This window comes from Streptomyces sp. SCSIO ZS0520 (assembly GCF_025643355.1).
In the GTDB taxonomy this organism is placed as follows: domain Bacteria; phylum Actinomycetota; class Actinomycetes; order Streptomycetales; family Streptomycetaceae; genus Streptomyces; species Streptomyces physcomitrii.
Genome location: NZ_CP092644.1, coordinates 6643793 through 6756820, shown reverse-complemented (window position 1 = coordinate 6756820; position 113028 = coordinate 6643793). Strand labels below are relative to the sequence as shown.

Sequence of the window (113028 nt, the reverse complement as noted above, 5' to 3'; positions counted from 1 at the left end):
GGCCAGCGAGGCGCGCAGGGCGGCGTGCGGTCCGTGCGCGTGGACCAGGTCGGCGCCGGAGCAGGCCGCGCGCAGAGCGGCGAGCGAGGCGGGGTCGCCGCGCCGGGGCACCGGTACATGGACCGCTCCCGCGCCGGTGAAGTCGTGCGCCTCCTCGGTCCGCTGCGGGGAGCACACGGTCACCCGCACCCCGCGCGCGGTGAGCCCGGTGGCCAGCGCCCGCACCTGGCCGCTGCTGCCGGCGCTCACCCCGCCGAGCACCTGCACGGTACGCAGCGGCGGACGACCGTATGGTGCGAGGCTGCTCACGTGGGGGGTTCCTTGGTTCGGTGGTTCGGTGGGGGGAGTTCTGCTTGCTGTTCATGGGGGCAGGGCGGCCGGTCCGTGGCGGTCTCCGGTGGGCCGGGGGCGGGTGTTCGGGGCACTGGGTGCCACCCCGGGTGCTGCGCACAGGATGCCAGGCCGAGCGGGCGCCGGGGCCGCAGTCCGGCGTCCGGAGCGGGGCGCCGGGGTGAGCAGGGGGAGGCGTTCCACTCGTACCGGTGGTTTCGGGGCCCGGGATTGACGGGGCGGCAGGGCCGGGGCACATGCCGGATGGCACGGGGGGACGCGGCGGGGGCGGCGGTGGCCTCTCAGCCGTCCGCGCGGGCCGTGGCGAGGAGTTCCTCGGCGTGGGCGCGGGCCGTCTCGGAGTCCTCCTGGCCCGCGAGCATCCGGGAGAGTTCGCGCACCCGGTCCTCGCCGTCGAGCACCTTGACCCCGGAGCGGGTCACCGAGCCGTCGTCGGTCTTCTCGACGAGCAGCTGCCGGTCGGCGAAGGCGGCCACCTGCGGGAGGTGGGTGACCACCACGACCTGGGCCGACTTGGCGAGCCGCGCGAGCCGCCTGCCGATCTCCACGGCCGCCTTGCCGCCGACGCCCGCGTCCACCTCGTCGAAGAGGTAGGTGGGCACCGGGTCGTTCCCGGCGAAGACCACCTCGACGGCGAGCATCACCCGGGAGAGTTCACCGCCGGAGGCGCCCTTGGCGATCGGGCGGGCCGGGGCGCCCGGGTGCGGGGCGAGCAGCAGCTCCACCTCGTCGGCGCCGGTGGGCCCGCAGGCGACGGTCCGGCCCTCGACCTCGACGCCCTCGGGGTCCTCGGTCTGGCGGATCTCGAAGGAGACCCGGGCGTGCGGCATGGCGAGCGAGGCGAGTTCCGCGGTGACCGCCGCGGCGAAACGCTCCGCGGCCTCCCGGCGCACCTGGGTCAACGCCTGGGCCAGGGAGCCGAGTTCGGTCCGCAGCGCCTCGCGTTCGGCGGTCAGCTCGCCGGTCCGCTCGTCGTCGCCGTCCAGGTCGGCCAGCCGGGCCGCACCGGCCTCGGCCCAGGCGAGCACCGTGGCGATGTCCTCGCCGTACTTGCGGGTCAGCTGGGTCAGGGCGGCCCGGCGCTCCTCTACGGCGGCGAGCCGCAGCGGGTCGGCGTCCAGGTCGTCGGCGTACCCGGCGAGTTCGCCCGCCACGTCGCCGAGCAGGATGCCGATCTCGCCGATCCGGTCGGCCAGGTCGGCGAGCGAGGGGTCGTGGGAGCGGACCGCCTCGACGGCCCGGTGCGCGCCCGCGACGAGGGCGCCCGCGTCGATGCCCTCGGGGTCCTCCGGATTGCCCGCGAGGGCGGCGTGCGCGGCGGTGGCCGCGGAGGCGAGGGCCTCGGCGTGACCGAGGCGTTCGGCCTCGGCGGCCAGCTCGGTGTCCTCGCCGGGCCGGGGCTCCACGGCGGCGATCTCCTCCAGGCCGAAGCGCAGGTGGTCGGCCTCCTGGGCGCGTTCGCGGGCGCGGGTGGTGATCTCGTCCAGCTCGGCGGTGACGGCCCGCAGCCTGCGGTAGGCCTTGCCGTACGCCTCCAGCGGCCCGGTGACCGCCTCGCCCGCGTACCGGTCCAGGGCCTGGCGCTGCCGGGAGAGTTTGAGCAGCCCCTGCTGGTCGGTCTGGCCGTGCACGGCGACCAGTTCGTCGGCGAGTTCGCCGAGCACGCCGACCGGCACCGAGCGCCCGCCGAGGTGGGCGCGGGAGCGGCCCTCCGCGGAGACGGTCCGGCTGATCAGCAGCGCCCCGTCGTCGAGTTCGGCACCCGCCTCCTCGGCGCGCCGCACCGCCGGGCCGCCCTCGGGCACGGTGACCCGGCCCTCGACCACCGCCGACTTGGCCCCGATACGCACCAGGGCGGCGTCGGCGCGCCCGCCGAGCAGCAGGCCCAGGCTGGTGACGACCATCGTCTTGCCCGCGCCGGTCTCCCCGGTCACGGCGGTGAAACCGGGCGACAGCTCGACGACCGCGTCGTCGATGACCCCGAGCGACCGTATCCGCATCTCCTCCAACACGGACACGACCTTACGAGGTCGGGGCGCCGCTGTGCGACGGGCCCCGGTATCCGGTGCCGAATCCGCAGGTGGCGGGCGGTCGTATCACCCGCCTGAGTGGGCCGCCCGCCCGCGGATCCGGCCGGTCGGCGCCGGTCAGTGGGGCGCCCCGCGCCAGCCGGAGACCGGCAGGGCGAACTTGGCGACCAGGCGGTCGGTGAAGGAGGCGTGGTGCAGCCGCGCGAGCCGGACCGGGACGGCGCCGCGGCGGACCTCCACCCGGGCGCCCGCGGGGAGTTCGACGGTGCGCCTGCCGTCGCACCAGAGCACGCCGTGCGGGGTGTGCGGCTGGACCTCGACGGCGAGCACCGAGTCGGGCGAGGTGACCAGCGGCTTGGCGAACAGGGCGTGTGCGCTGATCGGGACCATCAGCAGCGCCTCCACCTCGGGCCAGACCACCGGGCCGCCCGCGGAGAAGGCGTAGGCGGTGGAGCCGGTGGGGGTGGCGCAGACGATGCCGTCGCAGCCGAAGCCGGTGACCGGGCGGCCGTCGACCTCCAGGATCACCTCCAGGATGCGTTCCGGGGAGACCTTCTGGACCGCGGCCTCGTTCAGCGCCCAGTCGCGGTGCACGGTGTCGCCGTTGTTGTGCACGACCACGTCGACGGTCATCCGCTCCTCGACCTCGTAGGAGCGGGTGACGACCCGGTCGACCACCTTGTCCAGGTCGTCGCGCTCGGCCTCGGCGAGGAAGCCGACCCGGCCGAGGTTGACCCCGAGCATCGGCACCCCCGAGGCACGGGCGAACTCGGCGCCGCGCAGCAGCGTGCCGTCGCCGCCGAGGACGATGAGCAGCTCGCAGTCGTCGAGGCACTCCGGGGTGGCCTCCGCGACCAGTTCCACCTCGGGGGGCAGCGGCAGGTCGGCGGCCTCCGCCTGGAGTACGCGCACCCCGAGGCCGGAGCGGAGCAGTCCGGCCACCACCAGTTCGGCGCTCCGGATGGCCGCGGGCCGCCCGGTGTGGGCCAGCAGGAAAACAGTACGAGCTCGGCTCTGAGTCAACGGGGCCCCTCCGCCACAGCACGGTCAACATCCGCCGGGTCCAGCTCGGGAGCACCGGCACGCAGCCACAGAAAGTACTCGACGTTCCCGGAAGGACCGGGCAGCGGGCTGGCCGTCACGCCCTCGGCGCCGAGCCCGAGTGCCCAGGCCTGCCGGGCGACTTGGCGCACCGCCTCGGCCCGCAGCGCGGTGCTGCGCACCACTCCCCCGCTGCCCAGGCGCTCCTTGCCGACCTCGAACTGCGGCTTCACCATCAGGACGAGGTCCGCCTCGGGGGCGGCGCAGCGCACCAGGGCGGGCAGCACCAGGCCGAGCGGGATGAAGGAGAGGTCGCCCACCACGAGCTGGACCGGGACCCCGCCGAGGTCGTCCAGGCTCAGCTCGCGCACGTTCGTACGGTCCCGGACGGTCACCCGCTCGTCGCTCTGCAGGGACCAGGCGAGCTGGCCGTAGCCGACGTCCACGGCGACCACCTCGGCGGCCCCGGCGCGCAGCAGCACATCGGTGAAGCCGCCGGTGGAGGCCCCGGCGTCCAGGGCGCGCCGCCCGGTGACCACCAGGCCCCGGGGCCCGAAGGCGGCCAGCGCCCCGGCGAGTTTGTGCCCGCCGCGGGAGACGTAGTCGGGGTCGCCGTCGTCCTTGGAGACCACGATGGCGGCGCTGGTCTCCACCTGGGTGGCGGACTTGCTCGCCCTGGCGCCGCCGACGGCGACGCGTCCGGCGGCGATCAGCTGGCCCGCGTGCTCGCGCGAGCGCGCGAGCTTGCGGCGGACCAGTTCGGCGTCGAGGCGGCGACGTGCCACTCCTGCCACTGTCGGTTCAGCTCCTGTGTCCGTGCCGGTGTACGGAAGGTCCTCCGTGACCGGGGTCGGCGGGTGTACGGCGGGCTGCCGTCACCGGGGCGGTGCGGGGTGCGGTCCGGGCGGCGGGGGCCCGGGGTGGCTGTCGAGGCCGGTGAGCGTGTCCCGCAGGCCGCGGTGCACGTCCTCGTAGACCTCGGTGTGGCCGTCGGGGGTGAGCAGGTCCGCGTCGGCGAGCCGCCCGAGATACCCGTCGACCTCGGCGTTCCCGGTCGGCTGCCGTTCCACACCGAGCGGGGCGGGTCCGGCGGGGGCGTCGTCGGGGGCGGGTACCGCCGCGGGATCCTCGGCGGTACCCGCGGGAGCGGCCGCCGCGGGGTCCTCGGCGGTTTCCCCGGGAGCGGCCGCGTCCCGCTGACCGGCGGCGCTCCGGTCCCGCTCGGCCTCGGCCGCCGCCTGCTGCCCCTCGGCGGCGGAGGGTTCCTGTTCCGGGCTCGCCGTGGTCTCGTCCATGCCCCGACGCTACCGCGCGCGGCCGGGGTCCTTCGCCCGGATCGGGCCGGGCCCGATCCGAACCCGGGACCCTGGGGTACCGTCGATCGAGATGGCCACCGTAGAGCAGTGCCGCGCCGCGCTCGGCCGCCTCTCGGAGCAGATGGGCCGGGCCGGGGGCGAGGTGCGCCGGGCCGCCGCCCTGGACCGCTCGCTCAGCTGCCACCTCACCGACCACGACGCCACCTTCACCGGCCGCCTGCACGAGGGCCGGATCGACGGGCTCCGGCTGCACGAGGGACCGCCGACGGCGCCCAAGGCGCAGATCCGGCTCGCCATGACCGGCGACGACCTGGTCGCCCTCGTCGACGGGGAACTGCACTTCGCCCGGGCCTGGGGCTCCGGCCGGGTCAGGCTGGAGGCGGGGCTGCGGGACCTGCTGCGCCTGCGCCGCCTGCTCTGAACCGGCTCCGGAACTCTTCACGCCGGGCCGCGGACCTCAGACGTCGCCCTCCCTCAGGCGTTGTCCTTCACCACGCCGTCCTCGGCCACACTGTCCTCGGCCACGCCGTCCTCGACCACGCTGTCCCGCACCGCGGGCTTCTTCGCGAGGAGCGGGCCCGCGCCGGCTCCGGCGTCCTCGCCGTGCTCGCGCGCCCGGGCCTTTCCCGCCGCGCCGCGTGCCGAGCGGGCCGCGGGCACCACCAGCGGCGTACCCGTCTCGGGGTCGTCGATGACCTGGCAGCGCAGGCCGAAGAGCCGCTCGACCAGCTCGGCGGTGACGATCTCGGCCGGGGCGCCCTCGGCGAGCACCTTGCCGTCGCGCAGGGCGATGAGATGGGTGGCGTACCGGGCCGCGTGGTTGAGGTCGTGCAGCACGGCGACCAGGGTGCGGCCCTGGTCCTCGTGGAGTTCGGCGCACAGGTCGAGGACGTCGATCTGGTGCTGGATGTCGAGGAAGGTCGTCGGCTCGTCGAGCAGCAGCAGCGGGGTCTGCTGGGCGAGCGCCATGGCGATCCACACGCGCTGGCGCTGGCCGCCGGAGAGTTCGTCCACCGGCCGGTCCGCGAGGGCCTCCACACCGGTCGAGGCCATCGACTCCCGTACCACCCGCTCGTCCTCGGCGGACCACTGGCGCAGCAGGCCCTGGTGGGGGTAGCGGCCGCGGGCGACCAGGTCCCCGACGGTGATCCCGTCCGGGGCGATCGAGGACTGCGGCAGCAGGCCGAGGGTCCGGGCCACCTTCTTGGCGGGGTAGGACTGGATGACCTCGCCGTCCAGGAGCACCCGGCCCCTGCTCGGCTTGAGCATCCGGGACAGCGCGCGCAGCAGGGTGGACTTGCCGCAGGCGTTGGGCCCGACGATGACGGTGAAGGAGTTGTCGGGTATCTCGACGGAGAGCTGCTCGGCGATGACCCGCTGGTCGTAGCCGAGGGTCACGTCGTCGGCGATCAGCCGGTTCACTTCAGGGACGCTCCTGCTCTGGTTTCGGGTCGGTGAGGGGGCCGGTGCGGCGGCCGCGGGACGGCGGCTCATATCCGCCCGGCCCGGCGTTCGGTGACGAGCAGCCACAGCAGATAGGCGCCGCCGAGCACGCCGGTGAGCACGCCGACCGGCAACTGGTCGGCGCCGAAGATCCGTTGGGAGGACCAGTCGGCGACCACCAGGAGAGTGGCGCCCATCGCCATCGCCGGTACGAGGTTGGGTCCCGGCGCCTTCGTCAGGCGCTTGGCGAGCTGCGGCGCGGTGAGGGCGAGGAAGCCGACCGGACCGGCCGCCGCGGTGGCCGCCGCGGTGAGGACCACGGCGGAGAGCATGAGCAGCAGCCGGGTGCGCTCGACCCGGACGCCGAGGGCCCCGGCCGCGTCGTCGCCCATCTCCAGCATGCGCAGCGGGCGGGCGTTGACCAGGGCCAGCGGTACGAGCACCGCGCACAGCGCGAGCAGCGGCCAGACCTGGTCCCAGTCCCGGCCGGTGAGCGAGCCGGTCATCCAGACCAGGGCGCGGGCGGCGTCCACCAGGTCGGCCTTGGTCAGCAGATAGCCGTTGACCGCGGTGACGATGGCGGCGGCCCCGATGCCGACGAGGACGAAGCGGTAGCCGTGCACCCCCCGCTTCCAGGCGAGCAGGTAGATCGCGGCGCCGGTGAGCAGGCCGCCGGCCAGGGCGCCCAGGGTGACCTGGGTGGCCGAGCCGCCGAGCACCACGATGGTGAAGAGGGCGCCCGCGGTGGAGCCCTGGCCGAGGCCGAGGATGTCCGGACTGCCCAGCGGATTGCGGGAGACGGACTGGAAGACGGCGCCGCCGAGACCGAGCGCGGCACCCACCAGGAGCGCCACCAGGACCCGCGGCAGCCGCAGGTCGTTGACGATGAACTCCTGGCCGGGATTGCCCTCGCCGAGCAGGGTGCGCACCACGTCGGCGAAGCCGATCGGGTAGTCGCCGGTCCCGATCAGGACGACGCTCGCGAGCAGGGCGGCGAGCAGCAGGAGCAGGACCACCAGGGCCGAGCGCGCCTCCACCCGGACCGAGAGCCCGCCGCGGGTGCGCAGCGACTTCACGGCCGGGCCCTTGCGCGCCGACCTCACGGCCGGGCCGTTGCGCGGCGTCTTCACAGCCGGGGCGTTGCGCGGCGTCTTCACAGCTGGGCCATCCTCTGCCGTCGCACGAGCAGGATGAACACCGGGCCGCCGATGATCGCGGTCACGATGCCCACCTGGAGTTCCGCCGGGCGCACCAGGAGCCGCCCGAGCACATCCGCGCCGAGCAGCAGCACCGGCGAGAGCAGCGCCGAGTACGGCAGGATCCAGCGCTGGTCGGGCCCGGTGAAGGAGCGCACCACATGCGGGACCATCAGGCCGACGAAGGCGATCGGCCCGCAGGCGGCGGTCGCCGCGCCGCACAGCAGGGTGGCCGCGCCGAGCGAGAGCGCCCGGGTGCGGGTCAGCCGGGCGCCGAGCGCGCGGGCGGTGTCGTCGCCCATGGCCAGGGCGTTGAGCGGGCGCGCCAGGAAGAGCGTGAGGAGCATGCCGAGGGCGAGGAAGGGCAGCACCTGGAGCAGGATGTCGTTGTTGGCGTAGGCCAGCGAACCGACCGTCCAGAACCGCATCTTCCCGAGCGCCGCGTCGTCGACGATCATCACGGCCTGGAGGTAGCCGCTGAGGGCCGCGGTGAGCGCGGTGCCCGCGAGCGCGAGCCGTACCGGGGTGGCGCTGCGGCTGCCGCCGAGCGCGTACACCAGGACGCCCACGGCCGCCGCCCCCGCGAAGGCGAACCAGACATAGCCGGTGAGGGAGTTGACGCCGAGGAAGGTGATGGCGGTGACCACCGCCGCGGAGGCGCCCGCGTTGATGCCGAGCAGCCCGGGGTCGGCGAGCGGATTGCGGGTGAGGGCCTGGAGCACCGCGCCCGCGAGTCCGAGCGAGGCCCCGGCGAGCAGCCCGAGGCCGGTACGCGAGAGGCGCTCGCCGACCACCACATCGCTGAAGGTGCCCGAGTCCTGGAAGACCCCGTGCCAGACCTGACCGAGGCTGAGCGGTTTGGCGCCGATCGCGATACTGGCGGCGGCGACCGCGACCAGGAGCACCAGCGCCGCGAGCAGTCCGGCGCCGCGTATCGCGTGCCTCGGCGGCGGCGCGGGAACACTCACCGCGCGCTGTTCAGGGGGACCTTCGACCAACACCCGGTTAGGGTAGCCTATCCTCCGGATCCGGGCTGATGGGCGGGGGTGCCGCCGCCCCCGCCGGCAGCGCGTACCGCCCCGGCACCCGGCCCGCTCACAGCCCCAGCCGCGCCAGCGCCTTCCCCGCGTCACCGCGGCAGGCCCGCTCGCCCCCGGCGCTCCAGGCCGCCGCGCACAACGCCCGCAGCCCGTCCAGCGGTTCGCCCTCGCCGGTCAGCTCCAGCGTCTCGCCCCGGGCCGCGGCCCGCCAGCCGCCGCAGCCGAACTCCCCTTCGTACGCCCGCACTTCGGGCTGCCCGGTGAGCAGGCCCCGCAGGTCGGCGTCGACATAGGTGGGCCGGTGCTCGGGCACCGCCGCGAGCAGCTGGGCCGGGTCGGTCACCCCGGTCAGGACGAGCAGCGAGTCGACCCCGCCGTTGAACGCCCCCTCGATATCGGTGTCCAGGCGGTCCCCGACCACCAGCGGCCGCCGCGCCCCGGTCCGCAGGATCGTCTCCTTGTGCATCGGCGGCAGCGGCTTGCCCGCCACCTGCGGGCTGGCGCCGGTGGCGATCCGCACCACCTCGACGGCCGCCCCGTTGCCGGGCGCGATCCCGCGCGCGCTCGGGATGGTCAGATCGGTGTTGGAGGCGAACCAGGGCAGCCCCCGCGCGACCGCGTAGGAGGCCTCCGCGAAGCGGCCCCAGGGCAGTTCGGGCCCGCCGTAGCCCTGCACCACGGCCACCGGCTCCTCGTCCACCGACTCCACCGGCTCCAGGCCCCGCTCCCGCAGCGCCACCCGCAGGCCCTCGCCGCCGACGACCAGCACCCGTGCACCGGCGGGCAGTTGCTCGCTCATCAGCCGGGCCACCGCCTGCGCCGAGGTGATCACGTCCTCGGTCTCCGCCGGGACGCCGAGTTCGGTGAGGTGGGCGGTGACCGCCTCCGGGGGGCGCAGCGCGTTGTTCGTCACATAGGCGAGGTGCATGCCCCGCTCCCGCGCGGCCGCGAGCGAGTCCACCGCGTGCGCGATCGCCTGACCGCCCGCGTACACCACCCCGTCCAGATCGAGCAGCGCCGTGTCGTAGGCGCTGTCGAGCCGGTCGGCGCTGTGGCCGGGCAGGGTCCTCGGGCTGTGGTCCATGGGTGTGTTCCGTTCCTGTTCGCCGCTGCTCCCCCGATCCTCTCGTATCCGCCGCGCAGACTTACGATGCACAGATGAACAACGCTGGTCCCGCAGGCGGTCCCCGAGGCAGCGGCCTCGATCTCCAGCCCTTCCGGGGCATCCGCTATGTCCCCGAACGGGTCGGCTCCCTCTCCGCGGTGACCTCGCCCCCGTACGACGTCGTGGTCCGCCCCGACGGGCTGCACCAGCTCCAGTCCGCGGACCCGCACAACATCGTCCGGCTCATCCTGCCCCAGGCCCCCGACCCCGAGACCAGCAGCGAACAGGCCGCCGGCGCCCTCACCAGCTGGCTCGCCGAGGGCATCCTCGCCGCCGACGAGACCCCCGCGCTCTACGTCTACGAGCAGCGCGGGGAGTCGATGCTGCAACGCGGGATCATCGGCGCCCTGCGGCTCTCGGAAGCGGAGGAGGGCGTCGTCCTGCCGCACGAGGACGTGATGCCGCAGATCGTCGCGGAACGCGCGGCCCTGATGCGGGCCACCGCCGCCAACCTCGAACCGCTGCTCCTGTCCTACCGCGGCGACGCCGAGGAGTGCGGTACGGCCACCGTCGTCGACCGCACGGTCACCACCGCCCCGCTGCTGAGCACCACCACCGAGGACGGCATCCGCCACACCCTGTGGTCCGTGACCGACCCCGCCTCGCTCACCGCCGTCCAGGAGGACCTGGCCCGGCACGAGGCCCTGATCGCCGACGGCCACCACCGCTGGGCCACCTGCCTGCGGCTGCGCGCGGACCGTCCCGGCCCCAGCCCCTGGGACTTCGGCCTCGTCCTGCTGGTGGACACCGCCCGCCACCCGCTCCAGGTCCGGGCCATCCACCGCCTCCTGCACCGGGTACCGGTCCCCGAGGCGCTCACCGGCCTCAAGGACGCCTTCCGGGTACGCGACCTCGGCGGCGACCTGGACCGGGCGCGGGCCGCCCTCGCCGAGGCGGCCGCCGAGGGCAACGCCTTCCTGCTCGCGGGCGACGGCTCCTTCCATCTCGCCGACCGGCCCGACCCCGCCCTCCTGGAGCGGACGGTGCCCGGGGACCGCCCGGCCGCCTGGCGCTCCCTCGACGCGACGGTGCTGCACTCCACCCTGCTCGACCAGGTCTGGCGGATCCCCGACACCCCGGACCACATCGGCTACATCCACCACACCCGCGCCGCGGTCACCAAGGCCGAACGCGACGGCAGCACCGCCGTCCTGATGCACCCGGTCCGCGAGGACGTCGTACGCGAACTGGCCCGCCAGGGCGTCACCATGCCCCGCAAGTCCACCTCCTTCGGCCCGAAGCCCGCGACGGGCCTGGTCCTGCGCAGCCTCACCCTCTGAACACGCGCAGGGGGCGCCCTCCGGGAAGGAGAACGCCCCCTGCTTCTGGGCTACTTCGGTTCCTGGGTTTCTCGGTTCCTTGGCTCCTTGGCTCTTCGGTTCCTCGGTTCCTCGGTTCCCAGGCTGACGTCAGTGGTCGGTGCGGTTGCCGGAGTCGTCGATGCCAGGGGCGTCGATACCGGAGTCGCCGTCGTGGCCGGCGGATGCGCTGTCGTCGTCACCGGAGGAGTCACCGGCGACATCGCCGGAAGCGTCGCCGGAGTCCGGGTCCTCTCCGTCGATCGCCTCGTCGTCCGTGTCGGCCACATCGTCCGCGTCGACCGTCTCGACCACGTCCTCCACGTCGATGTCCTCCACGTCGACCAGGTCCTCGTCCGTGCCCTCGTCGAGAGCGGCATCCGTCTCGGCCGAGGCGCTGGGCGTCACGTCCGCGGCTTCCCGGCTGTCGGCTTCCGCGCCCGCGTCCCCGGCCTCGAAGCCGGGCTCCTCCTCGTCGCCGAGCGCGTCCGTGAACTCGACGCCGTCCAGCTCCGCGAGCCGGTCGGAGGCGTCGGTGCTGCCGTCCTTGTCGGACTCCACGGCCTTGGCGAACCACTCCCGCGCCTCGTCCTCGCGCCCCGCCTCGAGCAGCGCGTCCGCGTAGGCGTACCGGAGCCGGGCGGTCCAGGGCTGCACCGAGTTGGAGGCGAGTTCGGGGCTCTGCAGCGTGACGATGGCCGCCTCGGTCTGCCCGAGGTCCCGGCGCGCACCGGCCGCGACGAGGCGCATCTCCACCTGTCCGGCCTTGTCAAGCTTGTGCACCTCGGGCTCACCGGCCATGTCGAGCGCCTTCTCCGGCCGCCCGAGACCCCGCTCGCAGTCCGCCATGACCGGCCACAGCTCGGTGTTGCCCGTCATCCGCCGGGCCGCCCGGAACTCCCCGAGCGCCTCGCTGTACTTCTGCGTCGCGTACGCCGCGAATCCCGCCGCCTCGCGCACGGCGGCCACTCGCGAGGCCAGCCGCAGGGCCACCCGCGAGTAGCCGTACGCGCCCTCGGGGTCCTCGTCGATGAGCCGGGCGACCATCACCAGGTTCCGCGCGACATCCTCCGCCAGCGTCTTCGGCAGGCTCAGCAGCTCCTGCCGTACGTCCTTGTCGATCTCCTCGCCGGTGACGTCCTCGGGGATCGGCAGCCGCTTGATCGGCTCGCGGTCCCGGTCACGCTCGTCCCGGAACCGCCCACCGCCGTGGCGGTCGTCCCGCCGGTCGTCACGGCCGCGGTAACCGCCACCGCCGGGCCGGCCCCGGTCGTCCCGCCGCGGCCCGCGGTCGTCCCGCCCACGGAAGCCACCGCGGTCGCCGTCCCTGCGGTCGTCCCGCCGGAACGGAGCACGGTCATCACGTCGGTCGTCACGGCGGAACGGGGCCCGGTCGTCACGACGGAAGCCACCGCGGTCACCCTCACGCCGGTCGTCCCCACGGCGCTCGTCACGCCGGAACCCTCCCCCGCGATTGTCGTCACGCCGCTCATCACGCCGGAACGGGGCACGCTCGCCCTCACGCCGGTCATCACGCCGGAACCCACCACGGTCACCGTCCCGCCGGTCGTCCCGCCGGAAGCCCCCGCCGCGGTTGTCGTCCCGCCGCTCATCCCGGCGATCGTCCCGGCGGTCATCACGACGGTCATCACGGCGGTACGAGGGCCGGTCACCGTCACGGCGGTCATCGCGACGGAAGCCGCCACGGTCGTCCCCGCGGCGCTCGTCACGGCGGAACCCGCCACCCCGGTTGTCATCGCGCCGGAACCCACCACGGTCACCGTCACGCCGGTCATCACGGCGGAACCCGCCGCGCTCCTCACCACGGCCCGGCCCGTCCTCGCGGCGGAACGGCGGACGCCCGCCCTCACGCCGGTCGTCGTCACGCCGGAAGCCCCCGCCGCGGTTGTCGTCACGCCGGAAAGATCCCCGGTCCTCGCGACGCCCCTCACCGCGGTCGTCCCGCCGGAAAGCCGGACGCTCATCACGTCGCTCGTCCCGGGGGAAGCGGCCACCGGGACGGTCGTCACGGCGGAAGCCGCCGCGGTCATCGCGCCGTTCCTCCCGCCGGAATCCCCCGCGGTCGCCGTCGCGGCGGTCGTCCCGCCGGAACGGGGCACGGTCGTCCCGCCGGTCGTCACGACGGAACCTGCCCCCGCGGTTGTCGTCCCGCCGGTTGTCGTCACGGCGGAAGCCACCGCGGTCGCCCTGCCGGTCGTCACGGCGGAAGCCACCGCCCCGGTTGTCGTCCCGGCGGTCGTCGCGCCGGAACGGAGGCCGGTCACCGTCCCGCCGGAAACCCCCGCGGTCACCCTCACGCCGGTCGTCCCGACGGTCGTCCCGACGGTACGAGGGCCGGTCACCGTCACGGCGGAAGCCGCCACCACGGTTGTCGTCGCGCCGGAAGCCCCCGCCGCGGTTGTCGTCACGACGTCCGGCGCCGGCACGGTCATGGGAGCGGGCGGGCCGGTTTCCCCCACGGTCACCACTGTCCCGGCGGCGCTCGTCGCGCTCGGGTCGCTCGTCGGGAGAGTTGGGGGACATGGGTGACTCCTCTGTCTTTGGTACGCAGTCATTCTCGCGCAGCCCGGTATCGAGCGCGCGGCATGGAAAACAAAAAAGGACCTGTGGTCCCAGCGTGAACGCTGGGACCACAGGTCCTCAAAGATTGTTCGGCGGCGTCCTACTCTCCCACAGGGTCCCCCCTGCAGTACCATCGGCGCTGTAAGGCTTAGCTTCCGGGTTCGAAATGTAACCGGGCGTTTCCCTCACGCTATGGCCACCGAAACCCCTTCAGACTCCCCGTACGAATACGGAGAAAAGAACAGGGCAGCGAACAAGCACACTCTTCAATTAAGCAGTGGAACTGTTCAGCCAGCACAACTGTTCGTTGTCTGGGAACTACACAGTGGACGCGAGCAACTGAGGACAAGCCCTCGGCCTATTAGTACCGGTCAACTCCACCCCTCACAGGGCTTCCATATCCGGCCTATCAACCCAGTCGTCTACTGGGAGCCTTACCCTCTCAAAGGAGGTGGGAACACTCATCTCGAAGCAGGCTTCCCGCTTAGATGCTTTCAGCGGTTATCCCTCCCGAACGTAGCCAACCAGCCATGCCCTTGGCAGAACAACTGGCACACCAGAGGTTCGTCCGTCCCGGTCCTCTCGTACTAGGGACAGCCCTTCTCAATATTCCTACGCGCACAGCGGATAGGGACCGAACTGTCTCACGACGTTCTAAACCCAGCTCGCGTACCGCTTTAATGGGCGAACAGCCCAACCCTTGGGACCGACTCCAGCCCCAGGATGCGACGAGCCGACATCGAGGTGCCAAACCATCCCGTCGATATGGACTCTTGGGGAAGATCAGCCTGTTATCCCCGGGGTACCTTTTATCCGTTGAGCGACGGCGCTTCCACAAGCCACCGCCGGATCACTAGTCCCGACTTTCGTCCCTGCTCGACCCGTCGGTCTCACAGTCAAGCTCCCTTGTGCACTTACACTCAACACCTGATTACCAACCAGGCTGAGGGAACCTTTGGGCGCCTCCGTTACCCTTTAGGAGGCAACCGCCCCAGTTAAACTACCCATCAGACACTGTCCCTGATCCGGATCACGGACCCAGGTTAGACATCCAGCACGACCAGAGTGGTATTTCAACAACGACTCCCCCGCCACTGGCGTGACAAGTTCACAGTCTCCCACCTATCCTACACAAGCCGAACCGAACACCAATATCAAACTGTAGTAAAGGTCCCGGGGTCTTTCCGTCCTGCTGCGCGAAACGAGCATCTTTACTCGTAGTGCAATTTCACCGGGCCTATGGTTGAGACAGTCGAGAAGTCGTTACGCCATTCGTGCAGGTCGGAACTTACCCGACAAGGAATTTCGCTACCTTAGGATGGTTATAGTTACCACCGCCGTTTACTGGCGCTTAAGTTCTCAGCCTCGCCCACCCGAAAGTGAGCTAACCGGTCCCCTTAACGTTCCAGCACCGGGCAGGCGTCAGTCCGTATACATCGCCTTACGGCTTCGCACGGACCTGTGTTTTTAGTAAACAGTCGCTTCTCGCTGGTCTCTGCGGCCACCCCCAGCTCACCCAGCACGTGGGATCACCAGAAATGGCCCCCCTTCTCCCGAAGTTACGGGGGCATTTTGCCGAGTTCCTTAACCATAGTTCACCCGAACGCCTCGGTATTCTCTACCAGACCACCTGAGTCGGTTTAGGGTACGGGCCGCCATAAAACTCGCTAGAGGCTTTTCTCGACAGCATAGGATCATCCACTTCACCACAATCGGCTCGGCATCAGGTCTCACCCCTATGTACGACGGATTTACCTATCGCACGGGCTACACCCTTACCCCGGGACAACCACCGCCCGGGATGGACTACCTTCCTGCGTCACCCCATCACTCACCTACTAACCGCTTGGACCGGCGGCTCCACCACTCCCCTCAACTCCGAAGAGATCAGGGCGGCTTCACGGCCTTAGCATCACGATGCTCGATGTTTGACGCTCTACAGCGGGTACCGGAATATCAACCGGTTATCCATCGACTACGCCTGTCGGCCTCGCCTTAGGTCCCGACTTACCCTGGGCAGATCAGCTTGACCCAGGAACCCTTAGTCAATCGGCGCACACGTTTCTCACGTGTGTATCGCTACTCATGCCTGCATTCTCACTCGTGAACCATCCACCACTGCCTTCCGGCGCGGCTTCACCCGGCACACGACGCTCCCCTACCCAACCCAACACCCGTTAGGGCTATCTGCTGGATTGACACGACTTCGGCGGTACGCTTGAGCCCCGCTACATTGTCGGCGCGGAATCACTTGACCAGTGAGCTATTACGCACTCTTTCAAGGATGGCTGCTTCTAAGCCAACCTCCTGGTTGTCTCTGCGACTCCACATCCTTTCCCACTTAGCGTACGCTTAGGGGCCTTAGTCGATGCTCTGGGCTGTTTCCCTCTCGACCATGGAGCTTATCCCCCACAGTCTCACTGCCGCGCTCTCACTTACCGGCATTCGGAGTTTGGCTAAGGTCAGTAACCCGGTAGGGCCCATCGCCTATCCAGTGCTCTACCTCCGGCAAGAAACACACGACGCTGCACCTAAATGCATTTCGGGGAGAACCAGCTATCACGGAGTTTGATTGGCCTTTCACCCCTAACCACAGGTCATCCCCCAGGTTTTCAACCCTGGTGGGTTCGGTCCTCCACGAAGTCTTACCTCCGCTTCAACCTGCCCATGGCTAGATCACTCCGCTTCGGGTCTTGAGCGCGCTACTATACCGCCCTATTCGGACTCGCTTTCGCTACGGCTTCCCCACACGGGTTAACCTCGCAACACACCGCAAACTCGCAGGCTCATTCTTCAAAAGGCACGCAGTCACGAGACAAGCACAAGTGCTTGCCCGACGCTCCCACGGCTTGTAGGCACACGGTTTCAGGTACTATTTCACTCCCCTCCCGGGGTACTTTTCACCATTCCCTCACGGTACTATCCGCTATCGGTCACCAGGGAATATTTAGGCTTAGCGGGTGGTCCCGCCAGATTCACACGGGATTTCTCGGGCCCCGTGCTACTTGGGTGTTCTCCAAACGAGCCGTTGATGTTTCAGCTACGGGGGTCTTACCCTCTACGCCGGACCTTTCGCATGTCCTTCGCCTACACCAACGGTTTCTGACTCGTCGACCAACCGGCAGATTGATCAAGAAGAATCCCACAACCCCACATGCGCAACCCCTGCCGGGTCTCACACACACATGGTTTAGCCTCATCCAGTTTCGCTCGCCACTACTCCCGGAATCACGGTTGTTTTCTCTTCCTGCGGGTACTGAGATGTTTCACTTCCCCGCGTTCCCTCCACATGCCCTATGTGTTCAGGCATGGGTGACAGCCCATGACGACTGCCGGGTTTCCCCATTCGGACACCCCCGGATCACAGCTCGGTTGACAGCTCCCCGGGGCCTATCGCGGCCTCCCACGTCCTTCATCGGTTCCTGGTACCAAGGCATCCACCGTGCGCCCTTAAAAACTTGGCCACAGATGCTCGCGTCCACTGTGCAGTTCTCAAACAACGACCAACCACCCATCACCCCGGGACCACATCCCGAGTTCACTGGGGCCGGCACCGAAGACACCAGGCATACAGCCCGTGCCCTCAGACACCCAACAGCGTGCCCGACACCCCAGACCCCCATGAACCGCGTTCCACGCCCCGAAGAGCAGTACTAACCATCACGAAGTGACCGAAGATGCCGAGTAGTCAACGTTCCACCCATGAGCAACCAGCATCAGACATTCGCCGATGTACTGGCCTCTGACCCGGACAAGTCCGAGTGAGAAGTGCTCCTTAGAAAGGAGGTGATCCAGCCGCACCTTCCGGTACGGCTACCTTGTTACGACTTCGTCCCAATCGCCAGTCCCACCTTCGACAGCTCCCTCCCGCAAGGGGTTGGGCCACCGGCTTCGGGTGTTACCGACTTTCGTGACGTGACGGGCGGTGTGTACAAGGCCCGGGAACGTATTCACCGCAGCAATGCTGATCTGCGATTACTAGCGACTCCGACTTCATGGGGTCGAGTTGCAGACCCCAATCCGAACTGAGACCGGCTTTTTGAGATTCGCTCCACCTTGCGGTATCGCAGCTCATTGTACCGGCCATTGTAGCACGTGTGCAGCCCAAGACATAAGGGGCATGATGACTTGACGTCGTCCCCACCTTCCTCCGAGTTGACCCCGGCGGTCTCCCGTGAGTCCCCAGCACCACAAGGGCCTGCTGGCAACACGGGACAAGGGTTGCGCTCGTTGCGGGACTTAACCCAACATCTCACGACACGAGCTGACGACAGCCATGCACCACCTGTACACCGACCACAAGGGGGACCCTGTCTCCAGAGTTTTCCGGTGTATGTCAAGCCTTGGTAAGGTTCTTCGCGTTGCGTCGAATTAAGCCACATGCTCCGCCGCTTGTGCGGGCCCCCGTCAATTCCTTTGAGTTTTAGCCTTGCGGCCGTACTCCCCAGGCGGGGCACTTAATGCGTTAGCTGCGGCACGGACAACGTGGAATGTTGCCCACACCTAGTGCCCACCGTTTACGGCGTGGACTACCAGGGTATCTAATCCTGTTCGCTCCCCACGCTTTCGCTCCTCAGCGTCAGTATCGGCCCAGAGATCCGCCTTCGCCACCGGTGTTCCTCCTGATATCTGCGCATTTCACCGCTACACCAGGAATTCCGATCTCCCCTACCGAACTCTAGCCTGCCCGTATCGACTGCAGACCCGGGGTTAAGCCCCGGGCTTTCACAACCGACGCGACAAGCCGCCTACGAGCTCTTTACGCCCAATAATTCCGGACAACGCTTGCGCCCTACGTATTACCGCGGCTGCTGGCACGTAGTTAGCCGGCGCTTCTTCTGCAGGTACCGTCACTCACGCTTCTTCCCTGCTGAAAGAGGTTTACAACCCGAAGGCCGTCATCCCTCACGCGGCGTCGCTGCATCAGGCTTCCGCCCATTGTGCAATATTCCCCACTGCTGCCTCCCGTAGGAGTCTGGGCCGTGTCTCAGTCCCAGTGTGGCCGGTCGCCCTCTCAGGCCGGCTACCCGTCGTCGCCTTGGTGAGCCACTACCTCACCAACAAGCTGATAGGCCGCGGGCTCATCCTGCACCGCCGGAGCTTTCCACCCACTTGGATGCCCAAGCAGGTCAATATCCGGTATTAGACCCCGTTTCCAGGGCTTGTCCCAGAGTGCAGGGCAGATTGCCCACGTGTTACTCACCCGTTCGCCACTAATCCCCCACCGAAGCGGGTTCATCGTTCGACTTGCATGTGTTAAGCACGCCGCCAGCGTTCGTCCTGAGCCAGGATCAAACTCTCCGTGAATGTGTACCGGTAATCCGGTCACACACACGAGAGCGGAACCAGGAAGAGGAATAATCCCCCCGGTCCACAGCATCCTCGCTGTGTGTTTCTTCAAAGGAACCCAAACCCAAAACAGTCACAAAGGACTGCCGAGAGTCAGGGGTATCAACATATCTGGCGTTGACTTTTGGCACGCTGTTGAGTTCTCAAGGAACGGACACTTCCTTCGTACTCACCTCGACCATTCAGCCGAGGCTTTCCTCCGGGCGTTTCCCTTCGGTGTTTCCAACCTTACCAGACGCTTTCCGTCCCGATTTCCGGTCCGTAATGTCATCCAGTGGCCGTTGGAGAGCCTTACCTATTCAGTCGCCTTCCGGCTCCCTTTCGGTGTCCCTCACGCTAGCGGAATTCCCTCCGGACTCATAATCGAGCCTCTTCGGCAGATTTCGGCATGCGAAAGCTGCACCCGATGAAGGGGATGTGCCTAGTGAGTGGGTTCGCCGCTCCCGGTGGTCGGCTGACTGCCGGACCGGTTCAAGCGGCTCGGAGTACATTACGGGGCTGCGAAGGCCGGGTCAAGTTCGGCGTTTACGCGGGGCGTGTGCGCGGTAGGGGCTGACGGTCGGGTCCCCGTCGACCCAGAACCGCCAGGGGTGCACGCCCCCTTCACCCGCCACCCCGGTCCGGGGCCCCGTACGTACCAGGTCGGAGGGTGTGGGCGTACCCGCGAGGACGGACAGGGGCGCCTCGGTGGAGGCGCAGACATCGGCGCCGTCGAGCAGGCGGTCGACATCGAGGGCGGTGGCGAGCCGGGCGGGGCCTTTGGCCAGTTCCTTGTCATTGCGGGCCGAGAGTCGCCGTTTACGAGCGGCTTCGGTCCCACTGAGGATCTCCCCGGCGCGCAGCAGCACCCCGCTGGCCATGCCCTCCTCGCCGCAGACCAGGTTGAGGCAGTGCCACATGCCGTAGGTGAAGTAGACGTACGCGTGTCCGGGCGGGCCGAACATCACCGCGTTCCTGGCGGTCCGGCCGCGGAAGGCGTGGGAGCCGGGGTCGATCTCACCCGCGTAGGCCTCGACCTCGGTGAGGCGGAGCTCGATCGTGCCCTCCGGCGCGGTGCGGACGAGGGTCCGCCCGAGCAGGTCGGGGGCGACCTCCAGGACGGGGCGGTCGAAGAAGTCACGGCTGAGGGGCGTACGGTCGGGGGCCACGATCATGGCGCCCAAGCCTAACCCCGGCTCCGCGGCGGCCCTCGGGGCACGGAACCGGCGGCCGGTGGAGCGGAACCGCCCGGGCCCGTATCGCGTTCTAGGGTTTCGAGGATTGAGTCGTCACCACAGGCTGGGCCTGGGGAGGAGAAACATGGGGTTCAAGAAGCTGCTGGCGAGTCTGGGTGCCGGCGGGGCCTCGGTCGAGACGGTGCTGACCGAGGCGAACGTGGTGCCCGGCGGTGTGGTCCAGGGCGAGGTGCGGATCCAGGGCGGCTCGGTCAGCCAGGAGATCGAGGGGCTGTCGGTCGGCCTGCAGGCGCGGGTCGAGGTCGAGGGCAACGACCAGGAGTACAAGCAGGACATCGAGTTCACCAAGGTGCGGCTCGGCGGGGCCTTCACGCTGGCCGAGAACGCGGTGCACGCGGTGCCGTTCGCCCTGGAGATCCCCTGGGAGACGCCGATCACCAGCATCGACGGGCAGCAGCTGCGCGGCATGAACATCGGGGTGAGCACGGAGCTGGAGATCGCCCGTGCCGTGGACTCCACCGACCTGGACCCGGTGGACGTCCACCCGCTGCCCGCCCAGCAGGCCATCCTGGACGCCTTCATCCAGCTCGGTTTCCGCTTCAAGAGCGCGGACATGGAGCGCGGGCACATCCGCGGCACCCGGCAGAAGCTGCCCTTCTACCAGGAGATCGAGTTCTTCCCGCCGCAGCAGTACCGCGGGCTGAACCAGGTGGAGCTGAGCTTCGTCGCCGACGACCGGGAGATGGACGTCGTCCTGGAGATGGACAAGAAGCCGGGCCTGTTCAGCGAGAGCAGCGACACCTTCCGCTCCTTCAAGGTGGGGCTGCACGACTACCAGGCGACCGACTGGACCGCCTACCTCAACCAGTGGCTCTCCGAGGTCGGCAGCCGCCGCAACTGGCTCTGACCTCACCGCGGTCCACCGCGTGAGCCCCGGCCCACGGCACGCAGCGAGTCCTGTGCCGTGGGCCGAGCGCTGTCCGGACTCCCGTACGCCCGGCTCCCCCTGCGGACCGCCTGCCGCGGGCACGGCGGGCGCGCGACCCTCTAGGCTCGGCCCGCAGAGTGTTTGCCGATCAGTGAGGTGCGAGAAGTGACCGAGCTCAACAGGCCGCCCCTTCCCCATGACTTCCACCCCGAGGTGCCCGCGTTCACCGTGGTGAGCGACGATCTGGCGCCGGGTGGCACGCTCAAGGACGATCAGGTCTACGCGGCCGGGAACACCTCGCCGCATCTGCGCTGGGAGGGCTTCCCGGCGGAGACCAAGAGCTTCGCGGTGACCTGCTTCGACCCGGACGCGCCGACCGGCAGCGGCTTCTGGCACTGGACCGTCTTCGACATCCCGGTCTCGGTGACGGAGCTGCCGGTGGGCGCGGGCACCGGCTCCTTCGCGGGCCTGCCCGAGGGCGCCGTGCAGGTGCGCAACGACTACGGCACCCACGACTTCGGGGGTGCCGCCCCGCCCGCGGGCGACCCCGCGCACCGCTATGTCTTCACCGTGTACGCGGTGGACCAGGAGAAGCTGGGTCCCGACGCCACGGGCTCGCCCGCCTTCGTGGGCTTCAACCTCCGCTTCCACACCCTCGCCCGGGCGCAGCTGCTCGGCGAGTACGCGGCACCCGCCGGCGGCTGAGCCGTCACCGGACCGTTGCCCGCCCCCAGTCTTGGACCTGACCGGGGGCGGGCAGTCTTTTTGCACCGGGACCGCCGCACTGCCCGGGCGCCCGGATATTGCGTTGTCCATCCCGGCGTCCCCGGCCAGAGTTGATCCCGGCCCGCTCGCCGACCGGGGGGGACGGGCCTGTGCACATGGGAGGTGGGCGGGATGCGTGACACGCTGGTGCTGAATGCGAGCTTCGAGCCGTTGTCGACGGTGACGTTGAACCGGGCCGTCGTTCTGGTGCTCCAGGACAAGGCCGTGGTGGAGCAGGCCCACCCCGCCCTCCGTATGCGCGGCGCGGCCGTCGATCTGCCGGTGCCGCGGGTGATCCGGCTGTGCCGGTACGTACGGGTGCCCTTCCGAAGACAGGCTCCGTGGTCGCGGCGGGGTGTGCTGGTGCGTGACCGGCACCGGTGCGCGTACTGCGGGCGGCGGGCGACCACCGTCGACCATGTGGTGCCGCGTTCGCAGGGCGGCGCGGACGCCTGGCTGAACACGGTGGCCTCCTGCGCGGAGGACAACCACCGCAAGGCGAACCGGACTCCGGAGCAGGCGGGCATGCCGCTGCTTCGCCAGCCCTTCGAGCCGACTCCGGCGGACGCCATGCTGCTGACGCTGGCGCAGGACCACCTGGAGTCGCTGCCGGGGTGGCTGTCCACGTCGGCGGCCTGAGAGGCCGGTTGGGCCGCCGGAGAGTGCGGATACGGGAAGGCGCCCGTCCCCTGAGGGGGCGGGCGCCTTCCCGTGTATGCGGTCGCGGGCCTCGGTGGAGGGCTCCAGCTCGGCGGGGCCTCAGTCGATCGAAGGCTTCTCCAGGCGGTCCGAGCCGCTCGGGGACGGGGACGGCACGCTGGGCGAACCGCCGCCCATGGGGCCGAAGTTGCCGATGGCGCCGGAGAGTCCCTTGAGGGCGTCGCCGATCTCGCTGGGCACGATCCAGAGCTTGTTGGCGTCGCCCTCGGCGATCTTCGGGAGCATCTGGAGGTACTGGTAGGAGAGCAGCTTCTGGTCCGGGTCGCCGGCGTGGATGGACTCGAAGACCGTACGGATGGCCTGGGCCTCGCCCTCCGCGCGCAGGGCGGCGGCCTTGGCCTCACCCTCGGCGCGCAGGATGGCCGACTGCTTCTCGCCTTCGGCGCGCAGGATCTCGGACTGCCGGACACCTTCGGCCTGGAGGATCGCGGCGCGCTTGTCGCGGTCGGCGCGCATCTGCTTCTCCATCGAGTCCTGGATGGAGGTGGGCGGCTCGATCGCCTTCAGCTCGACGCGGTTGACGCGGATGCCCCACTTGCCGGTGGCCTCGTCGAGGACGCCGCGCAGGGCCGCGTTGATCTCCTCGCGGGAGGTCAGGGTGCGCTCCAGGTCCATGCCGCCGATGATGTTCCGCAGCGTGGTGACGGTGAGCTGTTCGATGGCCTGGATGTAGCTGGCGACCTCGTAGGTCGCGGCGCGGGCGTCGGTGACCTGGTAGTAGATGACCGTGTCGATGTTGACGACCAGGTTGTCCTGGGTGATCACCGGCTGGGGCGGGAAGGGGACGACCTGTTCTCGCAGGTCGATCCGGTTGCGGATCGAGTCGATGAACGGGACGACGATGTTGAGTCCCGCGTTCAGGGTGCGGGTGTAGCGCCCGAAGCGTTCGACGATCGCGGCGCTGGCCTGCGGGATGACCTGGATCGTCTTGATCAGGGCGATGAAGACCAGCACCACCAGAATGATCAGGACGATGATGATCGGTTCCATCGTGGATGCCCGTACCCTTCGTGCCTAGAGGTTCGCGGAAGACCGCCCGTACGGACCGTGCGGACCGTACCGAAGATCTTGCTGGTCGAGTCTGTCAGAGAGCAACTCGGCTTGCCCGGTGTTCCGTTCACGTCCCGTCACATGACGATGGCGGTCGCACCCTCGATGTCCACGACGTCGACTTCCTCACCGGCCTCGTAAGTCTGCCCCGAATCGAGCGAGCGGGCGGACCAGACCTCGCCGGACAGCTTGATCCGGCCACCGTGGCGGTCGACGCGCTCCAGGACGATGGCCTGTTTTCCCTTCAACGCCTCGACGCCGCTGGTGTGTTCGGGCTGCCGTCGGCGGCTGCGCGCGGCCAGCGGTCTGACCAGCGCGATCAGCGCCACCGAGACGATCACGAAGACCAGGACCTGCGCCACGGCTCCGCCGCCGGCCCCGGCCGTGATCGCGGCGGCCACGGCGCCGACGGAGAACATCCCGAACTCCGGCATCGCGGTGATCACCAGCGGGATACCGAGCGCCGCCGCACCTATGAGCCACCACACCCACGCGTCTATGTCCACCGGTTCATGGTAGGTCGACCGGTTGCTCCCGCGACAGGGTGCGATCAACTTCCGTGTACGGCGGTGGACTTGGCGGGGCGTCAGCTCATCGGCAGGCCGCGGGCGGTCCAGCGGTCGCCGGACTGCTCGACCAGGAGCGGCAGCCCGAAGCACAACGACAGGTTGCGCGAGGTGAGTTCGAGTTCGAGGGGGCCCGCGGCGAGCACCTTGCCCTGGCGGATCATCAGGACGTGGGTGAAGCCGGGGGCGATCTCCTCGACATGGTGGGTCACCATGATCATGGAGGGGGCGAGCGGGTCGCGGGCGAGGCGGCCGAGGCGGCGTACGAGGTCCTCGCGGCCGCCGAGGTCGAGTCCGGCGGCGGGCTCGTCGAGCAGCAGCAGCTCGGGGTCGGTCATCAGGGCGCGGGCGATCAGGGTGCGCTTGCGCTCGCCCTCGGAGAGGGTGCCGAAGCGGCGGTCGAGGTACTCGCTCATGCCGAGCCGGTCGAGGAAGGCGCGGGCGCGCTGCTCGTCGACGTCCTCGTAGGACTCCTGCCAGCTCGCGGTCATGCCGTAGGCGGCGGTGAGGACGGTCTGCAGCACGGTCTGGCGCTTGGGCAGCTTCTCGGCGAGGGCGATGCCCGCCATGCCGATGCGCGGGCGCAGCTCGAAGACGTCGACCTTGCCGAGCCGGTCGCCGAGGATGCTCACGCCGCCGCTGCTCGGGAAGAGGTAGCTGGAGGCGATGTTGAGGAGGGTGGTCTTGCCCGCGCCGTTGGGTCCGAGGATGATCCAGCGCTCGCCCTCCTTGACCGACCAGGAGACCTGGTCCACCAGAGCACGGCCCTCGCGGACCACGGAAACGTCCTCCAGCTCCAGTACATCGCTCATGAGCGCGTTGTCTCCCATTGCAGTCTCGTCCTCGCGTCCGCCTGTGTGCACGCGTTCCCCAGGGAAAACCTACGCCACCCGTGCCGGGGCCCGGTCCCCGAGGTCGCCCCGGGGGTGCCCGGTGGCGCCTCGGGCGGGCCCGCGGGGCCCGTAGGCTGAGGGGCATGTTCTTCGAACCACGCTCCGGCCGGCTCGCCGCGTGGGGCAACGCGCTCCTCGCCGGCCTGGTCTCGCCCGACGACGCGGTGGCGGCCGTGGTCGCCGAGGACGCGGTGCACCGGGTGGCGGGGCTGCCCGGGGAGAGCGGCCAGGTCGGGCTGACGCTGGCGCTCGGGCGGCTGCGGGCGCTCGGGGTGCGCGGGCTGCGGGTGGCGCTGCCCGCGCCGGGGCATCCGCTCGGCCTCAGCGGGCCGCCCGACTTCAACGCCCGTGCCCTGGAGGCGGAGGAGGCCGTGGTCTGCCACGGCGCCGCGCTCGGCCTGGTGCCCGATGTGTACGAGGCCGGGCCGGTGGAGGGACTGTCCACCGAGGTGGTCTGGCACTGCCTGGAGGTCAGGCAGGCGCCGCCCGCCGATGTGCCCTCCCTCGGCGAGGCCGAGCGCGAGCTGGCCCAGGCCCTCAGGGAGGCCACCGAGACCCTGGCGCAACTGGACGTGGCGGGCTCGGGGCCGGTGGCCGAAGCGGCCGTCGACGCCTACCGGGCGCGCGCCGAGCGCGGCCGGGAGCTGCTCGCGCCGGGCTATCCGCCGCGCGCGGTACGGGTGTTGGAGCTGGCCCAGCGGGTGGCGCTGCTGATCGACATGGCCGAGGAGCACGGCCCCGGCGCCGCCGTCAGCGCCTCCGCGATGGATGCGCGGTCGCGGGCGCTGCGGCCGGTGGAGCGCACGGCGCGGCGGGCCCAGGTCGCCGCGTACAACGCGTATGTGGAGGAGAGCGAGCGCGGCGTCCGCTGAGCTGGGGGCGTGCGCCCGCGCCTGTTCACGCGCGGGGGTCGTGGGCCCGCGTCTGTTCACACGCGAGGGTCGTGGGCCCGCGTCTGTTCACGCGGGGACCGGCCGCGCGGGCTCAGCCGGTGACGCCGTGGCGGACCGCCCACAGGGCGGCCTGGGTGCGGTCGGCGAGGTCCAGTTTCATCAGGATGTTGGAGACGTGCGTCTTGACGGTCTTCTCGGAGAGGACCAGGGCGCGGGCGATCTCCCGGTTGGAGCGGCCGTCCGCGATCAGCGAGAGCACCTCGCGCTCGCGCTCGGTCAGGGCCCCGGCCCGGCCGCTCGTCCCGCCGCCCGGTTCGTCCTCGGAGAGCAGCGCCCCGGCGACCTCGGGCTGGAGCAGTACGTGCCCGGCGTGCACGGAGCGGATGGCCCCGGCCAGCGCCTCGGGGTCGACGTCCTTGTAGACGTATCCGGCGGCGCCCGCGCGCAGGGCGGGGACGACGGTGCGCTGCTCGGTGAAGCTGGTGACGATCAGCACCCGGGCGGGGTTGGCGAGTTCGCGCAGCCGCCGCAGGGCGGCGACGCCGTCCATGCCGGGCATCTTCACGTCCATCAGGACCACGTCGGGGCGCAGCCGCTCGGTCTGGTCGACCCCCTCCTCGCCGTCCGAGGCCTCCCCCACCACCTCGATATCGTCCTGGACCTCCAGGAAGGTGCGCAGGCCCCGGCGTACGACCTGGTGGTCGTCGACGAGGAGCACGCGGATCCGGCGGTCGTCCGGGGTGCGCCGGGCGGGCTCGCGACCGGGGTCCGGTCCTTCGGCCGGGGGCGGCGTGGTCTCAGTGTGCTCAGCCACCGGGGACCTCCATGTCGATCGTGGTGCCCTCGCCGGGCGTGGAGTGGACCGTGAGCCTTCCGCCGACCCCGCGGGCCCGGTCGCGCATGGAGACCAGTCCGAGGTGGCGTCCGGCACGGCGTACGGCCCGGGGGTCGAAGCCCTTGCCGTCGTCGGTGACCCGCAGGGCGGTGCCCGCGCCGCGGCGTCTGAGGGTGACGTCGACGCGGGTGGCCCCGGAGTGCCGCAGGGCGTTGTGCAGGGCTTCCTGGGCCACCCGGAGCATGGCCTCCTCCTGGGCGGCGGGCAGCGCGCGGACGCCGGTGCCGTCGAAGGTGACCTCGGCGCTGTGCGCGCGGTCCAGGACGCGGATCTGGGTGCGCAGGGTGGCGACGAGGCCGTCCTCGTCGAGGGCCGCGGGACGCAACTCCACGACGGCGGCGCGCAGTTCGTCGGCGGCCTCGGCGGCGAGCGCGGCCACCTGCTGGAGTTCGCCCTTGGCGCGGGAGGGGTCGCGGTCGACGAGGGCGGCGGCGGCCTGCGCGGTCAGGCGCAGCGAGAAGAGCTTCTGGCTCACCGCGTCGTGCAGGTCGTGGGCGAGCCGGGAGCGCTCCTCGACGATGGTCAGCTCGCGGCTGCGTTCGTAGAGGCGGGCGTTGGTCAGGGCGATGGCGGCGTGCTGGGCGAGGATCGCGAGGAGTTCCTCGTCGTCCTCGGTGAAGCCGCAGTCGGCGCCCGGCGCGGGGCTCTTCTTCTTGTTGGCGAGGAAGAGGGCGCCGATGATCTCCTCGCCGTCCTTGATGGGCAGCCCGAGGAAGTCGCTCATGTCGGGGTGCGCGGCGGGCCAGCCGCCGAAGCGGGGGTCCTTGCGCACATCGTCGAGGCGCTCGCGCCGGGCGTCCCGGAGCATGGCCGCGAGCACCCCGTGCTGGCGCGGCAGCGGGCCGATGGCGCGCCACTGCTCGTCGCTGACCCCGTCCACCACGAACTGGGCGAAGCCGCCGTGGTCGTCGGGGACGCCGAGGGCCGCGTACTCGGCGTCGAGCAGCTCCCTGGCCGAGGCCGTGATCGTCTTGAGGACGTCGCGGACCTCCAGGTGGCGGCTCATGGCGAGCAGCGCGGAGCTGACCGCGGACAGGCCCGAGCGGGGGGCGTTGCTCATGGCCTCACCGTACCGGCGCCCGGTGACCGTGCGTATCGGACGTGTGGCGGCCGAGGCCTGCGACCTGCGGCCTAGGCCTCCGGCCCCGGGACGGTCCCTGCGCCCGGCGGTGTAGGGCGAACGCCCGGGTGGGCTCCCGCCCCGCGGCCGAGGCGGCGGGGGGCGGCGGGTTCCTAGCGTCCGGAGGCAGGAAGCGGAACCGGAACGCGGAGGAACCGGAGCAGTCGGCCGGAGAAGAGGAGCACGATCATGCCGGTGGCACTCGTCACAGGAGCCTCGAAGGGACTGGGCCTCGCGCTGGGCACCGCGCTGGCCGAGCGCGGCTGGGACCTGGTGGTGGACGCGCGGGACGCGGCGGTACTGGAGGCGGCGGCGCGGCGGTTGTCCGCGCCGGGCACCCGGGTGCGGGCGCTGCCCGGCTCGGTGACCGACCCGGAGCACCGGGCGGCGCTGGTGGCCGAGGCGTGGGCGCTCGGCGGTCTCGATCTGCTGGCCGCCAATGCCAGCGCGCTCGGGGCCGCGCCCCTGGTCCCGCTGGCCCGGCACCCCCTCGACGGGCTGCGGGAGGCCCTGGAGACCAATGTGGTGGCGGCGCTGGGCCTGGTCCAGGAGTCGCTCGGGCTGCTGCGGTCCGCCCCGGCCGGAGCGGTCCTCGGCATCAGCTCGGACGCGGCGGTCGAGGCCTACGGGACCTGGGGCGGCTACGGCTCCTCCAAGGCGGCCCTCGACCAGCTCCTCGCGGTGCTCGCCGTCGAGGAGCCGGGCCTCAGGGTCTGGGCGGTGGACCCCGGTGACATGCGCACCGAGCTGTACCGGGCGGCGGTCCCGCTGGACGACGACAGCGGGCGCCCGCTGCCCGCCGCGGTGGTGCCGGCCCTGCTGCGGCTGCTCGACGCGCGCCCGCCGAGCGGCCGGTACGCGGCCCCCGCGCTCCTGGAGCGGTCATGAGCCTCGGCCTGCGCGTCCCCGAGGAGCTGTCCGCCCGGATCCCGGCCGAGCAGCGCGGCCCGGGCCGCGACCAGGGTTCGGTGCGGCTGCTCGTCTCGTACGGCACCCGGGTGACGCACCACCGGTTCGCCGAGCTGCCGGGGCTGCTGCGCCGCGGGGACGTCCTGGTGGTCAACACCTCCCCCACGCTGGCCGCCGCGGTGGACGGCCGGGCCGACGGGGAGGCGGTGGTGGTGCACTTCTCCACCCGCGGGGACGACGGGCGCTGGGCGGTGGAGATCAGGGAGCCGGACGGCACGGGCGCGACCCGCAGGCGTCCCGGTCCCGGGCCCGCGCGGGTACGGCTGCCCGGCGGGGCGCTGCTGGCCCTGGAGGAGCCGCTCGACCCGGCGGGCGGGCGGCTGCGGTGGGCGCGGCTGCGCGGGGCGGGGGTCCCGGCGCTGCTGCGGGTGCACGGGCGCCCGATCCGGTACGGGTACACCGCGCGGGACCAGCCGCTGTCCGCGTACCAGAGCGTCTTCTCGCTGCCCGCGGCGGACGGCACGGGGAGCGCGGAGATGCCGAGCGCGGCCCGGCCGTTCACCGCGCCGCTGGTGGCGGAGCTGGTGAGCCGCGGGGTGCAGTTCGCGCCGGTGCGCCTGGACACCGGGGTGGCTTCGGCGGAGGTCCAGGAGCCGCCGTATCCGGAGCGGTTCGAGGTGAGCGGGGCCTCGGCCCGGCTGATCAACGCGGCGCGGCGGGAGCGGGGCGGCCGGGTGGTCGCGGTCGGGACCACGGCCGTGCGGGCGGTGGAGTCCGCGGTGGGTCCGGACGGTCTGGTGCGGGCGTTGCACGGGTGGACGCCGCTGGTGGTGACGCCGGGGCGCGGGGTGCGGGCGGTGGACGGGCTGCTGACCGGGATGCACGAGCCGGAGGCCTCGCATCTGCTGATGCTGGAGGCGATCGCGGGGGCCCCGGCGCTGCGCGGCGCCTACGCGGCCGCGCTGCGCGAGCGCTACCTCTGGCACGAGTTCGGCGACAGCCACCTGCTGTTCCCCTGAGCGGGGAGCGGGCGGCTCTCCCGCCCGGGACGCGGGCGGCGCCGGGGTCCTTCGCGGGCTCCGGCGCCGCCGTGGAGGGGGCGCCCCACCGGCCCCGCCGGAAAGCCGCGGGCCCATGGCGAGCACCATCTCGCAATTTCGGGAGAAAAGGGACGGAAGGTGTCCTGCGGCATCGCGGAATTCCCTCACGGAGCGAATTGCCGCAGCAACAAAGCGCAAGAATGGCCGCCCCCGCCTGTGACGCCCGGCATAGGATCCAGGTCACGTACGAAGTCGGCTAGTGGAGACAAAAAGGACCGGAAAGCGGCTCCCATGCCCGTTCAAAAGGGACACCTCGGACCCCTGATCCACTAAGGCCGTTCGTACGTCACACCTTTGCCACAAATTTTTGCGACCGCTAAGAATTACCCCGTCGCTCGGCGCTGCGGCTGTCTACCCGCGGCGTTGGTGCCGGAAACATCTGTCCCCGCCGGAACCAGGGCCTTTCCTTTGGATCGGACTGGATCAGGGAGCGGTGGCCGGTGCGTGCAGCTGCAAGGCGGAGGAGGGCGTCGACGCGGAGCGTCGGCAACCGACGACAACGCCGCAGATGTGCGCACCGGCCACCGCGAGCCCAGCCCGATCCGAACGAAAGGCCCCGGAGCGACCTCCGCTATTCGAAGAGGTCACTACTGCCATGCGCAAGAACATGACGATTCCCGGTCTACGCAAGCCGCTCACCCGGACCCACAAGAAGTACGGGGTCGCCGGTGTCGCCACCCTCGGCGCGGCCGCCCTCGCCCTCTCGCTGGCCCCGAACGACTCCGGGGCCGAGACCGAGGACGTGTCCGCCGCCCCGGTGGCCGTCACCAGCGCGACCGGCGAGCGGCAGATCAAGGATGTGCACGCCGGCATCACCGACCAGCTGGCGCAGGCCGACCAGCGGGCCAAGGACGCCGAGGCCAAGCTGAAGGCCGAGCAGGCGGCGAAGGCGAAGAAGGCCGCCGCGGCGAAGGCGGCCGCCGCGGCCGAGGCCAAGGCCGAGGCGAAGAAGAAGGCCGAGGCGAAAGCCAAGGCCGACCGCAAGGCGAAGCCCGCCGCCAACCGTTCCGTGGCGCGCAAGCCGGTCTACGCGAACAACCTGGACGGCTGGATCCGCGAGGCCCTCGCGGTCATGAAGGAGAAGGGCATCCCCGGCTCCTACGAGGGCATCCACCGCAACATCATCCGCGAGTCCGCCGGTGACCCCCAGGCCATCAACAACTGGGACATCAACGCCATCAACGGCGTCCCCTCCAAGGGCCTGCTCCAGGTGATCCCGCCGACCTTCCAGGCGTACCACGTCGAGGGCACCTCCTGGGACATCTACGACCCGGTCGCCAACATCACCGCCGCCTGCAACTACGCGGCCGACCGGTACGGCTCGATGGACAACGTGAACAGCGCCTACTGAGCCCGGCCGCCGAGGCGGTACGCGCATACGCCGGAGGGCGGCACCCTGTGCGGGGTGCCGCCCTCCGGCGTACGGCATGCGGACCCGTGGCGGCCCGTACCGGCTAGTTGCGCATGACCTCGGGCTCGTGGCGGCGCAGCAGGCGCTGCACGGCGAAGCCGCAGGCGAGGGCGATGACCACCATGGCCAGCATGTTGATGGTCCACTGCCCGGCCGTGGCCTCCCACAGCGGGTCGAGGTTGTCCTTGTCGCTGAGGTCCCAGGGCGTCATCACATGCGAGAGGTCCAGGGTGCTGCCCGCCGCGGCGAGCGCCCAGCGGGAGGGCATCAGCCAGGCCAGCTGCTCCAGGCCGAGCTTGCCGTAGATCTGGAAGAGCGTGCCGGTGAAGACGAGCTGGACGATCGCGAACATCACGAGCAGCGGCATGGTCTTCTCGGCGGTCTTCACCAGGGCGGAGATCACCAGGCCGAACATCATCGAGGTGAAGCCGATGGCGATGATCGCCAGGCACAGCTCGGCGGCCGGCGGCATCAGCAGTCCCTCCTCGGGCAGCTCGCGCACCGAGAAGCCGATCGCGCAGATGATCACGCCCTGGAAGGCGGTGATCACCCCGAGCACGATCACCTTGGACATCAGATAGGCCGAGCGGGACAGGCCGACGGCGCGTTCGCGCTCGTAGATGACCCGTTCCTTGATGAGTTCGCGGACCGAGTTGGCCGCTCCCGAGAAGCACATGCCGACCACCAGGATCATCATGATCATGCCGGCACTGCTGTTGTACGTGTCCTTGTCGCCCTTGGTCGGATCCGGCTTGACCAGGCCGTAGTCCGAGGGGATGACCACGCTGACCACGCCGAGGACCACCGGCAGGACCACCATCAGGCCGATGAAGCCGGGGTCGGAGGCGATGACCGAGACATAGCGGCGCACCAGGGTCCACAGCTGGGAGCCCCAGGTCTGCTGCTTCTGGGTCCTGACCTGCTGGGGCTGGATGTAGGCGGGCTGCGGGGGCGCGACCGCGTCGATGTCCGCGGCGTACATCCGGTAGTGCTGCGAACCGCGCCAGCGGCCGGACCAGTCGTAGTCGCGGTAGTTCTCGAAGGCGGAGAAGACGTCGGCCCAGGTGTCGTAGCCGAAGAAGTTGAGCGCCTCCTCGGGCGGGCCGAAGTAGGCGACGGAGCCGCCGGGCGCCATGACCAGGAGCTTGTCGCAGATCGCCAGCTCGGCCACCGAGTGGGTGACGACCAGGACGGTGCGGCCGTCGTCGGCGAGGCCGCGCAGCAGCTGCATGACGTCGCGGTCCATGCCCGGGTCGAGGCCCGAGGTCGGCTCGTCCAGGAAGATCAGGGAGGGCTTGGTCAGCAGCTCCAGGGCGACCGAGACGCGCTTGCGCTGGCCGCCGGAGAGGGCGGTGACCTTCTTCTCCTTGTGGATGTCGAGCTTCAGCTCGCCGAGCACCTCGTCGATCCGGGCCTCGCGCTCGGCCTCGGCGGTGTCGCCGGGGAAGCGGAGCTTGGCCGCGTACCGCAGCGCCTTCTGGACGGTCAGCTCCTTGTGCAGGATGTCGTCCTGCGGGACCAGGCCGATGCGCTGGCGCAGTTCGGCGAACTGCTTGTAGAGGTTGCGGTTGTCGTAGAGGACCTCGCCCTGGTTGGCGGGGCGGTAGCCGGTGAGCGCCTTGAGCAGGGTCGACTTCCCGGATCCGGACGGGCCGATGACCGCGACCAGGGACTTCTCCGGTACGCCGAAGGAGACGTCCTTGAGGATCTGCTTGCCGCCGTCGACCGTGACGGTCAGGTGGCGGGCCGAGAAGGAGACCTCACCGGTGTCGACGACCTCTTCGAGCTGCCCGCCGACCAGGCGGAAGGTCGAGTGGCCGACGCCGACGACGTCGTTCGGGCCGAGCAGGGCGGTGCTCGACTTCGCCATCGGCTGGCCGTTGATGTACGTGCCGTTGTGGGAGCCGAGGTCGCGGATCTCGAAGCGGCCGTCCGGCGTCGCCGTGAACTCGGCGTGCAGGCGCGAGACCTGGAGGTCGGAGACGACGAGCTCGTTCTCCAGGGCGCGGCCGATGCGCATCTTGCGGCCGAGGGCGAGCTGGTGGAACGTCGTCGGGCTGCCCTGCGCGGACGGCCCGCCCCCCTGCTTGCCGGCGCCCTGACCGGGGCCCTGCTGCTGCGGGACCTGCGGCTGCGCGTGCTGCTGCGGAGCCGGGGCCTGCTGCTGGTGCTGCGGCTGCTGCCAGCCTCCCTGCTGCTGCGGGGGTTGCTGGTGCTGCTGCTGTTGCCAGCCTCCCTGCTGCGGCTGCTGCTGGGGCGGAGCCTGCTGCGGCGCCTGCTGGGCCCAGCCCCCGGCCTGCTGCTGGTAGGCCTGCTGCGGCTGCGCCTGCTGCTGGGCCTGCTGCGGCGCGGCGGCCCCCGTGGTCAGCCGCGGGCCGTCGTTGGCGTTGCCGAGGTTCACCACGCTGCCGGGGCCGAGCTCCCACTGCTGCACGCGCTGGCCCTGCACGAAGGTGCCATTGGTGCTGCCGTGGTCCTCCAGGACCCAACTGCGCCCGTTGAAGCTGATCGTGGCGTGCCGCCACGAGACCCGCGCGTCGTCCAGCGCGATGTCACCCTGCGGATCGCGGCCGAGGGTGTACGGCCTGGACGGGTCGAGCGTCCAGGTCCTTCCGTTCAATTCCAGTACGAGTTCCGGCACTCCAGCCCCACTGATTTGTCCCCCGTGATGCCCCCGTCACGGGGAGCCAGGGTTGGCGAACATCGTGAGGAACTATTTCAGGCTCCGGCCCCTGACCGAAAGCCGGGCCTTGTGAAGACTGCGCACGAAGGTGTCGCGGTTTGACCTCGGCCAGTGCAAAACCACCCCGGTCGGTGGTAAGCGGCCTCGCAGGGAGCCGAATTGCCGCTACTTCGGGCAAGAGGCGCGAATAGGCGGCAGTTGACGCGCGTCCACCGCTCTCCTTTTTTCCGTGGCCGGTACATCCGGGCGCTTTCGGAGCCTCGGAAGGGCTGGTCGATCGTGACGAGGTCGTGACGTGTGCGGGCGCGGCGGGACCGGCGGGCGCACGCCGGGCGGCGGGAGCGGCGGCCCGGGCGGCGCCGCTCCGGCTGATCGGTGAGTGGGGTGCCGGCCTCCTCCGCAAGGCGGGCTCCGGCCATGATCGGGCCGCCCCGGGACCTCATGGGCGGTACCGGTGACCGGCGCTGTCCGGTCCTCGGACCGCCGCCGCGCGCCGTCCCGGGCGGCGGATACGGTGGGAGCACCATGAGCGCTTCGCAGAATCCCGACGCCCCCACGCTTCTCGTCAAGATCTTCGGCAAGGACCAGCCGGGGCTCACGGCGGGACTGTTCGAGACCCTCGCCGCCTACTCCGTGGACGTGATCGACCTGGAGCAGGTCGTCACCCGGGGCCGGATGGTCCTGTGCGCCCTGGTCACCCAGCCGCCCGCCGGGGCCGAGGGCGATCTGCGGGCCACCGTGCACCACTGGGCGGAGACCCGCCGGGTCCAGGCCGAGATCATCTCCGGCACCGGCGACAACCGCCCGCGCGGCCTCGGGCGCTCCCATGTCACCGTCCTCGGGCACCCGCTGACCGCGAAGTCCACCGCCGCCATAACGGCACGCATCAGCGAGAGCGGCGCCAATATCGACCGCATCTTCCGCCTCGCCAAGTACCCGGTGACCGCCGTGGAGTTCGCGGTCTCGGGCACCGACACCGCGACCCTGCGCAGCACGCTCGCCCCGGAGGCCGCCGCGCTCGGCGTGGACGTGGCCGTGGTCTCGGCGGGGCTGCACCGCAGGGCGCAGCGTCTGGTGGTGATGGACGTCGACTCCACCCTCATCCAGGACGAGGTGATCGAGCTCTTCGCCGCGCACGCGGGCTGCGAGGACAAGGTCGCCGAGGTGACCGCCGCGGCCATGCGCGGCGAGCTGGACTTCGCGGAGTCGCTGCACGCCCGGGTCGCGCTGCTCGCGGGCCTGGACGCCTCGGTGGTGGACGAGGTGCGCAGCGCGGTGCGGCTCACCCCGGGGGCGCGCACCCTGATCCGTACGCTGAAGCTGCTCGGCTACCAGGTGGGGGTCGTCTCGGGCGGCTTCACGCAGGTCACCGACGCGCTCCAGGAACGCCTCGGTCTCGACTTCGCGCAGGCCAACACCCTGGAGATCGTCGACGGCAAGCTCACCGGGCGGGTCACCGGGGAGATCGTGGACCGGGCGGGCAAGGCACGGCTGCTGCGCCGCTTCGCCGAGCAGGCCGGGGTGCCGCTCTCGCAGACGGTGGCGATCGGCGACGGCGCCAACGACCTCGACATGCTGAACGCCGCCGGGCTCGGGGTCGCCTTCAACGCCAAGCCGGTGGTCCGCGAGGCCGCCCACACCGCGGTGAACGTCCCCTTCCTGGACACCGTGCTCTATCTCCTCGGGGTCACCCGCGAGGAGGTCGAGGCGGCCGACGCCCACGCCGACTGAGCGGGGCGGGTCCGCCGGGCGGGACCGCGGCAGTCGATGCGCCCGGCGGGTACGGGCACGCCACCCGCGTACGGATCCGATACGCGACCGGGCCCGGCGCCGCCTGTGCGGTGCCGGGCCCGTGGGCTGTGCGCGCTGCGGGGCGGTGGGGCGGGGCGGGTCACTCCCCGCCGGGCGCCCAGTAGTCGACGAGGGTGCCGACGCCGGGTTCGAGGGACTTCCAGGGGCCGGTGAAGGTGAGCACGGCGTAGGCGGCGGTCGGGAAGCCGCGGGCGGCCATCCGGCTCGCGGCCTCCGGCTCGGACTCTCCGGCGAGGATCTCGGCGAGGGCCTGCACACCCGGGTTGTGGCCGACGAGGGCGAGGGTGCGCACCTCGTCGGGGGTCTCTTCGAGCAGCGCGATCAGCTGCCCCGGGGAGGCCTCGTAGACCCGCTCCTCGTAGACCGTCTTCGGACGGGTCGGGAGTTCGGGGACCATGAGCTTGAAGGTTTCGCGGGTCCGGGTCGCCGTGGAGCAGACGACCAGGTCGGGGACGATGTCCGCGTCGGCCAGTTTCCGGCCGGTGACGGGGGCGTCCTTGCGGCCTCGCTCGGCGAGCGGGCGTTCGTGGTCGGAGACCTGTGGCCAGTCGGCCTTGGCATGCCGGACAAGAACAATCCTGCGGGATTCGGCGTCGCTCATGCACTCCAGCTTCGCATGAAACGCGCCACCGGGCGCTGGGAGTTGAGCGGCGGCGCCCGCCGGGACCGGGCAGGGCGGCGGATCAGGCGCCGCGGCTCGCCAAGGCCTCCTGGAGGCGTTCGAGGAGCTGGGTCAGGGCGGTGGTGCCGCCCGCGGCGTGCGCCTCGGCCGGGTTCAGGAGCAGGAGCAGCAGGGCGCCGAAGGCGACGGCGGGCAGCGCGATGGACCACCAGGGCAGCTGGATCTCGATACGGTCCTGTCCCTGGTCCCGTGCCGGGGTGTGCGCGGACATGACGCCTCCGTGGTCTTCGCTCCTGGTGCGCCGCGTCCTCGCGGGCACTCTTCGAAGCTACGGAATCCCGGGTCGGCGTCCCATCCGGTGACCCACCCACTCCACCCTGACCTGGCCCCCCTAGGGGACGGGGGGTTAACCCCACCATGGGTGCGGGGAGTTCGGCCTCCGGGGCCGGGGCGGCCGGGCCGCGTCCGGTGCCGGGATCAGGGCGAGGCGATGGTGGCGATGATGCCGATGACCACGGTGATGCCGATCATGGCGCCGAAGACGAGCAGCAGCTTCTTCTGGCCGTTCGGGGGATGAGGTTCGAGCACTGGCATACCGGCAGTGTCCCACCCCCGGCCGGTGCGCGGGCGCCCGGGTCGGGATCGCCCGCACCCGCCTCAGGCCCGGGCCCGCGCCGCCTCGTCCTCGATGACCCGGGGGCGGCCCGCGAGCACCCCGACCGCGATCTGCGGCAGCATCAGCGCGCCCATCAGCGCCAGCGGCAGGTGCCAGCCGCCGGTGTGCTGGTAAAGCACGCCGACGAGGAGCGGTCCCGGCAGGGAGATCAGATAGCCGGTGCTCTGCGCGAAGGAGGACAGCTCCGCGACCCCGGCGCTGGTGCGCGCCCGCATGCCGATCATGGTCAGGGCCAGCGGGAAGGCGCAGTTGGAGGCGCCGAGCAGCACCGCCCAGAGCCAGGCACCGCCCGCGGGGGCCGCCCACAACCCCAGGTATCCGGTGAGCCCGCACAGGCCGAGGGCGACCACGATCGGGCCCTGGTGCGGCAGCCGGGAGGCCAGGCGCGGGATGACGAAGGCCAGCGGCACCCCCATCACCATGGTGACGGCGAGCAGCAGCCCGGCCCGGCCCGCGGGGACCCCGGCGTCCCGGAAGATCTGCGCCATCCAGCCCATGGTCACGTAGGCGCCGGTGGCCTGGAGCCCGAAGAAGACGGCGAGCGCCCAGGCGGTACGGCTGCGGACCAGGCGGAGTCCCCTGCCCTCGGGGGCGGCCCCGGTGTCCGCGGGGGCGGTGGGCTCCTCGGCCTCCGCACCCGGGGCCGCGTCCCGCCGGAGCCGGGCCAGCGGCAGCCAGGCGACGAGGGCGAGGGCGGGGAGCGCGGCCCAGGTGGCGAGGCCGCGCTGCCAGTCGCCGCCGAGCGCCCCGGTGAGCGGGACGGTGGCGGCGGCCGCGGAGGCGGTGCCGAAGGCGAGGGCCATCGAGTACAGGCCGGTCATCGAGCCGACCCGCTCGGGGAACCAGTGCTTGACGATCACCGGCATCAGCACATTGCTGACCGCGATGCCCATCAGGGCGAGCGCGGTGGCGGCGAGGAAGCCGGGGGTGCCGCCCGCGTAGGGGCGGATGAGCAGGCCCGCGGCGATCGCGGCCATGCCCGCGCAGACCACGGCCGAGGGCCCGAAGCGCCGGGCCAGCCGGGGCGCCATGATCCCGAAGACGGCGAAGCAGAGCGAGGGCAGCGAGGTGAGCAGCCCGGCGACCGTGCCGCTCATGCCGAGTCCGTCGCGGACCTCTTCGAGCAGGGCGCCGAAGCTGGTGATGGCGGGCCGCAGGTTCAGCGCGGCCAGCACGATGCCGGCCATGACCACCCGCGGCAGCCGGCCGGGCAGGCCCGTGCCGTCCGCTCGCGGGGCGGGCCCGGGGGTGCGGGAGCGGGGTGTCCGGGACTCGGCGGTCGCGTGGTCGGGAGCCATGACGCCCATCATAGAATCATGGGATGATTGGTTGTCCAGGCGTTTACAGTGAGTTCACACACGTACGAAACGTCCGTGCGGCACACTGTCCGCCACGCCGCCCGCCCAAAGGACCGACATGCCTCTGAGCCACCCCCGCCGCTCGGCCCTGGCCGACCAGGTGATCGCCGAGCTGCGCCAGCAGATCTCCTCCGGTGAATGGCCCGTGGGCTCCCGCATCCCCACCGAGAGCGAGCTGGTCGAGCAGCTGGGGGTCGCCCGCAACACGGTCCGGGAGGCGGTCCGCGCCCTCGCGCACAACGGGCTGCTCGCCATCCGCCAGGGCTCGGGCACCTATGTCCTCGCCACCAGCGAGCTGGCCGGGGTGATGCACCGCAGGTTCGCCCAGACCGATCCGCGGCACATCGCGGAGCTGCGGGCCACCCTGGAGTCCGGGGCGGCCGGGCTCGCCGCCGAGCGCCGCACCGAGCGGGACCTGGCCCAGCTGGAGTCGCTGCTCGGGCGCCGGGACGCGGCCTGGGAGGCACGGGACCTGGAGGCCTTCGTGACCGCCGACGCCAGCTTCCACCTCGCGGTGGTGGCCGCCTCGCACAACGAGGCGCTGAGCGCGATGTACGCCGACCTCGGCGAGGTGCTGCGCGCCTGGCTGCGCGAGGACGTGGGCGAGGACCTGGCGCCGGAGGCCCTGATGAGCCACCGCCCGCTGGTCGAGGCGATCCGGGACGGCGACTCGGTCACCGCCGCCGCCGAGGCCGCCCACTACCCCCTGCAGTGCCGCAGCACCGTCGCCGCCCTCGGCCACCCGGCGGCCGGCGTCACGGGCTGAACCCGGCAGCCCCGTACCTCCGCTCAGCGCTGGTGGCTGACCCAGGCCGCGCGGACCTCCTTCCAGCAGCGCCCGTCGAGCCGCACCGTCCGCGCGGGCCCCGCGGCCACCGCCGCGCCGTCGCTGTCCACGTCCCACCAGCGCGCGCACTCCAGATGCAGCCGCAGCCGGTCGGTCTCGGGGTACGGGTTGTGGCAGTCGGCGACGGTACGCGGGCCCGCGGTGCGCAGCCGGCACTCGGCACCGAAGGGCGCCTCGGCCCGGGCGGCGGGGCGGGGGTCGAGCCGGGGCACGGTGTCGCCCGGCAGCGCGAGCAGCAGGGCGAGTCCGGCGAGGACGGCGGCGGTGGCCTCGGCGTGCCTGCCGCGGGCGGGCGTCCTGCCCGGCGGGGGCGGGGGCGGGTTCGGGCCCACAAGGGAACCTCCTCGGCCGTACTGCGGCAGGACGCTCGGCGCCGCCGCGGCTGCACCACAAGGGGAAACCGCTCGGAAGATCCGTGCCCCCAGCCTGCGCCGGACGGCCGCCCGCCGCCGCCCCGCCTGGCCCGAACGGGCGACGCCCCGCCCGGGCCGCACAGGGCGGCCGGGCGGGGCGTCGGAGGGTTCCGGGGTCAGGCGCCGATCATGTGCACGCCGCCGTCGACGTGCACGATCTCGCCGGTGGTCTTCGGGAAGAAGTCCGAGAGCAGCGCGACCACGCCGAGGCCCGCGGGCTCCGGGTCGGCCATGTCCCACTCCAGCGGGGAGCGGGTGTTCCAGACGTCCGCCAGCTCGCTGAAGCCGGGGATCGACTTCGCGGCCATCGAGCCGATCGGGCCCGCCGAGACCAGGTTGCAGCGGATGTTCTGCTTGCCCAGATCGCGGGCGAGGTAGCGGCTGGTGGCCTCCAGGGCCGCCTTCGCCGGGCCCATCCAGTCGTACTGCGGCCAGGCGAACTGCGCGTCGAAGGTCAGGCCGACCACCGCGCCGCCCTGGTCCATCAGCGGCAGGCAGGCCATGGTCAGCGACTTCAGCGAGTACGCCGAGACGTGCATGGCGGTGGCCACCGACTCGAAGGGGGTGTTCAGGAAGTTGCCGCCCAGCGCGTCCTGCGGGGCGAAGCCGATGGAGTGCACGACGCCGTCGAGGCCGCCGAGCTTCTCGCGCACGATGCCCTCGACCCGCGCGAGGTGCTCGTCGTCGGTGACGTCCAGCTCGATGACCTCGACCGGCTTCGGGAGCTTCTTGGCGATGCGCTGGGTCAGGGTGGGCCGCGGGAAGGCGGTCAGGATGATCTCGGCGCCCTGCTCCTGAGCGACCTTGGCCGTGTGGAAGGCGATGGAGGACTCCATCAGCACTCCGGTGATGAGGATGCGCTTTCCGGCGAGGATTCCGCTCATGGCGTTCAGTGACCCATGCCCAATCCGCCGTCAACGGGGATGACGGCTCCAGTGATGTACGAGGCGTCGTCGGAGGCGAGGAACCGCACCACGGCGGCGACCTCGGCGACCGTGGCGTACCGGCCGAGGGGCACCTGCGAGACGATCGACTCGCGCTGCTCGTCGGTGAGCGCGGCCGTCATGTCGGTGTCCACGAAGCCCGGGGCGACGACGTTGAAGGTGAGGTTGCGGGAGCCGAGTTCACGGGCGAGGGAGCGCGCGAAGCCGACCAGACCCGCCTTGGACGCGGCGTAGTTGGCCTGCCCCGGCGAGCCGAGCAGTCCGACGACGGAGGAGATGAGGACCACGCGGCCCTTCTTGGCGCGCAGCATGCCGCGGTTGGCGCGCTTGACCACCCGGAAGGTGCCGGTGAGGTTGGTGTCCACCACGGAGGTGAAGTCCTCCTCGGACATCCGCATCAGCAACTGGTCCTTGGTGACACCGGCGTTGGCGACCAGGACCTCGACGGGACCGTGCGCGGTCTCGATCTCCTTGTAGGCCTGCTCCACCTGTTCCGCGTCGGTGATGTCGCACTTGACGGCGAGGAAGCCGGCCGGCGGCTCACCGGAGCGGTACGTGATGGCGACCTTGTCGCCGGCGTCCGCGAAGGCACGGGCGATGGCGAGGCCGATGCCCCGGTTTCCTCCGGTGACGAGAACCGAGCGGCTCAACGGATCACCCTTTCACTAGCGGTCTGGTACCCGAAACCTATCGGTTGGCCCGCAGGTCGAGGCAATCGGCCACCCGACAGTGGCTGCTCGGCCGCGCTGTCGGATCCCTACAGAAACCCCGCGGCCGCCGCCCGGCGAAAGAGGTGGTCAGCGGGGGCCGCGCACGACATGATCGGTTGCGGACTCCTCGGGTCCGCGCCCCGGTGCGCCCCTCGCGGCGGGGCACCGGCCCGCACCCGGAACGTGCCCCTTCGAGTAGGAGAGACCGTGCCCCATCAGGTGGACGAATCCTTCACGGCGCTGCCCCTGCGGGCGCTCGCCGACGCGGCCCTGGCCCGCGCCCGCGCGCTCGGCGCCGACCATGCCGACTTCCGTTTCGAGCGGGTGCGTTCGGCCGGCCTGAGACTGCGCGACGCACGCCTCGCGGGCTCCTCGGACACCACCGACCTGGGCTACGCGGTCCGCGTGGTGCACGGCGGCAGCTGGGGCTTCGCCTCCGGTGTCGACCTGAGCATGGACGCCGCGGCCCGGGTGGCCTCGCAGGCGGTGGAGATGGCGAAGCTCTCGGCGCAGGTCATCAGGGCCGCGGGGTCGGACGAGTTCGTGGAGCTGGCCGAGGAGCCGGTGCACGCCGAGCGGACCTGGGTCTCCGCGTACGAGATCGACCCCTTCACGGTGCCGGACGAGGAGAAGACCGCGCTGCTCGCCGAGTGGAGCGCCCGGCTGCTGGCCGCCGAGGGCGTGGCGCACGCCGACGCCACCCTGCGCACGGTCCACGAGAACAAGTTCTACGCCGACACCGCGGGCACCGTCACCACCCAGCAGCGCGTGCGGCTGCACCCGGAACTCACCGCCGTCGCGGTGGACTCCGCCAGCGGCGAGTTCGAGTCGATGCGCACCCTCGCGCCGCCCGCGGGCCGCGGCTGGGAGTACGCGCGCGGCACCGGCTGGGACTGGGACGGCGAACTGGAGCGCATCCCCGGGCAGCTCGCCGAGAAGATGCGCGCGCCCAGCGTGCGGCCGGGCCTCTACGACCTGGTGGTGGACCCCTCGAACCTCTGGCTGACCATCCACGAGTCGGTCGGCCACGCCACCGAGCTGGACCGCGCCCTCGGCTACGAGGCCGCCTACGCCGGCACCTCCTTCGCCACCTTCGACCAGCTCGGGAAGCTGAGGTACGGCTCCGAGCTGATGAACGTCACCGGGGACCGCACCGCCGAACACGGCCTTGCCACCATCGGCTACGACGACGAGGGGGTGGCCGCCCAGTCCTGGGACCTGGTCAAGGACGGCACCCTGACCGGCTACCAGCTCGACCGGCGCATCGCGAAGCTGACCGGCCTGGGGCGCTCCAACGGCTGCGCCTTCGCGGACTCCCCCGGCCGGGTCCCGGTCCAGCGGATGGCGAACGTCTCGCTGCGCCCGGACCCGGCGGGGATGTCCACCGAGGAGTTGATCGGCGGGGTGGAGCGCGGCATCTACGTGGTCGGGGACCGCTCCTGGTCGATCGACATGCAGCGCTACAACTTCCAGTTCACCGGCCAGCGCTTCTACCGCATCGAGAACGGGCGCCTCGCCGGCCAGCTGCGCGATGTCGCCTACCAGGCGACCACCACCGACTTCTGGGGCTCCATGACGGCCGTCGGCGGCCCCTCCACCTATGTCCTCGGCGGCACCTTCAACTGCGGGAAGGCGCAGCCCGGTCAGGGCGCGGCCGTCTCGCACGGCTGCCCCTCGGCCCTCTTCAGGGGCGTCACCATCTTGAACACCGCACAGGAGGCCGGGCGATGAGCAGGACCATCCGTACGCAGACCCCGCACGAGACCGTCGAGCGCGCCCTCGCCCTCTCCCGCGCCGACGGCTGCGTGGTGATCGCCGACGAGGCGTCCTCGGCCAATCTGCGCTGGGCGGGCAACGCGCTGACCACCAACGGCGTGACCCGCGGCCGCACCCTCACCGTGATCGCGACGGTGGACGGCGCCGAGGGCACCGCCTCCGGGGTGGTCTCGCGCTCCGCGGTCACCGGCGAGGACCTGGAGGCGCTGGTGCGGGCGGCGGAGGCGGCGGCCCGCGCGGCCGGGCCCGCCGAGGACGCCCAGCCCCTGGTCGAGGGGACCCCGGCCTCGCCGGACTTCACCGAGCCGCCCGCCGAGACCACCTCCGCGGTCTTCGCGGACTTCGCCCCGGCGCTCGGCGAGTCCTTCGCCCGCGCCCGGGCAGGCGGCCGCGAGCTGTACGGCTTCGCCCACCACGAGATGGTCACCAGCTACCTCGGCACCTCCACGGGGCTGCGGCTGCGGCACGACCAGCCCAACGGCACCCTGGAGCTGAACGCCAAGTCCCCCGACCGCAGCCGCTCGGCCTGGGCCGGCCGCGCCACCCGCGACTTCCGGGACGTCGACCCGGCGGAGCTGGACGCGGAGCTGGCGGTCCGCCTCGGCTGGGCCGAGCGCCGGGTGGAGCTGCCCGCGGGCCGGTACGAGACCCTGCTGCCGCCGAGCGCCGTCGCCGACCTCCTCGTCTACCAGATGTGGTCCTCCGCGGCCCGGGACGCCGCCGAGGGCCGGACCGTCTTCTCGCGCCCCGGCGGGAGCACCCGGGTCGGCGAGCGGCTCAGCCCGCTGCCGCTGACCCTGCGCAGCGATCCGTACGAACCGGGCCTGGAATCGGCGCCGTTCGTGCTCGCGCACTCCTCCGGGGACGACTCCTCGGTGTTCGACAACGGCATGCCGCTCGCCCGTACCGACTGGATCCACGAGGGAGAGCTGGCCCGGCTGACCACCACCCGGCACAGCGCGCGGCTGACCGGGCTGCCGCTCGCGCCCCCGGTCGGCAACCTCGTCCTGGACGGTGGCGGCACCCGCTCGCTGACCGAGATGGCCGCCGCCACCGAGCGCGGGCTGCTGCTGACCTGCCTCTGGTACATCCGCGAGGTGGACCCGGCGACGCTGCTGCTCACCGGGCTGACCCGGGACGGGGTCTACCTGGTGGAGAACGGCGAGGTCACCGCCGAGGTGAACAACTTCCGCTTCAACGAGTCGCCGGTGGACCTGCTCGGCCGGGCCACCGAGGCGGGCCGCAGCGAGCGGACCCTGCCCCGGGAGTGGAGCGACTGGTTCACCAGGGCGGCCGCTCCCCCGCTGCGGGTGCCGGATTTCCATATGAGCTCGGTCAGCCGGGGCGTATAACCTCGTACGCGGCGGCGGTCCGGCGAGCGGACCGGACCGGTGGACAGCAGCAACCTAGGAGACGCGACAAGGTGACGGACATCGTCGACGAGCTGAAGTGGCGGGGCCTGCTGGCCCTCTCCACCGACGAGGACGCATTGCGCAAGGCGTTCGCGGACGGCCCCGTCACGTTCTATTGCGGCTTCGACCCGACGGCGCCCAGCCTGCACCTGGGCAATCTGGTGCAGATCCTGACCATGCGGCGGATCCAGCGGGCGGGCAACCGTCCGCTGGGCCTGGTCGGCGGCGCCACCGGGCTGATCGGCGACCCGAAGCCGACCTCGGAGCGCACCCTGAACGACCCCGAGACGGTCGGCGACTGGGTGGGCCGCCTGCGCGCGCAGATCGAGCCCTTCCTCGACTTCGAGGGCCCGAACGCCGCGCTGATGGTCAACAACCTGGACTGGACCTCGGGCCTGTCCGCGATCAGCTTCCTGCGCGATGTGGGCAAGCACTTCCGGGTCAACAAGATGATCGCGAAGGAGGCCGTCGCCCGGCGGCTCAACTCCGACGCGGGCATCAGCTACACCGAGTTCAGCTACCAGATCCTCCAGGCCATGGACTTCCTGGAGCTGTACCGGCGCTACGGCTGCACCCTGCAGACCGGCGGCAGCGACCAGTGGGGCAACCTCACCGCGGGCACCGACCTGATCCACCGGGTCGAGGGCGCCCCGGTGCACGCGCTCGGCACCCCGCTGATCACCAAGGCGGACGGCACCAAGTTCGGCAAGACCGAGTCGGGCACCGTCTGGCTGGACCCGGAGCTGACCACCCCGTACGCCTTCTACCAGTTCTGGCTGAACGCCGACGACCGGGACGTCCCGGGCTTCCTGCGGATCTTCAGCTTCCGCTCCCGCGAGGAGATCACCGATCTCGAGCGGCAGACCGAGGAGCGCCCGCAGGCGAGGGCGGCCCAGCGCGCCCTGGCCGAGGAGCTGACCACCCTGGTGCACGGCGCCGACCAGACCGCCGCGGTGATCGCCGCCTCGAAGGCGCTCTTCGGCCAGGGCGAGCTGGCGGAGCTGGACGAGGCCACGCTCACCGCGGCCCTCTTCGAGCTGCCGCGCATCCGGGTGGCGGCGCCGGCCCCCGTGGTGGACCTGTTCGCGGAGGTCGGGCTCGTGCAGAGCAAGTCCGCGGCGCGGCGCACCGTGAAGGAGGGCGGCGCCTACGTGAACAACGCCAAGGTCACCGCCGAGGACGCGGTGCCGGGGACCGGGGACCTGCTGCACGGCAGGTGGCTGGTGCTGCGGCGGGGCAAGAAGAACCTCGCGGCGGTGGAGATCACCGGCTGAGGCCTCGGGCGCACGAGTGACGAGAGGGCCGGTAGCGCGTTCCGTACGCGGTACCGGCCCTCTCGCACGTGCACCCGGGTGCGCCCGCTGCCACGGCGGCGGGCGCACCGGGGCCCGCTCAGGCCCGTGAACGCCCTTGCCCGGCGCCCTTGTTGCGGTGCATGGCCAGCCAGGCCATCTCGCCGAGCCAGACCAGGAGCACCGCGCCCGCGAGCTGGAAGGCATGGCGCCACCAGTCGATGCCGGCGGTGGTGTCCACTCCGGCCCAGCGGGCGACCGCGTTGCCGAGCACGGCACCGCCGATACCCAGGATCGTCGTCATCCACAGGGGGATCTGCTGCTTACCGGGGATGATGGCCTTCGCGATGAGACCGAGCACGAAGCCCACGATGATGGCCCACAACCAGCCCATGTCGCCTCCTCAAGGTGGCGCTCTCGACGCATGTGGTGCCAGTGTCGGCCGATACCTCCTCGGGCGCATTCCGGGAGGCGGCGTACGGACGGCCCGCGGCGCCCGTACGGCACCGGCCACGGTGCGGCGTGATGCGGACGAAGCGGCGCCCCGGTCTCGAATGCGGGCGGTACGCGGCGTACCGTGGTGCTGTTCGGGCCGTCGCGCGGTTCGGGCTGTGGGCAGGTCCGGGCGAGCGACGGCAGGTGAGGTCATCCATGCGCAGGCAGCAGAACAGCCCTCAGGTCTTCCGCATCACGGGCGCACGGCAGGGCCTCGCGGAGGATGTGCGCGGCAGGCAGCGCCGGTACGTGATCTCGATGGGCGTGCGCACGGTCTCCGTCATCCTCACCGCCGTGCTCTGGGACGTGCAGCGCCACATCGCGGTCGTCTGCCTGATCCTCGGGGTGCTGCTGCCGTACGCGGCCGTGGTCATCGCCAACGCGGGCCGCGAGAACGCCCCCGTACTCCCCAAGACCGTTCTGCCGCCGCCGAGTCGGCCCATGCTGGGTACGGTGATCCCCCGCGAGCCGACCGCCTCGGCGCCTCCCGCCGGGGCCTCGATGCCGGGTGCCGCAGCGCCCGGGACGGCGGCCGAACCGCACTGAACGGGGCCTGACCGGGGCCTCGACCCGAGCTGAACAGGGCTTTACCGGGGACCCTTGTCCAGCTCAAGAAAAGCTCAGATCAATGTGGTTGTTGGGGGGGTCGGCGCAGGGCACCCCGTGACATACTTCTTGAGCGCTCCGCATCCCCCGTCGGAGCGACTGACCGACGCCGGGCAGCTCCCCCCGTGGCTGCCCGGCGTCGCCGCGTTCCGGGGCGGCAGAGCCCCTGGTGCCCCCGCGCGGCGGAGGCCGTCACGGGGGCACCAGGGGCATGGGGGCATGGCACCGGCGCCTCGCAGTGCCGGAGGACCGCCGGTCGTGCCGCCGGTCAGAAGTGGATGTCCTGCACCCAGCCCCAGCGCTGGGCGTTCGGGACGTAGACCTTGGTCCAGCCCGCGTTGCGCTCGGCGGTCCGGTGGACGTGCCAGCCGGGCTTGACGTTGCCGATGACGAAGCGGTTGGCGGCGTCGCGCAGGGTGCCCTTGCTGCGGATCTCCTGGCGGTCGTCGACCACGGTGCCGGGCGCGACCCGGAAGTCGACGGTGCGGTAGTGGTCCGCCTCGACGGCGCTGCGGCCCTCCAGGATCCGCTGCGGCACCGGCTCACCGGCCGGGTAGGAGCTGTCCGGGGTCGGGAAGGGCTCGCCGCCGATCGAGGTGCCGATGCAGGTCGGGTCGACAAAGCCCCACCAGGCGTGCGTCGAGCTGCTGCGGTGCTTCTTGTCGCTGATCATCGCGTAGTTGCCGTTGACGTTGTAGCGCCAGGCGACGACCTCCCCCGGGGCGATGCGCCAGGCCGGGTCGTTCCCGATGACGCCGTCCTTGGGGTAGTTCTCGTACACCCGGCAGTCCTTGGCCACGGTGTAGTCGAGGATCAGGGCCACATCGCGGGCCGCGGTGGCCTGCGGGGCCGCCGTGACCGTGAAGGCCGCGCCCGCGGCCAGACCCAGAACCGATGTGCGCAGCGTCCACCGACGCACGCGTCCGAGAGTCGTACCGGCAGCCATACCGTTCCTCCTTGGGCGTTCGCTTGACCGGAGCATGACACACCTTGCTCAGAAGAACCCTACTGTACTTCTGACTCTCCGGACGCCCACCTACGGGCCGTGAACACCTGACCCGAACCAGAGCGCTCAAACCCGGGGGCGGGGAACTGCGGGAGCCTCGGCGCAGGCTCAGGAAAAGCTCAGATCAATCGCGAAGTTCCGCCGCACCCCGAGGAATCCCCCATGCCATACTTTCCCGCGCTCCGCGTCCCCCGTCGGAGCGAAGAACCGCTACCGGGTATGTCCGGTACGGGGTCTCATGCGGGCACGTCCGTGGTGAGGGGGTGAGATGGATGGATGATCGTCAGGAGAAGTCGCCCAAGTCCTGGACCGGCGCCGAGAAATGGCAGGTCTGGCTCGGGCTGCTCGGCTTACTCGTAGCGATCACGGGATGTGTGGGGCAGTTCGTCCAGTAGGGCGCCCACCCATGAGACGGTCGAGACCGGCGCTGCACACGCAGCGAGTCCGGTCGAAGCTTGGGCGACCGGACTCGTGACCACTGCGCGGAGGGCCTCGCTCTGGCAGGAGCGGGGTCCTCCGCCGTGAGCGGTGGCAACCGTCCACGGCACCGGTAAGGCTACCGCGCCGAGCGCCTCCGGCGAGGAGGTAGGTGACATTCTTGTTCCCCCTTCCGCACGGCTCGGCTCCCCCGCCCCACCGCCCCTGGTGACCGCCGGGCCCCGCCCGCGCTCCTCTAGGCTTGCCGCGTGAACCTCCCGCTCTCCCCCGAGGAATCGCCCGCCGACCCGCAGTGCTCGGCCAAGGGCTGCCGCGCCGACGCCGTCTGGGTGCTCGCCTGGAACAACCCGAAGCTGCACACCCCCGAGCGCCGCAAGACCTGGCTGGCCTGCGAGGAGCACCGGGCGCACCTCTCGTCCTTCCTGGACGTACGCGGCTTCCTCAAGGACGTGGTGGCGCTGGAGGAGTGGGAGGCCACCGACTCCTAGGGCCCTCCTCCGCTCTCCGCGCCGACCGGGCGAAGGGCGCAACCGCCGTGCGCCCGGCGGGAGTTCAGCCGCCGATGGCGGACATCGGGCGCTCGGGCTGGAGGAAGGACGGGTCGTCGAGTCCGGAGCCCGCCTTCTTGCCCCACATCGCCTTGCTCCAGAGCGCGGCGAGCTCCGCGTCCTCGGCGCCGGTGCGCAGGGCCGCGCGCAGATCGGTCTCCTCGGTGGCGAAGAGGCAGGTGCGGATCTGGCCGTCGGCGGTGAGCCGGGTGCGGTCGCAGGCCGCGCAGAAGGGCCGGGTCACCGAGGCGATCACCCCGACGCGGCCCGGGCCGCCGTCCACCAGCCAGCGCTCGGCCGGGGCGGAGCCGCGCTCCCGCTCCCCCTCCGGGGTCAGCGTGAACCGGCGCCGCAGGGAGACCAGGATGTCCTCGGCGGTGATCATCCCGCTGCGCTGCCAGCCGTGCTGGGCGTCCAGCGGCATCTGCTCGATGAAGCGCAGCTCGTAGGCGTGGGCCAGGGCCCAGTCGAGGAGTTCGGGTGCCTCGTCGTCGTTGAGGCCGGGCATCAGGACCGCGTTGACCTTCACGGGGGTCAGTCCCGCCTCGTGGGCCGCGCGGAGGCCGGCGAGGACGTCGTGGTGCCGGTCGCGGCGGGTGAGGGTCTTGAAGACCTCGGGGCGCAGGGTGTCCAGGGAGACGTTGACCCGGTCGAGGCCCGCCTCGCGCAGCGCGCTCGCGGTGCGGGCGAGGCCGATGCCGTTGGTGGTGAGGGAGAGCCGGGGGCGCGGGGTGAGCGCGGCGGCCTCGGTGAGGATGGCGGTGAGCCCGGGACGGAGCAGGGGTTCGCCGCCGGTGAAGCGCACCTCGGTGATGCCGAGCCGCTCCACCGCGATCCGTACCAGGCGGACGATCTCCTCGTCGGTCAGCAGGTCGGGCTTGGCCAGCCACTGCAGGCCCTGCTCGGGCATGCAGTAGGTGCAGCGCAGATTGCAGCGGTCGGTCAGCGAGACGCGCAGATCGGTGGCGACCCGCCCGTAGGTGTCGGCAAGCAGTGCGGGCCCCCTTCCCTGGAAACCGGTGTGGTGCCGGGCTCTGGTGTCGAGCGTACGTGACCGCGGTGGTACTCCCCGGGTACGCGTCTCCGCTGACGGAACCGCATCTGCCGCCCCCGGTCGGGCCGGGAGCGGCAGATGCGGTCGTGCGGGAGCCTCAGTGGGCGCCGGTGCCGGTGAGGGAACGGACCTCCAATTCGGCGTACTTGGCGGTGTCCGGCTCCTCCTTGGACAGGACGGTGCCGAGCCAGCCGAGCAGGAAGCCGACCGGGATGGAGATCAGGCCCGGGTTCTCCAGCGGGAACCAGTGGAAGTCGACGTCCGGGAACATCGAGGTCGGCTTGCCGGAGACGACCGGCGAGAAGAGCACCAGGCCGACCGCGGTGACCAGTCCTCCGTAGATCGACCAGAGGGCGCCCTGGGTGGTGAAGCGCTTCCAGAAGAGGCTGTAGAGGATGGTGGGCAGGTTCGCCGAGGCGGCGACCGCGAAGGCGAGGGCGACAAGACCCGCGACGTTGAGGTCGCGGGCGAGGGCGCCGAGGCCGATGGAGACGATGCCGATGAGCACGGTGGCGTACCGGGCGGCCCGCACCTCCTGCTTCTCGGTGGCCTGGCCCTTCTTGATCACGTTGGCGTAGATGTCGTGGGCGAAGGAGGAGGACGAGGCCAGGGTCAGTCCGGCGACCACCGCGAGGATGGTGGCGAAGGCGACCGCCGAGATGGAGGCGAGCAGGATCGCGCCCCAGGTCGAGTCCACCCCGCCGAGATGCAGGGCGAGCAGGGGCGCCGCCGTGTTGCCCGCCTTGTTGGAGGCGATGATCTCGTCGGGTTTGATCAGTGCGGCGGCGCCGAAGCCGAGCGCGATCGTCATCAGGTAGAAGACACCGATGATGCCGATGGCCCAGTTGACCGACTTCCGGGCGGCCTTGGCGGTGGGCACCGTGTAGAAGCGGATCAGGATGTGCGGCAGTCCGGCGGTGCCGAGCACCAGGGCGATGCCGAGCGAGAGGAAGTCGAGCTTGGTGGTGGAGTCGATGCCGTACTTCAGGCCCGGCTCCAGGAAGGCCGAGTGCTTGCCGCTGTTGTCGGCGGCCGAGCCCAGCAGGTCGGAGACGTTGAAGTCGAACTTCAGGAGCACCAGGAAGGTGATCAGCAGGGCGCCCGCGATCAGCAGGACCGCCTTGACCATCTGCACCCAGGTGGTGCCCTTCATCCCGCCGATGGTGACGTAGACGATCATCAGCACGCCGACCAGGGCGACGATGCCGACCTTGCCCGCGTCGCTGGTGATGCCGAGCAGCAGCGAGACCAGCACGCCCGCGCCCGCCATCTGGGCCAGCAGGTAGAAGATCGACACCACGATGGTGGAGGTGCCGGCGGCGGTGCGCACCGGGCGCTGGCGCATCCGGTAGGCGAGGACGTCGCCCATCGTGTAGCGGCCGGAGTTGCGCAGCGGCTCGGCGACCAGGAGCAGGGCGACCAGCCAGGCCACCAGGAAGCCGATGGAGTAGAGGAAGCCGTCGTAGCCGAAGAGGGCGATGGCGCCCGCGATGCCGAGGAAGGAGGCCGCGGACATGTAGTCGCCGGAGACGGCGAGGCCGTTCTGGAAACCGGTGAACTGCCGTCCGCCCGCGTAGAAGTCGGCCGCGTCCTTGGTCTGGCGGCCCGCCCACACGGTGATGACGAGGGTGGCCAGGACGAAGACCGCGAAGAGCGAGATGATCAGCGGCCGGTGCTCGCTTGCCTCACCCGCGGCGAGGGTCATTGCCGGGCTCATGCGCCGCCCTCCATCCGGGACTTGATCGCCTCGGCCCTCGGGTCGAGCTTGGCCGCGGCGTGACGGGAGTACCACCAGGCGATCAGGAAGGTGGTCAGGAACTGGGCGAGGCCGAGCACCAGGGCGACATTGATGTTGCCGAAGAGCTTGGTGCCCATGAAGTCGCCCGCGTAGTTCGACAGCAGGACGTAGAGCAGGTACCAGGCGACGAAGGCGACCGTCAGCGGGAAGGCGAAGGAGCGGTGGGCGTGCCGCAGTTCACGGAATTCGGCGCTGGCCTGCACCTCGGCGAACTCCTCTGCGGAGGGCAGCGGAGGCCTGCTGCCCGGGCCGCCCTTCGACGGCGGTGGTGGTTCGGTGGCCACGGCTTCTCCTCGCGGTGCGGCACAGGGGTACGTACGGATATCGGCGGGGCGGCGGGCGGGCCGGGGCCGGGGGCCCTGGCGCGGACGCACGCCCCGGGGCGGCGCAGTGAGCTGGATCACGGAACCGTCTGGCGATGTTAGGGCTCTACGGCGTGATCCAACAGGGGGTGGGGGACAGCTCCTCGCAGCTGTTCGATCCGGGCGGGCCCGAGCGGCTTTCGGCCGGACGTCCTGTTTTCTTCCGGGATTCCGTTGCTGGCCAGCGAGGACGGAGATAGCTTCACCCTGACCTTTCGGTCATGTACCTGCCCGGGCAGCATCCTGTTCGGGCCCCTCCAAGTCCGGATGATGTGGAGACCCCACCCCATGACGCATCGCCGTTCCAGACGCGGCCTGGCACTCGCCGTGCCGCTCTCGCTGGCGTTCACCGCGGCCCTCACCGGCGCGCTGCCCTCGGCGGCCTCCGCCGGTCAGGCCCCCGCGACCGCCACCACCGGGGCGAAGGGCCCCGAGCTCGCCTACGTCGTCAACACCTGGCCCGGTCACGGCACGGCCGCCAGGGTGAAGAAGGCGATCACCGCGGCCGGCGGCACCGTCGTCGTCGCGCACGAGAAGATCGGCGTGATCGTCGCCCACTCGGCGGCGGACGACTTCGCCCCGCGGCTGCGCGAGGTACCCGGCGTGCAGTCCGCCGGTGCCACCCGCACCACCCCGCTCACCCCGGCCGCCACCACCGAGGAGGGCGCGCCCCAGTACCTGCCGAAGGGCGCCGCCGCCCGGGCCCGCGCCGCCGAGGGCGCCGAGCCGCTCGAAGCCGACCAGTGGGACCTGCGCGCGATAGGCGCCGACAAGGCCGCCCGCGTCAACCCGGGCAGCCGCAAGGTGACCGTCGGCGTCATCGACACCGGTGTGGACGACACCCACCCCGACCTGGCGCCCAATTTCTCCGCCGCCCAGTCCGCCAACTGCGTGGGCGGCAAGGCCGATACGAGCCCCGGCGCCTGGCGCCCGTACAACCCGGACGAGGACTACCACGGCACCCATGTGGCCGGTGAGATCGCGGCCGCCCGCAACGGCGTCGGCGTCGCCGGAGTCGCCCCCGGCGTCAAGGTCGCCGGTATCAAGGTGAGCGACCCGGACAACGGGCTCTTCTACCCCGAGAACGTCGTCTGCGCCTTCGTCTTCGCCGCCGACCACGGCATCGAGATCACCAACAACAGCTACTACGTGGACCCTTGGCTCTACAACTGCCTGGCCGACCCCGACCAGAAGGCCATCGTCGAGTCGGTGAACCGGGCGCAGCTCTACGCCCGCGGCAAGGGCACGCTCAGCCTCGCCTCGGCCGGGAACTCCAACCACGACCTCGCCTCGCACGAGATCCTGGACGAGTCGAGCCCGGACGACTCCACCCCGGTGCCGCGCACCGTCGACCCGCACAAGTGCCTTGACATCCCCACCCAGTTGCCCGGTGTGGTCACCGTCAGCGCGACGGGTGTGCAGGACCTCAAGTCGTACTACTCCAGTTACGGCAAGGGCGTGATCGACATCGCGGCGCCCGGCGGCGACAAGTACCAGATCCCGGACACCCCGGAGAAGAACGGCCGCATCCTCTCCACCCTCCCCGGCGGCAAGTACGGCTATCTGCAAGGCACTTCGATGGCGTCCCCGCACGCCGCGGGCGTCGCCGCGCTGCTGAAGTCGGCCCACCCGCGGGCCACCCCGGCCCAGCTCCAGTTCCTCCTCGCGGCCCAGGCCGACAACCCCGGCTGCCCGACCGAGCCCTACGACCCGGACGGCAACGGCACCGTCGACTCCACCTGCGAGGGCGGCAAGCGGGTCAACGGCTTCTACGGCCACGGAATCGTGGACGCGCTCGACGCGGTGCGCTGACCGGGCGGGGCGCGTAGCGCGCGCCTTCGCGCCTCCGGCGCTTCGGGCCTTGGGTCTCGGGTCTCGGGTCCCTGGCCTTGGGTCTCGGGCCTCGGGTCCCTGGCCTTGCGTCTTGGACCTGGGGCCTTGGGGCTTGGGGCTTGGGGCTCGGACGCGGTTCGGGAGGGGTGCGGCTGGACCTGGCATCCGGTCGGCCGCACTCCTTGCGTCCGCGGCGCCCCTCCCACCCCGGCCCCCTCACCGCCGTGCCGCTCCCACCGGCCTGCCGACCCCGTCGGCCGGTCGGCTCACCGGTCCCCCCGCGGACTCACCGCCTCACCCCCTTCACCCCCTACGGAGAAGCCATGTCCCGTCCCCTGATCCGCTCCCGCAGAACCGCCGTACCGCTCGGCGTCGCCGTCGTCTCCGCGCTCGCCCTGTGGCCCGCGGTCAGCGCCTCCGCCGCGCCCGCGCCGGTGCCGAGCGCCACCGAGGCGAAGGGCGCCGCCGCCGAGGGCACCCTCAGCTATGTCGTCAACATCCGCCCCGGGCACGGGCCTTCGGCCGCCCTGCGCAAGGCGATAGCCAAGGCGGGCGGCACCGTCGTCGCCTCCTACGACCGGATCGGCGTCGTCGTGGCGACCTCCGCCGACCCCGCCTTCGCCGAGACGGTCCGCGCGGTACGCGGCGTGCACTCGGCCGGGGCGACCCGTACCGCCCCGCTGCCCGCGCAGTCCACCACCGACGTCGGCACCCCGAAGGTGCTCACCGAGAAGCAGACCAGGGCGCTCGCCGCCGAGGCGGAGCCGGGCCAGGACCCGCTGGAGCCGCAGCAGTGGGACCTGCCCGCCATCAAGGCGGACAAGGCGCACAAGAAGACCCTCGGCAGCGACCGGGTCACCGTCGCCGTCCTGGACACCGGGGTCGACGACACCCACCCCGACATCGCGCCCAACTTCGACCGCGCGGGTTCCGTCGACTGCGTCGACGGCAAGGCCGACACGGCGGACGGCGCCTGGCGCCCGAAGAGCGGCGAGAGCCCGCACGGCACCCATGTCGCGGGCGAGATCGCGGCCGCCAAGAACGGCGTCGGCGTCACCGGTGTCGCGCCGGGCGTGAAGGTCTCCGGCATCAAGGTCGGCAACCCGGACGGCTTCTTCTACGCGGAGGCCGTGGTCTGCGGCTTCGTCTGGGCCGCCGAGCACGGCGCGGACGTCACCAACAACAGCTACTTCACCGACCCCTGGTACTTCAACTGCGTCGCCGACCCGGACCAGAAGGCGCTGGTCGAGGCGATCACCCGGGCCACGCGCTACGCGGAGAAGAAGGGCGCGGTGAACGTCGCCGCCGCGGGCAACGAGAACTTCGACCTGGCCGCCGAGGAGCTGGTGGACCCCTCCAGCCCGAACGACACCACCCCCGGCGAGCGCACCGTCGACCCCTCGGAGTGCTTCGACATCCCGACCCAGCTGCCGGGCGTCGTCACCGTCGCCTCCACCGGAGCCAAGGGCCTCAAGTCCTCCTTCTCCAACCACGGCCTGGGCGTCGTCGACATCGCCGCGCCCGGCGGCGACTCCACCGCCTACCAGACCCCCGAGCCGCCCGCCACCAGCGGGCTGATCCTCGGCCCGCTGCCCGGCGGCAAGTGGGGCTACATGGCCGGCACCTCGATGGCCTCCCCGCATGTCGCGGGCGTCGCCGCCCTCATCAAGTCCCGCCACCCCTACGCCCCGCCCGCCCTCGTCAAGGCCCTGCTCTACGCCGAGGCGGACGCGGTGCCCTGCACCGACCCGTACGACATCGACGGCGACGGCAAGATCGACGCGGTCTGCGAGGGCGGCAAGAACCGGAACGGGTTCTATGGGGTGGGCGTGGCGGACGCGCTGGACGCGGTCCGGCGGTAGGCGGGGGCTGTGCGGGCGGTGAGTTGGCGCTGGTCGGTGGTGAGTTGACGCCGTTCGGTGGTTGGTCGCACGGCAGGTGACAGGCAACAGATGACGGATGACGGATATTGATATCTGTCATCCGTTATCTGCCACCTGTCAGCCGCCAGTCACCAGTCACCAGTCACCAGTCACCAGTCACCAGTCACCAGTCACCAACCGTCCGCCAGCCGAGCCCGGCCTTGCTTTGCCCGGTCTAACCTTGCCCACCCGAGCCCGGCGCAGAGCCAACTCCGCCCCCGATCCCGACCCCAGCCCCAGCCCCAGCCCCAGCCCCAGCCCCAGCCCCAGCCCCAGCCCCAAGACGATCCCCCGCCCCACACGTCTGACCTTCACCGCTTGCCCACACCATCGAACCCCGGTGAAGATCGTGCGGTGAGCCGACCCCAGAACACCGCCGCGCCCACCCCTGCGGTCCCCGGGCCGGTCTCCACCCCGCCGCCGCCCACCGCCGCGCCGCGCATCCTCGCCGTACTGGCCCTGGTGACCCTCGCGGCCCTGATACCCCTCTTCGGCCCCGCCGCAGCGCTGGACGGCACCGGCGAGGCGGCGGTACCCGCGACCCGTACCCTCTCGCTGCTGCGCGCCGTGCTCTTCGGGGCCCTCTGCCTCCAGATCGGCGAGGTCTTCGCGGAGTCGCTGGCCCGCCGGATCCCCGGAGCGCGGGCGCTGCCCGGCGTCCGGTCCTGGACCCCGTACGCGGCCGGGGCCGGAGTGCTCGCCGCGCTCGGGCTCGCCGCCATCGTCTCCACCGGCAATCTGCTGCCGCACCACCTCCACGACATCGACTTCGGCGCCCTCTCCCGCAGCCGCGAGGGGATGCTCGCGCTGGTCGAGGTCAACGCCTTCGTCTTCGCCTGGCTGCTCGGGGGCGCGCGGAGCCCGCTGGTGCGCCTGCTGCCGCCCGCCGCGGTGGTACTCGCCGAGGCCCTGCGCGCCCACCCGCCGACCGAGGAATCCGCCCTGTTCGGCAGCGCCCTGACGGTGGTCCACCTGAGCTGCGCGGCGGCCTGGGCGGGCGGACTCCTGTACGTACTGCGCCGTCAGCGGGCCTGGCGGGCCGCGCACCCCGGGGAGGCGGTCGCCCTGCTCGGGCGGTACGCGCGGGCGGCGGGCCTGCTGCTCGCGGCGCTCACCGCGACCGGGGTGTGCAGCACGCTGCGCCGGATGCCGCCGGAGACCGTCCTCGACCAGCTCTTCACCACCGGGTACGGGCGGACCCTGTGCGCCAAGGTGCTGCTCGTCGCCGTGGTGGCGCTGCTCGCCCTCGCCGCCCGGCTGCGCCTGAGCCGCGCCGCCGACCCGCTGAGCGCCGGTGTCCCGGCCCGCGCCGAGGTGGTCCTGCTCGCCGCGGTGGTCGTGGCGAGCGCGCTCCTGACCGCGATGCCGCTGCCGATCCACTGGTAGGCCGGCGGCGACTGCCGAGCGCCGGCAACCCGCTGACCGGCCCGCGGCGGGGACCAACCGCCGACAGACCGGCCACCGATCACCGATACGCCCGCGACGCTTGCCGACCGCCCCGTCCCCAGACCTGCCGCACCGTCAACTCACCCCTGAACGGACCGCCTTGGCACCTCACGGGGCACCCGCCCCGCCGTCCGCCCCTCAAGTAGGCCCCCGCAGACCCCTGCTGAGGCCGCGACAGAAAGGTCCGGGGTACGCGCTGTCGTAGCGGGCCCTTATCCTCGATGACCATGCTCCACGACAACCGCACCGCCTTCGCCGGTTCCTGGCCCGAGTCGTACCCCTCGGGGTATGCCGTGGTCGACGTCGAGACGACCGGTCTCGCCCGGGACGACCGGATCGTGTCCGCCGCGGTCTACCGCGTGGACGCGCGCGGCGAGGTCGAGGACCACTGGTACACGCTGGTGAACCCGCAGCGCGACCCGGGCCCGGTATGGATCCACGGGCTGACGAGCGAGGTGCTCTCCGGCGCCCCGCTGTTCGAGGAGATCGCCCAGGAGTTCTCCGAGCGGCTCGCGGACCGGGTGCTCGTCGCGCACAACGCCGTCTTCGACTGGTCGATGATCGCCCGCGAGTACGCGCGGGCCGAGCGGACCCCGCCGGTGCGCAGCCGCCTGTGCACCATCGCCCTGTCCAAGGAGCTCGGCCTGCCGCTGCCGAACCACCGACTGGAGTCGCTGGCCGCGCACTTCGGCGTCGTACAGCAGCGCGCGCACCACGCCCTCGACGACGCCCGGGTGCTCGCCGAGGCCTTCCGGCCCAGCCTGCACGCCGCGGCGAGCCGGGGCGCCCGGCTGCCGCTGCTCGAATGCCGGCCGCTGACCGAGCTGCCCGCCGCGGTCTCCGCGAGCACGCCCCGCATCGGCCGCCAGTCCTCGGGCGCCCCCTCCGCTCCTTCCTCTCCTTCCTCCCCTTCTTCCTCGTACGGCCGGTCCTACGGGGCGGGCAGTTGGCGGCCCTCGCGCAAGCGGCCGCCGTGCCCCTATCCGAACCCGGGCCGGTACGAGCCGGGACGGCCGCTGCGGCAGGGCATGCGGGTGGCCTTCTCCGGGGACACCTCCGTGGACCGCGAGCTCCTGGAGGACCGGGCCGTGGCGGCGGGGCTGCACGTGGCGTCCAGCCTGTCGCGGCTCACCAGCCTGCTGGTCACCAACGACCCGTACTCGGCCACCTCGAAGGTGCTGCGGGCGGCGCAGTACGGCACCCCGGTGATCGACGAGGCGGCCTTCGGGCAGCTGCTGCTGGACGTGGCGCCCGCCGGGTCCTGAGGCGCCGGGCGGCCGGGCCCGTGGCGTGCCCTCGCCCGGCCGTCAGACGGGTGATTATCGGCCCGGCCCGCGCCCGCGTGCTCGCATCGCGCCGCCCCGCGTCCCACTCTGTGGCGCATGGCACGATGTGAGGTCTGCGGAAACGACTACGGCATGTCCTTCGAGGTGCACGCGCAGGGCGCGGTGCACGTCTTCGACTGCTTCTCCTGCGCCATCCACCGCATGGCGCCCATCTGCGAGCACTGCCGGTGCCGCATCATCGGCCAGGGTGTCGATGTCGACGGCCACTGGTACTGCGGGGCCCACTGCGCCCGCGCCGAGGGGATGGTGGGCATCGTCGACAAGGTCTGACCCCGGACGGCGCCGCAGCGCCACCCCTGCCCGACCGCACCCCGCGACCGAGTTGTACGGTCGTGGGGTGTACCGCTTCCTGTTGTCCCGGCAGTGGGTGATCCTCACCCTCCTGACTCTGCTCCTCATTCCGGTGATGGTCAGGCTGGGCTACTGGCAGCTCCACCGGCACGAGCACCGGGTCGCCCAGAACGAGCTGATCTCGCGCACCCTCGCCGCGAAGCCCGTACCGGCCGAGCAGCTGACCTCCCCGGGCCGCGAGGTCCCGCGCCGCGACCTCTACCGCCAGGTCACCGCCGAGGGCACCTTCGACACCGCGCACGAGGTCGTCGTACGCCGCCGCACCAACGGCGACGACGAGGTCGGCTTCCACGTACTGACCCCCTTCCTCCTCAAGGACGGCCGGGCGCTCCTGGTCAACCGGGGCTGGATTCCCGCGGACGGGCCGCAGACCGCCTTCCCGAAGATCCCGGCGCCGCCGCGCGGCGAGATCACCGTCAGCGGGCGGCTGATGCCGGACGAGTCGACGGCGGCGAGCGGCATCAAGAACGTCAAGGGGCTGCCCGACCGGCAGATCATGCTGATCAGCAGCCGCGCCGAGGCCCGGTCCCTCGGCCGCGAGGTGCTCGGCGGCTACGTCCAGCAGACCGCCCCCGAGCCCCGCGGCGACTCCCCCCAGCTGCTGCCCGCCCCGGACCACAGCAGCATCGGCCCGCACATGGCCTACGCGATCCAGTGGTGGCTGTTCGCCGCCGCGGTCCCGGTCGGCTGGGTCGTCCTGGTGCGCCGCGAGCGCCGCGACCGGAGCGGCCCGCAGGAGGCCGCGCCCGAGGCGGAGAAGGCGCCCGCGCCCGCCTGAGCCCGGCGCGCGGCGACCCGCCCTTTGCCCGGCCGGGCGGCCGGGGCAGGATGGGGCCCATGGATCTTGGGCTGAAGGACCGTGTCTACCTCGTCACCGGCGCCACCCGCGGGCTCGGTCACGCCGCCGCGCGTGAACTGCTCGCCGACGGCGCGAAGGTCGTCATCAGCGGACGCGAGGAGCGGGCGGTGGCCGAGGCCGCCGCCGGGCTCGGCGCGGGCGCGCTCGGCGTGGCGGCGGACAACGCCGACCCGGAGGCGGCCTCGCGCCTGATCGCCGCCGCCCGCGGGGAGTTCGGGCGCTTCGACGGCGTACTGATCAGCGTCGGCGGACCGCCGCCCGGCTTCCTCGCGGACAACACCGACGCGCAGTGGCAGGCCGCCTTCGACTCCGTCTTCCTCGGCGCGGTGCGGCTCGCCAGGGCCGCCGCGCAGGAGCTGGAGGAGGGCGGGGTGATCGGTTTCGTGCTCTCCGGTTCGGTGTACGAGCCGATTCCCGGGCTGACCCTCTCCAACGGGCTGCGGCCGGGGCTCGCGGGCTTCGCCAAGTCGCTCTCGCAGGAGCTGGGCCCGCGCGGCATCCGGGTCGTCGGCCTGCTGCCCGCCCGTATCGACACCGACCGGGTACGCCAACTCGACGGACTCTCCCCCGACCCGGAGGCGGCCCGCGCCGCCAACGAGGCCCGGATCCCGCTGCGGCGCTACGGCACCCCCGAGGAGTTCGGCCGCAGCGCCGCCTTCCTGCTCTCCCCCGCCGCCTCGTATCTGACCGGCCTGATGCTGCCGGTGGACGGCGGGGCGCTGCACTCCATCTGAGCGCGGGCTCCGCGTTCCCCCCGGAGCCCAGGCGGGCGGCCGGGAGAGACGGTGCGGGCCCGGCGGATTCCCTTGCCGGCATGGTCAGTTGACGCGTTCGGCCCGATGGCCCACGGTACGCAGCCGGACCTCGGCGGGGAGTTCACCGAGGCCCGCGCTGCGGCGGGCGTGGGCGAGCGCCTCGGTACTGAAGCGCTCCAGGAGGTCGGCCGGTACCGCGTGCGGTTCGAGCCGCAGCCGGACCCGGGCCTTCGGGGACTGGCGCCGCCCGGTCAGCGAGACCTTCGCGCGGCCCACGCCCTCGTACGCTCCGACCTCCGCCTCCATGGCCTGTTCCAGGGCGCGGCCGCGCAGTCGGGCGCTCTCGTCGTCGTGGCTGTCGACGAGCAGTTCGGACAGCCGCCGGCGGCGCAGCGCGGAGGCCAGCCAGCCGAGCGCGAGCAGCAGGCAGACGGCGAGCACCGCGATCACCACCCACCACCACCAGCCCTCGTCGTGCCAGCGCTGCCGGTCGGCCGTGCTCAGCAGGACGTCCTTCTTGCCGTCGTGGATCCACCAGGAGGGCGGCTTGGCGCCGAGCCCGATGGCGAACACCGAGCCGCCGAGGACGAGCAGCACGAGACCGCTCAGTGCGAGCAGAACGCGGTTGAGGGTGCCGGTCATCGCCGCCCGCCCTTCGCTCCAGGGGCCGCAGCCGTCCACCGCACGGGCTTCATCCCTTCCTGCCGGGGCGTGAGACCCGCACCGCGAGCGCGGGCGGATGTCCGAGGCCGAGCTGTCCGATGCCCCCGGCGAGGGCGGTGTGCAGATCGGCGCGTACCTCGTCGAGTTCGCGGAAGTGCGAGACGGCGTGCACCTTCGCCTTGCGCCGCTTCACCCGCACCCGCGCGGACTGCACCCCGGCGACCTCCATCGCCCGGTCCCGCAGCACCAGGGCCGCGGTGTCCCGGTGCAGGGCGCCGCGCACCCCGGGCCGGTAGCGGGTCATCGACAGCAGTCCGCGGCGCCCCGGGGTCAGGGCGAGCAGCAGCAGCCACAGGCCGAGTACGGCGGCGATCCCGGCGCCGGTCAGCACCCAGGTGTCGTCCAGCGGGCGTTCGGCGAGTTCCCGGGCGAGCGTCTTGCGCCACTGCATGGCCTTGCGTCCGGCGCGTACCGCCACGACGTCGTAGAGCAGCAGGGCGAGTCCGAGCAGGAGCAGCAGCGAGAGCAGGGCGGCGGGCAGGCGGCGCCGGGACCAGAATCGGCGGGCCCGGCCCTGCGGTCCGGGCGACGGCGCGGTGGCTCCCGCGGGCGGCTCGCCGGTTCCCTCGGGCGGGCCGTTCGGCTCGTCGAGGACGGGCATCCGCCGGGTGGCCGCCTGTCCGGTGCCCTCGGGTCCGGTGTTCTCGGGTCCGGTCACCGTACTCTCCGTCCCGCGCCCGGCTGGTCGGCCGGATGCAGCCGCTCCACCTGTACGGCGACCTCGGGGACCTCCAGACCGGCCAGCGAGCCGACCCGGCTGACCACCCGGCGCCGTACCGCGCCGCACTGCCCGCCGATGTCGGAGGGGTAGCCGAGTTCCAGGGAGATCCGCACCCGGGCGGCTCCGCGCCTCACCGAGACCGTGGCATGGGGTGCCGCGCCGGGGCGGGGGCCGCCCACGGCCTCCCGTGCCGCCTGCGCCGCGATCTTCGCCACGACCCGGTCGGCGATGCTGGTCGCCCCGCGCTCCGCGGGTGCGACGACCTCACCGGGCACCCGTCACCGCCGCCGGTCGCCGCGGTCGCGGAAGAAGTAGCCGGGCTCCACGTCGCCGTCGAGGTACTTGCCCACCACGAAACCGATGGCGCCCAGCGCCGCCACCAGCAGGAAGGCACCGAAGCCGCCGAAGTATCCGGCGAAGGCCAGGGCCATTCCCGCGATCATGCCGATCACGGCGTTGCTCATCTGCTGCGCTCCTCGTCGAGTCACTGCGCTGTGGGCCCGCCACCGGGCCCGGGGCCCCCTTCGGCGCTACGTCCGAGAGGCTGTCCGGAAGCTACTGAACCCGGGACTCGCTCTCCTCGTCGTCCTCCTCGTCCGGCAGCTTCACGTCGCTGACGGCGATGTTGACCTCGACGACCTCGAGTCCGGTCATCCGCTCCACGGCGTTGATGACGTTCTCCCGCACATCGCGGGCGACATCGGCGATCGACACCCCGTAATCGACCACGATCTCCAGGTCCAGGGCGGTCTGCGACTCGCCGACCTCCGCCTTGACGCCCCGTGAGACGGACTTGGAGCTGCCCGGCACCCGGTCGCGCATGGCGCCGAAGGCGCGCGACATGCCGCCGCCCATCGCGTGGACCCCGGCCACATCGCGTGCGGCGAGACCGGCGATCTTCTCGACCACGCCGTCGGCGATGGTGGTCTTGCCCCGCTCGCCGGAGCCGCCGCCGCGCCTGCCGCCGGGGCGGCGGCCCGTCTCCTCGGCCGAGGCACCCTGCCCGGGCTCGTTCTTCTTCCAGTCGGTGGTCTCAGGCATCGCTCTACATCCTTTTCGGAAGGAGATCTGCTTCCTCGCACAGATTAGGAGCCTTTGCCGGGTTTCGCGCCATGGATGAGGCAGTCTGGGGCAATGACAGCGGACCAGTGGACGCGCAGGGTACGAGAGCAGCTGGGCCTCGGCAGGCTGCTGCCGCTCGGCGGCGTGCACGGCGGCGCCTGGCTGGCGGAGTCGGCGGCCCGCGGGGAGTTGCTGCGGGCCGCCGCCCACCTGGCGGGCGTACGGGTCGGCGCGCTGCGGGTGGGGCCATTGGAGGGAGCGGCCACCCGGGAGCCCGCGGTGCCGCCGCCCGCGAGCGCCCTGCGGCCGGGACCGCTCCGCCTCACCGCGGAGTTCGCGGCGGCCGGGACCCAGCCGCTGCCCGCGAGCGGGGCCCAGCTGCGTGCCGTACTGGAGGCGGCGGCCGGTGAGCGGCTGGGACTCGACCTCGCCCGGATCGATCTGCGCGCCACCGGGCTGCTCGACGTCGACGCCGAGGCGGCCGCGCCCCGCTCCGAGGACGCGGCCGCTCAAGAGGACGCGGCCGCTCAAGGAGCCGAGAACGCGGCCGTTCGAGGAGCCGAGAGCACGGCCGTTCGAGGAGCCGAGGACTCCCCCGGAAGCCGGGACTCCCTTGATGCCGCCGGTCCCGGGGGCGCGAGCGCGGAGGAGGAGCGCGTCCGGCAGGCGGCCACGCGGGTGCCCGGGGTGGCGCGGCTGACGGGCGTGCTGGGCGGGCTCGGCCGACCGGTCCATCTGGAGACGGTGGACGGCGGTACGGCGGCGCTGCCCCGGCGCCATGCCCGGGTGGAGCTGGCGGTGGCCCGCGGACACCAGGCCCTGGAGGTGGCCCTGGCGGTCCGGCGGGCCGTCGGCGCGGCCCTGCCGGACGAGCCCTCGGTCGCCGTGGTGGTCACGGCGGTCGACGGGGAACCGGCCGGGAAGTGACCGGCACCGACCACGGGCGACGACCCGGGCACCCGGGATGCGCCCGCGCTGCGGTCGGCCCTGATGGGCAGTCGATGAACCGGAAGCGGAAGGCCCTGATGGGCGGCCGGTGAACCGGAAAGAGAGCCGCCCGTCAGAGTCGGGGCCCGGGACGCCGGCCGGGCCCCGGTGGCGTCACTCGCCCAGCCCGACCAGGTCCCGGAGTCGGCGGCCCTGGGCGGCGCGCTCGGCGGTCCGCTGGGTGTCCAGGTCCTGGGCGGTGGCGGCCTTCTGGAGCAGGGCCTTGGTCTCGATGACCGCGTTGCGGGGGGCCTGGAGCAGGGCGGCGGCGAGGTCCTTGGCGGCGGCGTCCAGCTCCTCGCGGGGGACGACCAGGTTGGCGAGACCGGTGCGCTCCGCCTCCTCGGCGTGGACGTAGCGGCCGGTGGCGCAGATCTCCAGGGCGCGGGCGTAGCCGACGAGGGAGACGAGCGGCTGGGTGCCGGTCAGGTCGGGCACCAGGCCGAGGCTGGTCTCCCGCATGGCGAACTGCACGTCCTCGGCGACGACGCGCAGATCGCAGGAGAGCGCGAGCTGGAAACCGGCGCCGATGGCATGCCCCTGCACGGCGGCGACGGTCACCAGGTCGGTCCGCCGCCACCAGGTGAAGGCCTCCTGGTACTCGGCGATCGTCGCGTCGAGTTCCGCCTCGGGACCGCGCCCGAGGTCGATGAAGGAGGGCTCGCCCTCGAAGCCCTCGGGGGTGAAGGCCTGCCGGTCCAGCCCGGCGGAGAAGGACTTGCCCTCGGCGCGCAGCACCACCACGCGCACACTGCCGGGCAGCGCGCGGCCGGTCTCGACGAGGGCGCGCCAGAACGCGGGGCTCTGGGCATTGCGCTTGTCGGGATTGGCGAGGGTCACCGTCGCGAGGTCGTTCTCGACGGTGAGCCGCACGCCGTCCTTGTCCAGTACAGGTGCGAGCGAAGTCATGGGGCGCCTCCGGTGGGTGCAGTCGGCACGGGCTCCCGCGGAAACCCGTAAGTGACTGCACAGTAACCACCCGGCGGCCCGCAGGACCGACCGGGTGACCACCGCCGAAGGCAGTCGTGCCGCCCGGAATCAGCCGGCCGAGGCCTTCTTGCCCCGCGTCGCTCCGCCACGACCGCGCAGAACGACACCGGATTCACTCAGCATCCGGTGCACAAAGCCATACGAGCGGCCGGTCTCCTCGGCCAGCGCTCGGATGCTCGCACCGGAGTCGTACTTCTTCTTCAGGTCTGCCGCGAGCTTGTCGCGCGCGGCGCCGGTAACCCGGCTGCCCTTCTTGAGAGTCTCGGCCACCCGGTCCTCCTCATGGGAAGTGCGCTCTGGGGTTCTCATGATCACCCCTCCCGGGCTTCCTGGCCACCCATTCGGCAAGGTCTCTCCGACAAACATGGAACCCGGGAGGCCTCGGGGACGTCCGCAGAATTCCGGACGTCGGCCGGGATAAAGAAACAGAGTTGCCGGTTTGTCGAGTGAATTGCCAGGTCAGGGCGGTACGGCCGCGGAATTTCGCGGAGCGCGGCGGCGCCGGAGAAATTCCGTGTACGACACACCGCAGGGTCGGCGGGCCTCACACAGATGAGGGATCACTTGTCGGCCGAATGATCCATAAGCCGGGGATCAGCTATTCGATCAAGCAAAGGCGACCCCCGGAAGGGGGCCGCCGCCGCCCGCCGCCGTCCCTCAGGCCAGCGCGACGAGGTCCGCGTAGTCCGCGCCCCAGAGGTCTTCGACGCCGTCCGGGAGCAGGATGATCCGCTCCGGCTGGAGCGCCTGGACGGCGCCCTCGTCGTGGGTGACCAGGACGACGGCGCCCTTGTAGGTGCGCAGGGCGCCGAGGATCTCCGCGCGGCTCGCCGGGTCGAGGTTGTTGGTGGGCTCGTCGAGGAGGAGGACGTTGGCGGAGGAGACCACCAGGGTGGCGAGCGCGAGCCGGGTCTTCTCGCCGCCGGAGAGCACGCCCGCGGGCTTGTCGACGTCGTCGCCGGAGAAGAGGAAGGAGCCGAGCACCTTGCGCACCTCGACCAGGTCCAGGTCGGGCGAGGCCGAGCGCATGTTCTCCAGGACCGAACGCTCCGGGTCGAGGGTCTCGTGCTCCTGGGCGTAGTAGCCGAGCTTGAGCCCGTGGCCCTCCAGGACCTGGCCGGTGTCCGGCTTCTCGACGCCGCCGAGCAGGCGGAGCAGGGTGGTCTTGCCGGCGCCGTTGAGGCCGAGGATGACGACCCGGGAGCCCTTGTCGATGGCGAGGCCCACGTCGGTGAAGATCTCCAGGGAGCCGTACGACTTGGACAGGCCCTCGGCGGTGAGCGGGGTCTTCCCGCAGGGCGCGGGCTCGGGGAAGCGGAGCTTGGCGACCTTGTCGCTGCGGCGCTCGTCCTCCAGGCCCGCGAGGAGCTTCTCGGCGCGGCGGGCCATGTTCTGCGCGGCGACGGTCTTGGTCGCCTTCGCCCGCATCTTGTCGGCCTGCGAGTTGAGGGCGGCGGCCTTCTTCTCGGCGTTCTGCCGCTCGCGCCTGCGGCGCTTCTCGTCGGCCTCGCGCTGCTGCTGGTACAGCCGCCAGCCCATGTTGTAGACGTCGATCGCGGAGCGGTTGGCGTCCAGGTAGAAGACCTTGTTGACGACCGTCTCGACCAGGTCGACATCGTGGGAGATCACGATGAAGCCGCCGCGGTAGGTTTTCAGGTAGTCGCGCAGCCAGACGATGGAGTCGGCGTCGAGGTGGTTGGTCGGCTCGTCGAGGAGCAGGGTGTCGGCGTCCGAGAAGAGGATCCGCGCGAGTTCGACGCGGCGGCGCTGGCCGCCGGAGAGGGTGTGCAGGGGCTGGCCGAGCACGCGGTCGGGCAGGTTGAGCGCCGCGGCGATGGTGGCCGCCTCGGCCTCGGCCGCGTAGCCGCCCTTGGTGAGGAACTCGGTCTCCTGGCGCTCGTACTGGCGCAGCGCCTTCTCGCGGGTGGCGCCGCTGCCGCTCGCGATGCGCTGCTCGTTCTCGCGCATCTTGCGCAGCAGGGTGTCGAGCCCGCGCGCGGAGAGGATGCGGTCGCGCGCGAAGACGTCGAGGTCGCCGGTGCGCGGGTCCTGCGGGAGGTAGCCGACCTCTCCGGAGCGGGCGACGGTGCCGGCGGCGGGGATGGCCTCACCGGCGAGGACCTTGGTGAGGGTGGTCTTGCCCGCGCCGTTGCGGCCGACGAGGCCGATGCGGTCGCCCTTGGCGACGCGGAAGGTGGCGGACTCGATGAGGATGCGGGCGCCGGCTCGCAGCTCGACGCCAGAGGCGGTGATCACGGTCATACTCCGGGCAGGGTGGAAGGACGGCGGGCGGACGGGGGCGTCGGACGCCGTCTAATGCACAAGGAGAATGGCCATGGGCCAATCCTAACGGCGGCGGCAAGCGCTTTTTCCCGGGCCCGGCGGCCCAACAGGCGCCCGGACCGGGCCGATACGCCCTCCGGCGCGGCTCCCGGCCGCCGGGCGCGGTCCCGCGCCCGAGGCCGGGCGGCGGGTGGCGGCCCGCGGGGTCCGGGCCGTTGTCAGTGCCGGGTGCCAGACTGTGGAACCGGTCACATCAGGACCGTATGACGCACGAGGCGCACGAGGAGACAGACCATGGCAAACCCTCCGGCGGGGACCGCGAGCATCTACCCCACCCTGCTCTACGCGGACGCCAAGGCGGCCATCGCCCAGCTCAAGGAGGCCTTCGGCTTCACCGAGCTGAGTGTGTACGAGGACGAGGACGGCACCGTGCTCCACGCCGAGCTGGCCCAGGGCAACGGCGCGGTGATGCTGGGCTCCAAGGGCCGCGGCGGCGCCTTCGACACCGCGATGAGGAACGCGGGACCCGCGGGGGTCTACATCGTCGTGGACGAGGTGGACGCCCACCACGCACGGGCGGCCGCGCGGGGCGCGGAGATCCTCATGCCGCCGACCGACCAGGACTACGGCAGCCGGGACTACATGGCCCGCGACCTGGAGGGCAATGTGTGGAGCTTCGGTACGTACGCGCCCGAGCTGCCCCGGTAGCGCCCGGGGCGGTCCGCACACGCCGAAGGCGTGCTCAGGCGCCGCCGGTGTGCACCTGGAAGGCGGCCCGGCGCACGGCCTTGGCCAGCGCGGGGTCGGGGTGCGCGGCGGCCAGGGCGACGAGCACCTGCACGGTGCGCGGGTGGCCCACCGCCTGGACCGCCTTCAGGAAGGCCGGGATGGAGGGTTCGAGCGCCGACTCCAGGTGGCGGACGAGGAGTTGGGCCTCACCGTGATCGGCCACGGCGGCCGCCGTGTCCACCCAGAGCCAGGTGGCCTCGGTGCGGGTCAGCGCGAGCTGGGCCTCCTCCGGGTCGGCACCGGCGAGTTCGGCGAGCCACAGCAGGGCGTAGGGCCGCAGCGAGATCTCACCGAGCACGGCGCGCACCTCGCCCTCGGCGGGGGCGCCGACCACCCGCAGGGCGTCGAAGGCGAGCCCGCGGAGCAGGGCGTCCTCCCCGCGGGCGGCGGCGAGGAGTTCGTGGACGGCGCTGCCGACGGGACGGGCGGCGAGCCAGGCGCGGTACTCCGCGCGGGCCGCGTTCGGCCGCAGCGGGGCGCAGCCGCGGAGCATGTCCTCGGCGGACTGCTCGATATTGCCCGCCGGGCTCTGCGCGGCGACGCAGATCTGCTCCAGCTTGACCCACACCGCCCAGTTGCCGAGCGGGGTGAGGGCGGCCTGCCCGTCGGCACAGGTGAGCGCGCCCACCGCGGTGAGCGCGTCGAGGGCCCAGTCGAGCAGCGGGGCGAGCTGGGCCTGTTCGGCGCCCTCGGGCAGCGGCTCCGGCTGCGGCCCGTAGGGGATCTCGCAGCGGCCGCTGCGCAGTTCGCTGACCCGCTGGTCGAGGAGGTCGAGGAGCTGCTCCACGGGGACCGGCCCCGCGGAGAGCTGGAGGAGGGAGAGCACCTGCGGCATGGCACCGACGACCTCGCCGACGGCGGCCCCGCCGATGCCCTCCGGGCCCTGGCGCACCAGCGACCAGGCGTCGAAGAGGGCCACCCAGCCGCGCAGCACGGCGCTGTCGTCGCGGTCCCAGGCCCGCAGCCGCCAGCCGGGGCGGGCGGTGCCGTCCTGCGCCTCGACCAGACCGGCCAGCCGCGCGGTGTCCCAGTCGGCCCGTACCTGAGCGGGGGTCAGGCCGAGGGTGCGCGCGGCGAGTTCGACGGCGTCCTCGGTGAGGGCGCCGCCCGCGTCGGCCGGGGTCTGGCTGCCGGAGCGCACCCGGGTCCCGGCCCAGCGGGCGAGCCGGGCCGCACCGGCGAGGGAGCGGCGCGCCAGCCCGGCCAGCTCGCCCTGCGCCGGGGTGCCCTCGGGCGGCCGCGGCGCGGGGCGCTTCGAGGGCCGCTGGGCCGCCGGGCGTGACGCGGCAGCGAGGGGACGGGAGCGGACGAGTCGGAGTCTGGAGTCGCGCGGGGTACGGGACGTCACAGGTGCAGTCTTCCGGTTGACGGTCCGAAAACCCAAACGGAATGACGTACGCCGCTCCCGGGGCCCCCGGCTGAACGGGGTGAGGCCCGCCCCGGACAGGGCGAAACGGAAGTGCCACTACTGGCCGGTTTCCGCCCCCTGCCCGCCGCCTGTCCGCCGTGCGGGACAGCCCGGCAAGATCGTCGGGGCGGCACTGGAGGAATCTCAGAGGAGGCCTGGACGGAAAGGAGACCCGGAGACGAGTGACGCGAGAAGGCCGCGGGGAAGCGGCGAGGCCGCCCCGGCCGGAGGGGAGGGACCTCAGACGAGCGGAGTGAGGAAGCGCCGCAGGGCCTCCTCGTACTCGGCGGGGGCCGCGTTCCACAGCGCCCCGTGCGAGGCGCGCGGGACCGTGTGCAGGCTGACCAGGTCCTGCCGCCGCTCGGCGAGCTCCAGGGAGAGGGCGTACGGGGCGAGCCGGTCCTCGGGGCTGTGGAAGAGCAGGGTGGGGGTGGCGAGGGCGGCCGCGGCACCGGCGGCGAGCCCGTCGCCGCGCAGCCCGGCGCGGCCCTGGGCGGCGCGCACCGCGAGCGGCAGGATCGGGGCCGGGGTGCGGCGCGCGGCAGCGAGTCCGCGCAGCGCGGCCTGCCAGCTGAGCACCGGGGAGTCGAGCACCAGGCCCACCACGCGCTCGCGCAGCGGGGAGTGGGTGGCCGCGTGCAGGGCCATCGCGGCGCCGGTGGACCAGCCGAGGAGGATGACCCGCTCGGCGCCGTAGCGGACGGCGTAGCGGATGGCCGCGTCCACATCGCGCCACTCGCGCTCGCCGAGCCTGCTCACGCCGTCCGGATTGCGCGGGGCGCCGAGGTCGCCGCGGTAGGAGAGGGCGAGCACCGGCAGGCCGAAGTGCTGGAGCTGGTCCATCAGGACCATCGGGTGCTCCCGGGTGGTGCCGAGCCCGTGCACCGCGATCACCCAGGTGGTCCGGGGGGCGGGCACGAACCAGGCCGGGAGGTCGCCGAGTTCGCCGGGCACGTCCACATCGGCGTAGTCGAGGCCGAGGGCACTGAGCGGATCGCCGAGGTAGACCTGCGGCGTGAACCGGACCCGGGTGCCGGACCGGAGGCTGCCGTGCGTGACGGCGTCCAGCCGCCGCACCACGGTGTCGGCGGGCGAAGCGGGGTCCGCCTCCAGGACCGGGCCGGTGACCGCGTGGCAGCCGTCGCCGGTGAGGCCGAAGACGCCGGGGCGCAGCGAGGCCAGGGAGCGGGTGAGCATGATCCGTCCGGCTCCCGCCGCGTGGACGGTCAGCCGGGGTTCGGTGGGCAGCGGCCTGCCGGGCTCGGCCCGCAGGGCGGGCTCGCTGGCGAGTCGGCCGACAGCCAGTGCTGCCGCGCCCACGCCGAGTACCGCGGAGACGGTCGCCGCCGTCGCTGTGACAGTGCGCACCGCTCCAGTGTGGGTGCGGGACGCGGGGTCGGCCAGCGGAGGCGGTTCCGCGGGGCGTGGCGGGGAGGCGGGACCGGCCGCCGGGGGGCCGCTCAGCCCGGCTCCCCGCTCCCCTCGGCCGCTCCCTGCCCGTACCCTCCGAGTCGCTCCCCCGCCTCGTCGAGTTGGGCCTCGGTCAGGAGGGTGGGGGCGCGGCCGGGGACGGTGCTGGCGGTGAGCCAGAGGCGGCACATCCACTCCAGCTGGGCGGTGCGGTCGTAGGCCTGGTCGAGGCTCTCGCCGTAGGTGAGGGCGCCGTGATTGCGGAGCAGGCACCCGGTGCGGCCGCGCAGGGCGCGCAGGGCGGCCTCGGCGAGTTCGGGGCTGCCGTAGAGGGCGTAGTCGGCCACCCGGGGCGGACCGCCGAGGGCGGCGGCCATGTAGTGGATGGGCGGGAGCCGGTCCACCAGGGTGGAGACGGCCGTCGCGTGGACGGCGTGGGTGTGGACGATCGCGGCGGCGTCGGTCGCGGCGTACACGGCGAGGTGCAGGGGGAGTTCGCTGGTCGGCTTGAGGCGGCCGTGGACGGTGCGCCCCCGGAGGTCGACGGCGAGGAGGTCCGCCGGGGTCAGCCGGTCGTAGGGCACGCCGGTCGGGGTGACGAGGACGGTGTCGCCGAGCCGGACCGAGACATTGCCGGAGGTGCCGACGACCAGCCCCTCGGCCACGGTCCTGCGCGCGGTCGCCACCAGCGCGGCCCAGGCCGCGTCGAGCGCGGGGCGCCCGGCCGCCGGGAGTCGCGCGGCCGATGCCGCCGGGGCTCCCCCGGCCGGAACCGCCGGGGCATGCGTGTCCGGTGCCGCCTGAGCCTCTGCGCCCGAAGCCGCCCGGGGCTCCGGGTCCGATGCCGCCCGGGCCTCCGCATCCGATGCTGTCCGGGCTTCCGCGTCCGAAGCCTTACGGGTCTCCGCGTACGGTCCCGTCGCGCGCTCGTCTCCGGCTCTTGCCGGGGGTGCGTCCTCGTCCATGCCGGTGATCCTGCCAGGCGGGCGGCCGCCGGGCTCCGGCCGGGCGGGGACCGGCCGACCTGGGCGTACTGCTGTGACGGAGCCTCACCCTGCCCCGTACGCCCCATTTATGAATATTGATCAGATAAGCGTGTTACTCCACAGAATCTAGACAAACCGTGGCTAATCTCGCCGATGATTTGTCCTGCACATCGCGACCCGGGGGCAACATGGCTCACGTCCTGCAACCCACTCGCCGCCGCGCCCGCCTCCTCTCGGTGGCCGTGGCCTCCCTCGCCATCACCGGCAGCACGCTCGCCACGTCCTCCGAAGCCGTGGCGGCGGCGAAACCACGAGGCCACGACGTGTCCTCGCACCAGGGAAAGATCAACTGGCCCCAGGCCAAGAAGAACGGCGCCCGGTTCGTCTACATCAAGGCGACGGAGGCCACGAACTACCGGAACCCCTACTTCGCGAGCCAGTACAACGGCTCGTACAAGGCGGGGATCCTGCGCGGCGCCTACCACTTCGCCCTGCCGAACAAGTCCTCCGGCAAGACGCAGGCGCAGTACTTCCTCCAGCACGGCGGAGGCTGGAGCGCGGACGGCAAGACGCTGCCGCCCGCGCTGGACATCGAACACAATCCGTACGGCGCCAACTGCTACGGGCTGAGCACCGGTTCGATGGTCAGCTGGATCAAGTCCTTCAGCGACGAGATCAAGCGGGTCACCAAGCGCCGCCCGGTCATCTACACCAGCGCCAAGTGGTGGAACACCTGCACCGGCAGGAGCAGCGCCTTCGCCAAGGAGCACCCGCTCTGGCTGGCCAACTGGGCCTCCACGCCCGGCCCGATGCCCGCGGGCTGGTCCTTCCAGACCTTCTGGCAGCACGCCACGAAGGGCTCGCTGCCCGGGGACCAGAACGTCTTCAACGGCGCGATGTCGCAGCTGCAGAGGTTCGCCTCCCGGTAGCAGGCGGCAGACACCTTCGCGGGCCGCGGACCGGCACCGACCGGCCCGCCGTCCGCCTCCGCCGCCGTCCGCCTCCCGCGGGCGGCGGCGGTGCGCCGCCCCGGCCGCGGGCGGCGCGCACGCGGAACCCTCGATGCGGTCACCTCAGGGCCCTGGTCAGTTCATCTGGTGTTCACTCAGGCTGCTTACGTTCATCGAGCCAATGACGTCCACTCGAAGCCTGGGTTAATGGAACACTTCACCCTCCTGCTCGGGGTCGTGATCATCACCGCCCTCGTGTTCGACTTCACCAATGGTTTCCACGACACAGCCAACGCGATGGCCACGACCATCTCGACGGGCGCACTGAAGCCCAAGACAGCGGTGGCGATGTCCGCCGTGCTGAATCTCGTAGGCGCCTTCCTCTCCGTGGAGGTCGCCAAGACGATCTCCGGTGGAATCATCGACGAGGACGGCATTCGCACCGAAGTGATCTTCGCGGCGCTGGTGGGCGCCATCCTCTGGAATCTGCTGACCTGGCTGCTGGGCCTGCCGTCGAGTTCCTCCCACGCGCTCTTCGGCGGCCTGATCGGCGCCGCGGTGATGTCGGCGGGCTGGTCCTCGGTCAACGGCTCCACGGTCGTCACCAAGGTCCTGCTCCCCGCCCTCGCCGCACCCCTGGTCGCCGGGATCGCGGCGGCCTTCGCCACCCGGCTCACCTACCGGCTCGGCAGGGGCACCGACGAGAAGGCCACCGCGAAGGGGTACCGCGCCGGGCAGATCGCCTCCGCCGGTCTGGTCTCCCTCGCGCACGGCACCAACGACGCGCAGAAGACGATGGGCATCATCACCCTCGCCCTCGTCACCGGCGGCGTGCTCTCCCCCGGCTCCAACCCGCCGGTCTGGGTGATCACTTCGGCCGGTCTGGCCATCGCGCTCGGCACCTACCTCGGCGGCTGGCGCATCATCCGCACCATGGGCAAGGGCCTGACCGATCTCGCGCCGCCGCAGGGCTTCGCCGCCCAGACCAGCGCGGCGACCGTGATCCTCGCCTCCTCGCACCTCGGCTTCTCGCTCTCCACCACCCAGGCCTGCTCGGGCTCGGTGATGGGCGCGGGGCTCGGCCGCAAGGGCGGGGTGGTCCGCTGGTCGACCGCGACCCGGATGTTCGCCGCCTGGGGGCTCACCCTCCCGGCCGCGGGCCTGGTCGGCGCGGGCGCCCAACTCCTCACCGAACAGGGCAACTGGGGCACCGTCCTCACCGGCGCGCTGCTCGTCGGCGGCTCCGGAACCATCTGGCTGCTCTCCCGCAGGCAGCCGGTGGACCAGCACAACGTCAACGACATCGGCAGCGCCGAACCCGCCGGGGTGGTGACCACCGCGATCGCGGCCGTCACCCCGCCGCCCACCGCCACCCAGGCCGCCGAGGCGGCCGCGACCCCCGACACCGCCACCGCGGAGCAGGCGCCCACCCAGCCGCTCCGCGCGACCGCCTGAGGAGCCGGCATGAACATCGACTGGGCAGCGCTCGGTTCCGTCTTCGGAGTCAGCCTCGTGGTGACCGTCGCCATGGTCGGCGTCTTCACCCTCGGCGTCGTCGGCCTCGCCCGCCGCGAGGCCGCCGTGAGCCGGCAGGGAGGCACGGCACTGGCCACCACCGGCGCCTGCCTCTGCTTCGTGGCCTGCGCCGCGGTGGTCGGATACGGAATCCAGCTGATCGTCGCCTGAAACACCAACGGGCCGCCCCCGCGCGGCCCGTGCACGACGCGCGCCCCGGAACCTCGTCCGCGAGGGACCGGGGCGCCCGTACGTCGGCGCCCGGCGCCAAGCGGCCCGCCGGGCCCCGGCTGTGGGGATCGGCACACTCTTCCCGCCCAGGTCAGCGGCCAGTTGACGGGGGTGGCGGTGCGTGGTGGACTGCCCCGAGCCGAAGTACGGCGGCAGAGAGGAAGCCGGTGCGAGTCCGGCGCGGTCCCGCCACTGTCACCGGAGAAAGCGCTCCCCCAGTACGAGCCACGGCCCACCCAGGGTGGTCCCGGCCCGCGGGGAGCCGCCGATCCGGAAGCCAGGAGACTCTCGCCGTCGTCATCACGTCGAACCGGGGCGCGGACCCTGAGTGAGGACACATAGCGATGCCGGGCCGCCCGCCTCTGGATTCCCCTGCCGAACGCGCCCCGCGCGCCACCGCACCCCGCCGAGGCGAGCCGGCGGCCTGAGCGATGGGTGCCGAACGGGTCTTCGCCTGCGGCGCCGCCACCGGTCTCCTCGGTGACCTCCTGTTCGGCGATCCCCGCCGCGGGCATCCGGTCGCCGTGTTCGGACGCGGGGCGGCGGCGCTGGAACACCTCCTGTGGCGCGACCACCGGGGCTGGGGCGCACTGCACACCGCCCTCTGCGCCGGAAGCGTCGTGGGCGCCGGCGCGCTGGCCGCCCGACTGGTGCGCCGCTCCCCCGCCGCCGCCACCGCGCTGACCGCGGCGGCCACCTGGGCGGTGGTCGGCGGCACCTCGCTGGCCCGGGAGGCCACCGCGATCGGCGAGGCGCTCGCCGCCGGGGACACCGGGGCCGCCCGCGCCCGGCTGCCGCATCTGTGCGGCCGGGACCCGGAGTCCCTCGACGCGGCGGGCATGGCGCGCGCGGTCGTCGAGTCGGTGGCCGAGAACACCTCCGACGCGGTGGTCGGCGCCCTGGTCTGGGGCGCCCTCGCCGGGGTGCCGGGGCTGCTCGGCTTCCGCGCGGTCAACACCCTGGACGCGATGGTCGGCCACAAGTCGCCCCGCCACCGCCGCTTCGGCTGGGCCGCCGCCCGCCTCGACGACCTCACGGGCGCGCCCGGCGCCCGGCTCACCGCCGCCCTCGCCGTCCTGGCGGGCGGGGACCCGCGGGGCGCCGCCCGGGCCTGGCGCGCGGACGCGGGCGCGCACCCGAGCCCCAACGCGGGCCCGGTGGAAGCCTCGTTCGCGGGCGCGCTCGGCGTACGGCTCGGCGGCACCCTCTCCTACGGGGGCCGGGTCGAGCACCGCCCCGTGCTGGGCGGCGGCGGCCGGGAGGTCGAGGTGACCGACATCCGGCGGGCGGTGCGGCTCTCGCGCCGGATCACCGCGCTCAGCCTGGTGGTGTGCGCGGCGGCGAGCCTCGTGCGGACCCGGGCGGGTGCCCGGTGAACGGCGGGGGGCTGCTCGTCGCGGGGACCACCTCGGACGCGGGCAAGAGCGTGGTCACGGCGGGCATCTGCCGGTGGCTGGTGCGGCAGGGCGTGAAGGTGGCGCCCTTCAAGGGCCAGAACATGTCCCTCAACTCCTTCGTCACCCGGGAGGGCGCGGAGATCGGCCGGGCCCAGGCGATGCAGGCCCAGGCCTGCCGTGTCGAGCCGAGCGCCCTGATGAACCCGGTCCTGCTGAAGCCGGGCGGCGACCGCACCAGCCAAGTCGTCCTGAAGGGGCGCCCGGTGGGCGAGCTGAGCGCCCGCGGCTTCTTCGGCACCGGGGACGCGCGCCTCGGCACGGGCCTGCACGGCGGCGGCCGCGAGGCCCTGCTCGCCACCGTCGTGGAGTGCCTGGAGGAGCTGCGGAGCAGCCACGACGCGGTGATCTGCGAGGGCGCGGGCAGCCCCGCCGAGATCAATCTGCGCCGTACCGACCTGGTCAACATGGGCATCGCCCGGGCGGCGCGGCTGCCGGTCCTGGTGGTCGGCGACATCGACCGCGGCGGGGTCTTCGCCTCCTTCTTCGGTACGACGGCGCTGCTCGCCCCCGAGGACCAGGCGCTGCTCGCCGGATACCTGGTGAACAAGTTCCGCGGCGATGTCTCCCTGCTCGAACCGGGCCTGGACATGCTCCGGTCGCTCACCGGCCGCCGCACCTACGGCGTGCTGCCCTTCCGGCACGGCCTCGGCATCGACGAGGAGGACGGCCTGGCCGTCTCGCTGCGCGGGGCGGTGCGCGAGTCGGCGGTCAGCGAGCCCGCCGGGCCTCAGGTGCTGCGGGTCGCGGTCTGCGCCGTACCGCTGATGTCGAACTTCACCGATGTGGACGCGCTGGCCGCCGAACCGGGCGTGGTGGTGCGCTTCGTGGACCGCGCCGCGGAACTCGCCGACGCGGACCTGGTGATCGTGCCCGGCACCCGCGGCACCGTGCGGGCCCTCGGCTGGCTGCGCGAGCGCGGGCTCGCCGGGGCCCTGGCACGCCGGGCCGCCGAGGGCCGCCCGGTGCTCGGCATCTGCGGCGGCTTCCAGCTGCTCGGGGAGCGCATCGAGGACGAGGTGGAGTCCCGCGCGGGCACCGTCGAGGGGCTCGGGCTGCTGCCGCTGCGGGTGCGCTTCGCCCGCGAGAAGACCCTCGGCAGGCCGCACGGCGAGGCCTTCGGCGAGCGGGTCGAGGGGTACGAGATCCACCACGGCCTCGCCGAGGTCACCGGCGGCGAGGCCTTCCTGGACGGCTGCCGCTCGGGCTCGGTCTGGGGCACGCACTGGCACGGCTCGCTGGAGTCGGACGGCTTCCGGCGGGCCTTCCTGCGCGAGGTCGCGGCGGTCGCGGGCCGCCGCTTCGTGCCCGCGCCCGGCACCTCCTTCGCCGCGCTGCGCGAGCAGCAGCTCGACCACCTGGGCGACCTGATCGAGGAGCACGCGGACACCGATGCCCTGTGGCGGCTCATCGAGTCGGGGCCGCCCGCGGACCTGCCCTTCGTCCCGCCGGGGGCGCCGTGACCCCCGTACCCGGCCCAGCCCGCGCACATCCCGTACACCCCGCACACGAAGGCAATCTGGAGGGCGACGCATGAGCACCCCCTATCCGTTCACCGCACTGGTGGGCCAGGACGACCTGCGCCTGGCGCTGCTGCTGAACGCCGTGTCCCCGGCGGTCGGCGGTGTGCTCGTCCGCGGCGAGAAGGGCACCGCCAAGTCCACGGCGGTACGGGCCCTTTCGGCGCTGCTGCCCGCGGTGTCCACGGTCCCCGGCTGCCGCTTCTCCTGCGATCCCGCGGCGCCCGACCCCGGCTGCCCGGACGGCCCGCACCGCCCCGGCGAGAGCGCGGCGCGACCGGCCCGGATGGTCGAACTGCCGGTCGGCGCCTCCGAGGACCGCCTGGTCGGCGCGCTCGACATCGAGCGAGCGCTCGCCGAGGGCGTCAAGGCCTTCGAACCGGGCCTGCTCGCCGACGCGCACCGCGGCATCCTCTACGTGGACGAGGTCAACCTGCTCCACGACCACCTGGTCGACCTGCTCCTCGACGCCGCGGCGATGGGCGCCTCCTACGTGGAGCGCGAGGGCGTCTCCGTACGGCATGCCGCGCGCTTCCTCCTGGTCGGCACGATGAACCCCGAAGAGGGCGAGCTGCGGCCGCAGTTGCTCGACCGGTTCGGGCTGACCGTGGAGGTCGCCGCCTCCCGGGAGCCGGACCAGCGGGTCGAGGTGGTCCGGCGGCGCCTGGCCTACGACGAGGACCCGGAGGCCTTCGCCGGGCGCTGGGCCGCCGAGGAGAACGCGCTGCGGGAGCGTGTCGCCGCGGCCCGCGCGCTGCTGCCCGCGGTGCGGCTCGGCGACGGGGCGCTCCGCCAGATCGCGGCGACCTGCGCCGCCTTCGAGGTCGACGGGATGCGCGCGGACCTGGTGATGGCGCGCACCGCGACCGCGCTGGCCGCCTGGGCGGGCCGCGAGGAGGTCCGCGAGGAGGACGTACGGCAGGCCGCCCTGCTCGCGCTGCCGCACCGGCGGCGCCGCAACCCCTTCGACGCCCCGGGCCTGGACGAGGACAAACTCGACGAGACGCTGGAGGAGTTCGGCCCCGAGGACCCGCCGCCCGGCGGCGACGGCGGCCCCGAAGGCGGTCCCGAGGACGACCCGGACGGCGGCCCCGGCGGCCCCGACGGCGGCGGGCGGCCCCCGGCGGACCAGGACCCGGCGGACGGCGGCCGGGCCGAGTCGGAGACCGGCGAGGCGCCCGGGGAGCCCGGCGCCGAGGTCCCCGAGCAGGGCCGCGGTGAGCCGCAGCCCTCGGGCGCGGGCGGCGAGCAGCGGGCGGTGGGCGCGGGCGAGCCCTTCCGTACGAAGGTGCTGAGCGTGCCGGGCCTCGGCGAGGGGGCGGCCGGGCGGCGCTCCCGGGCGCGTACCGAGCACGGCAGGACCACCGGCGCCCGCAGGCCGCGCGGGGCGCTGACCAAGCTGCACCTGGCGGCGACCGTGCAGGCCGCGGCGCCGCACCAGCGGGCAAGGGGCCGCAGCGGGGCGGGACTCGTGGTGCGCCGGGACGATCTGCGGCAGGCCGTCCGGGAAGGCCGCGAGGGCAATCTGGTCCTCTTCGTGGTGGATGCCTCCGGTTCGATGGCGGCCCGCAGGAGGATGGGCGCGGTCAAGGGCGCGGTGCTCTCGCTGCTCCTGGACGCCTACCAGCGGCGCGACAAGGTCGGCCTGGTGACCTTCCGCGGCGCCGCCGCCGAGCTCGCCCTGCCGCCGACCTCCTCGGTGGACGCCGCCGCCGCGCGCCTGGAGACGCTGCCCACCGGGGGCCGCACCCCGCTCGCCGCCGGTCTGCTGCGCGCCCACGAGGCGCTGCGGGTGGAGCGGCTGCGGGACCCGGCGCGCCGCCCGCTGCTCGTCCTGGTCACCGACGGGCGGGCCACCGGCGGCCCCGACCCGCTCGCCCATGCCGCCCGCGCCGCCCGTCTCCTCGCCGCCGAGGGCACCGCCTCGGTGGTCGTCGACTGCGAGACGGGACCGGTCCGGCTCGGCCTCGCCGGGCAGCTCGCGCGCGAACTCGGCGGCACCGCCACCACCTTGGACGAGCTGCGCGCCGACTCGCTCGCCGGTCTGGTCAAGGACGTCCAGTCGGCCCCGACCTCCAGGAGGGCAGCCTGATGCCGCAGGGAAAGCCGTCCGTCGTCCCCGACGACGGGCTCACCACCCGCCAGCGCCGCAACCGGCCGCTGGTCTTCGTGCACACCGGCCCCGGCAAGGGCAAGTCGACCGCGGCCTTCGGGCTCGCGCTGCGGGCCTGGAACCAGGGCTGGCCGATCGGGGTGTTCCAGTTCGTGAAGTCGGCGAAGTGGAAGGTCGGCGAGGAGAACGCGCTGCGCACCCTCGGCGCCTCCGGCGAGGGCGGCACCGTCGACTGGCACAAGATGGGCGAGGGCTGGTCCTGGATCCAGCGGGCCCCCGCCGAGGGCGAGTTGACCAACGAGGACAAGGCCCGCGAGGGCTGGGAGCAGGTCAAGCGCGACCTGGCGGCCGAACGCTACCGGCTCTACGTCCTCGACGAGTTCGCCTACCCGCTGCACTGGGGCTGGATCGACACCGCCGAGGTGATCTCCGTACTGCGGCAGCGGCCCGGCACCCAGCACGTGGTGATCACCGGCCGCAACGCCCCGCCCGAACTCCTCGGCTTCGCCGACCTGGTGACCGAGATGACCAAGGTCAAGCACCCCATGGACGAGGGCCAGAAGGGCCAGCGGGGGATCGAGTGGTGAACTCCGTGCCCCGGCTGGTCGTCGCCGCGCCCGCCTCGGGCAGCGGCAAGACCACCGTCGCCACGGGCCTGATGGCCGCCTTCACCGCCCGCGGCCTCGCCGTCTCCCCGCACAAGGTGGGCCCCGACTACATCGACCCCGGCTACCACTCCCTGGCCACCGGCCGCCCGGGCCGCAACCTCGACGCCTACATGTGCGGTACGGAGCTGATCGCGCCGCTCTTCGCGCACGGCGCCCGGGGCTGCCGACTGGCCGTGGTCGAGGGGGTGATGGGCCTCTTCGACGGGGCCGCGGGCGCGGGCGAACTCAGCTCCACGGCCCAGGTCGCCAAGCTCCTGCGGGCCCCGGTCGTCCTCGTCGTCGACGCCTCCTCGCAGTCCCGCTCGGTGGCCGCCCTGGTGCACGGCTTCGCCTCCTGGGACCCGGGCGTGCGGCTGGCCGGGGTCATTCTCAACAAGGTCGCCTCCGACCGGCACGAGGAACTGCTCCGCGAGGGCCTGGAGGAGTCCGGGGTGCCCGTCGTCGGCGTCCTGCGCCGCGCTCCCCAGGTGGACACGCCCTCCCGGCACCTGGGCCTGGTCCCGGTGGCCGAGCGGCACACCGAGGCGCTCGCGGCGGTCGAGGCGATGGCCGCCCAGGTGGAGCTGGGCTGCGACCTCGACGCCCTGTACGCCCTGGCCCGGAGCGCGCCGCCGCTGGACGCCCCGGCCTGGGACCCGGCCGCGGCCGTGGGGCCCGCCGTGCCCGGGCGGCCGCGGATCGCGGTCGCGGGCGGCGCCGCCTTCACCTTCTCCTACGCCGAGCACGCGGAACTCCTCACCGCGGCCGGTGCCGAGGTGGTCCCCTTCGACCCGCTGCGCGAGGAGCAACTGCCGGAGCGGACCGCGGGCTTGGTGATCGGCGGCGGCTTCCCGGAGATGTACGGGCCCGAGCTGTCCGCGAACGAACCGCTGCGCAAGTCGGTGGCGGACCTCGCCGCCTCGGGCGCCCCGCTGGCCGCCGAGTGCGCCGGGCTGCTCTACCTCAGCCGGTCCCTGGACGGGCGGCCGATGTGCGGGGTCCTGGACGCCGAGGCGCGGATGTCCGGGCGGCTGACGCTCGGCTACCGGGAGGCCGTCGCCCTCGCGGACGGCCCCCTCGACGCGGCGGGCGGCCGGGCCCGGGGGCACGAGTTCCACCGTACGGTCGTCACCCCGGGCGCGGGGGCCTCGCCCGCCTGGGGCTTCACCTCCCCGCAGCGGCGTACCGAGGGCTTCCTCCAGCAGCAGGTGCACGCCAGCTATCTGCACACCCACTGGGCGGGGCGGCCGGGGGCGGCGCGCCGGTTCACCGAGCGGTGCGCCGCGCCATGAGCCCCGTCTCAGCCGCCGGCGGTCCCGATCACCAGCCACATCAGCGCGGCCCCCGCGAGGGTGCACAGCAGGGTGGAGCGGGCCGGGTGCCGGTGACTGGCCTCGGGCAGGATCTCGGCCGCGGCGATGTAGAGCAGGGCGCCCGCGAAGAAGCCGAGATAGCAGCCGAGCGCCTGCTCCGGAATGGTGAACAGCAGGGTGGAGGCGGCACCCGCGATCGGCGCGAGCGCGTCCGCGAGCAGCATGGCAAGGGCCTTGCCGTGGGCGTTCCCGAGGGCGGCCAGGGTGTAGGTGTTGAAGCCGTCGGCGAAGTCATGGGCGATCACGGCGACCGCGACGGTCGCGCCCATCCGCGCGTCCACCTGGAAGGAGGCGCCGATCGCGACGCCGTCGGCCAGGCTGTGCCCGACCATCGCCCCGGCCGCGCCGAGCCCCAGCTCCCGCGTCCCGCCTCCGTCGTGCGCCCCGTGCTCGGCCTTGCGCAGGGCGAGCAGCCGCTCGGCGAGATGGGCGAGCAGGAAGCCGCCGACGAAGAGCACCAGGGCGGCGGGCACTCCGTACCAGTGCTGGTGCGCGGCCTCGAAGGCCTCCGGCAGCAGGTCGAGCCCGACCACCCCGAGCATCAGCCCGCCCGCGAAGCCGAGCACCAGATGCCGCCGGTCGGTGACCCGCCGCGCGGCCCAGCCGCCGACCAGCGTCATCACCAGCGATCCCAGCGCCACGAGCACGGCCATGCCCCCTTGCTAGCGGATCACCCGACGGCGTGCACGCCGCGCGGGGCGGCGCGTCCGAAACCGGGGGCTCCGTCGCAGACGGGCCCGTCGGCGGCGGGGCCGGAGCCGTCCGGCCCCTCGGCGGGTGGCTCGCCGTCGGCGGATCCGGGGCCGAGTGGCCCCCTGCCGGTGGACGACCGGCTCGGTCCGCCGTCGTCCGGAGCGGCGGTTCGGCGTCCGGCCTCGCTCCTCGTCGGGGTGGGCGCCTCCCGGGACGTCCCGGCCGAGGAGGTGCTGGCCCTGGTACGGGCCGCGCTCCGGGACGGCGGCCTCTCCCCGCTGAGCCTCGCCGCCCTGGTCACGGCCGAGACCCGGACCGGTGAGCCCGGCCTCCTCCGGGCCGCCGCCCGGCTCGGCGTCCCGCTGCGGGCCCGCCCGGCCGCGGAACTGGCGGCCGTCCCGGTCCCGCACCCCTCGGCGCGGGTCCGCACCGCCCTCGGCACCCCCTCGGTCGCCGAGGCGGCGGCGCTGGCCGAGGCGGGGGCCATGGCCGGGAAGACTCCCCCGGCCGTGGGTGGGGAACTCCTCGTACCGAAGCGGAAGTCGGCGGGCAGCCCGGCCCGGGCCACGTGCGCGGTGGTACGTCTCGCGGGTGCGGGCGGGGGCCGGGAGGGCGAGTACCGGTCCGGCAGCCTCGTCGAGGCCGGCGTGGGGGACGCGGAGTCGGGTGCGGGCAGCGGCGCACCGGCACCGGCGGTCGCGGCGGCCGTCCGGCAGGCCACGCTCGTCCTGGTGCCGGAGGGGGCTCCGGCGGATCCAGGCGACGCGCCCGAGGCAGCCGTACGCTCCCTGCTGCGGCCTGACGTCCGGGTCCTTCGGTACGGCGGTGGCCCCGGGGCGGCGGAGGGGGACGCGATCGCCGTCCGCGCCGCCCGGGAGGGAGAACGGGTGGTGGTGCTGCGCAGGGCCGGGGCCGAGTCCGGCACCGAGGCAGGCGCCAGGCCCGCAGCCGGGCCCCGGGCAGAGCCGGGCACCGGGACAGCGATCAGCGACAGCGACCGGCACCGGCGCGGCTCCGGCCCCGCCCTTCACCGAGGACCCACGGCGGCCATGAACACTCCCCCGCGCACCGACCCCGGACACGACCTGCGCCACCACGGTGACGCCGAAGTACGCGACAGCGGCGCCGCGTTGACGGATCTCGCGGTCAATGTGCGCACCGGCACTCCCCCGGCCTGGCTGGCCGAGCGCATCGCCGCCACCCTGCCGGGGCTCGCCGCCTACCCCGACGGCCGGGCGGCGCGCAGGGCGGTGGCGGCCCGGCACGGGCTGCCCGAGGAGCGGGTACTGCTCACCTCGGGCGCGGCGGAGGCCTTCGTCCTGCTCGCACGGGCGCTTGCGGTGCGCCGACCGGTCGTGGTGCACCCGCAGTTCACCGAGCCCGAGGCCGCGCTGCGGGACGCCGGTCACCGGGTGGAACGGGTACTGCTGCGTGCCGAGGACGGCTTCCGGCTGGACCCGGCGGCGGTGCCCGAGAGCGCGGACCTGGTCGTGCTCGGCAACCCGACCAACCCGACCTCGGTACTGCACCCGGCCGCACAGCTCGCCCGGCTCGCCCGCCCCGGCCGCTGCCTGGTGGTGGACGAGGCCTTTATGGACGCGGTCCCGGGCGAACGCGAGACCCTGGCCGCGCGCACCGACCTACCGGGCCTCGTGGTCCTGCGCAGTCTCACCAAGACCTGGGGCCTCGCCGGACTGCGCATCGGATACGTCCTGGCGGAACCGGAGACCGTGGCCGCCCTGGAGCACGCCCAGCCGCTGTGGCCGGTCTCCTCACCCGCCCTGGCGGCGGCCGAGGCCTGCATGGAACCCCGCGCCCTGGCCGAGGCCGAGGCCGCCGCCCGGACCGTCGCCGCCGACCGCGCCCGCCTGTGCGAGGGCCTCGGCGCCCGGGGCCTCGAGTACGTCCACGGCGCCGAGGGCCCCTTCGTCCTGTTCCGCGCCCCCGGCGCCGAGGCACTGCGCGCACGGCTGCGCACCCTCGGCTTCGCGGTCCGGCGCGGCGACACCTTCCCCGGCCTGGACCGCGACTGGCTCCGGCTCGCGGTACGCGGGGAGGCCACCACGAGGAGCTTCCTGCGGGCCCTGGACGAGGCTCTCGGCAGGGGCTGAGTACGGAGACTGGGGCAGCCGGGGACTGCCGCTCCCGGGGAGTGGCAGTCCCCTGGAGCGGCAGTCCCCGGAAGTGGCGGACCCCGGAAATGGCGGTCACAGGAGCGCCTGGCCCAGGACCATCCGTCCCGGGACCGCCGCTCCTGGGTCAGGACGGCCCCGGGTCAGGACAGCCCCGGTTCAGGACGGCCCCGGAGGCAAGCCCTCAGCTACCGCTGCGGCTGCCGCGGTTGTTCCGGTTGCGCCGGGCGAGGAGCGCCGCGCCACCGCCCAGTCCGAGCAGGACGGCGCCGCCGCCCGCGAGGTAGGGGGTGGTGGAACTGCCGCCGGTCTCGGCCAGGTTCTGCTCGGGCTTCGCCGCGGAGGTCTGGGGCTCGACGTCGGCCACGGGCTTCTCGGGCTTCGGCTCCGGCTTGGCGGCCGGGGGTGCCTCGCAGGTGGCGCCCGCGAGGGTGACGGTGCCCTCGACCTCGGCGACGTTCAGCTCCAGGGGGTTGACCGAGACCTTGAGTTCGAGCGCGGAGGCCGCCGCGGTACGCGAGGTGGTACGGGTCGAGGACAGCGCGAGGCTGACCTCGCCGACCCCCGGCACCTTGACCTCGGTGGTGCCGCCGGTGGTCAGCGAGACCTTCTTGCCGAGCACGGTGACCGCGCCGAGCAGATCGGCCTCGGCGACGGGCTTCTCACCGGCCTCGCAGGTGGCACGGGAGGACACCGCGCCCACCTCGATCAGCGAGAGCAGCGGCAGCCCGGGCACATGCACCTTGGCGTGCGCGAGTTCGGTGCGCCCCTCGGCCTTGCGCTTGCTCACCTCCGCCTCGGCGGAGGCCACATCGGCCCGCAGTACGGAGAAGGGCTTGCCGTGGTCGACGCCGTCCAGGGTGGCCGTCAGCGCCGTCTTCTCCGCACTCCGCGGCGCCTGGACCTCGTTGAGGCTGAGGTTCAGCGGCACCTGCACGGTCTTGTTGAGCAGGGAGACATCGAGCCCGGTACGCAGCACGACAGCGCTCGCCCGGCCCTGCTCCGCGGTGGCGTGCGCGGTGCCGGTGGTGGCGAGCGCCGCGGGCACGGTGAGCAGCGCGAGGCTCGCCGAGGTGGCGGCGAGACGGCGTACGGGCAGGCGGAAAGTGTTGCTGTTCAAGGTGGTGGGACCTCACAGGAGACATTGGTGAGGGACCCCGCCTCCGCCGCGCACTGGGGGACAGGCAGCGGCGGTGCGGTATCCGTGCCCGGAATCCTTACGCACATGGAGTGAACAGGCGGCAACCTGGAGTGAGTTCACTCCAAAGGGGGGTTTCCGCTCCCGCATTCGATTCCCTGACCACAGGGCTTTCCCCGCGTCCCAGACGTTGCCCCGCCCGGAACCACGGGAACCGCACCGCTCACCGCGGCACCTCAAACGAACCGGGCCCATCGCACCGACCGCGTACGCAAGTTGACGCCCCCACAGGAACGCGGGAGGAAAACGAGCCCCCTCGACCCCACGTCACGCTCCGGTCAACCCGGCGCCAACACCCACGCCTTCACCCCCGCACTCCTCACGTCTCAGGCGTCAGACCCCAGGCCTCACAACTCACGCCTCAGCCTCAGGCCTCACAGCTCATGCCTTACATCTCATGCCTGAGGCCTCGTACCCCGCCCGCCCTGGACCCCGGGGCCCGCCCCGGCCTCGGGATCACGCGACCCTCACCCCTGGGCCTCAGCCTCAGGCCGTCACGCGGCCGTTGACCACGATCCGCCGTGGGTCGGCCAGGACCCGTACGTCCGCGCGCGGGTCGCTGTCGTAGACCACGAGGTCGGCGGGGGCACCCTCCTCCAGGCCGGGGCGGCCGAGCCAGGAGCGGGCACCCCAGGTGGTGGCCGAGAGCGCCTCCAGGGGCGGGATGCCCGCGGTGACCAGCTCGGCGACCTCCTCGGCGACCAGCCCGTGCGGCAGCGAGCCGCCCGCGTCGGTGCCGACGAAGACCGGCACCCCGGCGTCATAGGCCGCCCGCACGGTGTCGTACCGGCGCTCGTACAGCCTGCGCATATGGGCCGACCAGCGCGGGAACTTCTCCTCGCCGCCCGCGGCGAGCTTCGGGAAGGTGGCGATGTTGACGAGGGTGGGCACGATGGCGACCCCGCGCTCGGCGAAGAGCGGGATGGTGTCCTCGGTCAGCCCGGTGGCGTGCTCGATGCAGTCGATGCCCGCCTCGACGAGGTCGCGCAGCGAGTCCTCGGCGAAGCAGTGCGCGGTGACCCGGGCGCCGAGCCGGTGCGCCTCGGCGATCGCCGCCTCGACGGCCTCGCGCGGCCAGCACGGGGTGAGGTCCCCGGCCTCGCGCTCGATCCAGTCGCCGACGAGCTTGACCCAGCCGTCGCCGCGCCGGGCCTCCTGGGCGACATAGGCGACCAGGTCCTCCGGCTCGATCTCGTGCGCGAAGTTGCGGATGTAGCGGCGGGTGCGGGCGATGTGGCGGCCCGCCCGGATGATCTTCGGCAGGTCCTCCCGTTCGTCGATCCAGCGGGTGTCCGAGGGCGAACCGGCATCCCGGATCAGCAGGGTGCCCGCCTCCCGGTCGGTGAGCGCCTGCTTCTCCGCGACCTCGTCGGGTACCGGTCCGTGCGCGTCGAGCCCCACATGGCAGTGGGCGTCGACGAGCCCCGGCAGCGCCCAGCCCTCCACGGTGCGCACCTCCCGCGCTCCGGCCGGCCGCTGGTAGGTGACGCGGCCGGAGACCACCCAGAGCTCGTCCCGTACCTCCTCGGGCCCGAGGAGGACCCGCCCCTTCACGTGCAGCACCGTGTGATCGCTCATGCCCGCACCCTAAACCCGTCCGGGCGCCCCGCAGGAGGCCCCTTCGGGCCGCCCGACCGCCCGCCGGAACGGGCCTCTCGGCGGGGCGCCGAACCCGTCCGCCACCGACTCCGCGGCCGAGGCCTCAGCGCGGTTCGGCGGTGCCCGCGATGCGGTCGAGCCACTCCCGCAGCAGGGCGCGTTCGAGGTCGGTCAGGGCGGTGGCCCTCGGCAGGGCGGCACGCAGCGCCACGGCGGCACCGACCGGCCCGGGGTCGGCCAGAACGGGGGCCTCGGTGGTGATCGCGGCGATGACGGCCTCCCGGGCGTCGAGCGAGAGATCGAGGTCGCGGCGCTCCTCGGGCATGGCGATCAGGGTGAGAGCGGCCCCGGTCCCGGCGGCCCGGACGAGATGGGTGGCACGCTCCTCGCCGATCCGCAGCCGCCCCGCCTCGGCGATCCGGCGGATATGGGCGGCGAGGATCTCGGCACCGGCGGCGGCCGCGGGCGGTACCGCTCCGGGGCGCGGCTCGCACATGAGCTGGTAGAGCGCGGGATTCGCCAGGCCGAAGCCGATGTGCAGATCCCAGCCCGCGCGGAGGTCGTCCACCGGGTCGGCGAGGGGTTCCCGGGCCGTCTTGCTGTCGAGGTAGGCCCGGAAGCCCTCGGCGGCCACGGCGTCGAACAGCCCCTGCTTGTCACCGAAGAGCCGGTAGATCGTCGGGGCCTGCACCCCCGCGGCGGCACCGACCGCCCGGGTCGAGACGGCCTCTCGCCCGCCCTCGGCGAGAAGTGCGGTGGTGGCGTCGAGGATGCGCTCGCGCGGACCGCGCTCGGCCGCGGGACCGGTCGGGACGGGCGAAGCGTTCGTGTCGTGTGCATCGGCAGGCAGCTCTCCAGGCATGTTTCCAACGATAACAGGAGCACGTTAGCACTTCTCTAGTAACGATGCTACGGTGAACTTGTTAGCGATGGAAGCAGCAGTTTCGGAATCCCTCCGGAGCACGCTTCCGGGCCCGCCGCGCCCCCGCACGCGCCCAGGCGGCACCGCACGCACACGCACACGCACACGCACAGAAGGGAATCTCATGATCATCGTCACCGGAGCCACCGGTCAGCTCGGCCGGGCCGTCGTGGAGCGGCTGCTCACCCGGGTGCCCGCCGGACAGCTCGGCGTGAGCGTCCGCGATCCGTGGAAAGCCGCGGAGCTGGAGGAGTCGGGCGTACGCATCCGCCGGGGCGACTTCCTGGACCCGGGCAGCCTCGCCCACTCCTTCGAAGGGGCCTCGCGGATCCTGCTGGTGTCCGTCGGCCGGACCGGCGAGAGCGCCCTGCGCGCGCACCGCACGGCCATCGAGGCCGCCGCGAGCGCCGGGGCAGACCACCTCTTCTACACCAGCCACCAGGGAGCCGGCGCCGCCTCGGCCTTCTCCCCCATGCACACCCACGCCGCCACCGAGCGGCTGCTGCGGGAGTCCGGACTGCCGTGGACCTCGCTGCGCAACGGCTTCTACGCCTCCTCCGCGGCGGCGCTGCTGCCCGCCGCCCTGGAGAGCGGCGAGCTGGTCCTGCCGGAGGACGGGCCGGTCTCCTGGACCGCCCACGCGGATCTGGCCGAGGCGGCGGCCGTCGCGCTGACCGAGGACGGCCCCCAGGGGCCGACCCCGGGCCTGACCGGTGCCGAGGCGCTCGACATGGCGGAAGTCGCCGCGCTCGCCTCGGAGTTGACGGGCCGGCCGATACGCCGGGTGGTCGTCCCGGACTCCGTGTACCGGGAGTCGCTGCGCGCCCAGGGCCTGCCCGAGGAGGCGGCGGAGCTGTACCTGGGCCGGTTCGCCGCGAGCCGTGCGGGCGAGTTCGCCGAGGTGGGACCGGAGCTGCCGAAGCGCATCGGCCGACCGGCCACGACGATGCGGGAGGTGCTGGCGGCGGCGCTCCCGGCGGCCCGCTGAAGGGCCGCCGGGTGTCCGGACCGGGGCGCCCGGGAAGGTCCGGTGCGCCGGGCACGGGCCCTGCGGCGAGGGCCCGGGGCTACGGCCGCTTGTCGACGGGCGGCATGCCCTCTTCGACCTGGGCCGCGGCCGGGTCGAGGACCCGGGCCAGGAAGTGGCGGGTGCGCTCGTGCCGCGGGTTGCCGATTACCTCGGCCGGCGGCCCCTCCTCGACGATCACCCCGTCGTCCATGAAGACGACCCGGTCCGCGACCTCGCGGGCGAAGCTCATCTCATGGGTGACGACCATCATCGTCATGCCCTCGTCGGCGAGCATGCGCATCACCGCGAGGACGTCACCGACGAGTTCGGGGTCGAGCGCGGAGGTGGGCTCGTCGAAGAGCATCACCTCGGGTCCCATCGCGAGCGCGCGGGCGATGGCCACCCGCTGCTGCTGGCCGCCGGAGAGGGAACCGGGAAAGGCCTTCGCCTTGTCGGCGAGGCCGACCCGCTCCAGGTTCTCGGCCGCGACACGTCCCGCCGCGGCCTTGTCCCGGCCGAGCACCCTGCGCTGCGGCAGCGTGAGGTTCTCGGTGACCGACAGATGGGGGAAGAGGTTGAACTGCTGGAAGACCATGCCGATACGGCGCCGTACGGCATCGATGTCCACATCGGGGTGGGTGAGCTCGCTGCCGCCGACGAACACCCGCCCCCGGCTGGGCTGTTCGAGCAGGTTCACGCAGCGCAGCAGGGTGGACTTGCCCGAGCCCGAGGGGCCGATCACGCAGACGACCTCGCCCTGGCGGATCTCCAGGTCGATGCCGCGCAGTACGTGGTTGTCGCCGAAGGACTTGTGCAGCTGCTCGACCAGGATCTCGGGGCCGGTCGCAGGGTCCGCGGTCGCCTCCTTGCGCAGTCCGCTGCCGCCGTGCTCGCTCATCGGGTGGCCTCCGCCGCTCGTGCCTCCAGTTTGCGCACCACGAAACCGAGCGGGACGGTGACCAGCAGGTAGCACAGGCCCGCGACGAGGATCGGGGTGGAGTTCGCGGTCTCGCTGGCCAGGTCGCGCCCGAACTTGGTCAGCTCCCGCTCCTCCAGGGTCACGCCGAGGAAGAGCACCAGCGAGGAGTCCTTGAAGAGCAGGACGAGTTCGTTGGTGAGCGGCGGGATCACGACCCGGAAGGCCTGCGGGATGATGATCGAGACCATGGCCCGGGTGTGCGAGAAGCCCAGCGAACGCGCCGCCTCCATCTGCCCCTTGGGGATCGCCTGGATCCCCGCCCGGATGGTCTCGGCCATGTACGCGGCGGAGACCAGACCGAGCGCGAGGGCGACCTTGCCGTAGGTGCCGCCGGGGATCTCGGTGCCGGGGAAGGCCAGGGGCACGGCCACGCCGACGAAGATGAAGATCAGCAGGGCGGGCAGGCCGCGGAAGACCTCGATGTAGATCCCCGCGACCCACCGGTACGGCCCGACCGAGGACAGCCGCATCAGCGCGATGAGCAGCCCGAGCACCAGGCCGAGCAGGAAGCCGGACAGGGTGTAGAGCACCGTGTTGCGCAGCGCGATGGTGATGATGTCCGGGAAGAGCTGCTTGGCCAGATCGGTCTGGGCGAACTGGTTCCGCAGCCGGTCCCAGTCGGCCGAGAGCCCGATGAAGACCAGGACGCCGACGAAGACCAGGTACTGCGCCCCGCGCGAGAGGGCCCGCTTGCGGCGCCGGGTCATACCGGTCTTGACGGGGGTCCGGCCTGCCTCGACTCCGCTCATGAGGCGGAGGCCGAGGGCTCGGCGGCGGCCTCGTAGGGGCCGATCCACTTCTCGTACAGCTTCTTGTAGGTGCCGTCGGCCTTGGCGTCCCGGATGGCCTTGTTGAGGGCCGCGAGGAGCTTGGTGTTGCCCTTCTTCACGGTGAAGCCGTACTGCTCACCGGTGTCCAGGTTGTCGGCGATCTTGAAGGCCTTGGCGTTGTCCTTGTTCTTCAGCCAGCCCTGGACCACCGGGTAGTCGATGATGACGGCCTGGACCTGGCCGGTGCGCAGCCCGTTGAGCAGGGCGTCGGAGCTCTCGAAGGAGGTCGCGCCGAGCTTCCTCTTCGCCGCGTACTCCTCGCCGGTGGTCTGCACCTGGGCGCCGAGCTTCTTGCCCTTGGACTTGAGATCGTCCAGCGAGATGATGCCGCTCTTCCTGTCGACCAGGACGGCCTGGGTGGCGGAGAAGTACGGGTCGGAGAAGTCGACGTTCTTCTTGCGCTCCTCGGTGATCGTCATGCCCGCGGCGGCGAGGTCGCACTGGCCGGAGTTGAGGAAGGCACCGGTCTTGAAGTTCTCGAAGGGGGTGTCGACGATGTCCTGCTTGACCTTGAGGTTCTTGGCCGCGATGTCGACAAGCGAGACGTCGAAGCCCTGCACCTTGCCGTCGATCTCCGACTGGAACGGCGGGTACGGCAGGTGGGTGCAGGTGGTCAGCTTGCCCGCCTTGACCACCTCGACGCCGCCCGCGGCGGTGCCCTTCTTGTCCCCGGAGGAGCAGCCTGCGGCGAGCACCAGACCGGCGGCGGCGGTGACGGCGGCGAGGGTGCGGGCTCTGCGGCCGAAGACCGTCGGATTCACGGGAACCTCCAAGGAGAAATGCGGCGGCCCGCCGGGAGCGGCGGGCGGGGTACCGGGGGAACGGCGGCCGGGTCGCGGCCCGGTCGGGCGCGGTCGGTCAGGGGCCCCGGGTGCGGGAGCGTGCCGACTGTACGGCCAAACGGGAGCCCGGGGGCCGAAGCCGCGGAACCCGTCCGCCGCTGTGTCGGAGCCCCGGTCCGGCGGGAGGGGCCCGGCGGGAGGGATCCGCCACGGGCGCGCAGCGCGCACCACGGCTCCTCCCTCTGCTCCGGCATCCTGTGATTATAAGGAATGCTTTGGCCTGCCCCAACCAAAGGGAAGGCACCGGGAACCGGGCGCCCGGGGACCCCGCGGCCCCCGGCAGCGGGCCCGCCCCGGGCCGGGCGGCGGGTTTTCCACAGGCCGGCGCGGACCGGAGGCGACACCCTCTAGGGTCGGGGCAGCCGGACACGTACTGGGAGAGCGCACCATGACCCACCCCTTCCTCGACCTGCCCCCGATGAGCGCGGCGCAGTTCGCCGCGATCGAGCAGCGGGTGGCCCGGCTGCTCGGCACCCGGCAGGACGTCCTGATCATGCAGGGCGAGGCCCTGCTGCCGCTCGAGGGCTGCATCCGCGCGGCCGCGGGCCCGGACACCACCGCGCTGAACGTGATCACCGGCCCCTACGGCCAGACCTTCGGCGGCTGGCTGCGCGACTGCGGCGCCGAGGTCGTAGACCTGGCCGTGCCCTTCGACAGCGCGGTACGGCCCGAGCAGATCGCCGAGGCCCTCGCCGCGCGTCCGGAGATCGACTTCGTCTCCCTGGTGCACGCGGAGGCGGCGACCGGCAACACCAACCCGGTGGCCGAGATCGGCGAGGTGGTCCGGGCGCACGGCGCGCTGTTCATGGTGGACGCCGTCGCCTCGGTCGCCGCGGAGCCGCTGCTGCCCGAGGAGTGGGGCGTGGACCTCTGCGTCATCGGCGGGCAGAAGGCGATGGGCGGCCCGGCGGGCGTCTCGGCGGTCTCGGTCAGCGAGCGCGCCTGGGAGCGCATCGCCGCCAACGAGCGGGCGCCGCGCCGCTCCTACCTCTCCCTCCTCGACTGGAAGGAGCGGTGGATCGACGCCGGCCGCGCGGCCCTGCCGCACGCCCCGGCCCAGCTGGAGATGCTCGCCCTGGACGCCTGCCTGGAGCGCATCGAGACGGACGGCCTGGCCACGGTGACCGCGCGGCACGCACGGGCCGCGGCGGCCTGCCGGGCCGGGGCGCTCGCCATGGGCGGCGGCCTGGAACCGTATGTGCACGACAGCGCGGCGGCGGCCCCGGTGGCGACCACGCTGCGCACCACCGGCGGCATCGACGCCGCCGCCCTGGTGGCCCGGGCGCTGGCTCCGGCGGGCGGGCTGCCGCTGGCGGCCGGGGGCGGCGCGCTCGCGGGCGAGATGGTCCGGGTCAACCACTACGGTCCGCTGGCCACCCCGGAGGTGGTCGACGCCAGCCTGAGCGCGCTCGGCGGCGCGCTCCTCGCGCTGGGCGGCGCCCCCGAGGTGACCGCGGCGCGCAGGGCGGCCGCGGCGGTGTGGGGCTGAGATGCGGGCGGGGGTCGGGCGACGCTCCGTGGCGGTGCGGGAACAGAGGGAGGAAATGATCACTCCAATGACCCGTACGGCTCAACGGAAACAGGAATTTCCTATTTCCTCGCACGCCACATCCACGCATAATCCAGTACGCATATTCAGCGTAGCTTCCCATTTGCTTCTGCCCCGTTTTTCGGGACCTAAACACAGAGGTTTCCTGTAGTCCGGACCACATAATTCCACCGGGTCTCCAGAGAGTTACGCTCTTGTGACGCACTCCACAAGCTGTCCGTTACGCGCAGAACCTCCCGGGCAAATCGCCATCTTTCGCCGGGAGCACGTGCGTGTGGGCGCGCACGCGCGATAACACAGAAGCGCGTTCTTCGTAACCCCACCTGCCGATGCAATTTTCGGAATTGCTCGGTAAATTTAATTTCCATGACCGCTGCACAGGCAGACCTTGTACGTGCCCCACAGAGCTTTGTGGAAATGCCGGAGGGACTGCGGCTCGACACCCCAGAGGTGGAAGACGGAGCCGCCATCTGGCGCATCGCCCGAGACTCCAGGACCCTCGATCTCAACTCCTCGTACAGCTACCTGCTGTGGTGCCGTGACTTCGCCGGCACCTCGGTGGTGGCCCGCGAGGAGGAGTCGGCCGAGCCGGTCGGCTTCATCACCGGCTACATCCGGCCGGAGCGCCCCCGGACCCTCATGGTCTGGCAGGTCGCCGTGGACGAGTCGCAGCGGGGCAAGGGTCTCGCCTCCGCCCTGCTCGACGGTCTGACCGCGAAGGCCGGGGCCGAGCGCGGAATCGATTCGCTGGAGACCACGATCAGCCCCGACAACACCGCCTCCCAGCGGCTGTTCACCTCGTTCGCCGAACGCTGGGGCGCCGATGTCGCCCGTTCGGCCCTCTTCGACGCGGGACTCTTTCCCGAAGAGGGACACGAGCCCGAGGTGCTGTACCGGATCAGCCCCTTGGCCCAAGCTTCGTGATCACACAGACGCACCTCCGCGTGCCGTCCGAGCAATCCCAGACTTCCTCGCACACCCCCCGCAAGCCCTCATCTCCCAGGAGATCGCTGTGACCATCACCCAGCCCGACCTGAGCGTCTTCGAGACTCTGGAGTCGGAAGTGCGCAGCTACTGCCGCGGCTGGCCCGCCGTCTTCGACCGAGCTCAGGGCAGCCACATGTACGACGAGGACGGCCACGCCTACCTCGACTTCTTCGCCGGCGCCGGCTCGCTGAACTACGGCCACAACAACGCCGTCCTCAAACGCGCTCTCATCGACTACCTGGAGCGCGACGGCGTCACCCACGGCCTGGACATGTCGACCACGGCCAAGCGCGCCTTCCTGGAGTCCTTCCAGAACATCGTCCTACGCCCCCGGGACCTGCCCTACAAGGTCATGTTCCCCGGCCCCACGGGCACCAACGCCGTCGAGTCGGCGCTGAAGCTGGCCCGCAAGGTCAAGGGCCGCGAGGCGATCGTCTCCTTCACCAACGCCTTCCACGGCATGTCGCTCGGCTCCCTCGCGGTGACCGGCAACGCCTTCAAGCGGGCGGGCGCCGGCATCCCGCTGGTGCACGGCACCCCGATGCCCTTCGACAACTACCTGGACGGCAAGACCCCCGACTTCCTGTGGTTCGAGCGGCTCCTCGGCGACCAGGGCTCCGGCCTGAACACCCCCGCCGCGGTGATCGTGGAGACGGTGCAGGGCGAGGGCGGCATCAACGTGGCCCGCGTCGAGTGGCTGCGCCAGCTCGCCGAGCTGTGCAAGCGCCGCGACATGCTGCTCATCGTCGACGACATCCAGATGGGCTGCGGCCGTACGGGTGCCTTCTTCTCCTTCGAGGAGGCGGGCATCGTCCCCGACATCGTGACGGTCTCGAAGTCGATCAGCGGCTACGGACTGCCCATGTCGCTGTGCCTGTTCAAGCCGGAGCTGGACATCTGGGAGCCGGGTGAGCACAACGGCACCTTCCGCGGCAACAACCCCGCCTTCGTGACGGCGGCCGCGGCCCTGGAGACCTACTGGACCGACGGCGCCGCGATGGAGAAGCAGACCCTCAGCCGCGGCCAGCAGATCGAGGAGACCCTGGCCGCGCTGCGCGAGGAGCACAGCGACGAGATCAAGCAGTACCGGGGCCGCGGCATGGTCTGGGGCGCCGAGTTCCGCGACAAGTCGAAGGCCTCGGCCGTCGCCAAGCGCGCCTTCGAGCTGGGTCTGCTGATCGAGACCTCGGGCCCCGAGAGCGAGGTCGTGAAGCTGCTTCCCGCGCTCACCATCACCCCCGAAGAGCTGGACGAGGGTCTGCGGATCCTCGCCCGCGCGGTGCGCGAGACCATCTGACGGCTCGCAGGGCACCCTCGTACAAGCAAGAAAGGCGTCAACAGACAGTGATCGTCCGATCGTTCCAGGAGATCGAAGGCACCGACCGCCATGTGAAGAGCAAGTCGGGCACATGGGAGAGCAAGCGCATCGTCCTCGCCAAGGAGAAAGTCGGTTTCTCCCTGCATGAGACGGTCCTGTACGCGGGTACGGAGACGTCGATGTGGTATGCGAACCACATCGAGGCCGTGCTGTGCGTGGAGGGTGAGGCGGAGCTCACCAACGAGGAGACGGGCGAGAAGCACTGGATCAAGCCCGGCACCATGTACCTCCTCGACGGCCATGAGCGCCACACCATGCGTCCCAAGACGGATTTCCGGTGTGTGTGCGTCTTCAACCCTCCCGTGACAGGACGGGAGGACCATGATGAGAACGGTGTCTACCCGCTGCTGACTGAGGAGGGCTGAACAATGACCGTCACACCGGAGATCAACGACCTTTACCCGAGCCGTGGCGCCACCGAGGTGGCTCTGCCGCGCATGGACCCGGTCGTCTGGAGTGCGCCTGGCGCCCCGGGCCCGATCCCCGCCTCCGAGCTTCAGGCTTATGAGCGTGACGGTTTCCTCCCGATCGAGCAGCTGATCACGGCTGACGAGGTCGCGGAGTACCACGCCGAGCTGGAGCGCCTGGTCACGGACCCGCAGATCAAAGCCGACGAGCGCTCCATCGTGGAGCCGAAGTCGGCGGAGATCCGCACGGTCTTCGAGGTGCACCGCATCAGTGAGGTCTTCGCGAAACTCGTCGCCGACGAGCGCGTCGTCGGCCGGGCGCGGCAGATCCTGGGCTCGGACGTGTACGTCCACCAGTCCCGGATCAACGTCAAGCCCGGCTTCGGTGCCACCGGCTTCTACTGGCACTCGGACTTCGAGACCTGGCACGCCGAGGACGGCCTGCCGAACATGCGCACCGTCTCGGTGTCCATCGCGCTCACCGAGAACTACGACACCAACGGCGGTCTCATGATCATGCCGGGGTCGCACAAGACCTTCCTCGGCTGTGAGGGCGCCACCCCGAAGGACAACTACAAGAAGTCCCTGCAGATGCAGGACGCGGGCACGCCCTCGGACGAGGCCCTGACGAAGTTCGCCGACCAGCACGGCATCCGGCTGTTCACCGGCAAGGCGGGCTCGGCGACCTGGTTCGACTGCAACGCCATGCACGGCTCGGGGGACAACATCACCCCGTACCCGCGCAGCAATTTCTTCCTCGTCTTCAACAGCGTGGAGAACAAGGCGGTGGAACCCTTCGCGGCGCCGGTACGGCGTCCGGAGTTCATCGGGGCACGGGACTTCACGCCCGTGCGCTGAGCACGGCCCCGGAAGGGCCCGGCTCCCCTCGGGGGCCGGGCCCTTCGGCGTGCGCGGTGCTCAGGCGGCCAGCAGGTCGAGGAGCCGGTCCACATCCGCCGCGGAGTTGTACAGGTGGAAGGCGGCCCGCAGATTGCCGGCCCGGTCCGAGACGGAGACCCCCGCCTCCTGGAACGCGGGCTGGAGGCCGCCGAGCCCCGGCACCGAGACGATCGCCGAGCCGGGCGCGGGCACCGGCTCCCGGCCGATCCGCTCGAGCCCGGCGCGGAAGCGGTCGGCGAGGGCGAGATCGTGCGCCCGGATGGCCGGAAGCCCGATCTCCTCGACGAGGTCCAGGGCGTGCCGGGCCGCGGTGAAGGAGAGCAGGCTCGGGCTCTCGTCGAACCGCCGTGCCGAGCGGGCGAATGCGGTGACCGGCCCGTAGCAGCTGTCGAAGGGGCGCTCCCCCGCCACCCAGCCCGCGAAGACGGGGCTCAGCCCGCCGAAATCCTCCGGCACGGTCAGGAAGCCGACACCGCGCGGCGAGAGCAGCCACTTGTAGGCCACGTCCACCGTGAAGTCGTACTGCCCGGCGTCGAAGGCGAGCCAGCCGAGCGCCTGCGAGACATCGATGCAGGTACGGGCGCCGTGCGCGGCAGCGGCCGAGCGGATCGCCGCCAGGTCGGCGAGGCGCCCGTCGGCGGACTGCACGGCGCTGACCGCCACCAGCGCGGTGCCGGGCCGCACGGACTCGGCGATCCGCTCCAGCGGGACGGTGCGGACCTTCAGATCGGCGCGTACGTGGAAGGGGTTCACCGCGGAGGCGAAGTCGCCCTCGGCGGTGAGGACTTCGGCGCCGGACGGGAGCGAGGTGGCGATGAGGCCGACAAAGGTGGCGACCGAGGAACCGGCCGCCACGCGCTCCACCGGCACCTGGGCCAGCCGCGCGTAGCCCGCCCGCGCGGCCTCCACGTCGGCGAACATGTCCAGGGGGGCGCCCTCGGCGACGGACTGCGCCGCCTCGTGCAGCGCGGCGACACTCCGGGCCGGGAGGAGTCCCGCACTCGCGGTGTTGAGGTAGGTGGACCGGGGGGCGAACTGCTCGCCTGCGAGGCTGCCTGCCAGATTCTCCATGAGGCCACTCTGCGCCCCGGCCGACCTGAAGTCCATTGCCCGGAATTGCGGGGTATCCCTAAGCAGTCCTTATGAGTGGGCCCTGAGCTGGGGTTACGCAGCCCCGTCCGCGGGCGGGCCGCCTCGCGTCCCGCGTCCGTCCCCGTCCGCCTCAGGCCCGCGCGCCCGTCCGTCTCAGGCCCGCGCGGGAGCGGGCTGCCCGGTCCCTCCGCTCTCCCCGGCCTGTCCGGTGGCCGCCGTCATCCTGCTGAACTGCGCGCGGTAGGCGCTCGGGGTCAGGCCGGTGCGGCGGACCAGGTGGGTACGGAGCGAGTCCGCGGTGCCGAGTCCGCAGGCCTGGGCGATGCGGTCCATGCCGAGCGCGGTGGTCTCCAGGAGCTCCTTGGCCCGTTCGACGCGCTGGTGCAGCAGCCACTGGAGGGGGCTGACCCCGCTCTCCGCGTGGAAGCGGCGGGTGAGGGTGCGCACCGAGACGCCCGCGTGCCGTGCCAGGTCGGCCAGGGTGAGCGGCTCGTCGAGGCGCCGCATCGCCCAGCCGCGGGTGTCGGCGCAGGCGGTGCCCCGCTCAGGCGGCAGCGGGGTCTGGGTGAACTGGGTCTGGCCGCCGGGGCGTACGGGGGCCACCAAGGCGAGCCGGGCGACCTCGTTGGCGACGGCGGCGCCGTAGTCGGAGCGGATCATGTGCAGGCACAGGTCGATGCCCGCCGCGTAGCCGGAGGCGGTCAGGATCCGGCCGTCCTCGACATAGAGGACGTCGCCCTTGAGGTCGAGGGCGGGATAGCGGCCGCGCAGCTCGGCGGCGAGCTGCCAGTAGGTGGTGGCGCTGCGCCCGTCGAGCAGCCCGGCCTCGGCCAGGAGGAAGGCGCCGCTGCACAGCGAGGCGACCCGCAGCCCCGCCGCGGCGGCCGCGCGGACCGCCCGTACGGCGCGCGGATCGGGCTCGTAGCGGTCGCCGGTGCCCGCGACCAGCACGGTGTCGGCCCGCTCCAGCTCGTCGAGGCCGCGGTCCACGTGCAGGGCGAGCCCGCCGGTGGTCGGCACCGGGCCCGGCTCGGGCGTGCAGATGGCGACCTCGTAGCCCGGCCGGCCCGCCACGTCGACCTTGGAGAAGAGGAGTTCGGGGATCGCCAGATTGAACATGGACAGCGGGGCCGGGGCGACGACCGCGACCCGGTGCGGCCGCCGCCCGCCCTCCCGCGGCTCGGCGGACGGCGGCCCGCCCGGCACGGGTGACCCCGGCTCGGCGGCCGTACGGACAGGGGCGTCGGTCGGATGCGTCATGATGGCCAGAACCTCCGGAGCCATGGCGTTCAGGCCACTACTGTACGGGGCCGCGCCCGGCGAACCTGAGGGCATGTCCGCGAAGATCACCGCACGGCCCGTCCCCGGCGCCCCGCCGCGCCCCCGCCACCTCTCCCCCGGCGGCACCCTGCTCGCCGCCCTCCTCGGCTTCGGCCTGATCACCCTCGACGCCACGGTCGTCACCGTCGCGCTGCCCGCCATCGGCGATCGGCTCGGCGGCGGAATGGCCGGACTCCAGTGGGTGGTCGACGGCTATACGCTCCCCTTCGCCGCCCTGATGCTCTCCACCGGCGCCTTCGCCGACCGGGCGGGCGCCACCCGGGCCTTCGCCCTCGGCGTCGCCCTGTTCACCCTCGCCTCCGCCGCCTGCGGCGCGGCCCCGACCCTGCCGGTGCTGCTCGCCGCCCGCGTGGTGCAGGGCGTCGGCGCGGCCGTGGTGCTGCCCGCCTCGCTCGCCCTGGTCCGGGGCGCCTATCCGGACCCCGCCCGGCGGGCCCGCGCGGTGGCGCTCTGGGCGGCGGGCGGCTCGGTCGCGGTGGCGCTCGGTCCGGTCGCGGGCGGCGCGCTCACCACCTTCTGGGACTGGCGCGCCCTGTTCCTGCTCAACCTGCCCGTGGGCGCCCTCGTCCTGCTGCTCCTGCGCCGGGCCCCGGCGGCGACGCGACGGCCCGCCCCGGTGGACCTGCCCGGGCAGCTGCTCGCCGTCCTCGCCCTGACCGCGCTGACCTTCGCCGTCATCGAGCGGGGCGGCACCGGACTGCTCGCGCTCGCCCTCGCGGCCGCGGCCTTCGCCGCCTTCCTCCTGGTGGAGTCGCGCCACCCGCACCCCGCCGTCCCGCTCACGCTCTTCCGCGACCGCACGGCCGCCACCGCGGTCGCCGCCGGAGCGGCGTGCAGCGTGGCCTTCTACGGGGCGGTCTTCGTCTTCGCCCTCTTCTTCCAGCGGGTGCAGGGGCACTCGGCGCTCTACGCGGGCCTGATGTTCCTGCCGATGACGGGCCTGATCTCGGCGGTGAACCTGCTCTCCGGGCGGCTCGCCGGACGCCTCGGCCCGCGCCCGCCGATGCTGGCGGGCCAGCTCCTCGCGGTGGCCGGGCTGCTCCTGCTCCTGCTGGTCGGCGCGGACACCCCGGGCGGACTGCTCGCGCTCGCCCTGGTCCCGCTGGCCCTCGGCTGCGCGCTCACCATCCCGCCGCTGACCGCCGCCATGATGGACGCGGTGCCCGCCGAGCGCGCGGGCCTCGCCGCCGGGGTGCTGAACTCCGCCCGGCAGGTGGCGGGCGGCCTCGGCATCGCCGGGATCGGCTCGCTCGTCGCGGGCGGCGGCACCGGCGGCACCACCACCGGCGCGGACTTCACCTCGGGCCTGCACACCGGACTGCTGGCCGCCGCCGCGCTGCTCGCCCTGACCGCGGCGGCCACCTGGCGGCTGCCCCGCCGCCGGGCCGCCCATCGGGAGGCGGGCGTTGTCAGTGGCAGCGCCTAGGCTTCCGCAGCAAGCCCGGGGTCGCAGAACGCGGCGCCCGGCAAGCCGTCTCCACAATCCGTATCCGTACGCCCGTATTTCGGGCTCCCACCCGCCCCACGGAGGCCCGATGGACGTCGCCCTGCGCCCGGTGCACGACAGTGACCTGCCGGTCTTCTTCCGGCAGCAGACCGACCCCGAGTCGGTGCGGATGGCCGCCTTCGGCCCCGAGGAGTACGCGGACCGCGACCGCTTCGACGCGCACTGGGCGCGGATACGGGCGGTCCCGTCGAGCGACGTGCTGCGCACGGTGCTGCTCGACGGGGACGTGGTCGGCAGCGTCGCGGTCTACGGCCCGCCGCAGGAGCGCGAGGTGACGTACTGGATCGACCGGTACTACTGGGGACGCGGGGTGGCGACGGCCGCGCTGCGCGCCCTGCTCAGCGAGGTGTCCGAACGCCCGCTGCGGGCCCGCGCGGCGGCAGACAACGCGGGCTCGCGGCGGGTCCTGGAGAAGTGCGGATTCCGCCTCGTCGCCCGGGACCGGGGCTTCGCGCACGGCCGGGGCGAGGAGACCGAGGAGGTGGTGCTGCGGCTGGACTCCTAGGCGGTGGGACCGGGATCGGCAGGCTGCCGTGACCACCGCCCACCCGGCCGGGCCCGCCGGGCGGACCCGGCCCGCGGTCAGCGCCGCCCGGCTCCCGTACGCCCGAGTCGGCCGCGCCCGGGCTCAGTCGACGCCGAGCACCTGCTTGACCGGGTCGATGGCGAAGTAGACGACGAAGAGCGCGGCGGTCGCCCAGAGCAGCCAGTGCACCGAACGGGCCTTGCCGAGCACGGCCTTGAGGACCACGAAGGAGACGAAACCGGCGCCGATGCCATTGGTGATCGAGTAGGTGAAGGGCATCACGGCGATGGTCAGGAAGGCGGGCACGGCGATCTCCGGCTGCTGCCAGTCGATCCGGCCGACCTGCGCCATCATCAGGAAGCCCACGGCGATCAGCGCGGGCGCGGCGGCCTGCATCGGCACGATGGTCAGCAGCGGCGTCAGGAAGAGCGCCAGGCCGAACATGCCGCCGGTGACCAGGTTGGCGAAGCCGGTGCGCGCCCCCTCGCCGACGCCCGCCGCCGACTCGATGTACGAGGTGCTGGAGGAGGCCGAGGCCGCCCCGCCCGCCACCGCCGCGGCGCCGTCGATGAGCAGCACCCGGCCGAGGTTCGGCACCCGGCCGTCCTGGTCCACCAGCCCCGCCTCGGTGCTGATGGCGACGACGGTGCCCATGGTGTCGAAGAAGTCCGAGAGGACCAGGGTGAAGAGCAGCAGCACCACGGTGAGCGCGCCCGCCTCGCCGAAGGCGCCGAAGAGGCTGAAGTCGCCGAGCAGTCCGAAGTCGGGGGCGGCGACCACGTCCGAGGGGACGGTGGGCCGGGTCAGGCCCCAATTGTCCACCGTGGCCGCCTCGTTGATGAGCACGGCCAGGGCGGTCATCACCACGATGCTCAGCAGGATGGCCCCCTTGACCCGGCGCACCAGCAGGCTGACCGTGAGCAGCACCCCGAGGCAGAAGACCAGGGCGGGCCAGCCGCTGAGTTCGCCGCTGCCGCCGAGCTGTACCGGCACGGTGGTCTCGGCGGCGTCCGGGATACGGGTGACGAAGCCCGCGTCGACGAAGCCGATGAAGGCGATGAACAGGCCGATGCCCACGCTGATCGCCACCTTCAGCGGCTGCGGTATCGCGTGCATCACCGCCTCGCGCAGCCCGGTGACCACGAGCAGGCAGATCAGCAGCCCCTCCAGGACCACCAGGCCCATCGCATCGGCCCAGCTCATCATCGGCGCGATCTGGTAGGCGACCACGACGTTCAGGCCGAGCCCGGCGGCGAGCGCCAGCGGCAGATTGCCGCCCACCCCCATGATCACCGTCATCACGGCGGCCACCAGGGCGGTGGCGGTGGCCAGTTCGGCGGCGTCGAGCTGGTGGCCGTACTTGTCCTTCGCGCCGCTGAGGATGATCGGGTTGAGGACGAGGATGTACGCCATCGTGAAGAAGGTGGCGAGGCCGCCGCGGGCCTCCCGGCCGAGGGAGGAGCCGCGGGCGCTGATGTGGAAGAAGCGGTCGAGGCCGCCCGCACCTCCGGGCCGGGTACCGCTGTCGCTCACCGGGCTGCTGCTCCTGGCCATGCACGCTCCTCGCTCCGGGGCCCGCGGGCCCGCTCGGGGACGGACGGATTCCGTCTGCGGCCGGATTGTGCCGCGCGCGAGGCCCCGGCAGGTGTGCGGCGTGTTACGGAATCGGGCGCCCAGCGTGGCCCCGGCCACCGGGAACGTCCAGGGGTCACGCGGGAATCCGCCCGCGCGGCCCCAGGAGAGCGGCGACGGGCCGGGCCAGATCACCGTTGTCAACCTCGGCGAGCGGGCCCGGTCGCGCGGTGGTCAGCCCCGCGGGCTCCACCCCGGCTCCCGCCCGCTCAGCCCGATCGTCCGGTCGAGCAGCGGCGCCCCGGCGGGTACCTCGACCACCGGCCCGAAGATCGGCGGGCGTTCGCTCTCCTCGGCGGCCTGGGCGAGGAAGCCGTGCGCGGCCCGCAGCGCGGCCGGGTCCGGCGCGTACTCCTGACCGGTGGCGCGGGCCAGATCCCAGCCGTGCACGAGCAGTTCGTCGGCGACCACCAGGGCGGCCACCTCGCCGGGCAGGTCGACACCGCCGGCCCTGGTCATCCCCTGGTACGCGGCGGGCTCCCGCCAGGCCTCGGCCAGTTCGGCGAAGAGGCGCGGCAGGGCGGTACGCCAGTCCGCGCGCAGCTCGGGCAGCCGGGAGTCCGGGGAGACGTCGAGACCCGGCCCGAGATTCTTGCGGCCCGCGTCGGCGAAGGCACCGGTCAACTCCACGACATGGCCGAGCAGCTGCCGCACCGTGTAGTCCGGGCAGGGCGTCGGCTGATCGAACTGCTCCTCCCGCACCCCCTCCGCGAGGCGCAGCACCTCCTTGGTCTGCGGTCCCAGATCGAGGATGTCGGCCATGGTGCTTCTCCCTGGTTGTGGGTTGTGAGTTGTGGGTCGTGGGTTCTGAGTTGTGGACTGTGGGTCGCTGGTCGTGGGTCGCGACTTGTCGGGTGTGGGTTGTCGCTTGTCTCTACGTCACTTGTCTTGTCGGGGATGGGCTGTCTCTCGTCGGGGATGGGTCTCGGGTGCGGTTACGGGTGGGTGAGCGGTCACGGATGTGCCCGCGCCCGGTGGCTCCGGCGCGCCCGGCGCCCGTACAGGGGTAGACCGCGCCCGCCGCCGGAACTCATCGCCGCGCCGCCGGGCCGGTCTCCCGCGCCGCCTCTGAGGTGGCCGGGGCGGCCGGGGATACGGCAGGTGCCCGATGCCCGGTCGGCGTCCTGCCGCGCAGGATCACCGCCGTGGACACCACGAACGCCCTCAGGGGCACTCTCGGGCCGGTGCTCGCCGACCGCAACGCCAGGCTCTGCCTCGCCACCGTCCTGGTCTCCGGCTTCGGCTCCACCGCCCTCTGGCTGACGGCCGGGATCTGGGTGAAGGACCGCACCGGCTCGGACAGCCTCGCCGCGCTGTGCGCCTTCGCCCTGTGGGCCCCGCAGCTCGCGGGCCCGCTGCTCGGCACCCTCGCCGACCGCCACCGGCGCCGCCCCCTGCTCCTCGCGGGCAATCTGGCCCTCGCGCCCCTCGTCGCCTCCCTCTGCCTCGCGGGCTCCCGCCTCTGGTACGTACTGGGCGTGCTCTTCCTGTACGGCGCCCTCGGCGCGGTGCTGGACGCGGCCGAGACTGCATTGGTGGCCACCGCCCTGGACGGCGCGCTCCTCGGTGCGATGAACGGGCTGCGGACGGCGGCGGGCGAGGGCACCAAACTGCTCGCCCCGCTCGCCGGGGCCGCCCTCTACACCGCCTTCGGCATCCGCGCGGTCGCCCTTCTGGACGCCGCGAGCTTCCTGCTCACCGCCTGGCTGGTCCTGCTGCTCCGGGTGCGGGAGAGCCCGCCGCCGCGCACCGGGGACCGCCTCGCCCGGACCCTCGCGGGCGCCCGCCACCTCCGGCACACGGCGGCCCTGCGCCCGCTCGTGCTCGCCGCGGGCGCCACCCTCGGGCTCGCCGGGCTGAACGGCGCGCTGCTCTTCGCCGTCGTGGACCGCGGGCTCGGCCGCCCCGCCACCTTCGCCGGGATCCTCTACGCGGCCCAGGGCGCCGGTTCGGTCCTGTGCGGGCTGGCCTCGGGCGCCCTGCTGCGCCGCTGCGGGGAGCGCGGGCTCGCCGTCCTCGGCATCGGCGTCTTCGCGGTGGCGGTGGCCCTGCGCGCGCTGCCGTACGCCCCGCTCGCCGTGGGGTGCAGCCTGCTGATCGGCGCGGGCCTGCCCTGCGTACTGATCGCCGCGTTCACCGCCGTCCAGCGGGGGACGCCGCCCGCGCTCCTCGGCCGGGTCGCCGCCACCGCGAGCACCGTGGTCTTCGTCCCGAACGCGCTCGCCCTCGGCCTCGGCTCGGGCCTGGTCGCCGTGGCCGACCACCGGCTGCTGCTCGGCCTGGCGGGGGCCGCAGGCCTGCTCTGCGCGGGGGCGCTCGCCCGTACCGGAGCGGGTTCGCGGACCGGCGGGAGCGGAGGGCGGCAGCCGCCGGGACGGCCGGAAAACATCTCCCCCGGGTAAGGGAACGGTAAAGCGGGGTCGCTCGTTACTCCTGGCATGACAGCTATGACCCCCGGTTCGAACATCCCCCTGCCCGTCCCGACGGTGGCGGTCGAGGTCGCCGCCCCGGTGCGGCTGGACGTCTCGGGCCTGCTGCTCACCGGCGACGGCAAGGTGCGCTCCGACGACGACTTCATCTTCTACAACCAGCCCTCCGGCCCCGGTGTCACCTACCGCAGCGGGAACGGCGCGGGCCCCGACTCGGTCACCGTGGACACCGCCGCGGTGCCGCCGGGCATCGAGAAGATCGTCGTGACGGCCAGCCCCGACGCGGCGGGCCAGAGCTTCCAGGGCATCGAGCCGACGGCCACCGTCCGCGACCCCGCCACCGGCGCGGCGCTCGCGAGCTTCACCCCGCCGGGCCTCGGCGCCGAGACGGCGCTCGTCGTGATGGAGATCTACCGGCGCAACGGCGCCTGGAAGGTCCGCGCCGTGGGCCAGGGCTATGCGAACGGCCTCGCCGGGATCGCCACCGACTTCGGTGTGAGCGTCGCCGACGAACCGGCCCCCGCCCCGCAGGCCGCGCCCCCGGCCGCCCCCGTGACCGCGCCCGCGCCGCCGTCGGCACCGCCGTCCGCCCCTCCGGCGGGACCCCCGTCCGCCCCTCCGGTGGCGGCCGCCGCGCCCGCCGCCCCGGCCGCGCCTCCCGCGGGGGCGCCGGGCGCCGGGAAGATCAGCCTGGACAAGGGCCGGGTCAGCCTGCAGAAGAACCAGTCGGTCTCGCTGGTCAAGGGCGGTCGTCCGCTGCTCTCCCAGGTCAAGATGGGCCTCGGCTGGGAGCCCGCCTTCCGCGGCAAGGACATCGACCTGGACGCCTCGGTCATCGCCTACGGCCCGCAGCGCAACCACCTCGACAGCTGCTACTTCGGCAAGCTGTCCATCCTCAACGGCTCCATCAAGCACTCCGGCGACAACCTGACCGGTGAGGGCGCGGGCGACGACGAGGTCATCGTGGTCGACCTCGGCCGCCTGCCGCAGGAGGCCACCGGCCTGGTCTTCACGGTCAACTCCTTCTCCGGGCAGAAGTTCACCGATGTCGCCAAGGCCTACTGCCGCCTGCTCGACGCGGCGAGCGGCGAGGAGCTGGTCCGCTTCGACCTGACCGGCGCCGAGCCGCAGACCGGCGTGATGATGTGCAAGCTCATCCGGCAGTTCTCCGGCGAGTGGGAGATGACCGCGATGGGCAACTTCGTCAAGTCCCGTACGGTACGCGGCATGGTGAAGCCCGCGGCCCAGGCACTCTGAGCCGCGGGCACTCTGAGCCGCGGACCCCGCAGGCGCCACGCGGCGCCGGACACCCGTCCGGCGCCGCGCTGTTCACCGGGCCGAGGACCCGGCTCCGCGCCCCTCAGTCGCACCACGGCCAGTCGGCGTCCCGCCCGGCCTCCAGGAGCGGCACCATCCGGAAGGCCGCGTCGCTCAGCCCGCCGAAGGTGTGGCGTCCCGGCCGCCCGGAGGGCCCGTGCCCGGTGCGGTAACCGGCCAGGTTCCAGGTGTAGACCGGGACCTGGGCCGGCACCTGGGCGGCCGGGCCTCCGGCGCCGTGGTGGGCGGCCTGCTCGTCGGTGACGATCAGGACCCGGTCGTGCCCCCGGTAGTGGCGGCGCACCGCCCCGGTCGTGTCGGTGCCGCCCAGGTCGCCGAAGCGCCCGAGCACCTTCAGCACCGACTCCCCCTTGCCGAAGCGCACCGGCGCACTGCTCGTGCCGAACTCGACGAGGTCCGCCCCGGCCGCCCGCAGCGCGAGCGCCGAGCCGAAGACCGCCGCCGCGTCCGCCCGGTTCAGCTCGGAGCGCTCCGAGAGGCGGGAGTAGAACATCGAACCCGACCGGTCGACCAGCACCAGCGTCCGCCCGGGCAGCGCGGGCACGTTCGCCAGCGAGTGCCCGAGGGCCTGCTCCAGCGGGTACGACCAGCGCAGCGAGGGCGCGTGCCGGTAGGCGGCGAGATAGCGGAACGGGAACTGCCGCGAGCGCGCGACCTGCTCGGGGTCCGAGATGGTCGCCGCGACCCGCGCGGCCACCTCGTCCGAGACCCCCGCCTCGTCGAAGTTGCGCAGATTGCGCACCAGCGCCATCGCCCCCATGGAGGGGATCACGGCCTCCCAGGCGGCCCGGTCCATCGGCCCCTGGAGCCAGCCGGCCAGCGCCTCCCAGGTGATCCCCGCCTCCGCGAGCCGCTCGGCCGCGTCCGGGGCGGTCACCACGGCCCGCCGCTGCTCCACCGGCAGCGCCATCAGCGCCCGGTGCGCGGTGAGCATCCGGTCCGAGGCGGGCGGCAGGGCGGTCTCGGGGTGGTGGCGCCGGTCCAGGGCGTACTGGAAGAGCGCGCTCTGGCCGGGCTTGTCCGGGTCCGGCGCCGCGTGCACCAGGTTGAGGATGTCGCCGAAGCGGTAGCCCTTGGCGGCGGTGTCGTACTTCAGCAGCGCCCGGGAGGTGTACATGCGCCGTACGGCATCGGCGACGCCCCGCTTCACGGGCTTGGGCAGCGCACGGCCGTACCGCGAGGTCCAGTAGCCCAGCAGCTCGCCGGGCTCGTCGGGGCGCCGGAGCGCCGAGGCGACGACCTGCCGCCCGGTGGGGCCCTCGGTCAGCCCCGCGTCCAGGCGGGCGCGGACGTACTCGGCGGCGCCCACCAGCGAGGCGGTGCGCAGCCCGCCGGGTCCGCGCAGCCAGCCGAGCAGGCCCGCGGTCCACTCCGGGTCCTCGACCGCCAACTGCCGTACCAGGGCGGCGAACCGGTCGTCCCGGTCGGCGCCGTCCTCGTAGAAGGTGCGCTGGGAGACGAAGTTGGCGACCGCGAGCAGGAAGAGCTCGCCGCGCGCGTCCCGCCGCTGCCCCTTGCCGCCCTCATGGGTACGGGCAGGGCCGGCCGAACGGACCGGCGAGAGGCCGCGGGCGGCCTTCCGGAGACGGGTGTTGAAGCGCGCCATGAGAATTCCCCCGAATTCTGAGCGATGGACAAGCCGAGGAAGGATGCCGGAGAACACGGCATCGGGAAAGCGGATGAAAGAGAGGAAGAGGAAGGAGACGAGAGAGAAAGGGAAGGAGAAGTACGGGGGAAAGCACACACGGAAGTGCCCGAGTTCCGGGTCGGCCGCGGAACATAATCGCGTGCTCTGCCGATTTGAGCTACACCGCCCGAAGCGATGACGGGACTCGAACCCGCAACCTCGTGATCCCGAAGTATCCGCTGCCTGCGCACCGGACACCCCGTGTGTACCTCCCGAGTTCAACCCGGCCGCGGTCGGTCTCCTGGAGAGAGAAGTAACCGCGGCCCACGCACCGGGAGGCGCATGCATTCAGTTGTCCAGAGATCAAGGCCGGCTGGACCGACGATGGTGCTCTGCCCCTGAGCTACACCGGCATGGAGTGCCGGTGGCAGGACTCGAACCTGCGACCTCCCCATGAGGAGTGGAAGTAGGTCCCGCCTTCGCACCTGGACGAGTAGAACTCTAGAAGGCGGACTGCGCACGGGGCGAAGGGTTTTACGACCGCCACTGACGACGGGAGTCCCGGGCCGTACGGCAGGACGCGGCCGCCGCCCGCCGGAGGATCCGGGGGCGGCGGCAGGGTGCGATGCCGGAGCGGCTCAACCGCGGGGCTGGCGCTTCCAGGGGCCGGTGACGGCGAGCATGATGCCGGGGGTCTGGATGTTGGCGAAGAGGGTGCGCCCGTCCGGCGAGAAGGTCACCCCGGTGAACTCGCTGTACTCGGGCTCGTCCTCGGTGCCGTTGTTGAGCTGGTTGCGGGCGAGCGGATAGGTGCGCCCGCTCTCGGTGGCGCCGAACAGGTGCTGGACGCCCTCGCCGTCCTCGGCGACGACCAGTCCGCCGTACGGGGAGACGGTGATGTTGTCCGGCCCGTCGAAGCTCTCCTCGCCGCCCGGGGTCCCGCGCTCCGCCCCCTGGCTCCGGTCCGCGCCGAGCAGCACCTTCAGGGTGAGGGTGCGGCGGCCCGGGTGGTAGAACCAGACCTGCCCGTCGTGGCGGCGGGGGCTCTCCTCACGGGCGTAGGAGGAGACCAGGTAGACGCCGCCGTCGCCCCACCACATGCCTTCGAGCTTGCGGGCGCGGGTCACCTCGCCCGCCCCGAACTGCTTGCGCACCGAGACCTCGCGGGCGTCGCGGTCGGGGACGTCGATCCAGTCCACTCCGTAGACGGTGCCGATCCGGGTGGCCCGGGACAGATCGTCGACAAAGCGACCGCCCGAGTCGAAGCACTTGAAGGCCTGGAGCACGCCCGCGTCGTCCGCGAGCCGGGCCAGCATGCCGCGGCCGTGCCGGAAGCCGCCGGGCGGACTCCAGCGGTAGAGCAGCCCGTTGGGGTTGTCGGCGTCCTCGGTCAGATAGAGGTGCCCGCGGCGGCCGTCGACCACCACGGCCTCGTGCGCGTAGCGGCCGAGCGCCTTGAGCGGCTCGGGGTCGCGGTTGGCCCGGGCGTCCTCGGGGTCGACCTCGAAGACGTAGCCGTGGTCCTTGGTCATGCCGTTCTGGCCGGCCCGGTCCTCGGTCTCCTCGCAGGTGAGCCAGGTGCCCCAAGGGGTGCTGCCGCCCGCGCAGTTGGTGGAGGTGCCCGCGATGCCGACCCACTCGGCCGTCTCGCCGTGCGGCCGCACCTCCAGTACGGTGCAGCCGCCCGCGGCGGCGGGGTCGTAGACCAGGCCCTCGGTGAGCGGGACGGGGTGCGGCCAGTCGACGCGCGGGCCCTTCAGCTCGTGGTTGGTGACCAGGAGGGTGGCGCTCCGGCGGCCCGCGAAGGCGGCGGTGCCGTCCTGGTTCGAGGGCGTGAACTCGCCGCTCTCCAGGCGGGTCCGCCCCGCCCTGGCCAGCACCCGGTACGAGAACCCGGCCGGGAGCGCGAGCAGCCCCTCGGGGTCGTCGAGCAGCGGACCGTAGCCGACGTCGTGGTGGCCGGGTCCGCCGTGGCCGTGCCCGTCCTGGCCGTGCCCGCCGTGCTCCTCGCCGGTTCCGGAGACCTCGGTGTCCTGTGCGGCGAGGGCGCCCGGCGCGGTGGCGAGGACGCCGACGGCACCGGTGAGCGCGACTCCGGCACCGGCCCGCGCCGAACGCCTGCCGAAGTCCCTGCGGGTGAGCGGCATGAATACTCCCTGTGACCTGGGGCCTGCGAGTGCCGACCGGCAACCGGAAACCGGCGATCAGCAGCCGACGACCGGCGCCTTGCCAGCGGCCGAGCTTCGGCTTCGGCTTCGGCTTCGGCTTCGGCCCCAGGCTGGCGCCCGCACATGGACGGGAGCTGAACGGCGGCGGAAGGGAGCGGATCGGCCGGCCGGACTCCGGGCGCACGCCGACGGAGCCGCAGGGCACCCTCACCCGTACCCGCGAACGAGCCGCCCGGCGCGCCGCAGATCCCCTTCCGGCAGGGCGCCACGAAGAGCCGCGGCAGCCCCCTTCCGAGCGCGCCGCGACGACGGCCTCAGATCCCCTTCTGCGAGCGCGCCTTGAACGCGGCCTTGCGGGCCTCCTTGGCGACCTTCTTGTCGGGGTGCAGACGCCCCATGGCCTCCAGGACCTTCGCCGTGTCCGGGTGGTCGACCCGCCAGACGGTGTCGAAGAAGCCGCTGTGCTGCTGGGCCAGGCCCTCCACCAGGGCGCGCAGTTCGGGGGAGTTCCCCTCGGCATCGAGCTGCGCGGCCAGGGTGTCCACGGTCAGCCAGAAGATCATCGACTCGGAGGGCGGCGGCACGTCCGCGGCCCCGTGCTCGGCGAGCCAGACCCGGGCCAGGCCGCCCAGCTCGGGGTCGCCCAGCACCTCGCGCAGCGCCGGTTCGGCCGAGGCGTCGACCAGCGAGAGCGCCTGCTGGCAGCGCAACCGGCGCAGCGGTGCGCCCTCGTCGCCCCCGCGCGCCGCCGCGAGCAGCTCACGCGCCGCGCCGAGGGTCTCGCGCCGCCCGAGCCACTGCTCGATCTCGCTCTGCGCGGCGGCCTGCGGATACCCGGAGGTGCCCGTGAGCAGGGCGTCCGCGCCCTTGTCCGCGAGGTCGCCGACGAGCGGGGCGGCGATCCCGGCCTCGGCAAGGCGGGTCCGCATCCCGTACAGCCCGAGCGGGGTCAGCCGGACCATGCCGTACCGGGAGATGTCGGACTCGTCGACCTGGGCGGGGAGTTCCTCGCCGTCGTCCTCCACGAGGAGCGCCTCGTCGACCGGCTGGAACTCCACCAAGCCGATGGGCTCGATCAGCTGGAACTGCTCGTCCAGGCGGACCATCGCCTCGGAGACCTCTTCGAGGATCTCGTCGCTGGGCTGCTCCATGCCCTCGGGCACCAGCATCGAGGCGGCGAGCACGGGCAGCGGTACGGCGCTCTCCTCGGCGGGCCCCTCCTCGCCGACGGTCATCAGATAGAGGTTGCCGAGCACCCCGTCCAGGAAGTCGGCCTCCGACTCCGGGTCCCAGTCCAGGCTGCCCAGGTCGAGGGTGCCGTCCTCGCCGACCGAGCCCGCGAGGTCCTCCAGGTCGGGTACCGAGGCGTCGGCGAGGGTGGCCTCCAGGGCGGTCAGCCAGAGGTGCAGTACGTCGTCCGGGGAGCCGGAGGTGAGGCTCGCGAGGGCGTCCCCGGTGGTGACGGTGCCCTCCTCCTCGTCGGCGATCTCCACCAGTCCGCAGTCCACCGCGATACGCCAGGCCCCGGCGGCGTGCGCGGGGCCGTCGCCGTCCGGGTCCGCAGCCGGGGTGAAGCCCAACTCCTCGGCCGCCGCGGGCAGTTGCTCGTCGATGAGTTCGCCGCCCGCTCCTACCCGGGTGGTCCCGTCCGCCCACCGGGCCAGCCGTGCCGCGCGGGAGAGCAGCGGGGTCGCGAGCGCGTCCCGGGCGAGTTCCGCTGCGGGGCGCAGCCGCACCGGCGGCAGGGGGGAGCTATCTGACATCGGACGGTTCTCCTCCGGATGACGTGTCGACAGATCAGCCTAGACGCCCACGACGGCCTTTTCTCCCAGGCCGCCCGCTTCACGGGAGCTTCGATCGCCGTACATCCGGGAAACCTTGACAACTGGTGTACATGCGCACGAGATTGACGCGCGTAGAAATCGAACGCCGGTCACGGCCACGCCTGTGGCCACGGACGCGGCCACGGCCCCGGGCCCCGGGCCCCGGACAGAGCCCGCTCCCCGGCCGTCCCGCGTCCCGTCCATCCACCCTCCCGTCCCGCATTCATCTCCGTCCCGTATCCGCCTCCATCCCGTGTTCGTGTTCGTCTCCGTCCCGATCTCCGTCCCCGGAGGGATTCCCTTGCCCAGCAAGACCTCGTGGCGCCTCGCCGCACTCACCGTCGCCGCCGTCAGCAC

100 protein-coding genes, 3 rRNA genes, 2 pseudogenes and 1 riboswitch (2 of these 106 only partly in view) are annotated in these 113028 nt (G+C 72.6%); of the genes and pseudogenes, 48 read left to right on the top strand and 57 right to left on the bottom strand.

The window, feature by feature from the left end; translation table 11 throughout:
* From MID12_RS27410 to MID12_RS27390, 5 genes are all read right to left on the bottom strand, one after another.
* Positions 1-309, bottom strand: the beginning of a protein-coding gene (locus MID12_RS27410) for a glycosyltransferase family 4 protein (RefSeq protein WP_263171449.1). Its footprint begins 813 nt before the window's first position; the window shows 309 of its 1122 coding nt (coding positions 1-309); it begins with the start codon at positions 307-309; its stop codon lies beyond the left edge, outside the window.
* Positions 310-632: 323 nt separating this feature from the next.
* Complete coding sequence (gene recN, locus MID12_RS27405) at positions 633-2351, bottom strand: DNA repair protein RecN (RefSeq protein WP_040254792.1); 1719 nt, start codon at positions 2349-2351, stop codon at positions 633-635.
* Between the two features lie 147 nt (positions 2352-2498).
* Positions 2499-3404 (bottom strand): NAD kinase, encoded by a 906-nt coding sequence (locus MID12_RS27400; RefSeq protein ID WP_078845263.1) that lies wholly within the window; start codon positions 3402-3404, stop codon positions 2499-2501.
* Positions 3401-4216: a TlyA family RNA methyltransferase gene (locus MID12_RS27395; protein WP_263171446.1), complete on the bottom strand. Its 816-nt coding sequence runs from the start codon at positions 4214-4216 to the stop codon at positions 3401-3403. The genes MID12_RS27400 and MID12_RS27395 overlap by 4 nt, the downstream gene beginning before the upstream one ends.
* 81 nt (positions 4217-4297) lie before the next feature.
* A complete protein-coding gene (locus MID12_RS27390) occupies positions 4298-4717 on the bottom strand; it encodes a hypothetical protein (protein ID WP_078845262.1) in 420 nt (139 codons plus the stop codon).
* A 91-nt stretch (positions 4718-4808) separates the two neighbouring features.
* On the opposite strand from MID12_RS27390, the gene MID12_RS27385 reads away from it, so the two are divergent.
* The gene (locus MID12_RS27385; RefSeq protein ID WP_040258399.1) at positions 4809-5159 is read left to right on the top strand and encodes a hypothetical protein; all 351 of its coding nucleotides are present in this window, start codon (positions 4809-4811) and stop codon (positions 5157-5159) included.
* Positions 5160-5212: 53 nt separating this feature from the next.
* On the opposite strand, the gene MID12_RS27380 is transcribed toward MID12_RS27385, so the two are convergent.
* The 4 genes from MID12_RS27380 to MID12_RS27365 all read right to left on the bottom strand — a co-directional run bounded on the left by MID12_RS27380 (position 5213) and on the right by MID12_RS27365 (position 9501).
* Entirely contained in the window at positions 5213-6160 is a 948-nt protein-coding gene (locus MID12_RS27380) for an ABC transporter ATP-binding protein (RefSeq protein WP_263171444.1), read from the bottom strand.
* A 68-nt stretch (positions 6161-6228) separates the two neighbouring features.
* Positions 6229-7284: a FecCD family ABC transporter permease gene (locus MID12_RS27375; protein WP_040258398.1), complete on the bottom strand. Its 1056-nt coding sequence runs from the start codon at positions 7282-7284 to the stop codon at positions 6229-6231.
* Positions 7285-7334: 50 nt separating this feature from the next.
* Positions 7335-8378, bottom strand: coding sequence for a FecCD family ABC transporter permease (locus MID12_RS27370; RefSeq protein ID WP_040254787.1), 1044 nt, complete (start codon positions 8376-8378; stop codon positions 7335-7337).
* A 94-nt stretch (positions 8379-8472) separates the two neighbouring features.
* Complete coding sequence (locus tag MID12_RS27365) at positions 8473-9501, bottom strand: HAD-IIA family hydrolase (protein ID WP_263171443.1); 1029 nt, start codon at positions 9499-9501, stop codon at positions 8473-8475.
* A 74-nt stretch (positions 9502-9575) separates the two neighbouring features.
* Between MID12_RS27365 and MID12_RS27360 the strand changes: the two genes are divergently transcribed.
* Entirely contained in the window at positions 9576-10862 is a 1287-nt protein-coding gene (locus MID12_RS27360) for a DUF1015 domain-containing protein (RefSeq protein WP_263171442.1), read from the top strand.
* A gap of 129 nt (positions 10863-10991) precedes the next feature.
* Here the strand turns inward: MID12_RS27360 and MID12_RS27355 are convergent, their stop codons facing one another.
* Positions 10992-12044, bottom strand: a complete 1053-nt coding sequence (locus MID12_RS27355) for a tetratricopeptide repeat protein (RefSeq protein WP_263173489.1) — start codon at positions 12042-12044, stop codon at positions 10992-10994.
* A gap of 45 nt (positions 12045-12089) precedes the next feature.
* Between MID12_RS27355 and MID12_RS27350 the strand changes: the two genes are divergently transcribed.
* On the top strand, positions 12090-13430 hold the full coding sequence (locus MID12_RS27350; RefSeq protein ID WP_263173601.1) for a hypothetical protein: 1341 nt from the start codon (positions 12090-12092) through the stop codon (positions 13428-13430).
* Between the two features lie 120 nt (positions 13431-13550).
* Here the strand turns inward: MID12_RS27350 and rrf are convergent.
* From rrf to MID12_RS27330, 4 genes are all read right to left on the bottom strand, one after another.
* Positions 13551-13667, bottom strand: a 5S ribosomal RNA gene (gene rrf, locus MID12_RS27345).
* Positions 13668-13804: 137 nt separating this feature from the next.
* Positions 13805-16927: ribosomal RNA gene (locus tag MID12_RS27340) — 23S ribosomal RNA — on the bottom strand.
* A 315-nt stretch (positions 16928-17242) separates the two neighbouring features.
* Positions 17243-18770 (bottom strand): 16S ribosomal RNA (locus MID12_RS27335).
* Together the 16S, 23S and 5S rRNA genes form the textbook arrangement of a ribosomal RNA operon.
* A 554-nt stretch (positions 18771-19324) precedes the next feature.
* Positions 19325-19966, bottom strand: a complete 642-nt coding sequence (locus tag MID12_RS27330) for a DNA-3-methyladenine glycosylase (protein ID WP_263171441.1) — start codon at positions 19964-19966, stop codon at positions 19325-19327.
* Positions 19967-20111: 145 nt separating this feature from the next.
* Here MID12_RS27330 and MID12_RS27325 point away from each other — a divergent pair, with 145 nt between their 5' ends.
* The 3 genes from MID12_RS27325 (at position 20112) to MID12_RS27315 (ending at position 22319) form a co-directional block, all read left to right on the top strand.
* A complete protein-coding gene (locus MID12_RS27325) occupies positions 20112-20894 on the top strand; it encodes a sporulation protein (RefSeq protein ID WP_263171439.1) in 783 nt (260 codons plus the stop codon).
* A 186-nt stretch (positions 20895-21080) separates the two neighbouring features.
* Positions 21081-21620 (top strand): YbhB/YbcL family Raf kinase inhibitor-like protein, encoded by a 540-nt coding sequence (locus tag MID12_RS27320; protein WP_040254778.1) that lies wholly within the window; start codon positions 21081-21083, stop codon positions 21618-21620.
* Positions 21621-21812: 192 nt separating this feature from the next.
* On the top strand, positions 21813-22319 hold the full coding sequence (locus MID12_RS27315) for an HNH endonuclease (RefSeq protein ID WP_040254775.1): 507 nt from the start codon (positions 21813-21815) through the stop codon (positions 22317-22319).
* Positions 22320-22439: 120 nt separating this feature from the next.
* On the opposite strand, the gene MID12_RS27310 is transcribed toward MID12_RS27315, so the two are convergent.
* The 3 genes from MID12_RS27310 to MID12_RS27300 form a co-directional block, all read right to left on the bottom strand.
* A complete protein-coding gene (locus MID12_RS27310) occupies positions 22440-23390 on the bottom strand; it encodes an SPFH domain-containing protein (RefSeq protein ID WP_040254772.1) in 951 nt (316 codons plus the stop codon).
* Between the two features lie 137 nt (positions 23391-23527).
* Entirely contained in the window at positions 23528-23956 is a 429-nt protein-coding gene (locus tag MID12_RS27305; protein WP_040254770.1) for an NfeD family protein, read from the bottom strand.
* Positions 23957-24036: 80 nt separating this feature from the next.
* Positions 24037-24828, bottom strand: a complete 792-nt coding sequence (locus tag MID12_RS27300; RefSeq protein ID WP_040258395.1) for an ABC transporter ATP-binding protein — start codon at positions 24826-24828, stop codon at positions 24037-24039.
* A gap of 164 nt (positions 24829-24992) precedes the next feature.
* Here MID12_RS27300 and MID12_RS27295 point away from each other — a divergent pair, with 164 nt between their 5' ends.
* Positions 24993-25781 carry a hypothetical protein gene (locus MID12_RS27295; protein WP_263171438.1) on the top strand — a complete coding sequence of 263 codons (789 nt, stop codon included), beginning with the start codon at positions 24993-24995 and terminating at the stop codon, positions 25779-25781.
* A gap of 112 nt (positions 25782-25893) precedes the next feature.
* Here MID12_RS27295 and MID12_RS27290 read toward each other — a convergent pair whose 3' ends face one another.
* Both MID12_RS27290 and MID12_RS27285 read right to left on the bottom strand, forming a co-directional pair.
* Entirely contained in the window at positions 25894-26526 is a 633-nt protein-coding gene (locus MID12_RS27290; RefSeq protein ID WP_040258394.1) for a response regulator, read from the bottom strand.
* Positions 26527-26608: 82 nt separating this feature from the next.
* A complete protein-coding gene (locus MID12_RS27285) occupies positions 26609-27757 on the bottom strand; it encodes a GAF domain-containing sensor histidine kinase (RefSeq protein ID WP_040254766.1) in 1149 nt (382 codons plus the stop codon).
* 249 nt (positions 27758-28006) lie between these two features.
* On the opposite strand from MID12_RS27285, the gene MID12_RS27280 reads away from it, so the two are divergent.
* The 3 genes from MID12_RS27280 (at position 28007) to MID12_RS27270 (ending at position 31177) form a co-directional block, all read left to right on the top strand.
* Positions 28007-28705 carry an SDR family NAD(P)-dependent oxidoreductase gene (locus MID12_RS27280; protein ID WP_263171436.1) on the top strand — a complete coding sequence of 233 codons (699 nt, stop codon included), beginning with the start codon at positions 28007-28009 and terminating at the stop codon, positions 28703-28705.
* Complete coding sequence (locus MID12_RS27275; protein WP_040254763.1) at positions 28702-29745, top strand: S-adenosylmethionine:tRNA ribosyltransferase-isomerase; 1044 nt, start codon at positions 28702-28704, stop codon at positions 29743-29745. Before MID12_RS27280 ends, MID12_RS27275 begins: the two co-directional genes overlap by 4 nt.
* 676 nt (positions 29746-30421) lie before the next feature.
* Positions 30422-31177, top strand: coding sequence for a transglycosylase SLT domain-containing protein (locus MID12_RS27270; RefSeq protein WP_107071403.1), 756 nt, complete (start codon positions 30422-30424; stop codon positions 31175-31177).
* A 103-nt stretch (positions 31178-31280) separates the two neighbouring features.
* On the opposite strand, the gene MID12_RS27265 is transcribed toward MID12_RS27270, so the two are convergent.
* Complete coding sequence (locus tag MID12_RS27265) at positions 31281-33857, bottom strand: FHA domain-containing protein (RefSeq protein WP_186095479.1); 2577 nt, start codon at positions 33855-33857, stop codon at positions 31281-31283.
* 588 nt (positions 33858-34445) lie between these two features.
* Here MID12_RS27265 and serB point away from each other — a divergent pair.
* Positions 34446-35651: a phosphoserine phosphatase SerB gene (gene serB, locus MID12_RS27260; RefSeq protein WP_263171432.1), complete on the top strand. Its 1206-nt coding sequence runs from the start codon at positions 34446-34448 to the stop codon at positions 35649-35651.
* Positions 35652-35811: 160 nt separating this feature from the next.
* On the opposite strand, the gene MID12_RS27255 is transcribed toward serB, so the two are convergent.
* The 4 genes from MID12_RS27255 to MID12_RS27240 all read right to left on the bottom strand — a co-directional run bounded on the left by MID12_RS27255 (position 35812) and on the right by MID12_RS27240 (position 38328).
* Positions 35812-36333, bottom strand: coding sequence for a SixA phosphatase family protein (locus tag MID12_RS27255; protein ID WP_168537262.1), 522 nt, complete (start codon positions 36331-36333; stop codon positions 35812-35814).
* An 82-nt stretch (positions 36334-36415) separates the two neighbouring features.
* A complete protein-coding gene (locus tag MID12_RS27250) occupies positions 36416-36625 on the bottom strand; it encodes a hypothetical protein (protein WP_040254754.1) in 210 nt (69 codons plus the stop codon).
* A gap of 206 nt (positions 36626-36831) precedes the next feature.
* Positions 36832-36948 carry an SGM_5486 family transporter-associated protein gene (locus MID12_RS27245; protein WP_252100559.1) on the bottom strand — a complete coding sequence of 39 codons (117 nt, stop codon included), beginning with the start codon at positions 36946-36948 and terminating at the stop codon, positions 36832-36834.
* Between the two features lie 63 nt (positions 36949-37011).
* A complete protein-coding gene (locus MID12_RS27240; protein WP_263171429.1) occupies positions 37012-38328 on the bottom strand; it encodes a CynX/NimT family MFS transporter in 1317 nt (438 codons plus the stop codon).
* A 118-nt stretch (positions 38329-38446) separates the two neighbouring features.
* On the opposite strand from MID12_RS27240, the gene MID12_RS27235 reads away from it, so the two are divergent.
* Positions 38447-39154: a FadR/GntR family transcriptional regulator gene (locus MID12_RS27235; protein WP_040254750.1), complete on the top strand. Its 708-nt coding sequence runs from the start codon at positions 38447-38449 to the stop codon at positions 39152-39154.
* 23 nt (positions 39155-39177) lie between these two features.
* Here the strand turns inward: MID12_RS27235 and MID12_RS27230 are convergent, their stop codons facing one another.
* The 3 genes from MID12_RS27230 to fabG form a co-directional block, all read right to left on the bottom strand.
* Positions 39178-39567 carry a hypothetical protein gene (locus MID12_RS27230; protein WP_052482655.1) on the bottom strand — a complete coding sequence of 130 codons (390 nt, stop codon included), beginning with the start codon at positions 39565-39567 and terminating at the stop codon, positions 39178-39180.
* Between the two features lie 197 nt (positions 39568-39764).
* Entirely contained in the window at positions 39765-40532 is a 768-nt protein-coding gene (fabI, locus tag MID12_RS27225) for an enoyl-ACP reductase FabI (RefSeq protein WP_040254748.1), read from the bottom strand.
* Positions 40533-40537: 5 nt separating this feature from the next.
* Complete coding sequence (fabG, locus tag MID12_RS27220; protein WP_040254745.1) at positions 40538-41242, bottom strand: 3-oxoacyl-[acyl-carrier-protein] reductase; 705 nt, start codon at positions 41240-41242, stop codon at positions 40538-40540.
* A 267-nt stretch (positions 41243-41509) separates the two neighbouring features.
* On the opposite strand from fabG, the gene MID12_RS27215 reads away from it, so the two are divergent.
* The 3 genes from MID12_RS27215 (at position 41510) to tyrS (ending at position 45764) form a co-directional block, all read left to right on the top strand.
* Positions 41510-43033: a TldD/PmbA family protein gene (locus MID12_RS27215; RefSeq protein WP_040254743.1), complete on the top strand. Its 1524-nt coding sequence runs from the start codon at positions 41510-41512 to the stop codon at positions 43031-43033.
* Complete coding sequence (locus MID12_RS27210) at positions 43030-44430, top strand: metallopeptidase TldD-related protein (protein ID WP_040254741.1); 1401 nt, start codon at positions 43030-43032, stop codon at positions 44428-44430. The genes MID12_RS27215 and MID12_RS27210 overlap by 4 nt, the downstream gene beginning before the upstream one ends.
* Before the next feature lie 71 nt (positions 44431-44501).
* On the top strand, positions 44502-45764 hold the full coding sequence (gene tyrS / locus MID12_RS27205) for a tyrosine--tRNA ligase (RefSeq protein WP_040254739.1): 1263 nt from the start codon (positions 44502-44504) through the stop codon (positions 45762-45764).
* A 118-nt stretch (positions 45765-45882) separates the two neighbouring features.
* Here tyrS and MID12_RS27200 read toward each other — a convergent pair whose 3' ends face one another.
* Positions 45883-46176: a GlsB/YeaQ/YmgE family stress response membrane protein gene (locus tag MID12_RS27200; protein ID WP_040254737.1), complete on the bottom strand. Its 294-nt coding sequence runs from the start codon at positions 46174-46176 to the stop codon at positions 45883-45885.
* Positions 46177-46433: 257 nt separating this feature from the next.
* Here MID12_RS27200 and MID12_RS27195 point away from each other — a divergent pair, with 257 nt between their 5' ends.
* Positions 46434-46823, top strand: coding sequence for a DUF3099 domain-containing protein (locus tag MID12_RS27195; RefSeq protein WP_040254735.1), 390 nt, complete (start codon positions 46434-46436; stop codon positions 46821-46823).
* Between the two features lie 328 nt (positions 46824-47151).
* On the opposite strand, the gene MID12_RS27190 is transcribed toward MID12_RS27195, so the two are convergent.
* Positions 47152-47829, bottom strand: coding sequence for a hypothetical protein (locus MID12_RS27190; RefSeq protein WP_145945178.1), 678 nt, complete (start codon positions 47827-47829; stop codon positions 47152-47154).
* A gap of 332 nt (positions 47830-48161) precedes the next feature.
* Here MID12_RS27190 and MID12_RS27185 point away from each other — a divergent pair, with 332 nt between their 5' ends.
* Together MID12_RS27185 and MID12_RS27180 are read left to right on the top strand one after the other, a co-directional pair.
* Complete coding sequence (locus tag MID12_RS27185) at positions 48162-48284, top strand: hypothetical protein (RefSeq protein ID WP_257786953.1); 123 nt, start codon at positions 48162-48164, stop codon at positions 48282-48284.
* A gap of 291 nt (positions 48285-48575) precedes the next feature.
* The gene (locus MID12_RS27180; RefSeq protein ID WP_040254730.1) at positions 48576-48815 is read left to right on the top strand and encodes a hypothetical protein; all 240 of its coding nucleotides are present in this window, start codon (positions 48576-48578) and stop codon (positions 48813-48815) included.
* A gap of 64 nt (positions 48816-48879) precedes the next feature.
* On the opposite strand, the gene moaA is transcribed toward MID12_RS27180, so the two are convergent.
* The 3 genes from moaA to MID12_RS27165 form a co-directional block, all read right to left on the bottom strand.
* Complete coding sequence (gene moaA, locus MID12_RS27175) at positions 48880-49869, bottom strand: GTP 3',8-cyclase MoaA (protein WP_040258391.1); 990 nt, start codon at positions 49867-49869, stop codon at positions 48880-48882.
* 157 nt (positions 49870-50026) lie between these two features.
* Positions 50027-51646 (bottom strand): cation acetate symporter, encoded by a 1620-nt coding sequence (locus MID12_RS27170; RefSeq protein ID WP_040254729.1) that lies wholly within the window; start codon positions 51644-51646, stop codon positions 50027-50029.
* The gene (locus MID12_RS27165; RefSeq protein ID WP_040254727.1) at positions 51643-52011 is read right to left on the bottom strand and encodes a DUF485 domain-containing protein; all 369 of its coding nucleotides are present in this window, start codon (positions 52009-52011) and stop codon (positions 51643-51645) included. The genes MID12_RS27170 and MID12_RS27165 overlap by 4 nt, the downstream gene beginning before the upstream one ends.
* 366 nt (positions 52012-52377) lie before the next feature.
* Between MID12_RS27165 and MID12_RS27160 the strand changes: the two genes are divergently transcribed.
* The 7 genes from MID12_RS27160 to MID12_RS27130 all read left to right on the top strand — a co-directional run bounded on the left by MID12_RS27160 (position 52378) and on the right by MID12_RS27130 (position 60580).
* Entirely contained in the window at positions 52378-53901 is a 1524-nt protein-coding gene (locus MID12_RS27160; RefSeq protein WP_263171421.1) for a S8 family peptidase, read from the top strand.
* Between the two features lie 344 nt (positions 53902-54245).
* Complete coding sequence (locus tag MID12_RS27155) at positions 54246-55784, top strand: S8 family peptidase (protein ID WP_263171418.1); 1539 nt, start codon at positions 54246-54248, stop codon at positions 55782-55784.
* Between the two features lie 414 nt (positions 55785-56198).
* The gene (locus MID12_RS27150; protein WP_411577013.1) at positions 56199-57230 is read left to right on the top strand and encodes a CopD family protein; all 1032 of its coding nucleotides are present in this window, start codon (positions 56199-56201) and stop codon (positions 57228-57230) included.
* A 287-nt stretch (positions 57231-57517) separates the two neighbouring features.
* Entirely contained in the window at positions 57518-58555 is a 1038-nt protein-coding gene (locus tag MID12_RS27145) for a DEDDh family exonuclease (protein WP_411577012.1), read from the top strand.
* A 117-nt stretch (positions 58556-58672) separates the two neighbouring features.
* Positions 58673-58906, top strand: coding sequence for a hypothetical protein (locus MID12_RS27140; protein ID WP_078845261.1), 234 nt, complete (start codon positions 58673-58675; stop codon positions 58904-58906).
* Positions 58907-58973: 67 nt separating this feature from the next.
* Positions 58974-59765, top strand: a complete 792-nt coding sequence (locus MID12_RS27135; RefSeq protein ID WP_040254722.1) for an SURF1 family protein — start codon at positions 58974-58976, stop codon at positions 59763-59765.
* Between the two features lie 59 nt (positions 59766-59824).
* Entirely contained in the window at positions 59825-60580 is a 756-nt protein-coding gene (locus tag MID12_RS27130; RefSeq protein ID WP_168537298.1) for an SDR family oxidoreductase, read from the top strand.
* An 84-nt stretch (positions 60581-60664) separates the two neighbouring features.
* Here MID12_RS27130 and amaP read toward each other — a convergent pair whose 3' ends face one another.
* The 5 genes from amaP to MID12_RS27105 all read right to left on the bottom strand — a co-directional run bounded on the left by amaP (position 60665) and on the right by MID12_RS27105 (position 63086).
* A complete protein-coding gene (amaP, locus tag MID12_RS27125; RefSeq protein WP_040258389.1) occupies positions 60665-61243 on the bottom strand; it encodes an alkaline shock response membrane anchor protein AmaP in 579 nt (192 codons plus the stop codon).
* A gap of 49 nt (positions 61244-61292) precedes the next feature.
* Positions 61293-61982: a DUF6286 domain-containing protein gene (locus MID12_RS27120; protein WP_263171410.1), complete on the bottom strand. Its 690-nt coding sequence runs from the start codon at positions 61980-61982 to the stop codon at positions 61293-61295.
* A complete protein-coding gene (locus MID12_RS27115; protein WP_263171407.1) occupies positions 61979-62320 on the bottom strand; it encodes a hypothetical protein in 342 nt (113 codons plus the stop codon). The genes MID12_RS27120 and MID12_RS27115 overlap by 4 nt, the downstream gene beginning before the upstream one ends.
* Positions 62321-62323: 3 nt before the next feature.
* Positions 62324-62509: a hypothetical protein gene (locus MID12_RS27110; RefSeq protein WP_040254714.1), complete on the bottom strand. Its 186-nt coding sequence runs from the start codon at positions 62507-62509 to the stop codon at positions 62324-62326.
* A 91-nt stretch (positions 62510-62600) separates the two neighbouring features.
* Positions 62601-63086: an Asp23/Gls24 family envelope stress response protein gene (locus MID12_RS27105; RefSeq protein WP_040254711.1), complete on the bottom strand. Its 486-nt coding sequence runs from the start codon at positions 63084-63086 to the stop codon at positions 62601-62603.
* A gap of 93 nt (positions 63087-63179) precedes the next feature.
* Between MID12_RS27105 and MID12_RS27100 the strand changes: the two genes are divergently transcribed.
* Complete coding sequence (locus MID12_RS27100; RefSeq protein ID WP_263171404.1) at positions 63180-64034, top strand: nucleopolyhedrovirus P10 family protein; 855 nt, start codon at positions 63180-63182, stop codon at positions 64032-64034.
* Positions 64035-64208: 174 nt separating this feature from the next.
* Here MID12_RS27100 and MID12_RS27095 read toward each other — a convergent pair whose 3' ends face one another.
* The 3 genes from MID12_RS27095 to MID12_RS27085 all read right to left on the bottom strand — a co-directional run bounded on the left by MID12_RS27095 (position 64209) and on the right by MID12_RS27085 (position 67340).
* Positions 64209-65003: an enoyl-CoA hydratase/isomerase family protein gene (locus tag MID12_RS27095; RefSeq protein ID WP_040254709.1), complete on the bottom strand. Its 795-nt coding sequence runs from the start codon at positions 65001-65003 to the stop codon at positions 64209-64211.
* Positions 65004-65132: 129 nt separating this feature from the next.
* Positions 65133-65354: a helix-turn-helix domain-containing protein gene (locus MID12_RS27090; protein WP_040254708.1), complete on the bottom strand. Its 222-nt coding sequence runs from the start codon at positions 65352-65354 to the stop codon at positions 65133-65135.
* 387 nt (positions 65355-65741) lie between these two features.
* Positions 65742-67340 carry an ABC-F family ATP-binding cassette domain-containing protein gene (locus MID12_RS27085; protein ID WP_040258388.1) on the bottom strand — a complete coding sequence of 533 codons (1599 nt, stop codon included), beginning with the start codon at positions 67338-67340 and terminating at the stop codon, positions 65742-65744.
* Positions 67341-67661: 321 nt separating this feature from the next.
* On the opposite strand from MID12_RS27085, the gene MID12_RS27080 reads away from it, so the two are divergent.
* Complete coding sequence (locus MID12_RS27080; protein ID WP_040254706.1) at positions 67662-68075, top strand: VOC family protein; 414 nt, start codon at positions 67662-67664, stop codon at positions 68073-68075.
* A 34-nt stretch (positions 68076-68109) separates the two neighbouring features.
* On the opposite strand, the gene MID12_RS27075 is transcribed toward MID12_RS27080, so the two are convergent.
* From MID12_RS27075 to MID12_RS27065, 3 genes and pseudogenes are all read right to left on the bottom strand, one after another.
* Positions 68110-69504 carry a hypothetical protein gene (locus tag MID12_RS27075; RefSeq protein WP_263171397.1) on the bottom strand — a complete coding sequence of 465 codons (1395 nt, stop codon included), beginning with the start codon at positions 69502-69504 and terminating at the stop codon, positions 68110-68112.
* A gap of 300 nt (positions 69505-69804) precedes the next feature.
* Positions 69805-70932: an alpha/beta hydrolase gene (locus MID12_RS27070; RefSeq protein ID WP_263171395.1), complete on the bottom strand. Its 1128-nt coding sequence runs from the start codon at positions 70930-70932 to the stop codon at positions 69805-69807.
* A gap of 92 nt (positions 70933-71024) precedes the next feature.
* Positions 71025-71675 (bottom strand): annotated as a pseudogene (locus MID12_RS27065) (class II aldolase/adducin family protein); the annotation flags it as partial.
* 473 nt (positions 71676-72148) lie between these two features.
* Here MID12_RS27065 and MID12_RS27060 point away from each other — a divergent pair.
* The 8 genes from MID12_RS27060 (at position 72149) to MID12_RS27025 (ending at position 81682) form a co-directional block, all read left to right on the top strand.
* The gene (locus tag MID12_RS27060; protein ID WP_263171392.1) at positions 72149-72889 is read left to right on the top strand and encodes a lysozyme; all 741 of its coding nucleotides are present in this window, start codon (positions 72149-72151) and stop codon (positions 72887-72889) included.
* 228 nt (positions 72890-73117) lie between these two features.
* Positions 73118-74365, top strand: coding sequence for an inorganic phosphate transporter (locus MID12_RS27055; protein ID WP_040254699.1), 1248 nt, complete (start codon positions 73118-73120; stop codon positions 74363-74365).
* Between the two features lie 9 nt (positions 74366-74374).
* Positions 74375-74596, top strand: a complete 222-nt coding sequence (locus MID12_RS27050; RefSeq protein WP_263171389.1) for a hypothetical protein — start codon at positions 74375-74377, stop codon at positions 74594-74596.
* 216 nt (positions 74597-74812) lie between these two features.
* Positions 74813-74944: riboswitch (cobalamin riboswitch) on the top strand.
* A gap of 143 nt (positions 74945-75087) precedes the next feature.
* Positions 75088-76032 carry a cobalamin biosynthesis protein gene (locus MID12_RS27045; RefSeq protein WP_263171387.1) on the top strand — a complete coding sequence of 315 codons (945 nt, stop codon included), beginning with the start codon at positions 75088-75090 and terminating at the stop codon, positions 76030-76032.
* The gene (locus MID12_RS27040; RefSeq protein ID WP_263171384.1) at positions 76029-77573 is read left to right on the top strand and encodes a cobyric acid synthase; all 1545 of its coding nucleotides are present in this window, start codon (positions 76029-76031) and stop codon (positions 77571-77573) included. The genes MID12_RS27045 and MID12_RS27040 overlap by 4 nt, the downstream gene beginning before the upstream one ends.
* 70 nt (positions 77574-77643) lie before the next feature.
* Positions 77644-79722, top strand: a complete 2079-nt coding sequence (locus MID12_RS27035) for a putative cobaltochelatase (RefSeq protein WP_263171381.1) — start codon at positions 77644-77646, stop codon at positions 79720-79722.
* Positions 79722-80330 carry a cob(I)yrinic acid a,c-diamide adenosyltransferase gene (cobO, locus tag MID12_RS27030; RefSeq protein ID WP_040254692.1) on the top strand — a complete coding sequence of 203 codons (609 nt, stop codon included), beginning with the start codon at positions 79722-79724 and terminating at the stop codon, positions 80328-80330. The genes MID12_RS27035 and cobO overlap by 1 nt, the downstream gene beginning before the upstream one ends.
* Positions 80327-81682: a cobyrinate a,c-diamide synthase gene (locus tag MID12_RS27025; RefSeq protein WP_040258386.1), complete on the top strand. Its 1356-nt coding sequence runs from the start codon at positions 80327-80329 to the stop codon at positions 81680-81682. The genes cobO and MID12_RS27025 overlap by 4 nt, the downstream gene beginning before the upstream one ends.
* A gap of 8 nt (positions 81683-81690) precedes the next feature.
* On the opposite strand, the gene MID12_RS27020 is transcribed toward MID12_RS27025, so the two are convergent.
* Positions 81691-82416, bottom strand: coding sequence for a ZIP family metal transporter (locus MID12_RS27020; RefSeq protein ID WP_040254691.1), 726 nt, complete (start codon positions 82414-82416; stop codon positions 81691-81693).
* Between MID12_RS27020 and MID12_RS27015 the strand changes: the two are divergent.
* Together MID12_RS27015 and cobC are read left to right on the top strand one after the other, a co-directional pair.
* Positions 82333-83022 (top strand): annotated as a pseudogene (locus MID12_RS27015) (cobalamin biosynthesis protein); the annotation flags it as partial. The gene MID12_RS27020 and the pseudogene MID12_RS27015 overlap by 84 nt on opposite strands.
* Positions 83023-83505: 483 nt before the next feature.
* Complete coding sequence (gene cobC, locus MID12_RS27010) at positions 83506-84567, top strand: Rv2231c family pyridoxal phosphate-dependent protein CobC (RefSeq protein WP_263173482.1); 1062 nt, start codon at positions 83506-83508, stop codon at positions 84565-84567.
* 205 nt (positions 84568-84772) lie between these two features.
* Here cobC and MID12_RS27005 read toward each other — a convergent pair whose 3' ends face one another.
* From MID12_RS27005 to MID12_RS26995, 3 genes are all read right to left on the bottom strand, one after another.
* Complete coding sequence (locus MID12_RS27005) at positions 84773-85708, bottom strand: SCO1860 family LAETG-anchored protein (RefSeq protein ID WP_263171376.1); 936 nt, start codon at positions 85706-85708, stop codon at positions 84773-84775.
* Positions 85709-86272: 564 nt separating this feature from the next.
* On the bottom strand, positions 86273-87364 hold the full coding sequence (locus tag MID12_RS27000) for an amidohydrolase family protein (protein ID WP_040254689.1): 1092 nt from the start codon (positions 87362-87364) through the stop codon (positions 86273-86275).
* 124 nt (positions 87365-87488) lie between these two features.
* Entirely contained in the window at positions 87489-88247 is a 759-nt protein-coding gene (locus tag MID12_RS26995) for a TetR/AcrR family transcriptional regulator (protein WP_263171373.1), read from the bottom strand.
* Between the two features lie 184 nt (positions 88248-88431).
* Here MID12_RS26995 and MID12_RS26990 point away from each other — a divergent pair, with 184 nt between their 5' ends.
* Positions 88432-89295 (top strand): NAD(P)H-binding protein, encoded by an 864-nt coding sequence (locus MID12_RS26990; RefSeq protein ID WP_263171371.1) that lies wholly within the window; start codon positions 88432-88434, stop codon positions 89293-89295.
* 79 nt (positions 89296-89374) lie between these two features.
* Here MID12_RS26990 and MID12_RS26985 read toward each other — a convergent pair whose 3' ends face one another.
* The 3 genes from MID12_RS26985 to MID12_RS26975 are packed head-to-tail and all read right to left on the bottom strand — an operon-like array spanning position 89375 to position 91886.
* Positions 89375-90214 (bottom strand): amino acid ABC transporter ATP-binding protein, encoded by an 840-nt coding sequence (locus MID12_RS26985; RefSeq protein WP_263171370.1) that lies wholly within the window; start codon positions 90212-90214, stop codon positions 89375-89377.
* Entirely contained in the window at positions 90211-91044 is an 834-nt protein-coding gene (locus MID12_RS26980; RefSeq protein WP_040254685.1) for an amino acid ABC transporter permease, read from the bottom strand. Before MID12_RS26980 ends, MID12_RS26985 begins: the two co-directional genes overlap by 4 nt.
* On the bottom strand, positions 91041-91886 hold the full coding sequence (locus MID12_RS26975; RefSeq protein WP_263171368.1) for a transporter substrate-binding domain-containing protein: 846 nt from the start codon (positions 91884-91886) through the stop codon (positions 91041-91043). The genes MID12_RS26980 and MID12_RS26975 overlap by 4 nt, the downstream gene beginning before the upstream one ends.
* Positions 91887-92355: 469 nt before the next feature.
* Between MID12_RS26975 and MID12_RS26970 the strand changes: the two genes are divergently transcribed.
* The 5 genes from MID12_RS26970 (at position 92356) to thpD (ending at position 97146) form a co-directional block, all read left to right on the top strand.
* Complete coding sequence (locus MID12_RS26970; protein ID WP_263171365.1) at positions 92356-93456, top strand: pyridoxal-phosphate-dependent aminotransferase family protein; 1101 nt, start codon at positions 92356-92358, stop codon at positions 93454-93456.
* 426 nt (positions 93457-93882) lie between these two features.
* Positions 93883-94440, top strand: a complete 558-nt coding sequence (gene ectA, locus MID12_RS26965) for a diaminobutyrate acetyltransferase (protein WP_263171364.1) — start codon at positions 93883-93885, stop codon at positions 94438-94440.
* 88 nt (positions 94441-94528) lie between these two features.
* A complete protein-coding gene (gene ectB, locus MID12_RS26960; RefSeq protein WP_040254677.1) occupies positions 94529-95800 on the top strand; it encodes a diaminobutyrate--2-oxoglutarate transaminase in 1272 nt (423 codons plus the stop codon).
* A 47-nt stretch (positions 95801-95847) separates the two neighbouring features.
* Complete coding sequence (locus tag MID12_RS26955) at positions 95848-96246, top strand: ectoine synthase (protein ID WP_040254675.1); 399 nt, start codon at positions 95848-95850, stop codon at positions 96244-96246.
* A 3-nt stretch (positions 96247-96249) separates the two neighbouring features.
* Positions 96250-97146 (top strand): ectoine hydroxylase, encoded by an 897-nt coding sequence (thpD, locus tag MID12_RS26950; protein ID WP_040254674.1) that lies wholly within the window; start codon positions 96250-96252, stop codon positions 97144-97146.
* A gap of 60 nt (positions 97147-97206) precedes the next feature.
* Here the strand turns inward: thpD and MID12_RS26945 are convergent, their stop codons facing one another.
* Positions 97207-98295 carry an aminotransferase class V-fold PLP-dependent enzyme gene (locus tag MID12_RS26945; protein ID WP_411577011.1) on the bottom strand — a complete coding sequence of 363 codons (1089 nt, stop codon included), beginning with the start codon at positions 98293-98295 and terminating at the stop codon, positions 97207-97209.
* 138 nt (positions 98296-98433) lie between these two features.
* Positions 98434-99399, bottom strand: coding sequence for a GlxA family transcriptional regulator (locus MID12_RS26940; protein ID WP_263173480.1), 966 nt, complete (start codon positions 99397-99399; stop codon positions 98434-98436).
* A gap of 214 nt (positions 99400-99613) precedes the next feature.
* Between MID12_RS26940 and MID12_RS26935 the strand changes: the two genes are divergently transcribed.
* Together MID12_RS26935 and MID12_RS26930 are read left to right on the top strand one after the other, a co-directional pair.
* Entirely contained in the window at positions 99614-101047 is a 1434-nt protein-coding gene (locus tag MID12_RS26935) for an MFS transporter (protein WP_263171357.1), read from the top strand.
* 109 nt (positions 101048-101156) lie between these two features.
* The gene (locus tag MID12_RS26930) at positions 101157-101633 is read left to right on the top strand and encodes a GNAT family N-acetyltransferase (protein WP_263171354.1); all 477 of its coding nucleotides are present in this window, start codon (positions 101157-101159) and stop codon (positions 101631-101633) included.
* Positions 101634-101756: 123 nt separating this feature from the next.
* Here the strand turns inward: MID12_RS26930 and MID12_RS26925 are convergent, their stop codons facing one another.
* Both MID12_RS26925 and MID12_RS26920 read right to left on the bottom strand, forming a co-directional pair.
* Positions 101757-103208, bottom strand: a complete 1452-nt coding sequence (locus MID12_RS26925) for an NCS2 family permease (protein WP_263171353.1) — start codon at positions 103206-103208, stop codon at positions 101757-101759.
* Between the two features lie 252 nt (positions 103209-103460).
* Positions 103461-104048 (bottom strand): TIGR03086 family metal-binding protein, encoded by a 588-nt coding sequence (locus MID12_RS26920; protein ID WP_263171351.1) that lies wholly within the window; start codon positions 104046-104048, stop codon positions 103461-103463.
* 383 nt (positions 104049-104431) lie between these two features.
* On the opposite strand from MID12_RS26920, the gene MID12_RS26915 reads away from it, so the two are divergent.
* Positions 104432-105688: an MFS transporter gene (locus MID12_RS26915; RefSeq protein ID WP_263171348.1), complete on the top strand. Its 1257-nt coding sequence runs from the start codon at positions 104432-104434 to the stop codon at positions 105686-105688.
* Between the two features lie 45 nt (positions 105689-105733).
* On the top strand, positions 105734-106972 hold the full coding sequence (locus MID12_RS26910) for a TerD family protein (protein WP_263173479.1): 1239 nt from the start codon (positions 105734-105736) through the stop codon (positions 106970-106972).
* Positions 106973-107075: 103 nt separating this feature from the next.
* Here MID12_RS26910 and MID12_RS26905 read toward each other — a convergent pair whose 3' ends face one another.
* From MID12_RS26905 to MID12_RS26895, 3 genes are all read right to left on the bottom strand, one after another.
* A complete protein-coding gene (locus tag MID12_RS26905; RefSeq protein WP_263171346.1) occupies positions 107076-108659 on the bottom strand; it encodes a TROVE domain-containing protein in 1584 nt (527 codons plus the stop codon).
* A 659-nt stretch (positions 108660-109318) separates the two neighbouring features.
* On the bottom strand, positions 109319-110827 hold the full coding sequence (locus MID12_RS26900) for a PhoX family protein (RefSeq protein ID WP_263171344.1): 1509 nt from the start codon (positions 110825-110827) through the stop codon (positions 109319-109321).
* Positions 110828-111162: 335 nt separating this feature from the next.
* Positions 111163-112611 (bottom strand): hypothetical protein, encoded by a 1449-nt coding sequence (locus MID12_RS26895; RefSeq protein ID WP_263171342.1) that lies wholly within the window; start codon positions 112609-112611, stop codon positions 111163-111165.
* 361 nt (positions 112612-112972) lie between these two features.
* Between MID12_RS26895 and MID12_RS26890 the strand changes: the two genes are divergently transcribed.
* Positions 112973-113028, top strand: partial view of an endonuclease/exonuclease/phosphatase family protein gene (locus MID12_RS26890; RefSeq protein ID WP_263171339.1) — the beginning only. The gene runs 1780 nt beyond the window's last position; only the first 56 of its 1836 coding nucleotides appear in the window; its start codon is at positions 112973-112975; its stop codon lies beyond the right edge, outside the window.

What these genes read in the sequence shown, in the direction of transcription:
- ectA (WP_263171364.1), top strand. Translation starts at nt 93,883, where the DNA reads ATGACCGCTGCACAGGCAGACCTTGTACGTGCCCCACAGAGCTTTGTG.
- MID12_RS27250 (WP_040254754.1), bottom strand. Translation starts at nt 36,625, where the DNA reads ATGTCCGCGCACACCCCGGCACGGGACCAGGGACAGGACCGTATCGAG.
- MID12_RS27140 (WP_078845261.1), top strand. Translation starts at nt 58,673, where the DNA reads ATGGCACGATGTGAGGTCTGCGGAAACGACTACGGCATGTCCTTCGAG.
- MID12_RS26970 (WP_263171365.1), top strand. Translation starts at nt 92,356, where the DNA reads ATGACCCACCCCTTCCTCGACCTGCCCCCGATGAGCGCGGCGCAGTTC.
- MID12_RS27055 (WP_040254699.1), top strand. Translation starts at nt 73,118, where the DNA reads ATGGAACACTTCACCCTCCTGCTCGGGGTCGTGATCATCACCGCCCTC.
- MID12_RS27330 (WP_263171441.1), bottom strand. Translation starts at nt 19,966, where the DNA reads ATGATCGTGGCCCCCGACCGTACGCCCCTCAGCCGTGACTTCTTCGAC.
- MID12_RS27145 (WP_411577012.1), top strand. Translation starts at nt 57,518, where the DNA reads ATGCTCCACGACAACCGCACCGCCTTCGCCGGTTCCTGGCCCGAGTCG.
- MID12_RS27270 (WP_107071403.1), top strand. Translation starts at nt 30,422, where the DNA reads ATGCGCAAGAACATGACGATTCCCGGTCTACGCAAGCCGCTCACCCGG.
- MID12_RS27000 (WP_040254689.1), bottom strand. Translation starts at nt 87,364, where the DNA reads ATGAGCGATCACACGGTGCTGCACGTGAAGGGGCGGGTCCTCCTCGGG.
- MID12_RS27110 (WP_040254714.1), bottom strand. Translation starts at nt 62,509, where the DNA reads ATGAGCAACGCCGTGATCGGCATGATCGCGGGAATGGCCCTGGCCTTC.
- MID12_RS27240 (WP_263171429.1), bottom strand. Translation starts at nt 38,328, where the DNA reads ATGGCTCCCGACCACGCGACCGCCGAGTCCCGGACACCCCGCTCCCGC.
- MID12_RS27325 (WP_263171439.1), top strand. Translation starts at nt 20,112, where the DNA reads ATGGGGTTCAAGAAGCTGCTGGCGAGTCTGGGTGCCGGCGGGGCCTCG.
- amaP (WP_040258389.1), bottom strand. Translation starts at nt 61,243, where the DNA reads ATGACCGGCACCCTCAACCGCGTTCTGCTCGCACTGAGCGGTCTCGTG.
- MID12_RS26980 (WP_040254685.1), bottom strand. Translation starts at nt 91,044, where the DNA reads ATGAGCGGAGTCGAGGCAGGCCGGACCCCCGTCAAGACCGGTATGACC.
- MID12_RS27285 (WP_040254766.1), bottom strand. Translation starts at nt 27,757, where the DNA reads ATGAGCAACGCCCCCCGCTCGGGCCTGTCCGCGGTCAGCTCCGCGCTG.
- MID12_RS26895 (WP_263171342.1), bottom strand. Translation starts at nt 112,611, where the DNA reads ATGTCAGATAGCTCCCCCCTGCCGCCGGTGCGGCTGCGCCCCGCAGCG.
- MID12_RS27060 (WP_263171392.1), top strand. Translation starts at nt 72,149, where the DNA reads ATGGCTCACGTCCTGCAACCCACTCGCCGCCGCGCCCGCCTCCTCTCG.
- cobC (WP_263173482.1), top strand. Translation starts at nt 83,506, where the DNA reads ATGAACACTCCCCCGCGCACCGACCCCGGACACGACCTGCGCCACCAC.
- MID12_RS27190 (WP_145945178.1), bottom strand. Translation starts at nt 47,829, where the DNA reads ATGGCTGCCGGTACGACTCTCGGACGCGTGCGTCGGTGGACGCTGCGC.
- MID12_RS27080 (WP_040254706.1), top strand. Translation starts at nt 67,662, where the DNA reads ATGGCAAACCCTCCGGCGGGGACCGCGAGCATCTACCCCACCCTGCTC.
- MID12_RS26990 (WP_263171371.1), top strand. Translation starts at nt 88,432, where the DNA reads ATGATCATCGTCACCGGAGCCACCGGTCAGCTCGGCCGGGCCGTCGTG.
- MID12_RS27310 (WP_040254772.1), bottom strand. Translation starts at nt 23,390, where the DNA reads ATGGAACCGATCATCATCGTCCTGATCATTCTGGTGGTGCTGGTCTTC.
- MID12_RS27130 (WP_168537298.1), top strand. Translation starts at nt 59,825, where the DNA reads ATGGATCTTGGGCTGAAGGACCGTGTCTACCTCGTCACCGGCGCCACC.
- MID12_RS26925 (WP_263171353.1), bottom strand. Translation starts at nt 103,208, where the DNA reads ATGGCCAGGAGCAGCAGCCCGGTGAGCGACAGCGGTACCCGGCCCGGA.
- MID12_RS27280 (WP_263171436.1), top strand. Translation starts at nt 28,007, where the DNA reads ATGCCGGTGGCACTCGTCACAGGAGCCTCGAAGGGACTGGGCCTCGCG.
- MID12_RS27160 (WP_263171421.1), top strand. Translation starts at nt 52,378, where the DNA reads ATGACGCATCGCCGTTCCAGACGCGGCCTGGCACTCGCCGTGCCGCTC.
- cobO (WP_040254692.1), top strand. Translation starts at nt 79,722, where the DNA reads ATGCCGCAGGGAAAGCCGTCCGTCGTCCCCGACGACGGGCTCACCACC.
- MID12_RS27365 (WP_263171443.1), bottom strand. Translation starts at nt 9,501, where the DNA reads ATGGACCACAGCCCGAGGACCCTGCCCGGCCACAGCGCCGACCGGCTC.
- recN (WP_040254792.1), bottom strand. Translation starts at nt 2,351, where the DNA reads ATGCGGATACGGTCGCTCGGGGTCATCGACGACGCGGTCGTCGAGCTG.
- MID12_RS27360 (WP_263171442.1), top strand. Translation starts at nt 9,576, where the DNA reads ATGAACAACGCTGGTCCCGCAGGCGGTCCCCGAGGCAGCGGCCTCGAT.
- MID12_RS27300 (WP_040258395.1), bottom strand. Translation starts at nt 24,828, where the DNA reads ATGAGCGATGTACTGGAGCTGGAGGACGTTTCCGTGGTCCGCGAGGGC.
- MID12_RS27235 (WP_040254750.1), top strand. Translation starts at nt 38,447, where the DNA reads ATGCCTCTGAGCCACCCCCGCCGCTCGGCCCTGGCCGACCAGGTGATC.
- MID12_RS27295 (WP_263171438.1), top strand. Translation starts at nt 24,993, where the DNA reads ATGTTCTTCGAACCACGCTCCGGCCGGCTCGCCGCGTGGGGCAACGCG.
- MID12_RS27315 (WP_040254775.1), top strand. Translation starts at nt 21,813, where the DNA reads ATGCGTGACACGCTGGTGCTGAATGCGAGCTTCGAGCCGTTGTCGACG.
- MID12_RS26900 (WP_263171344.1), bottom strand. Translation starts at nt 110,827, where the DNA reads ATGCCGCTCACCCGCAGGGACTTCGGCAGGCGTTCGGCGCGGGCCGGT.
- MID12_RS27390 (WP_078845262.1), bottom strand. Translation starts at nt 4,717, where the DNA reads ATGGACGAGACCACGGCGAGCCCGGAACAGGAACCCTCCGCCGCCGAG.
- MID12_RS27105 (WP_040254711.1), bottom strand. Translation starts at nt 63,086, where the DNA reads ATGCCTGAGACCACCGACTGGAAGAAGAACGAGCCCGGGCAGGGTGCC.
- MID12_RS26985 (WP_263171370.1), bottom strand. Translation starts at nt 90,214, where the DNA reads ATGAGCGAGCACGGCGGCAGCGGACTGCGCAAGGAGGCGACCGCGGAC.
- MID12_RS26945 (WP_411577011.1), bottom strand. Translation starts at nt 98,295, where the DNA reads ATGGACTTCAGGTCGGCCGGGGCGCAGAGTGGCCTCATGGAGAATCTG.
- MID12_RS27195 (WP_040254735.1), top strand. Translation starts at nt 46,434, where the DNA reads ATGCGCAGGCAGCAGAACAGCCCTCAGGTCTTCCGCATCACGGGCGCA.
- MID12_RS26940 (WP_263173480.1), bottom strand. Translation starts at nt 99,399, where the DNA reads ATGTTCAATCTGGCGATCCCCGAACTCCTCTTCTCCAAGGTCGACGTG.
- MID12_RS27245 (WP_252100559.1), bottom strand. Translation starts at nt 36,948, where the DNA reads ATGCCAGTGCTCGAACCTCATCCCCCGAACGGCCAGAAGAAGCTGCTG.
- MID12_RS27035 (WP_263171381.1), top strand. Translation starts at nt 77,644, where the DNA reads ATGAGCACCCCCTATCCGTTCACCGCACTGGTGGGCCAGGACGACCTG.
- MID12_RS27385 (WP_040258399.1), top strand. Translation starts at nt 4,809, where the DNA reads ATGGCCACCGTAGAGCAGTGCCGCGCCGCGCTCGGCCGCCTCTCGGAG.
- serB (WP_263171432.1), top strand. Translation starts at nt 34,446, where the DNA reads ATGAGCGCTTCGCAGAATCCCGACGCCCCCACGCTTCTCGTCAAGATC.
- MID12_RS27100 (WP_263171404.1), top strand. Translation starts at nt 63,180, where the DNA reads ATGACAGCGGACCAGTGGACGCGCAGGGTACGAGAGCAGCTGGGCCTC.
- MID12_RS26995 (WP_263171373.1), bottom strand. Translation starts at nt 88,247, where the DNA reads ATGCCTGGAGAGCTGCCTGCCGATGCACACGACACGAACGCTTCGCCC.
- MID12_RS27095 (WP_040254709.1), bottom strand. Translation starts at nt 65,003, where the DNA reads ATGACTTCGCTCGCACCTGTACTGGACAAGGACGGCGTGCGGCTCACC.
- MID12_RS26930 (WP_263171354.1), top strand. Translation starts at nt 101,157, where the DNA reads ATGGACGTCGCCCTGCGCCCGGTGCACGACAGTGACCTGCCGGTCTTC.
- MID12_RS26935 (WP_263171357.1), top strand. Translation starts at nt 99,614, where the DNA reads ATGTCCGCGAAGATCACCGCACGGCCCGTCCCCGGCGCCCCGCCGCGC.
- MID12_RS26910 (WP_263173479.1), top strand. Translation starts at nt 105,734, where the DNA reads ATGACCCCCGGTTCGAACATCCCCCTGCCCGTCCCGACGGTGGCGGTC.
- MID12_RS27050 (WP_263171389.1), top strand. Translation starts at nt 74,375, where the DNA reads ATGAACATCGACTGGGCAGCGCTCGGTTCCGTCTTCGGAGTCAGCCTC.
- MID12_RS27155 (WP_263171418.1), top strand. Translation starts at nt 54,246, where the DNA reads ATGTCCCGTCCCCTGATCCGCTCCCGCAGAACCGCCGTACCGCTCGGC.
- MID12_RS27255 (WP_168537262.1), bottom strand. Translation starts at nt 36,333, where the DNA reads ATGAGCGACGCCGAATCCCGCAGGATTGTTCTTGTCCGGCATGCCAAG.
- MID12_RS27210 (WP_040254741.1), top strand. Translation starts at nt 43,030, where the DNA reads ATGAGCAGGACCATCCGTACGCAGACCCCGCACGAGACCGTCGAGCGC.
- MID12_RS27020 (WP_040254691.1), bottom strand. Translation starts at nt 82,416, where the DNA reads ATGGCCGTGCTCGTGGCGCTGGGATCGCTGGTGATGACGCTGGTCGGC.
- MID12_RS27185 (WP_257786953.1), top strand. Translation starts at nt 48,162, where the DNA reads ATGGATGATCGTCAGGAGAAGTCGCCCAAGTCCTGGACCGGCGCCGAG.
- MID12_RS27170 (WP_040254729.1), bottom strand. Translation starts at nt 51,646, where the DNA reads ATGAGCCCGGCAATGACCCTCGCCGCGGGTGAGGCAAGCGAGCACCGG.
- thpD (WP_040254674.1), top strand. Translation starts at nt 96,250, where the DNA reads ATGACCGTCACACCGGAGATCAACGACCTTTACCCGAGCCGTGGCGCC.
- MID12_RS27275 (WP_040254763.1), top strand. Translation starts at nt 28,702, where the DNA reads ATGAGCCTCGGCCTGCGCGTCCCCGAGGAGCTGTCCGCCCGGATCCCG.
- MID12_RS26905 (WP_263171346.1), bottom strand. Translation starts at nt 108,659, where the DNA reads ATGGCGCGCTTCAACACCCGTCTCCGGAAGGCCGCCCGCGGCCTCTCG.
- MID12_RS27045 (WP_263171387.1), top strand. Translation starts at nt 75,088, where the DNA reads ATGGGTGCCGAACGGGTCTTCGCCTGCGGCGCCGCCACCGGTCTCCTC.
- fabI (WP_040254748.1), bottom strand. Translation starts at nt 40,532, where the DNA reads ATGAGCGGAATCCTCGCCGGAAAGCGCATCCTCATCACCGGAGTGCTG.
- MID12_RS26920 (WP_263171351.1), bottom strand. Translation starts at nt 104,048, where the DNA reads ATGGCCGACATCCTCGATCTGGGACCGCAGACCAAGGAGGTGCTGCGC.
- MID12_RS27200 (WP_040254737.1), bottom strand. Translation starts at nt 46,176, where the DNA reads ATGGGCTGGTTGTGGGCCATCATCGTGGGCTTCGTGCTCGGTCTCATC.